Origin of the sequence: Sphingobium sp. TB-6 (assembly GCF_012927365.1) — a bacterium.
In the GTDB taxonomy this organism is placed as follows: Bacteria; Pseudomonadota; Alphaproteobacteria; order Sphingomonadales; family Sphingomonadaceae; genus Sphingobium.
This window is the reverse complement of sequence record NZ_JABBGL010000003.1, coordinates 1-111,939: the sequence shown is the minus strand read 5'-3', so window position 1 is coordinate 111,939 and position 111,939 is coordinate 1. Positions and strand designations below refer to the sequence as shown.

The 111,939-nt window shown below is 64.2% G+C and carries 111 protein-coding genes and 1 tRNA gene; 46 read left to right on the top strand and 66 right to left on the bottom strand.

Features of this window, described 5'->3' with window-relative positions:
* Positions 1 to 120 precede the first annotated feature (120 nt).
* Positions 121 to 591, top strand: coding sequence for an RcnB family protein (locus HHL26_RS05840; protein WP_066560061.1), 471 nt, complete (start codon positions 121 to 123; stop codon positions 589 to 591).
* Positions 592 to 814: 223 nt separating this feature from the next.
* Here HHL26_RS05840 and HHL26_RS05835 read toward each other — a convergent pair whose 3' ends face one another.
* Positions 815 to 2,395 (bottom strand): lysine--tRNA ligase, encoded by a 1,581-nt coding sequence (locus HHL26_RS05835; protein WP_066560063.1) that lies wholly within the window; start codon positions 2,393 to 2,395, stop codon positions 815 to 817.
* 370 nt (positions 2,396 to 2,765) lie between these two features.
* On the opposite strand from HHL26_RS05835, the gene HHL26_RS05830 reads away from it, so the two are divergent.
* The 4 genes from HHL26_RS05830 to HHL26_RS05815 are packed head-to-tail and all read left to right on the top strand — an operon-like array spanning position 2,766 to position 6,993.
* Complete coding sequence (locus HHL26_RS05830; RefSeq protein WP_066560071.1) at positions 2,766 to 3,122, top strand: PilZ domain-containing protein; 357 nt, start codon at positions 2,766 to 2,768, stop codon at positions 3,120 to 3,122.
* 52 nt (positions 3,123 to 3,174) lie between these two features.
* Complete coding sequence (locus HHL26_RS05825) at positions 3,175 to 5,925, top strand: ATP-dependent DNA helicase (protein ID WP_066560075.1); 2,751 nt, start codon at positions 3,175 to 3,177, stop codon at positions 5,923 to 5,925.
* Positions 5,922 to 6,464: a histidine phosphatase family protein gene (locus HHL26_RS05820; protein WP_066560079.1), complete on the top strand. Its 543-nt coding sequence runs from the start codon at positions 5,922 to 5,924 to the stop codon at positions 6,462 to 6,464. Before HHL26_RS05825 ends, HHL26_RS05820 begins: the two co-directional genes overlap by 4 nt.
* Positions 6,465 to 6,471: 7 nt before the next feature.
* Positions 6,472 to 6,993 carry a GNAT family N-acetyltransferase gene (locus tag HHL26_RS05815; RefSeq protein WP_066561978.1) on the top strand — a complete coding sequence of 174 codons (522 nt, stop codon included), beginning with the start codon at positions 6,472 to 6,474 and terminating at the stop codon, positions 6,991 to 6,993.
* Positions 6,994 to 6,999: 6 nt separating this feature from the next.
* Here the strand turns inward: HHL26_RS05815 and HHL26_RS05810 are convergent, their stop codons facing one another.
* The 5 genes from HHL26_RS05810 to rpmF all read right to left on the bottom strand — a co-directional run bounded on the left by HHL26_RS05810 (position 7,000) and on the right by rpmF (position 10,491).
* Entirely contained in the window at positions 7,000 to 7,359 is a 360-nt protein-coding gene (locus HHL26_RS05810) for a MerR family transcriptional regulator (RefSeq protein ID WP_066561980.1), read from the bottom strand.
* Between the two features lie 151 nt (positions 7,360 to 7,510).
* Positions 7,511 to 7,807, bottom strand: a complete 297-nt coding sequence (ihfA, locus tag HHL26_RS05805; protein WP_066560080.1) for an integration host factor subunit alpha — start codon at positions 7,805 to 7,807, stop codon at positions 7,511 to 7,513.
* Positions 7,808 to 8,252: 445 nt separating this feature from the next.
* Positions 8,253 to 9,221 carry a beta-ketoacyl-ACP synthase III gene (locus HHL26_RS05800; protein ID WP_066560083.1) on the bottom strand — a complete coding sequence of 323 codons (969 nt, stop codon included), beginning with the start codon at positions 9,219 to 9,221 and terminating at the stop codon, positions 8,253 to 8,255.
* The gene (plsX, locus tag HHL26_RS05795; protein ID WP_066560084.1) at positions 9,218 to 10,243 is read right to left on the bottom strand and encodes a phosphate acyltransferase PlsX; all 1,026 of its coding nucleotides are present in this window, start codon (positions 10,241 to 10,243) and stop codon (positions 9,218 to 9,220) included. Before plsX ends, HHL26_RS05800 begins: the two co-directional genes overlap by 4 nt.
* Positions 10,244 to 10,311: 68 nt before the next feature.
* Positions 10,312 to 10,491, bottom strand: a complete 180-nt coding sequence (rpmF, locus tag HHL26_RS05790; protein WP_066560085.1) for a 50S ribosomal protein L32 — start codon at positions 10,489 to 10,491, stop codon at positions 10,312 to 10,314.
* 207 nt (positions 10,492 to 10,698) lie between these two features.
* On the opposite strand from rpmF, the gene HHL26_RS05785 reads away from it, so the two are divergent.
* The gene (locus HHL26_RS05785; protein ID WP_066560088.1) at positions 10,699 to 11,130 is read left to right on the top strand and encodes an MAPEG family protein; all 432 of its coding nucleotides are present in this window, start codon (positions 10,699 to 10,701) and stop codon (positions 11,128 to 11,130) included.
* Between the two features lie 2 nt (positions 11,131 to 11,132).
* Here the strand turns inward: HHL26_RS05785 and HHL26_RS05780 are convergent, their stop codons facing one another.
* From HHL26_RS05780 to HHL26_RS05760, 5 genes are all read right to left on the bottom strand, one after another.
* A complete protein-coding gene (locus HHL26_RS05780) occupies positions 11,133 to 11,789 on the bottom strand; it encodes an MBL fold metallo-hydrolase (protein WP_066561981.1) in 657 nt (218 codons plus the stop codon).
* Positions 11,790 to 11,995: 206 nt separating this feature from the next.
* Positions 11,996 to 12,421: an Rrf2 family transcriptional regulator gene (locus tag HHL26_RS05775; protein ID WP_066560091.1), complete on the bottom strand. Its 426-nt coding sequence runs from the start codon at positions 12,419 to 12,421 to the stop codon at positions 11,996 to 11,998.
* Positions 12,422 to 12,460: 39 nt separating this feature from the next.
* Complete coding sequence (locus tag HHL26_RS05770; protein WP_066560092.1) at positions 12,461 to 13,501, bottom strand: glycerophosphodiester phosphodiesterase; 1,041 nt, start codon at positions 13,499 to 13,501, stop codon at positions 12,461 to 12,463.
* Entirely contained in the window at positions 13,498 to 13,854 is a 357-nt protein-coding gene (locus HHL26_RS05765) for an ArsC family reductase (protein WP_066560099.1), read from the bottom strand. The genes HHL26_RS05770 and HHL26_RS05765 overlap by 4 nt, the downstream gene beginning before the upstream one ends.
* Positions 13,855 to 13,859: 5 nt before the next feature.
* Positions 13,860 to 14,240, bottom strand: a complete 381-nt coding sequence (locus HHL26_RS05760) for a RidA family protein (protein ID WP_066560102.1) — start codon at positions 14,238 to 14,240, stop codon at positions 13,860 to 13,862.
* A gap of 147 nt (positions 14,241 to 14,387) precedes the next feature.
* Here HHL26_RS05760 and HHL26_RS05755 point away from each other — a divergent pair, with 147 nt between their 5' ends.
* A complete protein-coding gene (locus tag HHL26_RS05755; protein ID WP_066560104.1) occupies positions 14,388 to 14,693 on the top strand; it encodes a hypothetical protein in 306 nt (101 codons plus the stop codon).
* Between the two features lie 5 nt (positions 14,694 to 14,698).
* On the opposite strand, the gene HHL26_RS05750 is transcribed toward HHL26_RS05755, so the two are convergent.
* Positions 14,699 to 15,091, bottom strand: a complete 393-nt coding sequence (locus tag HHL26_RS05750; protein ID WP_066560105.1) for a globin — start codon at positions 15,089 to 15,091, stop codon at positions 14,699 to 14,701.
* 116 nt (positions 15,092 to 15,207) lie between these two features.
* Here HHL26_RS05750 and HHL26_RS05745 point away from each other — a divergent pair, with 116 nt between their 5' ends.
* The gene (locus tag HHL26_RS05745; RefSeq protein WP_066561982.1) at positions 15,208 to 15,786 is read left to right on the top strand and encodes a thermonuclease family protein; all 579 of its coding nucleotides are present in this window, start codon (positions 15,208 to 15,210) and stop codon (positions 15,784 to 15,786) included.
* Between the two features lie 36 nt (positions 15,787 to 15,822).
* Here the strand turns inward: HHL26_RS05745 and HHL26_RS05740 are convergent, their stop codons facing one another.
* From HHL26_RS05740 to HHL26_RS05720, 5 genes are all read right to left on the bottom strand, one after another.
* Entirely contained in the window at positions 15,823 to 16,323 is a 501-nt protein-coding gene (locus HHL26_RS05740; protein WP_066560109.1) for a glycine zipper 2TM domain-containing protein, read from the bottom strand.
* A 115-nt stretch (positions 16,324 to 16,438) separates the two neighbouring features.
* Positions 16,439 to 16,615 carry a hypothetical protein gene (locus HHL26_RS05735; protein ID WP_169575959.1) on the bottom strand — a complete coding sequence of 59 codons (177 nt, stop codon included), beginning with the start codon at positions 16,613 to 16,615 and terminating at the stop codon, positions 16,439 to 16,441.
* Between the two features lie 297 nt (positions 16,616 to 16,912).
* Entirely contained in the window at positions 16,913 to 17,968 is a 1,056-nt protein-coding gene (locus HHL26_RS05730; protein ID WP_066560112.1) for a ribonucleotide-diphosphate reductase subunit beta, read from the bottom strand.
* 12 nt (positions 17,969 to 17,980) lie between these two features.
* Positions 17,981 to 18,244 carry a hypothetical protein gene (locus HHL26_RS05725; protein WP_066560113.1) on the bottom strand — a complete coding sequence of 88 codons (264 nt, stop codon included), beginning with the start codon at positions 18,242 to 18,244 and terminating at the stop codon, positions 17,981 to 17,983.
* A 63-nt stretch (positions 18,245 to 18,307) separates the two neighbouring features.
* Positions 18,308 to 20,260, bottom strand: coding sequence for a ribonucleoside-diphosphate reductase subunit alpha (locus HHL26_RS05720; protein ID WP_066560114.1), 1,953 nt, complete (start codon positions 20,258 to 20,260; stop codon positions 18,308 to 18,310).
* Between the two features lie 525 nt (positions 20,261 to 20,785).
* Between HHL26_RS05720 and HHL26_RS05715 the strand changes: the two genes are divergently transcribed.
* The 5 genes from HHL26_RS05715 (at position 20,786) to HHL26_RS05695 (ending at position 27,047) form a co-directional block, all read left to right on the top strand.
* Positions 20,786 to 21,439: a glutathione S-transferase family protein gene (locus HHL26_RS05715; RefSeq protein WP_066560115.1), complete on the top strand. Its 654-nt coding sequence runs from the start codon at positions 20,786 to 20,788 to the stop codon at positions 21,437 to 21,439.
* A gap of 149 nt (positions 21,440 to 21,588) precedes the next feature.
* Positions 21,589 to 23,109 carry a fumarate hydratase gene (locus HHL26_RS05710; protein WP_066560121.1) on the top strand — a complete coding sequence of 507 codons (1,521 nt, stop codon included), beginning with the start codon at positions 21,589 to 21,591 and terminating at the stop codon, positions 23,107 to 23,109.
* An 81-nt stretch (positions 23,110 to 23,190) separates the two neighbouring features.
* Positions 23,191 to 24,099: a DMT family transporter gene (locus tag HHL26_RS05705; protein ID WP_169576050.1), complete on the top strand. Its 909-nt coding sequence runs from the start codon at positions 23,191 to 23,193 to the stop codon at positions 24,097 to 24,099.
* Positions 24,100 to 24,196: 97 nt separating this feature from the next.
* Positions 24,197 to 25,558, top strand: a complete 1,362-nt coding sequence (locus HHL26_RS05700) for a methyl-accepting chemotaxis protein (protein WP_066560135.1) — start codon at positions 24,197 to 24,199, stop codon at positions 25,556 to 25,558.
* A gap of 268 nt (positions 25,559 to 25,826) precedes the next feature.
* Entirely contained in the window at positions 25,827 to 27,047 is a 1,221-nt protein-coding gene (locus tag HHL26_RS05695) for an MBL fold metallo-hydrolase (RefSeq protein WP_066560146.1), read from the top strand.
* 62 nt (positions 27,048 to 27,109) lie between these two features.
* Here the strand turns inward: HHL26_RS05695 and HHL26_RS05690 are convergent, their stop codons facing one another.
* From HHL26_RS05690 to HHL26_RS05675, 4 genes are all read right to left on the bottom strand, one after another.
* On the bottom strand, positions 27,110 to 27,583 hold the full coding sequence (locus HHL26_RS05690; protein ID WP_066560147.1) for a hypothetical protein: 474 nt from the start codon (positions 27,581 to 27,583) through the stop codon (positions 27,110 to 27,112).
* A 116-nt stretch (positions 27,584 to 27,699) separates the two neighbouring features.
* Entirely contained in the window at positions 27,700 to 28,197 is a 498-nt protein-coding gene (locus HHL26_RS05685) for a DUF3617 domain-containing protein (RefSeq protein WP_066560150.1), read from the bottom strand.
* Between the two features lie 187 nt (positions 28,198 to 28,384).
* Entirely contained in the window at positions 28,385 to 28,660 is a 276-nt protein-coding gene (locus HHL26_RS05680) for an HNH endonuclease (protein WP_066561983.1), read from the bottom strand.
* On the bottom strand, positions 28,657 to 29,193 hold the full coding sequence (locus HHL26_RS05675; protein ID WP_066560156.1) for a DUF3617 domain-containing protein: 537 nt from the start codon (positions 29,191 to 29,193) through the stop codon (positions 28,657 to 28,659). Before HHL26_RS05675 ends, HHL26_RS05680 begins: the two co-directional genes overlap by 4 nt.
* Before the next feature lie 52 nt (positions 29,194 to 29,245).
* On the opposite strand from HHL26_RS05675, the gene uvrB reads away from it, so the two are divergent.
* Entirely contained in the window at positions 29,246 to 31,429 is a 2,184-nt protein-coding gene (gene uvrB / locus HHL26_RS05670; protein ID WP_066560159.1) for an excinuclease ABC subunit UvrB, read from the top strand.
* Between the two features lie 759 nt (positions 31,430 to 32,188).
* Here uvrB and HHL26_RS05665 read toward each other — a convergent pair.
* Positions 32,189 to 32,515: a hypothetical protein gene (locus tag HHL26_RS05665; RefSeq protein ID WP_066561985.1), complete on the bottom strand. Its 327-nt coding sequence runs from the start codon at positions 32,513 to 32,515 to the stop codon at positions 32,189 to 32,191.
* A 2-nt stretch (positions 32,516 to 32,517) separates the two neighbouring features.
* The gene (gene pip, locus HHL26_RS05660) at positions 32,518 to 33,471 is read right to left on the bottom strand and encodes a prolyl aminopeptidase (protein WP_066560162.1); all 954 of its coding nucleotides are present in this window, start codon (positions 33,469 to 33,471) and stop codon (positions 32,518 to 32,520) included.
* A gap of 128 nt (positions 33,472 to 33,599) precedes the next feature.
* Here pip and HHL26_RS05655 point away from each other — a divergent pair, with 128 nt between their 5' ends.
* From HHL26_RS05655 to HHL26_RS05645, 3 genes are all read left to right on the top strand, one after another.
* Positions 33,600 to 34,370: a methyltransferase domain-containing protein gene (locus HHL26_RS05655; RefSeq protein WP_066560167.1), complete on the top strand. Its 771-nt coding sequence runs from the start codon at positions 33,600 to 33,602 to the stop codon at positions 34,368 to 34,370.
* A gap of 24 nt (positions 34,371 to 34,394) precedes the next feature.
* Positions 34,395 to 35,099 (top strand): 2OG-Fe(II) oxygenase, encoded by a 705-nt coding sequence (locus HHL26_RS05650; RefSeq protein ID WP_066560175.1) that lies wholly within the window; start codon positions 34,395 to 34,397, stop codon positions 35,097 to 35,099.
* A gap of 105 nt (positions 35,100 to 35,204) precedes the next feature.
* Complete coding sequence (locus HHL26_RS05645) at positions 35,205 to 37,889, top strand: TonB-dependent receptor (protein WP_066560181.1); 2,685 nt, start codon at positions 35,205 to 35,207, stop codon at positions 37,887 to 37,889.
* Between the two features lie 182 nt (positions 37,890 to 38,071).
* Here the strand turns inward: HHL26_RS05645 and HHL26_RS05640 are convergent, their stop codons facing one another.
* From HHL26_RS05640 to hemC, 4 genes are all read right to left on the bottom strand, one after another.
* Positions 38,072 to 38,821: an alpha/beta fold hydrolase gene (locus HHL26_RS05640; RefSeq protein WP_066561987.1), complete on the bottom strand. Its 750-nt coding sequence runs from the start codon at positions 38,819 to 38,821 to the stop codon at positions 38,072 to 38,074.
* A 123-nt stretch (positions 38,822 to 38,944) separates the two neighbouring features.
* Positions 38,945 to 39,859, bottom strand: a complete 915-nt coding sequence (locus tag HHL26_RS05635; RefSeq protein WP_066560182.1) for a hypothetical protein — start codon at positions 39,857 to 39,859, stop codon at positions 38,945 to 38,947.
* A gap of 10 nt (positions 39,860 to 39,869) precedes the next feature.
* Positions 39,870 to 40,538, bottom strand: coding sequence for a uroporphyrinogen-III synthase (locus tag HHL26_RS05630; RefSeq protein ID WP_066560183.1), 669 nt, complete (start codon positions 40,536 to 40,538; stop codon positions 39,870 to 39,872).
* Positions 40,535 to 41,461 (bottom strand): hydroxymethylbilane synthase, encoded by a 927-nt coding sequence (hemC, locus tag HHL26_RS05625; RefSeq protein ID WP_066560186.1) that lies wholly within the window; start codon positions 41,459 to 41,461, stop codon positions 40,535 to 40,537. Before hemC ends, HHL26_RS05630 begins: the two co-directional genes overlap by 4 nt.
* 45 nt (positions 41,462 to 41,506) lie before the next feature.
* Here hemC and tsaD point away from each other — a divergent pair, with 45 nt between their 5' ends.
* From tsaD to HHL26_RS05610, 3 genes are all read left to right on the top strand, one after another.
* Positions 41,507 to 42,541 (top strand): tRNA (adenosine(37)-N6)-threonylcarbamoyltransferase complex transferase subunit TsaD, encoded by a 1,035-nt coding sequence (gene tsaD / locus HHL26_RS05620; protein ID WP_066561989.1) that lies wholly within the window; start codon positions 41,507 to 41,509, stop codon positions 42,539 to 42,541.
* A 13-nt stretch (positions 42,542 to 42,554) separates the two neighbouring features.
* On the top strand, positions 42,555 to 43,526 hold the full coding sequence (locus HHL26_RS05615) for an NAD(P)H-dependent glycerol-3-phosphate dehydrogenase (RefSeq protein WP_066560188.1): 972 nt from the start codon (positions 42,555 to 42,557) through the stop codon (positions 43,524 to 43,526).
* A gap of 86 nt (positions 43,527 to 43,612) precedes the next feature.
* Positions 43,613 to 45,112 carry a lipopolysaccharide biosynthesis protein gene (locus HHL26_RS05610; RefSeq protein ID WP_066560190.1) on the top strand — a complete coding sequence of 500 codons (1,500 nt, stop codon included), beginning with the start codon at positions 43,613 to 43,615 and terminating at the stop codon, positions 45,110 to 45,112.
* Between the two features lie 57 nt (positions 45,113 to 45,169).
* Here the strand turns inward: HHL26_RS05610 and HHL26_RS05605 are convergent, their stop codons facing one another.
* Positions 45,170 to 46,171: an adenosine kinase gene (locus HHL26_RS05605; protein WP_066560193.1), complete on the bottom strand. Its 1,002-nt coding sequence runs from the start codon at positions 46,169 to 46,171 to the stop codon at positions 45,170 to 45,172.
* A gap of 110 nt (positions 46,172 to 46,281) precedes the next feature.
* Here HHL26_RS05605 and HHL26_RS05600 point away from each other — a divergent pair, with 110 nt between their 5' ends.
* Together HHL26_RS05600 and HHL26_RS05595 are read left to right on the top strand one after the other, a co-directional pair.
* Positions 46,282 to 46,962, top strand: coding sequence for an EI24 domain-containing protein (locus tag HHL26_RS05600; protein ID WP_066560195.1), 681 nt, complete (start codon positions 46,282 to 46,284; stop codon positions 46,960 to 46,962).
* Positions 46,959 to 47,345 (top strand): hypothetical protein, encoded by a 387-nt coding sequence (locus tag HHL26_RS05595; RefSeq protein WP_066560197.1) that lies wholly within the window; start codon positions 46,959 to 46,961, stop codon positions 47,343 to 47,345. The genes HHL26_RS05600 and HHL26_RS05595 overlap by 4 nt, the downstream gene beginning before the upstream one ends.
* A gap of 68 nt (positions 47,346 to 47,413) precedes the next feature.
* Here the strand turns inward: HHL26_RS05595 and queG are convergent, their stop codons facing one another.
* A complete protein-coding gene (gene queG, locus HHL26_RS05590) occupies positions 47,414 to 48,457 on the bottom strand; it encodes a tRNA epoxyqueuosine(34) reductase QueG (RefSeq protein ID WP_066560200.1) in 1,044 nt (347 codons plus the stop codon).
* Positions 48,458 to 48,479: 22 nt separating this feature from the next.
* Here queG and HHL26_RS05585 point away from each other — a divergent pair, with 22 nt between their 5' ends.
* The 3 genes from HHL26_RS05585 to msrB all read left to right on the top strand — a co-directional run bounded on the left by HHL26_RS05585 (position 48,480) and on the right by msrB (position 51,383).
* Positions 48,480 to 49,436, top strand: a complete 957-nt coding sequence (locus HHL26_RS05585) for an ATP-binding cassette domain-containing protein (protein WP_066561990.1) — start codon at positions 48,480 to 48,482, stop codon at positions 49,434 to 49,436.
* Complete coding sequence (locus HHL26_RS05580; protein WP_066560203.1) at positions 49,433 to 50,623, top strand: ABC transporter permease; 1,191 nt, start codon at positions 49,433 to 49,435, stop codon at positions 50,621 to 50,623. Before HHL26_RS05585 ends, HHL26_RS05580 begins: the two co-directional genes overlap by 4 nt.
* Before the next feature lie 283 nt (positions 50,624 to 50,906).
* Positions 50,907 to 51,383, top strand: coding sequence for a peptide-methionine (R)-S-oxide reductase MsrB (gene msrB / locus HHL26_RS05575; RefSeq protein ID WP_087574481.1), 477 nt, complete (start codon positions 50,907 to 50,909; stop codon positions 51,381 to 51,383).
* Here the strand turns inward: msrB and HHL26_RS05570 are convergent.
* From HHL26_RS05570 to dnaN, 7 genes are all read right to left on the bottom strand, one after another.
* Positions 51,341 to 53,191, bottom strand: a complete 1,851-nt coding sequence (locus tag HHL26_RS05570) for a hypothetical protein (RefSeq protein ID WP_066560209.1) — start codon at positions 53,189 to 53,191, stop codon at positions 51,341 to 51,343. The genes msrB and HHL26_RS05570 overlap by 43 nt on opposite strands.
* The gene (locus HHL26_RS05565) at positions 53,169 to 53,588 is read right to left on the bottom strand and encodes a GtrA family protein (RefSeq protein WP_066560210.1); all 420 of its coding nucleotides are present in this window, start codon (positions 53,586 to 53,588) and stop codon (positions 53,169 to 53,171) included. The genes HHL26_RS05570 and HHL26_RS05565 overlap by 23 nt, the downstream gene beginning before the upstream one ends.
* A gap of 5 nt (positions 53,589 to 53,593) precedes the next feature.
* Positions 53,594 to 55,120 (bottom strand): NAD(P)/FAD-dependent oxidoreductase, encoded by a 1,527-nt coding sequence (locus tag HHL26_RS05560; protein WP_066560211.1) that lies wholly within the window; start codon positions 55,118 to 55,120, stop codon positions 53,594 to 53,596.
* A gap of 141 nt (positions 55,121 to 55,261) precedes the next feature.
* On the bottom strand, positions 55,262 to 55,603 hold the full coding sequence (locus HHL26_RS05555; RefSeq protein ID WP_066560213.1) for a UrcA family protein: 342 nt from the start codon (positions 55,601 to 55,603) through the stop codon (positions 55,262 to 55,264).
* A gap of 186 nt (positions 55,604 to 55,789) precedes the next feature.
* Positions 55,790 to 57,379: a bifunctional phosphoribosylaminoimidazolecarboxamide formyltransferase/IMP cyclohydrolase gene (purH, locus tag HHL26_RS05550; protein ID WP_066560216.1), complete on the bottom strand. Its 1,590-nt coding sequence runs from the start codon at positions 57,377 to 57,379 to the stop codon at positions 55,790 to 55,792.
* 193 nt (positions 57,380 to 57,572) lie between these two features.
* Entirely contained in the window at positions 57,573 to 60,182 is a 2,610-nt protein-coding gene (locus HHL26_RS05545; RefSeq protein WP_066560218.1) for an EAL domain-containing protein, read from the bottom strand.
* Between the two features lie 176 nt (positions 60,183 to 60,358).
* Positions 60,359 to 61,471, bottom strand: a complete 1,113-nt coding sequence (gene dnaN / locus HHL26_RS05540) for a DNA polymerase III subunit beta (RefSeq protein ID WP_066561992.1) — start codon at positions 61,469 to 61,471, stop codon at positions 60,359 to 60,361.
* A 169-nt stretch (positions 61,472 to 61,640) separates the two neighbouring features.
* Here dnaN and HHL26_RS05535 point away from each other — a divergent pair, with 169 nt between their 5' ends.
* The 3 genes from HHL26_RS05535 to HHL26_RS05525 all read left to right on the top strand — a co-directional run bounded on the left by HHL26_RS05535 (position 61,641) and on the right by HHL26_RS05525 (position 63,961).
* On the top strand, positions 61,641 to 62,120 hold the full coding sequence (locus tag HHL26_RS05535; RefSeq protein ID WP_066560219.1) for a hypothetical protein: 480 nt from the start codon (positions 61,641 to 61,643) through the stop codon (positions 62,118 to 62,120).
* Between the two features lie 47 nt (positions 62,121 to 62,167).
* Positions 62,168 to 63,427 (top strand): 23S rRNA (adenine(2503)-C(2))-methyltransferase RlmN, encoded by a 1,260-nt coding sequence (gene rlmN / locus HHL26_RS05530; RefSeq protein ID WP_169575958.1) that lies wholly within the window; start codon positions 62,168 to 62,170, stop codon positions 63,425 to 63,427.
* A 108-nt stretch (positions 63,428 to 63,535) separates the two neighbouring features.
* Entirely contained in the window at positions 63,536 to 63,961 is a 426-nt protein-coding gene (locus HHL26_RS05525) for a hypothetical protein (RefSeq protein WP_066560220.1), read from the top strand.
* 53 nt (positions 63,962 to 64,014) lie between these two features.
* On the opposite strand, the gene HHL26_RS05520 is transcribed toward HHL26_RS05525, so the two are convergent.
* Together HHL26_RS05520 and HHL26_RS05515 are read right to left on the bottom strand one after the other, a co-directional pair.
* A complete protein-coding gene (locus HHL26_RS05520; protein ID WP_066560223.1) occupies positions 64,015 to 64,527 on the bottom strand; it encodes a porin family protein in 513 nt (170 codons plus the stop codon).
* 308 nt (positions 64,528 to 64,835) lie between these two features.
* Positions 64,836 to 65,342 carry a porin family protein gene (locus HHL26_RS05515; RefSeq protein WP_066561998.1) on the bottom strand — a complete coding sequence of 169 codons (507 nt, stop codon included), beginning with the start codon at positions 65,340 to 65,342 and terminating at the stop codon, positions 64,836 to 64,838.
* A gap of 292 nt (positions 65,343 to 65,634) precedes the next feature.
* On the opposite strand from HHL26_RS05515, the gene HHL26_RS05510 reads away from it, so the two are divergent.
* The 7 genes from HHL26_RS05510 to HHL26_RS05480 all read left to right on the top strand — a co-directional run bounded on the left by HHL26_RS05510 (position 65,635) and on the right by HHL26_RS05480 (position 70,484).
* On the top strand, positions 65,635 to 66,351 hold the full coding sequence (locus tag HHL26_RS05510; RefSeq protein ID WP_066560225.1) for a cytochrome b/b6 domain-containing protein: 717 nt from the start codon (positions 65,635 to 65,637) through the stop codon (positions 66,349 to 66,351).
* On the top strand, positions 66,348 to 67,100 hold the full coding sequence (locus tag HHL26_RS05505; RefSeq protein WP_066560227.1) for a molybdopterin-binding protein: 753 nt from the start codon (positions 66,348 to 66,350) through the stop codon (positions 67,098 to 67,100). The genes HHL26_RS05510 and HHL26_RS05505 overlap by 4 nt, the downstream gene beginning before the upstream one ends.
* A 31-nt stretch (positions 67,101 to 67,131) precedes the next feature.
* Entirely contained in the window at positions 67,132 to 68,373 is a 1,242-nt protein-coding gene (locus tag HHL26_RS05500) for a cyclopropane-fatty-acyl-phospholipid synthase family protein (RefSeq protein WP_066560229.1), read from the top strand.
* Between the two features lie 109 nt (positions 68,374 to 68,482).
* On the top strand, positions 68,483 to 68,815 hold the full coding sequence (locus HHL26_RS05495) for a hypothetical protein (protein WP_066560231.1): 333 nt from the start codon (positions 68,483 to 68,485) through the stop codon (positions 68,813 to 68,815).
* Between the two features lie 76 nt (positions 68,816 to 68,891).
* Positions 68,892 to 69,314: a DUF350 domain-containing protein gene (locus tag HHL26_RS05490; protein WP_066560233.1), complete on the top strand. Its 423-nt coding sequence runs from the start codon at positions 68,892 to 68,894 to the stop codon at positions 69,312 to 69,314.
* 3 nt (positions 69,315 to 69,317) lie between these two features.
* Positions 69,318 to 70,175 (top strand): serine protease, encoded by an 858-nt coding sequence (locus HHL26_RS05485; protein WP_066560236.1) that lies wholly within the window; start codon positions 69,318 to 69,320, stop codon positions 70,173 to 70,175.
* Positions 70,176 to 70,208: 33 nt separating this feature from the next.
* Positions 70,209 to 70,484, top strand: coding sequence for a DUF3297 family protein (locus HHL26_RS05480; RefSeq protein WP_066560244.1), 276 nt, complete (start codon positions 70,209 to 70,211; stop codon positions 70,482 to 70,484).
* 178 nt (positions 70,485 to 70,662) lie between these two features.
* Here HHL26_RS05480 and HHL26_RS05475 read toward each other — a convergent pair whose 3' ends face one another.
* From HHL26_RS05475 to HHL26_RS05460, 4 genes are all read right to left on the bottom strand, one after another.
* Positions 70,663 to 71,334: a CHAP domain-containing protein gene (locus tag HHL26_RS05475; RefSeq protein ID WP_066560246.1), complete on the bottom strand. Its 672-nt coding sequence runs from the start codon at positions 71,332 to 71,334 to the stop codon at positions 70,663 to 70,665.
* A gap of 83 nt (positions 71,335 to 71,417) precedes the next feature.
* The gene (locus HHL26_RS05470; protein ID WP_066560247.1) at positions 71,418 to 71,948 is read right to left on the bottom strand and encodes a CHAP domain-containing protein; all 531 of its coding nucleotides are present in this window, start codon (positions 71,946 to 71,948) and stop codon (positions 71,418 to 71,420) included.
* Positions 71,949 to 72,057: 109 nt separating this feature from the next.
* Positions 72,058 to 73,128 carry a DNA replication/repair protein RecF gene (gene recF / locus HHL26_RS05465; RefSeq protein ID WP_066560250.1) on the bottom strand — a complete coding sequence of 357 codons (1,071 nt, stop codon included), beginning with the start codon at positions 73,126 to 73,128 and terminating at the stop codon, positions 72,058 to 72,060.
* Between the two features lie 40 nt (positions 73,129 to 73,168).
* Positions 73,169 to 73,711, bottom strand: a complete 543-nt coding sequence (locus HHL26_RS05460; RefSeq protein ID WP_066560255.1) for a hypothetical protein — start codon at positions 73,709 to 73,711, stop codon at positions 73,169 to 73,171.
* A 36-nt stretch (positions 73,712 to 73,747) separates the two neighbouring features.
* On the opposite strand from HHL26_RS05460, the gene HHL26_RS05455 reads away from it, so the two are divergent.
* Both HHL26_RS05455 and HHL26_RS05450 read left to right on the top strand, forming a co-directional pair.
* Positions 73,748 to 74,128 (top strand): VOC family protein, encoded by a 381-nt coding sequence (locus HHL26_RS05455; protein WP_066560257.1) that lies wholly within the window; start codon positions 73,748 to 73,750, stop codon positions 74,126 to 74,128.
* Between the two features lie 14 nt (positions 74,129 to 74,142).
* Entirely contained in the window at positions 74,143 to 74,676 is a 534-nt protein-coding gene (locus HHL26_RS05450; RefSeq protein ID WP_066562000.1) for a peroxiredoxin, read from the top strand.
* Positions 74,677 to 74,709: 33 nt separating this feature from the next.
* Here the strand turns inward: HHL26_RS05450 and HHL26_RS05445 are convergent, their stop codons facing one another.
* Both HHL26_RS05445 and HHL26_RS05440 read right to left on the bottom strand, forming a co-directional pair.
* On the bottom strand, positions 74,710 to 75,600 hold the full coding sequence (locus HHL26_RS05445) for a dienelactone hydrolase family protein (protein WP_176392353.1): 891 nt from the start codon (positions 75,598 to 75,600) through the stop codon (positions 74,710 to 74,712).
* Between the two features lie 73 nt (positions 75,601 to 75,673).
* Complete coding sequence (locus HHL26_RS05440; protein WP_066562002.1) at positions 75,674 to 76,060, bottom strand: gamma-glutamylcyclotransferase family protein; 387 nt, start codon at positions 76,058 to 76,060, stop codon at positions 75,674 to 75,676.
* Positions 76,061 to 76,385: 325 nt separating this feature from the next.
* Here HHL26_RS05440 and HHL26_RS05435 point away from each other — a divergent pair, with 325 nt between their 5' ends.
* Positions 76,386 to 76,571: a PspC domain-containing protein gene (locus HHL26_RS05435; RefSeq protein WP_066560285.1), complete on the top strand. Its 186-nt coding sequence runs from the start codon at positions 76,386 to 76,388 to the stop codon at positions 76,569 to 76,571.
* A 314-nt stretch (positions 76,572 to 76,885) separates the two neighbouring features.
* On the opposite strand, the gene HHL26_RS05430 is transcribed toward HHL26_RS05435, so the two are convergent.
* The 4 genes from HHL26_RS05430 to recJ form a co-directional block, all read right to left on the bottom strand.
* Positions 76,886 to 77,626 carry a DUF72 domain-containing protein gene (locus tag HHL26_RS05430; protein WP_066560287.1) on the bottom strand — a complete coding sequence of 247 codons (741 nt, stop codon included), beginning with the start codon at positions 77,624 to 77,626 and terminating at the stop codon, positions 76,886 to 76,888.
* 134 nt (positions 77,627 to 77,760) lie between these two features.
* Positions 77,761 to 78,426, bottom strand: a complete 666-nt coding sequence (locus HHL26_RS05425; protein ID WP_066560289.1) for a peptidylprolyl isomerase — start codon at positions 78,424 to 78,426, stop codon at positions 77,761 to 77,763.
* Between the two features lie 113 nt (positions 78,427 to 78,539).
* A tRNA-Glu gene (locus HHL26_RS05420) sits at positions 78,540 to 78,615 on the bottom strand.
* A 120-nt stretch (positions 78,616 to 78,735) separates the two neighbouring features.
* The gene (gene recJ, locus HHL26_RS05415) at positions 78,736 to 80,502 is read right to left on the bottom strand and encodes a single-stranded-DNA-specific exonuclease RecJ (protein ID WP_066560446.1); all 1,767 of its coding nucleotides are present in this window, start codon (positions 80,500 to 80,502) and stop codon (positions 78,736 to 78,738) included.
* 137 nt (positions 80,503 to 80,639) lie between these two features.
* Between recJ and HHL26_RS05410 the strand changes: the two genes are divergently transcribed.
* Together HHL26_RS05410 and HHL26_RS05405 are read left to right on the top strand one after the other, a co-directional pair.
* Positions 80,640 to 82,730: a BamA/TamA family outer membrane protein gene (locus HHL26_RS05410; RefSeq protein WP_066560449.1), complete on the top strand. Its 2,091-nt coding sequence runs from the start codon at positions 80,640 to 80,642 to the stop codon at positions 82,728 to 82,730.
* Positions 82,730 to 86,932, top strand: a complete 4,203-nt coding sequence (locus tag HHL26_RS05405; protein ID WP_066560452.1) for a translocation/assembly module TamB domain-containing protein — start codon at positions 82,730 to 82,732, stop codon at positions 86,930 to 86,932. Before HHL26_RS05410 ends, HHL26_RS05405 begins: the two co-directional genes overlap by 1 nt.
* 408 nt (positions 86,933 to 87,340) lie before the next feature.
* Here the strand turns inward: HHL26_RS05405 and recA are convergent, their stop codons facing one another.
* The 6 genes from recA to dapA form a co-directional block, all read right to left on the bottom strand.
* A complete protein-coding gene (gene recA / locus HHL26_RS05400) occupies positions 87,341 to 88,414 on the bottom strand; it encodes a recombinase RecA (RefSeq protein ID WP_066560453.1) in 1,074 nt (357 codons plus the stop codon).
* 102 nt (positions 88,415 to 88,516) lie between these two features.
* The gene (locus tag HHL26_RS05395) at positions 88,517 to 88,873 is read right to left on the bottom strand and encodes a response regulator (protein ID WP_066560455.1); all 357 of its coding nucleotides are present in this window, start codon (positions 88,871 to 88,873) and stop codon (positions 88,517 to 88,519) included.
* A 91-nt stretch (positions 88,874 to 88,964) separates the two neighbouring features.
* On the bottom strand, positions 88,965 to 91,391 hold the full coding sequence (locus HHL26_RS05390) for a response regulator (RefSeq protein WP_066562023.1): 2,427 nt from the start codon (positions 91,389 to 91,391) through the stop codon (positions 88,965 to 88,967).
* Between the two features lie 48 nt (positions 91,392 to 91,439).
* Positions 91,440 to 92,033 (bottom strand): DUF2062 domain-containing protein, encoded by a 594-nt coding sequence (locus HHL26_RS05385; protein WP_066560457.1) that lies wholly within the window; start codon positions 92,031 to 92,033, stop codon positions 91,440 to 91,442.
* Positions 92,033 to 92,515: an SsrA-binding protein SmpB gene (smpB, locus tag HHL26_RS05380; RefSeq protein ID WP_066560460.1), complete on the bottom strand. Its 483-nt coding sequence runs from the start codon at positions 92,513 to 92,515 to the stop codon at positions 92,033 to 92,035. The genes HHL26_RS05385 and smpB overlap by 1 nt, the downstream gene beginning before the upstream one ends.
* A gap of 128 nt (positions 92,516 to 92,643) precedes the next feature.
* Positions 92,644 to 93,522, bottom strand: coding sequence for a 4-hydroxy-tetrahydrodipicolinate synthase (dapA, locus tag HHL26_RS05375; protein ID WP_066560463.1), 879 nt, complete (start codon positions 93,520 to 93,522; stop codon positions 92,644 to 92,646).
* Positions 93,523 to 93,693: 171 nt separating this feature from the next.
* Here dapA and HHL26_RS05370 point away from each other — a divergent pair, with 171 nt between their 5' ends.
* Both HHL26_RS05370 and greB read left to right on the top strand, forming a co-directional pair.
* Positions 93,694 to 95,730 (top strand): lytic transglycosylase domain-containing protein, encoded by a 2,037-nt coding sequence (locus tag HHL26_RS05370; RefSeq protein ID WP_066562025.1) that lies wholly within the window; start codon positions 93,694 to 93,696, stop codon positions 95,728 to 95,730.
* Positions 95,731 to 95,751: 21 nt separating this feature from the next.
* Positions 95,752 to 96,237, top strand: a complete 486-nt coding sequence (greB, locus tag HHL26_RS05365; RefSeq protein WP_066562027.1) for a transcription elongation factor GreB — start codon at positions 95,752 to 95,754, stop codon at positions 96,235 to 96,237.
* 187 nt (positions 96,238 to 96,424) lie between these two features.
* Here the strand turns inward: greB and HHL26_RS05360 are convergent, their stop codons facing one another.
* The 5 genes from HHL26_RS05360 to aspS form a co-directional block, all read right to left on the bottom strand.
* Entirely contained in the window at positions 96,425 to 96,610 is a 186-nt protein-coding gene (locus HHL26_RS05360) for a hypothetical protein (RefSeq protein ID WP_066560473.1), read from the bottom strand.
* A 69-nt stretch (positions 96,611 to 96,679) separates the two neighbouring features.
* Positions 96,680 to 98,008: a methyl-accepting chemotaxis protein gene (locus HHL26_RS05355; protein ID WP_066560475.1), complete on the bottom strand. Its 1,329-nt coding sequence runs from the start codon at positions 98,006 to 98,008 to the stop codon at positions 96,680 to 96,682.
* Between the two features lie 85 nt (positions 98,009 to 98,093).
* Positions 98,094 to 98,876, bottom strand: coding sequence for a polyphosphate kinase (locus HHL26_RS05350; RefSeq protein ID WP_087576227.1), 783 nt, complete (start codon positions 98,874 to 98,876; stop codon positions 98,094 to 98,096).
* Positions 98,873 to 100,252, bottom strand: a complete 1,380-nt coding sequence (locus HHL26_RS05345; protein ID WP_240962355.1) for an APC family permease — start codon at positions 100,250 to 100,252, stop codon at positions 98,873 to 98,875. Before HHL26_RS05345 ends, HHL26_RS05350 begins: the two co-directional genes overlap by 4 nt.
* A gap of 149 nt (positions 100,253 to 100,401) precedes the next feature.
* Positions 100,402 to 102,186, bottom strand: a complete 1,785-nt coding sequence (gene aspS, locus HHL26_RS05340) for an aspartate--tRNA ligase (RefSeq protein ID WP_066560477.1) — start codon at positions 102,184 to 102,186, stop codon at positions 100,402 to 100,404.
* 127 nt (positions 102,187 to 102,313) lie between these two features.
* Here aspS and rnd point away from each other — a divergent pair, with 127 nt between their 5' ends.
* The 3 genes from rnd to HHL26_RS05325 all read left to right on the top strand — a co-directional run bounded on the left by rnd (position 102,314) and on the right by HHL26_RS05325 (position 104,404).
* Positions 102,314 to 103,480, top strand: a complete 1,167-nt coding sequence (rnd, locus tag HHL26_RS05335) for a ribonuclease D (RefSeq protein WP_066562035.1) — start codon at positions 102,314 to 102,316, stop codon at positions 103,478 to 103,480.
* Positions 103,481 to 103,492: 12 nt separating this feature from the next.
* Positions 103,493 to 103,783, top strand: a complete 291-nt coding sequence (locus HHL26_RS05330; RefSeq protein ID WP_066560479.1) for an I78 family peptidase inhibitor — start codon at positions 103,493 to 103,495, stop codon at positions 103,781 to 103,783.
* Between the two features lie 231 nt (positions 103,784 to 104,014).
* Complete coding sequence (locus HHL26_RS05325; RefSeq protein ID WP_066560481.1) at positions 104,015 to 104,404, top strand: DUF1801 domain-containing protein; 390 nt, start codon at positions 104,015 to 104,017, stop codon at positions 104,402 to 104,404.
* Between the two features lie 129 nt (positions 104,405 to 104,533).
* On the opposite strand, the gene HHL26_RS05320 is transcribed toward HHL26_RS05325, so the two are convergent.
* The 3 genes from HHL26_RS05320 to lepA form a co-directional block, all read right to left on the bottom strand.
* The gene (locus HHL26_RS05320; RefSeq protein ID WP_066562040.1) at positions 104,534 to 105,217 is read right to left on the bottom strand and encodes a hypothetical protein; all 684 of its coding nucleotides are present in this window, start codon (positions 105,215 to 105,217) and stop codon (positions 104,534 to 104,536) included.
* A gap of 173 nt (positions 105,218 to 105,390) precedes the next feature.
* Positions 105,391 to 105,777: a PH domain-containing protein gene (locus tag HHL26_RS05315; protein WP_066560486.1), complete on the bottom strand. Its 387-nt coding sequence runs from the start codon at positions 105,775 to 105,777 to the stop codon at positions 105,391 to 105,393.
* 83 nt (positions 105,778 to 105,860) lie between these two features.
* Positions 105,861 to 107,666 carry a translation elongation factor 4 gene (gene lepA, locus HHL26_RS05310; protein WP_066560489.1) on the bottom strand — a complete coding sequence of 602 codons (1,806 nt, stop codon included), beginning with the start codon at positions 107,664 to 107,666 and terminating at the stop codon, positions 105,861 to 105,863.
* Between the two features lie 188 nt (positions 107,667 to 107,854).
* Here lepA and HHL26_RS05305 point away from each other — a divergent pair, with 188 nt between their 5' ends.
* Positions 107,855 to 108,625: a CsgG/HfaB family protein gene (locus HHL26_RS05305; RefSeq protein ID WP_066560491.1), complete on the top strand. Its 771-nt coding sequence runs from the start codon at positions 107,855 to 107,857 to the stop codon at positions 108,623 to 108,625.
* Between the two features lie 198 nt (positions 108,626 to 108,823).
* Here the strand turns inward: HHL26_RS05305 and HHL26_RS05300 are convergent, their stop codons facing one another.
* From HHL26_RS05300 to coaBC, 4 genes are read right to left on the bottom strand one after another with little or no spacing between them, the layout of a single operon-like run.
* Complete coding sequence (locus HHL26_RS05300) at positions 108,824 to 109,189, bottom strand: DsrE family protein (protein ID WP_066560494.1); 366 nt, start codon at positions 109,187 to 109,189, stop codon at positions 108,824 to 108,826.
* Positions 109,177 to 109,953 (bottom strand): HesA/MoeB/ThiF family protein, encoded by a 777-nt coding sequence (locus tag HHL26_RS05295; RefSeq protein WP_066560497.1) that lies wholly within the window; start codon positions 109,951 to 109,953, stop codon positions 109,177 to 109,179. Before HHL26_RS05295 ends, HHL26_RS05300 begins: the two co-directional genes overlap by 13 nt.
* 2 nt (positions 109,954 to 109,955) lie before the next feature.
* Entirely contained in the window at positions 109,956 to 110,414 is a 459-nt protein-coding gene (dut, locus tag HHL26_RS05290) for a dUTP diphosphatase (protein WP_066560499.1), read from the bottom strand.
* Complete coding sequence (coaBC, locus tag HHL26_RS05285; protein WP_066560501.1) at positions 110,389 to 111,633, bottom strand: bifunctional phosphopantothenoylcysteine decarboxylase/phosphopantothenate--cysteine ligase CoaBC; 1,245 nt, start codon at positions 111,631 to 111,633, stop codon at positions 110,389 to 110,391. The genes dut and coaBC overlap by 26 nt, the downstream gene beginning before the upstream one ends.
* Positions 111,634 to 111,939: the final 306 nt, after the last annotated feature.

The window sequence follows — 111,939 nt, the reverse complement described above, 5'->3', positions numbered from 1 at the left end:
CCCAACCCGTTCAGCCGGCGGGGTGCATATCTCTCTTCGTGGTCGGCGGAACCGGTCGGGCCGGGGAACAGTTACCCCCTTCCCACCGGATTTCAGCCGCCAGGCTATGGGAGAAAACCTATGCGTAAATTGATTATCTTGGGTCTGATGGCCGCTACGGTCATGCCGGGCGCCGCCATGGCCCAGTCCCGCGGCGAAGTGCGCGACAGCGCCCGCGACCTGCGTCAGGAACAGCGAGAGCTGCGCGACGCCCAGCGCTACGGCAGCCGGCACGACGTCCGCGAGGAACGGCGGGACGTGCGCGACGCAAGGCAGGAACTGCGCGAGGATTGGCGCGATTACCGCAGGTCGCACCGCGACGTTTATCGCGGCGGCAACTGGCGGGCGCCCTTCCGTTATAATCGCTGGGAGGCCGGTGCGCGGATCCGGCCGGGCTATTACAACTCGCGCTATTATATCTCCGACCCCTATCGCTATCGCCTGCCCCGTGCCGGCGCGAACCTGCAGTGGGTGAGGCATTATAACGACGTGCTGCTGGTCAACGTGCGGACCGGCCGGGTGATGGAAGTGCATCGCGGCTTCTTCTGGTAAGCCGACCCGCCTTGAATGACGAAACGGCCCCTGGGTTAAGCTTAGGGGCCGTTTCTTTTTGCGCTATGGCGCGTGCGGTCCATTGTGAAGCCCCCTTGGCCGCGCCGCTCGTTTCCGGGCGGGCGCGGCCGATGGCGCGCGCTAGGCGCACCATCAGTCCGAAAGGGGGTGGACCATATGCCGAAACGCCCGAGGCAGCGGAATGTTCCGCCATGTCACCGGCTCAGGCGGCAAGCGCCTGCGCGATCAGGCGGCGGCTGTTGCCGATGCCGTAGAGCGCGATGAAACTGCCCATGCGCGGCCCCTGATCGGCGCCCAGCAATGTCTGGTAGAGCGCCTTGAACCAGTCGCGCAGCTCGGCAAAGCCATAGGCTTCGTCCTTGCCGATGGCATAGACGATATTCTGGATATCCTCCGCCGTGGCATTGCCGGGCAGCGCGGCCAGTTCCTCGTCGAGCTTGCGCAGGGCGGTGGCTTCGCTTTCGGTGGGCGCGCGGCGCTTGAGCGTCGGAGCGACGAAATCGCGGTGATAGGCGAGCGCATGGCCGATCAGCGCGTCCAGTTCCGGATAGGTCTCCGCATTCGCATCCGCGACATAGTTCTGGAGATAGCCCCAGACCTGTTCGCGGCTGGCATCGCCCATCACGCCGACCAGATTGAGCAGTAAGCCGAAAGTGACCGGCAGTTCACCTTCGGGCAGTTCGCCGTCATGAATGTGATGGACGGGGTTGCCGAGCTGCTGCTCGACCGCCTGCTTGGGGTAGTTGCCACGGAACTGCCAATATTCGTCCACCGCGCGGGGGATGACGCCCATGTGGAGTTGCTTGGCCTTTTTCGGCTCGCGATAGGCGTAGAAGGCAAGGCTCTCCTGCGGGCCGTAGGTCAGCCATTGCTCCAGGCTGAGGCCGTTGCCCTTGGACTTGGAGATCTTCTCGCCCTTTTCGTCGAGGAACATCTCGTAATTGAAGCCTTCGGGCGGGCGGGCGCCCAGAGCGCGGCAGATCTTCGACGACTGGGTGACCGAATCGATCAGATCCTTGCCCGCCATCTCATAATCGACACCCAGCGCGACCCAGCGCATCGCCCAGTCGACCTTCCATTGCAGCTTCGCGCCGCCCGAGAGGATCGATTGTTCGATGACCTCGCCCTCATCCTCGAAGCGGATGAGGCCCGTGGCGGCGTCGATCACCTGCACCGGCACCTGAAGCACGATGCCGCTCTTGGGGCTGATCGGCAGGACCGGGGAATAGGTCGCCTGCCGTTCCTTGCGCAGCGTCGGCAGCATGATGTCCATGATGTCCTGATAATGGCGCAGGACGTTCTTGAGCGCCTCATCGAAAGCGCCGGACTTGTAACGCTCTGTGGCCGAAACGAACTCATAGTCGAAGCCGAAGCGGTCGAGAAAATCCCGCAGCATCGCGTTGTTGTGATGCGCGAAGCTCTCGAACTTCTCGAACGGGTCTGGCACCTGCGTCAACGGCTTGCCCAGATGCTGCGTCAGCATCGCCTGATTGGGCACATTGTCGGGCACCTTGCGCAAGCCATCCATATCGTCGCTGAACGCGATCAGGCGGGTCGGGATGTCCGACAGCGCATGATAGGCGTTGCGGACCATGGTGGTGCGCAATACCTCGTTGAACGTGCCGATATGCGGCAAGCCCGAGGGGCCGTAGCCGGTTTCGAACAGGACATAGCCCTTTTCGGGCGCGCCGTTCTGATAGCGTTTCAGGAGCTTGCGGGCTTCCTCATAGGGCCAGGCCTTGGACGCCTGCGCGGCGGTGCGGAGAAGTTCGGACACGGTCATGATGCGCTCCCCTAAGCATTTTCCAGTCAGATGGAAACATCTGCCGATTCGTAAAATGCGAAGGCCAAAGCATCCGCTATGGACGAAAGGGAACGATTTTCAGTGCCAAAGTGGAGACGAATGGCGGGTTTCGGGCGGCCGTCTTTAACTTTGATTAACCCTGATGATGCATATTTATCACGAGCTTAGAGCTGGTCTGACTATGGAGCGGTTGAGGAACGGCGAGGGATTTTGGGTGCTGGACAGGAGTGATTGCCGCCACGATGCGGAGACATCGGGGCAAGATCACGACGCAGCCAGCGCGCAAAAGACCCGCCGGACCGACCCGCTCCATAGTCAGACCAGTTCTTGAGGGGGCTCAGGAGGGACTATGCAGCCGCGCAGCCGTCACAGAATAACCGTCGATATTCCCGTCATCGTGACCACGGTACTCGACAGCCTGGAAGGAACGATCGTCGATTTGAGCGAAGGCGGCGCCCAGATAGCGGGCTGCGGGCTGCCTGTGCGCAGCCAGTGCCAGATCGATTATGACGGCCATGTCGTCTTCGCGACGGTGCAATGGTCGGAAGAAGACCGCATGGGCATCCGCTTCCCCTATGAACTGGCCGACGGGCCGCTGTTCGACCGGCTGGAGATTGCGCGGTCGGCACGGCTTGCGCCGACGGCCTTTCAACCCCGGACCTTGGGCGCGCGCCCTGCGGGTGGATTCGGACGGCGGTTCGGCTGAATCGCCCGTTTTTCAGGTTTCCCTTTTGTTCCCGTTCGCCTAAGCGATATGGGTGATCGATCCCGCCGCCCTGCCCGCCCTTCACGCCAGTCATGGCGGCATCTGGCTCAGGGAAGGCACCGAGACGCAGGCCGTCGCCAAGGGAGCCGCGATCGCGCGAACGGCCGAGACGCCGACGCTGCTGCTGAATGCGCCGCTGACCGGGCAGCGGCTGGGCTATCCCGATCTGAACGGCCTCGATCTGCTGGAACTGTGGGCCTTCATCCATCCGGCGCGCTTTCTGGTGCCAACGCCCAAGGGGCTGGCCGAAGCGCTGAACCTGCCCCGTCCGGCGCGTGAATCGGATATACCCGCATTGTTGCAGGCTGCGACCAGCGCCTTGCTGGCAACGCTGGAATCCCCCTCATGGGCGGAGCGCGAGGGCGGCTGGACGGCGGCGCAATCGCTGCATCGGCTGCGCTGGCCCTGGGCGCCGCTGGTGGCGCCCCGCATCGCTCAGCCGAAGGAGGCGGAGCGCTGGCTCTTTTCCAAGCTTCCGGAATGGGAGGAGGTTCCGCCCCGCCCTGCCCCCCGCTCGGTTTCGCTGCAATCCGACGCAGTGGTGGCGCGGCTGGAGCAGTTGACCGGCGCGGGCGCCGAAGCGCGGCCCGGCCAGCGCGCCTATGCAGCGGCGGCGGCGGACGTCTTCCGGCCCAAGGCGCATCGCGACCAGCCCAATATGCTGCTGGCGGAGGCCGGGACGGGGATCGGCAAGACATTGGGCTATCTCGCCCCCGCCTCGCTCTGGGCCCGGGAAGCGCAGGGGACGGTGTGGATTTCCACCTATACCAAGGCGTTGCAGCGGCAATTGGACCGGGAATCCTTGCGCCTTTTTCCCGATCCCGCCGTGGCGGCGAAGCGGGTGGTGGTGCGCAAGGGGCGGGAAAATTATCTCTGCCTGCTCAATCTTGAGGATGCGCTGCAAGGCGGCTTTTCCGGGCGCGCAGCGATATTGGCGCAACTGGTGGCGCGCTGGGCGGCCTTCACCAAGGATGGCGACATGATCGGCGGCGACCTGCCGGGCTGGCTGCCGACTTTGTTCCGGCGCAACGGTTCCACCGCGCTGACCGATCGGCGCGGCGAGTGCATCTATGCGGGCTGTCCGCATTACCGCAAATGCTTCATCGAGCGATCGGCGCGGGCCTCGGCGGACGCGGATATCGTGATCGCCAATCATGCGCTGGTGATGATCAACGCGGCGCGTGGGCGGGAAACGGGGCAGGCGCCGCAGCGCATCGTGTTCGACGAAGGCCATCATCTGTTCGACGCGGCGGATTCGACCTTTTCCGTTGCCCTGTCGGGGCAGGAGGCGATCGAGCTGCGCCGTTGGGTGATGGGGCCGGAGGGCAATTCGCGCGGACGGCGGCGCGGCCTCGCGGCGCGGCTGTCAGACCTCGCCAGCTATGACGAGCAGGGCGGCGAGGCGATCCGGGCAGCGGCGGAGGCGGCGCGGGCACTCCCCGCCGATGAGTGGCTGAAGCGGATCGTCGCGGGCGAGCCGTTCGGGCCAGTGGAGGAACTGCTCGCGGCGGTGCGCGGCACGGTCTATGCGCGGGCCGCCGATACGGGCGAGGCCGATGCGGGCTATGGGCTGGAAACCGAGCTGGCCGAACCGGATGGCGCGCTGGTCGAGGCGGCGCAGGAGGCGGCTCGGGCGCTGGATGCGCTGCTGCGCCCCCTCACCCATCTGGGCAAGCGGATGGAGGCCGTGATCGAGGATGCGCCCGACTGGCTGGACGGCGCGGCGCGGGCGCGGGTCGAAGGGGCGATCGCCTCGCTGGGCTGGCGGCGCGATCTGGTGACCGCCTGGCTGGCGCTGCTGGCGCGGGCCGGCGGACCGGCGGATGCGGACTTTGTGGACTGGCTGGCAGTCGAGCGGATCGAGGGGCGGGAGTTCGACATCGGCATCCACCGCCACTGGCTGGACCCGACGCGGCCCCTCGCGCAAACGGTGCTGAAACCGGCGCAGGGGGTGCTGATCACCTCCGCCACGCTGAAGGGCGGCGGCGATTGGGACAATGCGATCAGCCGCAGCGGCGCGAACCATTTGCCGCGTGGCGCCGAGCAGTTCGAGGCAAGCAGCCCCTTCGACTATCCGGAACGGTCGGAAGTGCTGATCGTCACCGACATCAAGCGCGGCGACATTGCGGCGCTGTCGGGCGCCTATGCGCGGCTGATCGAGGCGGCGGGCGGCGGAACTTTGGGCCTGTTCACCGCGATCCGGCGGCTGCGCGCCGTCCATGCGCGGATCGCCGACCGGCTGGCGCGGGCGGGACTGCCGCTTTACGCCCAGCATGTCGACCCGATCGATACGGGCACGCTGATCGATATTTTCCGCGACGATCCCCGCGCTTCGCTGCTGGGCACCGATGCGTTGCGCGACGGCGTGGACGTGCCGGGCCATTCGTTGCGGCTGGTGGTGATGGAGGGCGTGCCCTGGTCGAAGCCGACCGTGCTGCATGCCGCACGCAAGCTGGCCGGGGGCGGCAGCGCCTATGACGACCGGCTGATCCGGGCGCGGATGGCGCAGGCCTTCGGGCGATTGATCCGGCGGGCGGAGGACCGGGGAAGCTTCGTCATCCTCTCCGCCGCCATGCCCAGCCGGCTGCTCAGCGCCTTTCCGCCCGGCACGCCGATCCGCCGTATGACGCTGGACGAAGCCATCATATCGGTCAGCGGCCATTCCCGCGCTGGCCTTGGCGGCGATGCAGCGCTAGGGCTTCAGGGACTCGAATCCGGCACCCACGACCTGGAGCAAAAATGAAGCGGTTGATCCTGTTCCGTCACGCCAAGTCCGATTGGGACGATCCGGTTGCGCGGGACTTCGACCGGCCTCTGAACCGTCGTGGCGAGAAGGCCGCGCTGGTGATGGGCGAATTCGCCAAGGCGCGGGGCATCCGGTTCGACATGGTGGTCGCATCCCCTGCGGTGCGGGTGGTGGAAACGCTGAACAGCTTCTTCACCAGCTATGGCGAGGTGGTCGATCCGCATTGGGACCGGCGCATCTATCTGGCCTCCACCCCCACCCTGTTCGAGGTGATCCGCGACCTGCCCGACAGCGCCGACAGCGTGCTGATGTCGGGTCATAATCCGGGGCTGGAGGAATTGATCCTCGATCTCGTCCCCGACGACGGCGCCAGCCCGCTGCGCGAGGATGTGGAGGTGAAATTCCCCACCGCCTCGATCGCGGTCATGGATCTGCCCATCGACCATTGGAGCGAGGCGAAACCCAATATCGCGAGCCTTGCCAGCTTCACCCGTCCACGCGACCTTGATCCGGCTTTGGGGCCGGGATCGCGCTGAGGGGCATGTGACGCCGATCCTCTGGCGACGGGCGGAGGCGCAAGATGCGGCGGCGCTATCGCTACTGGGCGGGGCGACCTTCCTCGCCAGCTTCGCGCATGATCATCCGGGCGACGCGCTGATCGCCCATATCCGCAGCGCGCACGGAGAAGCCTATTATGCGGCGGCGCTGGCCGATCGCGACCAGGTGCTACTGATCGGAGAAACGCCGCTGGGCGCCCCTGTCGGCTATGCCCTGCTGACGCCGCCTGCGCTGCCCATCGAGACGCGGGAGGGCGATCTTGAACTCAAGCGCATCTATCTGCTCTCCGGCTGGCAGGGTGGAGGCAATGGCGCCAGGCTGATGGCGCTGGTGATGGAGGAAGCGCGGTGGCGTGGCGCGAAGCGATTATTGCTGGCGGTCTATGAGCGCAATAAGCAGGCCCAGCGTTTCTATGCGCGGCATGGCTTCACCGAAGTGAGCGAGACGGTCTTCATGGTAGGCGACGTGCCGTTTCGGGATCTGATCTTTGCAGCGCCGCTGGAATGATGACAGTTATTCGCCAATAGCCTTGGCCAATGCCGCCCGAATGGCTTCGAGCCGGGGAAGCAGATCGGCTCCAGGCATCGATTCGCCATTTTTCGCAGGCGCCACCGATGCCGGAAGCGGATCGCCGCTGCCATCGGCCAGCGCCTTTTGCGCGCCGCGCACGGTGAAGCCCTCGACATTCAGCAGATGATTGATCCGCCGCACCAGCGCCACATCGGCGGGCCGGTAATAGCGGCGGTTGCCCGAACGCTGGAGCGGTCGAAGCTGGGTGAAACGCGTTTCCCAATAGCGCAAGATATGCTGCGGGAGATCGAGTTCGCTCGCCAGCTCACTGATCGTCAGAAATGCGCCCTCTGCCTTTTCCATGGTCATGATGTTGCACCCTTAGCGGCGCCAAGGTCAACCTTCGGGAAAATGGCTATTTTGGCGATCGTTCGGAGCGCGCTGCACCAAATCCGCTGCAGCGCCCTCTTGTTTTTGATTTTCGCATCGTTTCAGGCGCGCGATGCCGAGCGCCTCAGACCGAAGCGACCCGATCCCGCATCGTCTGGCTGGCGCGGAAGGTCAGCACCCGGCGCGGTTCGATCGGCACTTCGACGCCCGTCTTGGGGTTGCGGCCCATGCGCTGCGTCTTGTCGCGCAGGACGAAGGTGCCGAAGCTGGAGATCTTCACATTTTCCCCGCGTTCGAGCGCGACGGACATATGCTCCAATATGGATTCGATTAAGGTTGCCGCTTCCGCCCTTGAGAGGCCAATATGACGGTTCACGCTCTCCGCAAGATCCGCGCGCGTTAGAGTCCCTGTACCGCTCATCGCACTTCCCCACCTTGACACCCGTCGAGCCTAAATGCGGGTGATCATTTGACAATGTGCGCGCTTCTGCATGATTCGGCAAGATGATGCACAGCCGAAATCCTTAAAAAACCGTGAAAAATTGGCGATATAGCGGTCCCGGAACGGGACTTGGAGCGTTCCGGGGGAAAGCGTGAGCGATTCTCGGCGGAACCGACCCGTCAAGATATGACGTGGATTGGTTCGGGGATGTGAAAATGGGTGGATGGCGGACTTTCAGTTTCCGTTCGCCCTGAGCTTGTCGAAGGGCCCTGCTGAGCGAAGGCGAAGCATGGGAGCCTCGCGACGCTCGGCTGAGGGCTTCGACTTGCCGAAGGCAAGTTTATCCTGAGCGCCTGCCTTGGCAGGCAGACGAAGGGCTCAGCCCGAACGGATATCACGCGTCAGCAAATGGCCAAATTCGGCCCTACACCCGCAGGACGCAGGCGCCCCAGGTGAAACCGCCGCCCATCGCCTCCAGCACCAGCAGATCGCCGGGCTGGATGCGTCCGTCGCGCATGGCGAGATCGAGCGCGAGGGGCACCGAAGCGGCGGAGGTGTTGGCGTGTTGATCGACCGTCATCACCACCTTCTCCGGCGCCAGTTTCAGCTTGCGCGCCGTCGCGTCGAGAATGCGGGCATTGGCCTGATGCGGGACCAGCCAATCGATCTCGGCCGGGGTCATGCCGGCGACCTCCATCACTTCGGTCAGCACCGAAGCGAGGTTGGTGACGGCATGGCGGAAGACTTCCTGCCCCTTCATGCGCAACTTGCCGACCGTTTGCGTGGTCGAAGGGCCGCCGTCGACATAGAGAAGCTGGTTATGGCGGCCATCGGCATGAAGCTTCGAAGCAAGGATGCCGCGCTTGCCGTCGGCACTTTCCTCCGCGCCCAGCACGACCGCACCCGCGCCGTCACCGAAGAGGACGCAGGTGGTGCGATCTTCCCAATCGAGGATGCGGCTGAAGGTTTCCGAGCCGATCACGATCGCGTTCCGCGCCGCGCCCGAGCAGATCATGCTGTCCGCCACAGTGATGGCGTAGAGGAAGCCCGAACAGACCGCAGCCACGTCGAAAGCGACGCAATCATTGATGCCGAGCGCCGCCTGAACGATCGTGGCGGAGGCAGGAAAGGTCTGGTCGGGCGTTGCCGTGGCGAGGATGATCAGGTCGATATCCTGCGCGCTGAGGCCTGCCGCTTCCAGGGCGGCCTTGGCGGCGTCGGTGGCAAGCGACGCGGTGGTTTCGCCCTCGCCGGCAATATAGCGGTTACGGATGCCGGTGCGCTCGACGATCCATTCGTCGCTCGTGTCCACGGTCTGCGCCAATTCGGCATTGCTGACGGAGCGGACGGGCAGGGCGGAACCCGTGCCCAGGAGAACGGATCGGCGGATCACTTTGCGGGCAGCTCCATCCTGGATGCGGGAGCGGTCAGCCCCTCGATCCCGTGCATGTCGGCGGCGATACGCCGGGTGATGTCTTCCTCCAGCAGCCGCGCGGCGACATGGACGGCGTTGGCGACGCCCTTGTCATTGGCGCTGCCATGGCTCTTCACCACCACGCCATTGAGGCCAAGGAAGACGGCGCCATTATGGTTGTTGGGGTCGAGATGATGCCGCAGCAGATGCATCGCCGGCTTCGAGATCAGGAAACCGAGCTTGGAGCGGATAGAACTGGTGAAGGCGGTGCGCAACAGGTCGGTCACGAAACGGGCCGTGCCCTCCGCCGTCTTCAATGCGACATTGCCGGAAAAGCCGTCCGACACGATCACGTCGACATCGCCCCGGCCGATCTTGTCGCCTTCAGTGAAGCCTTCGAAGGATAGCGGCAGGCTGGTCGCGGCGCGCAGGATCGCGGCGGCGTCGCGGATTTCCTCCGTGCCCTTCATCTCCTCGGTGCCGATATTCATCAGACGCACGCGGGGCCGCTCCAGGTCGAGCGCGATGCGGGCATAGGCCGCGCCCATCACCGCGAACTGGACGAGATTGCGCGCGTCGCATTCGGTGTTGGCACCCAGGTCCAGCATGACCACGTCATTGTCGCCCAGGGTCGGCAGCATGGCGGCGAGCGCGGGGCGGTCAACGCCCTTCATGGTGCGCAGGGCGAGCTTCGCCATCGCCATCAGCGCGCCGGTATTGCCGGCCGAAACGGCCGCGCCGCATGTCCCCGCCTTCACCGCCGCGATGGCCATGCTCATCGAGCTGGTCTTCTTGCGGATGGCGACGCTGGGCTTGTCGCCCGAATCCACGACGTCGGCTGCGTGGACGATTTCCGACGCGGCGCGCAGATTGGGATGATGGTCGAGCGCGGACTTGATCCGCGCTTCGTCTCCGAAAAGGGTGAAGCGCAGCCCTTCGTGACGGTGACGGGCGAGCGCTGCGCCCGCCATCATCACGCGTACGCCTTCATCCCCGCCCATCGCGTCGATTGCGATTCGCGGTTGGCTGGACAAGTTAACGCACCCTTTTCAGGAGAAATTCTTAAGCGTCAGGCCCCGACGGCGAGGACTTCGCGGCCGTTATAGTGGCCGCAGGCGTCGCACAGATTGTGCGGGCGCTTCAGTTCGCCGCAGTTCGAGCATTCCTGGAATGCTTCGACGCGCAGCGAATCGTGGCTGCGGCGCATGCCGCGACGGGAGGGGGACGTTTTCCTCTTGGGGACAGCCATGTCGGCACCTTATTCCGTAATTGATCGTTTAGTGCGACTGGCCAGTTCCGTCTGGATGCGGACGCCAACGGCGCCGCAGACCCATGCGGCCCGGATGATCGCGAAGCCCTGCGCCTATAGCGCTTTTTGGCCCATGCGCAAGTCCTTCTTGCCCCGGCATCCTGTCGCCCTATTCTGGCCGCGTCACGATAATGCGGGGGAAATCCGATGTTGCTGCCGATCACACTGACGCTGGCCGCCGCCTGCGCGCTGCTCAACATGTGGCTGGGGGTTCGCTGCGCGCGAATCCGGATTTCCGGCCAGGTGCTGCATGGCGACGGCGGCAGCGCGCTGTTGGCCAAGCGGATGCGGGCCCATGCCAATTTCATCGAATATGTGCCGGTGACGCTGATTCTCTTCGGACTGGTGGAACTGGCGATCGGGGCGTCGATGTGGCTCTGGGGCGCGGCGCTGGCGCTGGTGTTGGCGCGAATCGCCCATGCCTTTGGGATGGACGCGGAGAAATCGACTGTTTGGCGCGCTGGCGGGGCGCTGCTGACCTGGGTGGTGATGGTCGGGATGGCGGTGGCCGCGCTGTATGTCGCCTATGGAGCGACGCGGGAGGTACCTGCGCCGCCCGCCATGGCCATGATCCGATAGAATCAGGCCAGGACGGAATCCGCGACGAAGGGATTGGTGCGGCGTTCATGGGCGAAGTTGCTCATCGGGCCATGACCGGGAACGAACGCCGTGTCGCCGCCCAAGGGCCAGAGCTTGCCGGTGATCGCGTCGATCAGATCCTGATGGTTGCCCAACGGAAAGTCGGTTCGGCCGATCGACCCCTGAAACAGCACGTCACCGACGATGGCAAGCTTGCTGGGGGCGTGGTGGAAGACGACATGGCCCGGCGTGTGGCCGGGGCAGTGATAGACGTCGAGCGTCAGATTGCCGACCGTCACCTGATCGCCGTCGTGGAGCCAGCGGTCGGGTTCGAAACTCTCGCCATTAATGCCATATTTCTGACCGTCTTCGCCCAGGCGGTCGATCCAGAAACGGTCGGCTTCATGCGGCCCTTCGATCGGCACGCCCAAGTCTCGGGCAAGGATACCCGCCTGGCCGCAATGGTCGATATGGCCATGGGTGACGAGGATCTTCTCAATGGTGACGCCATGCTGCTCCGCCGCCTTTTTCAGCACCGGCAGGTCGCCGCCCGGATCGACGAAGGCACCGCGATTGGTCGCCGTGCACCAGAAAAGCGTGCAATTCTGCTGGAGCGGCGTCACGGGAATCAGGGCGGCTTTCAGGGGCGGAGTCGTCATGCCGCTGATGTGGCGAAGCTGCGCGCCGGGCGCAAGGTTTAGGGCCAATCGACATTCAGATGATGATATGCCGAAAATGGTGGTTTTTCGTGACCCTTGAAGCGAGTCACGTGCCTCGCTTCAACGCAGCGTACTAAAAGTACGTGAGCACCGGAAGCACGGAAAAGCGCCATTTGCAGGCCGTCAGGGCTGAATGTCGATTGGCCCTAGCCCACATTCTCCGTGGCGAACGGTTCCGCCAGGCTGATGCTGTCGAGCACCTTGGCCGTTTCATCGCGCACGCGGAGCATCACCCTATGCAGCCTGCATTCCGATTCGGGCAGGCAATTGGTGCACGTCTCATGCGCGAAACGGCTGGCGCAGGGCGTAAGCGCCAGCGAACCCCGCGTCAGCCGGACGATGTCGCCATAGCTGATGTCGACCGGCGCCAGCGCCAGCCAATAGCCCCCGTCGCGCCCCCGCTGGGTCGCGACCAGCCCTTCCCGCGCCAGTTCCGACAGGATCACCGTCAGGAATTTGGACGGAATATTCTGGCGCGTGGCGATCTCGTTCAGGGGCACCGGGCCTTGCCGGTAGCGGTCTGCGAGATGCTGGAGGGCACGGATGGCGTAACGGGTCTTCTGCGAAAGCATGGGGCTGTTATTCGCTTCCGCCGAAGATTTGACAAGCCATCAGGGCGCGGGATTCAGCGCTTCACGCGCCTGTTTGGGAAAATCGCTGAACATGGCGTCCACGCCCGTGCGGGCAACCGCCTGGACATAGCCTGCAAAGTCCCCCCTGCCCTGCGGATCGTCAGGGCGCTGGAAGGCGGCGGGCAGGAAGCTGTTTTCCATGCGCAGCGTCCAGACATGGACTTGCAGTCCCGCATCATGGGCGCGCCCGACCAGCCCCGTCGGGCCTTCGGGCGCCAACACCATGGCGGTCGCCGGACCGATGCCGTCGGCATAATCCGCGATCTGCTTCAGCCCCTGCGTCGTCATCATGTCGGCATAGGTCGTGCCCGGCGCATCGGCGGGGCCGCCCTCGCCCTCGACAAGCTGAATCAGGCGCAGGCGGGACACGGCGCGCAGAGCCTTCAGATTGCCGACCTCGAAGGATTGGATGAAGACCGGATCAGCCTCCGTCTGATAGCCATATTGGCTGAGCAGCGCGAGCAGCGGCGCCTGATGGGCCAGGCCGATTCCAGCGAAATAGCTGGGATGCTTGGTTTCGGGATAGAGGCCGATGCGGCGGCCGGTTTCCGCTTCCTTGGCGCGGACCAGCTTCAATATCTCCTCGAAGGTCGGGATCGGATAGAGATCGTTGAAGCGGCTGTTGGCGGCACGAAACTGCGGCAACCTCTCGCGAGCGCGTAGCGTGCGCAGTTCCGCGAGGGTGAAATCCTCGGTGAACCAGCCGGTGACGGGCTGACCATCGATCGTCTTGCTGGTCTTGCGAGCGGCGAATTCGGGATGATCCGCGACGTCGGTGGTGCCGCTTATCTCATTTTCATGCCGGGCGACGAGAACGCCGTCGCGGGTCAGCACCAGATCCGGTTCGATATAATCGGCGCCCTGGTCGATTGCGCGTTCATAAGCGGCGAGCGTATGTTCGGGCCGCTCGCCGCTGGCGCCGCGATGGGCGATGATGAAGGGTTCGGCCATCACGGGCGCCGCCGTCAAAAGAGCGAGGAGGAGGATGGCGGCTGTGCGGAGCATCCTCCCGAAAATCATGCCTTCACCCGCTCCAGAGCGTCCTCATAGGTGGTCGCCTTGAAGCCGACGACGGTGCGGTCACCCAGATCCAGGATCGGGCGCTTGATCATCGAGGGGTTGCTCATCATCAGCAGCACCGCCTTGTCCGCGTCGATATGCGCCTTGTCGCCGGCATCCAATGCCTTGAAGGTCGTGCCGGAACGGTTGAGGATGGTTTCCCACCCATGTTCCTCAACCCAGCCGCGCAGCGCCGTCTCGTCGACGCCCGACACCTTGTAATCGTGGAAGCTGTAGGGCTTGCCGCTATTGTCGAGGAAATTGCGCGCCTTCTTGATCGTGTCGCAATTCTTGATGCCGTACATGGTCAGCATGGGACTTATCCTTTGAAGGCGGTGACTTCGATCTCGATCTTCATCTCCGGCTTGATGAGGCCGGTGACGATGCAGCTCGCGGCGGGGCGAATCTCACCGAAAATCGGTGCGGTCGCCTGGCCCAGCTCGTCCCAATAAGCGGGGTCGGTGATATAATAGGTCACGCGCACCACGTCCGCAAAGGAGAAGCCGGCTTCTTCCAGCGCCTTGCCGATGACCTTCAGCGCGTTCCGGCCCTGATCCACAACGGATTCGGGCATGGCCTTGGTTTCGGGATCAGTGCCGGTTGTTCCGGCGACGAAGCACCAGTCGCCCTGGACGACGGCGCGCGAATAGCCGACCTGCGCCTCGAAAGGCGAGCCGGAGGAAATGAGCTGGCGGGGCATGGGGATTCCCTTTGTGCAGACCTGGGAGAAATGGGGCGGAAAGGATCGTGGCGGCTCTTGCCCCGTTCGCAGGATACTGTCCAGCGCCTTTTGCCGGAAGGGAACGGCGCGGACCGCTGGCCGTTGAAGCGGGGAAGGAGACAGGCCATGAACCGACCCGACAACACCCCTTTCCCCGACAGCGGCGAAGAGAATAGCGAGCAAGCCGAAGCGGGTTCGCAGGCCCAGGATGTAGCCGGGGAGGCGCGGACGCGCTCGACCGATCGGGCGGAGGATAGCGAACGCGGCGGGCGGCCCAATCCGGCGCAGATCCTGCCGGACGATACGCCCGATCTGGTCGAGAAGATGGAGGAGATGAACCGGTCGGGCCGGATCGACAATGATGCCTTTGCCGGGGAACCGCAGATGGATGATGAGGAAGACAGCCTCGGTCCGACCGAGGATGAGGATTAGCTGTTTTAGGCCGCGTCCTGGTTCAAGGACAGGTTGATCATGCCCCGCGCCATATGGCTGAGCGCCTCTGCCATGGCCCCGGCGAGGTCCGGATCGAGGCCGGGTTGCGCCTCGATCGCGCGGGTCATGGCGGTGGCCCATTGATCCGCCAGCACCGACGTGATCGGAAAGGCGCGGTGCAGCGACATGATGCATTGGCCGCGCTCGAACCAGTCGCGGGGACCGCCCGCCCAGCCCGCCAGGAACCGGGTGAGGCCGTGGCGCACGGCGTTCAGGTCCGCCGCATGGATGGCGCGCAGGTCGGCATAGGCCGAATCCTGCTCGATCAGGTCGTAGAAGCGGTTGGCGATGGCGGCCACGGCTGGCTCGCCGCCGATGCGGGCATAAGGGGTGGTCATGGAGCCTCCTGCTGGTGGGATCAGCGTGGCGGCTGGGGCCGAGCGGTCATTGATCCTGGTCAAATCGGAAGGTTTTGACGCGAGACGGGCCGAACAAGTTTCGTTATGGCCGCGTCATGAGCCGAAGATCGAGGAAGAGCCGCAGCGATGTGGTGTGGCTGGCGGAGGCGCGCCGGGCGGGCCGAGGGCGGTTGCAAAGCAGGAAAGGGAAGGCGCCGTCGCTGGCGCCGCTCGTCATCGGCGGGGTGCTGATCGGCGCCGGTCTGGGCTGGTTCGGACCCGAGATGATGCAGCGCTTTCAGAACAGCCGGTGGGAGCAGATCGCGTCACCGGCGGCGGACGACAGCCTGTCGGCGCAGTTCGGATTTTGCCACACGGGCGGCGGAACCAATTGCGTCGTCGACGGCGACACCTTCTGGTTCCACGGGGAGAAGGTGCGAGTGATGGATATCGACGCGCCCGAAACCCATGATCCGCGCTGTGCCGGGGAAGCGGCCTTGGGCGCGCGGGCGACGCAGCGGTTGCAGCAATTGATGAATGCCGGCCCCTTCTCGCTGGAGAGCGGGGATCGGGAGACGGATCGCTATGGGCGGTCGTTGCGGGTGGTGACGCGGGGCGGGGAGTCGCTTGGCGAGACGTTGGTGGCCGAAGGACTGGCGCGGGAATGGGATGGCGCGCGGCATCCCTGGTGCTGAAGTCCGGGGGGAGGACAAGCCTCCCCCATCGGATTCTTAGCGGCAGTTCAGGCTGCCCCGGTCGATTTCGCGACCAAGCAGCGCGCCTGCGCCTGCGCCGATGATGACGCCAGCGGTGTTCGAGCGTCCACGGTCGAGCTGGCCGCCGAGCAGGCCACCCAGCGCCGCGCCGACGATCAGGCCGGTGGTGCCGTCCGAGCGGCGGCAATAATAGCGATCGTCATAGCCGCGATAGATGCGGGTGCTGCGGGTCACGCGGATCGGCTCATACCCATCGCGATAATAGCGGTCCGGGCGATAATAGCGGCCATAGCGCGGGTCCGGGCGGTTCCAGTCATAGCTGTAGACGACCCCGCTCGGGCGGCGCCAGCCTTCGTGACGGCCATTGTCATGCCGTCCGCCATGCTTCCAGTCGTCGCGGCCATGGCCCTTGCCATGCCCGGCCCAGGGTGGCGGGTCGGCGGCGGCAGGGGCTGCGCTCAGCGTCACGGCGCCGAGCGACAAGGCGGCAAAAGCGGCTTTCAGGGTGAACTTCATCTCTGGCTCCCTTGGCTGATTAGTCAATGGGAGCACAACATCCGAAAGCGGATAAACGTTGCATGAACGGAACAAAACATTGTGTTCATGTGGCCGTCAGTTTTCGGGCCGGCAATCAGAAAAGGCTGTTGATCGCGCCCTTTTGCTGATCGGTGACGGCGTCGGCGGTCGCGCTGCTATCGTCCTTGTCGGAAGTGCCCACGAACTGGATCGCCGTCAGGATTACAAGCACCGCCCAAAGCACCGCCATCCAGCGGCTGGTGAAGAGGGAGGAGAGACGGACGCCGAACATGAGCGGGAGGTTAGGCAATTGCGAATAATAAAGAGTTACCTGGCTCGATCACATTTGAGCCGAATGCATCCCATCCTCCGGGACGCATCATCGCCTGACAGCGCACCTTTGTTACCGCAATCCGGGTAATCGCAAGCGATGTAACGGTCCCGATCCATTACATCGCTACGATGGCGCTCCTAGAGCAGAATCCGACCCGATTGCATCGGATCGGCTGCTCTAGACCTTTGTTTTGCCGCGTTTTCCGAGTCAGCAGATGATTCTATCTGCTTAGAAAACGCTCTAGCCTTGAATGCCTTACTCCGCCGCGATCCCCGCTGCCTTGAACATATCCGGGTCGCCAGCTTCATCGGCGTTGGCGGCGGTGCCGCTCTTGAGTTTGCTGCGGCGGTCGAACGCATCCCACACATCGTTCCACTGGCCGCGCGTGGCGCCCTTCGAATATTCCGTCGCGCGGGTTTCGAAGAAATTGGCATGCTCGACGCCGTTCAGCAGCGGGGTCAGCCAGGGGAGCGGATGCTCGTCGATCATGTAGATTGGCTTCAGACCCAATTGCCCCAGGCGCCAGTCAGCGATGTAACGGACATATTTCTTGATGTCCTTGGGCGTCATGCCGGGGACCGGGCCCATTTCGAAGACGAGATCGACGAAGGCATCCTCGATCCGCACCGTCTTCTGGCACATATCCATGATGTCGTCCTTGACCGACGCGGTCAGGCAATCGCGTTCCTTCACAAAGGCGTGGAACAGGCGGATGATGCCTTCGCAGTGCAGCGTCTCGTCGCGGACCGACCAGGTGACGATCTGGCCCATGCCCTTCATCTTGTTGAAGCGCGGGAAGTTCATCAGCATCGCGAAGCTGGCGAAGAGCTGCAAGCCCTCCGTAAAGCCGCCGAACATGGCGAGCGTCTTGGCGATGTCCTCGTCCGTGTCGACGCCGAACTGCTGGAGATAGTCGTGTTTGTCCTTCATCTCCTTATACTGCATGAAGGCGCTATATTCGCTCTCGGGCATGCCGATAGTGTCGAGCAGGTGCGAATAGGCGGCGATGTGGACCGTTTCCATGTTGCTAAACGCGGTCAGCATCATCTTGATTTCGGTTGGCTTGAACACGCGGCCATATTTTTCGTGGTAGCAGTCCTGCACTTCCACATCGGCCTGGGTGAAGAAGCGGAAGATCTGGGTGAGCAGGTTGCGCTCATGGTCGCTCAATTTCTGCGCCCAATCGCGGCAATCCTCGCCCAGCGGCACTTCCTCCGGCAGCCAGTGGAGCTGCTGCTGGCGCTTCCAGAACTCATAGGCCCAGGGATATTCGAAGGGCTTGTAGACCTTGCTGGCTTGAAGAAGAGGCATGGGTCGAACTCCTCAGTTCGTAAAATAGGTGAAGGAAGCGGCGACAACCAGTCCGATCACGCCGATCATGATTTCTTTGCGGCCTTTTTTACGGACGGTCGCGCTATCCGAAGGCGGGATAGTGCCATAGGCTTTCCATCCCCGCCGCTGTTCGAAGTAACTTTCCTCACCACTGGCTATGAAGGCCGCATTCCCCTGCGCCACCCGATCAGCCCGCACCACGGCATAGATGCCATAGCCGATCGAACAGAATGACATGGCGACGACAAACCACATGGCTAACGGCCCTGCACAGAAGCGCAGCGGAACTCCTCTCCCACAAGGGGAGAGGAGATTAACTCACTGGCAGGCGAGGCACTCGTCATAGTCGGTGGTCTCGCCAATTTCGAATTTCGGGGCGTCGATGGTGTTGTCCGCTTCGACCCCGCCTGCGAAACCGGCGCGCTGCACCGACTTGGAGCGCAGATAATAGAGCGACTTGATGCCCAGTTCCCACGCCCGGTAGTGGAGCATGAGCAGATCCCATTTCTCCACATCCGCCGGGATGAACAGGTTCAGCGACTGCGCCTGATCGATGAAGGGCGTGCGGTCGGCGGCCAGTTCGAGCAGCCAGCGCTGATCGATCTCGAAACTGGTCTTGAACGTGTCCTTCTCTTCCTGGCTGAGGAAGTCGAGATGCTGGACGCTGCCGCCCTTTTCCAGGATCGAGTTCCAGACGGCCGTGCTGTCCTTCGCCTTTTCGACCAGCAGCTTTTCGAGATAGGGGTTCTTGATCGCGAAGCTGCCCGACAGCGTCTTGTGGGTGTAGATGTTCGCCGGAATCGGCTCGATACAGGCGCTGGTGCCGCCGCAGATGATGGAGATCGACGCGGTGGGCGCGATCGCCATCTTGCAGGAGAAGCGCTCCATCACCCCCATGTCGGCGGCGTCCGGGCACGGGCCGCGCTCGACAGCGAGCTGCATCGAGGCTTCGGCGGCCTTTTCGCTGATATGCTTGAAGATGCGCAAGTTCCACGACTTGGCCATCGCGCCTTCAAACGGAAGTCCCCGGGCCTGGAGGAAGGAGTGGAACCCCATCACCCCCAGGCCCACTGACCGTTCACGGCTCGCACTATATTTCGCCCGCGCCATTTCCGGCGGCGCGCGGTCGACATAGTCCTGCAGCACATTGTCGAGGAAGCGCATGACATCCTCGACAAACTGCTTGTCGTCCTTCCACTCATCCCAGGTTTCGAGATTGAGCGAAGAAAGGCAGCAGACTGCCGTGCGGTCATTGCCGATATGGTCGCGACCCGTCGGCAAAGTGATTTCGGAGCAAAGGTTCGACGTCGACACCTTGAGGCCCAGATCGCGGTGATGCTTGGGCATCATGCGGTTCACGGTGTCGTTGAAGACGATATAGGGCTCGCCGGTGGCGAGGCGGACCTCGACCAGCTTCTGGAACAGGGCGCGGGCGTTGACGCTGCCGCGCACCGACTGGTCCTTGGGACTGCGCAGATTAAATTCGGTGCCGTCGCGGACCGCTTCCATGAACTCGTCGGTCAGCAGCACGCCATGGTGGAGGTTCAACGCCTTGCGGTTGAAGTCACCGGACGTCTTGCGGATTTCGAGGAACTCCTCGATCTCCGGGTGGGAGACGTCGAGATAGCAGGCGGCCGAACCGCGGCGCAGGCTGCCCTGGCTGATCGCGAGGGTGAGGCTGTCCATCACGCGGACGAAGGGGATGATGCCGCTAGTCTTGCCGTTGAGGCCGACCGGCTCCCCGATACCGCGCACATTGCCCCAATAGGTGCCGATGCCGCCGCCGCGCGAGGCGAGCCAGACATTCTCGTTCCAGGTGTTGACGATGCCTTCCAGGCTGTCGTCCACCGAGTTCAGATAGCAACTGATCGGCAGACCCCGACCCGTGCCGCCGTTCGACAGGACGGGCGTGGCGGGCATGAACCAGAGGCGCGAAATATAGTCATAGACGCGCTGGGCATGGTCGGCATCGTCGGCATAAGCGGCGGCGACGCGGGCGAACAGGTCCTGATAGCTTTCGCCGGGCAGCAGATAGCGGTCCTGGAGCGTGTCCTTGCCGAAGTCGGTCAGCAGCGCGTCGCGGCTGGCGTCGGTCGTGACGTGAAAACGGCGCTCCAGCACGCTGGACGAAGACATGGGGGACGAGCTGGAAACGGCGTCGGCCTTGGGGGCTGGCGCTACCTTCTTCTTTTCCGCCACGGTTTCGACCACTTCGTCAATCACGGTTGCCACGTCGCTTGCACTCACCTGTTCGCTGTCTCGAAAATCCATACCAGCCCCCGAATGTTCCTGTTTCGTTCGATTCGGTCAAGCCGCTGCCGGCCGGGCCGAAACAACTTAGCATTTTCGACCCGGTCAGGCACGGAAATGGGGCCAGCAGGCGCAATCGCAAGGGCAAAAATACCCTCCCTCCGGGAACCAGCCCGGTAGGCACGATCACAATCTGTTGGGTAACCCCCGTTAACCTGATACAAGGGATAGTGCCACAGCTTCATTTCCTTTCAAGGGGGTAAATGACAATTCGGGGACTCGGTTCGTCGCCGCCCCGACTCATTTCATCGACGGTTCGGCACGTCGCAACGCAGCGACGCATGGACTTTCCTTGGCTTGCCAAAAGGCAAGAGGGACAATTTCGATTGTAAAATAAATTTGGCTTGCCACGGAAATGCGCGAAAGCGGTGCTACGACCCATGGCGTTTCGTGACCGTGGCATGACAAGATATAGTGTGAAGGCGCTGCGAAAAGCCGATCCAGATCAATGAAGGGGGTGTTTTCCGCCCCAGGAGAGGAGCCGACATGATTCTCTATTACCACCCCCTCTCCTCCTATTGCTGGAAGGTGCTGATCGCCCTTTACGAGAATGGCACGGCGTTCGAACCGCGCATGCTGGAAGACCCGGCTGTCGCGGAAGCCTGGCTGGCGTTATGGCCGCTAGGGAAATTCCCCGTGCTGCGCGATGAGTCGCGGGACCGGACGATCGCGGAGACCAGCATCATCGTCGAATATCTGGGGCAGCATCGTCCGGGGCCGTTCCGCCCGATTCCCGACGATGCCGACGCCGCGCTGGAGGTGCGGCTGATGGACCGGCTGTTCGACAATTATGTGATGGCGCCGGTGCAGGCGATCGTCGGGGACAAGATTCGGCCCGAAGGGGTGGCGCGCGATGGCTATGCCGTGGGAGAGGCGCGGCGGATGCTGGGCAAGGCCTATGCGCTATTGGAAGCGCGGATGGCGGGGCGGCGATGGGCGGCGGGGGACGACTTCACGCTGGCTGATTGCGCGGCGGCGCCAGCGTTGTTCTATGCGGACAAGATCGAGCCGATGCGGGGCGGCTTTCCGGGGCTGGGCGCCTATCTGGAGCGGCTGGAGGCGCGGAAGAGCTTTGCGCGGGTGCTGCGGGAGAAGGAGCCGTGGTGGCATATGTTCCCGTTCGCGGATGAGGGGGCTTAGACCCGCCAGGCGCGCGGGGCATGGCGGGAAACGCCCTCCCCGGCGCTCGGCTTCGTGCCGCCACTGGACTCGCGCGCGATTCCCTACTAGCCGCTGCCCTGCATGGACCCGCCGTGCAGAGGCGGGCCTTAGACTAGGGACCAGGGTAGATGACCGTCATCAAGACCGCCGATCTGATCGAGAGCGTTGCCGATGCGCTCCAGTTCATCAGTTACTATCATCCGATGGATTATATTCGCGCGCTGGGCAAAGCCTATGACGCCGAAGCCAATCCGGCGGCCAAGGACGCCATCGCCCAGATCCTGACCAACAGCCGCATGTGCGCCGAAGGGCACCGCCCGATCTGCCAGGACACCGGCATCGTCAACGTCTTCATCAAATGGGGCATGGACTGCCGCCTGGACGACAACAGCCGCTCGATGCAGGACGTGGTCGATGAAGGCGTGCGCAAGGCCTATCTCAACCCGGAAAACCGCCTGCGCGCCTCGATCCTGAAGGATCCCGCGTTCAGCCGCGTCAATACGAAGGACAACACGCCCTGCGTGCTGAATGTCGAACTGGTGCCGGGCAACAAGGTGATCGTGGACGTCGCGGCCAAGGGCGGCGGCTCCGAGAACAAGACCAAGTTCAAGATGATGAACCCGAGCGACTCCATCGTCGACTGGGTGCTGGAAATGATCCCGCAAATGGGCGCGGGCTGGTGCCCTCCCGGCATGCTGGGCATCGGCATTGGCGGCACCGCGGAAAAGGCCGTGGCGCTGGCCAAGGAATCGCTGATGGAGCCCATCGACATGGGTGAACTGAAAGCACGCGGGCCGCAGAACGAGATTGAGAAGCTGCGGATCGAGATTTTCGACAAGGTCAATGCGCTGGGCATCGGCGCGCAGGGTCTGGGCGGGCTTTCGACCATCCTGGACGTCAAGATCTACGACTATCCCTGCCATGCGGCGGGCAAGCCGGTGGCGATGATCCCCAACTGCGCGGCGACGCGTCACGCGCATTTCACGCTGGACGGTTCGGGTCCAGCCTATCTGGAGGCGCCGAAGATCAGCGAATGGCCGCAGGTCGATTGGAAGCCCAGCAAGGAAGCGATCCGCGTCGATCTCGACACGCTGACGCCCGAAGTGGTGCAGAGCTGGAAACATGGCGACCGACTGTTGCTGAACGGCAAGATGCTGACCGGGCGCGACGCGGCGCACAAGCGTATCCAGGACATGCTGGCCCGCGGCGAGGAGCTTCCGGTCGATTTCAAGGGCCGCGTGATCTACTATGTCGGCCCGGTCGATCCGGTGCGCGACGAAGTGGTCGGTCCGGCCGGTCCGACGACCGCGACCCGAATGGACAAGTTCATGGACATGATGCTGGAACAGGGCTTGGCCGCCTGCGTCGGCAAGGCCGAGCGCGGTCCGGCGGCGACGGATTCGATCGCCAAGCATAAGAGCGCCTACCTCATGGCGGTCGGCGGCGCGGCCTATCTGGTGGCCCGCGCCATCAAGGCGGCCAAGGTGGTCGGCTTCGAGGATCTGGGCATGGAAGCGATCTACGAGTTCGATGTGCAGGACATGCCCGTCACCGTCGCGGTCGATAGCGAAGGCCAGAATGTCCACCGCCTCGCCCCGCTGGTGTGGCAGGAAAAAATCCGGAAGGAACATCTGCTCGAAGGCGCGTAAGCGTCTCTTTCCTTCATTTGGACAAGGACGCGCCGCCCGGTCTTCCAGCGGCGCGTTTTTTTTGCAGCCCATTGAGTATCGATCATGTCCTTTCCGATCTGGTTGCCCGCGACATTGCTGGCAGGCGGAGTGCAGGCCTGGCGGACCGCGGTGCAACGGCGAGTCAGCAAGGAACTGTCCGTCAATGCCGCCGGACTGGTGCGCTATCTCTATGGCCTACCCTTCGCGCTGATGCTGCTGGGCGGATACCGGCTGCTCTTTCCCGGCCCCCTGCCCTCGCCTGATCCGCTGTTCCTGCTGTTCTGCCTGGGTGGCGGGCTGGCGCAGATCATCGCCACCAACCTGCTGATCATGGCCTTTGCCCATCGCAATTTCGTTGTCGGCACCGCCTATTCCAAGACAGAGGCGGTGCAGGGCGCCATCCTCTCCTTCCTGCTGATGGGGGAGCGGCTGCATCCGCTCGCCTGGGCGGGGATCGGCTGCGGGGTGATGGGGGTCATGCTGTTGTCGACCGGCGGCAAGCGGGCAGGCTTCATCCGCGCCCTGGGGCAGCCGGCCGCGCTTTGCGGGATAGCGTCAGGCTTTTTCTTCGCGCTGGCCGCGATCGGCGTGCGGCGGGCGACGCAGCAAGTGGGCAGCAGCGATCCGATCCTCGCCGCCTTGATCGTGCTGGTGGTGACGGTCGTGCTGCAAACGGGGATGCAGGGGGGCTATCTGCTGCTGCGCGAGCCGGAACAGATGCGCAAGGCGCTGCATAGCTGGCGGGTTTCGGGACAGGTCGGGCTGCTGTCCGCGCTCGGTTCGGCCTGCTGGTTCACCGGCTTTGCGACGGCGCCAGTCGCGCTGGTGCGGATCGTGGGACAGGTCGAGGTCGCCTTCACTTTGGGCTTTGGCCATTTCTATCTGGGCGAGCGGATGGCGCGCAGCGAAGTCATGGGGCTGATGCTGGTGGCGGGCGGAGTCGTGCTGGCGCTGATGGGCGCGCTATAGCGGTTCACCGCATCGATAACGCTTCTTTTACTATCGTCCGATAGCTCCCTTTACCGTGAGAAATCAGGCAAGAACCGAGACTGTCGCGCAAGCGGTGATGAAGGTGGCCAAGCTATCGGGCGACCTTGGCATCCGCACGCTCGATTTGCAGGCGGACATCAGTGAGCTGGCGGATCGCGTCACCCATCAGGCCCGCACGATCGAGGCGATCAGCGGCGCGGCGGCACAGCTTTCGGGCGACGGGGAAAGCGTGGCGCTGGCCGGACAGGATGCGCGGGAAAAGGCGGTCGCGGCGCGGAGCATCATCGATGATTCCGGGCGGCAATTGTCCGACGCCAACGGCAATTTCGTCGACCTGATCGAGCGGGTCAGCAGCGTGCATGAGCGGCTGGACGGCTTTCGCGAGGCGCTCAAGACCGTGGCCCATGTCACCAGCGTGATCAGCGGAATCGCCAGCCAGACCAATTTGCTGGCGCTCAACGCCACCATCGAGGCGGCCCGCGCGGGCGACGCCGGGCGCGGCTTTGCCGTGGTCGCCGCCGAGGTCAAGAAGCTGGCGCAGGAAACCGCCGCCGCCACCCAGACCATCGACCAGTCGATCGGCGCGCTGACCGGCGAGGCGGGCAAAATGCTGGAGGGCATCGTCCATGGCGCGGAAACCGCCCGCACCGCGCTCAACGACACCAAGAATATCGAACTGCTGGTCGAACGGCTGAGCGCGTTGATGCAGGATCTGTCCAGCAACAGCGAGACCGTGGCGGAACGCATCGCCTCCATCGTCGGATCGGCGGGCGAGATACGCGGCGGGCTGGCGGCGCTGGCGAGCACCTCCACCGACAATGCGGGGGGCTTGCAAAGGCTGTCGGGCCGCATTTCCACCGCCAGCGACGACACGAACCAACTGCTGCAACTGGTGGCGGAAAGCGGCGTCGAGATACCCGATTCGCCCTATATCGATTTCTGCCTGGACGCCGCGCAAACGGTGAGCGATGCGCTGGAACATGCCATTGTCGAAGGCCGCCTGACGGAACGCGACCTGTTCAGCGAAATCTATACGCCGATCCCCGGCACGCAACCGGCGCAATATAGCCATCCGGTGCAGCCCGTGCTGATTCCCCCGGCGCGGGTGCAGCAGGAACGGGCGCGTGGCTTTCCGGGGCTGTTCGGCATGACCTTCACCGACCGCAACAGCTTCGGCGCGGTCGCCATGCCGGAACGGTCGCATCCGCAGCGGCCGGGCGATGATAATTGGAACTTCGAATATTCGCGCCAGGGGCTGATCTTCGATTATCCCGACACGCGTGAGCAATGCAAGATTACCCAGCCCTTCTGCATCAAGGCCTATCGGCGGCTGAATGCCGCAGGCGAGGTCATCCTGCTAAAGCAGGTGATCGCCTCCATCCACGTGCGCGGACGGCATTGGGGGATTTTACAGATGGCCTATCAGGATCAGGGATAAGCGAGATTGCTGCTTGGCCTGATCGGGCTGGAAGTGGTCAATTGCAGATATTACAGGTTGTCATCCCAGCGAAAGCTGGGACCGCGTGAGGCTAGGCCGTACCCTATCGCCTGAGATCCCAGCTTTCGCTGGGATGACGGAAATGATGTCGGCTTCCCACCCAAATCCGACATCCATCGCATTTACGATAGAGAGCAATCCGCTCTCAACTCTTGCCGACGCTCCGAACCGCGCTATGTCCCTCCCCGTCATCATAGCGGGAGACGGCATGGGCCGCATCGTCGGGAAAATCGTGAAGGGCTTGGGCGCTGCGTTGCTGTTTCTGGCGGTCGCCCTGTGCCTGGCAGTGACCATCGTTCCGCCCTTTCTCGACCGCATCTATTATGAAGGGCCGGTCAGTCGCCATTATGACGGCGCGCATTTCTTCAATCCCGATGGGGAAATCCGGTTTCCCGCGCCGCCGGGCAGCAACCGACAAGGCTTCATCGCACGCTGGCTGATGGGGCGGGACGACCGCCCCTCATGGCCCGACATGGTGGCGGTCAAGCCCTCGCGCCCACCCGCCTTCGCCGCGCCCAAGGGGATGATGGCGACCTGGGTGGGGCATGCCACCGTGCTGGTGCAGGCGGCGGGCCTCAATATCCTGACCGATCCGATCTGGTCGGACCATGCCAGCCCCTTTCCCCCGCTGGGGCCGAAGCGGGTGGCGCGGCCGGGGGTGCGCTTCGACAATCTGCCGAAGATCGACCTCATCCTCATCAGCCACAATCATTATGACCATATGGACATCCCCACGCTGAAAAGACTGTGGGAGCGGGACCGGCCCAAGATCATCACGAGCCTGGGCAACGACGCGATCCTGAAGGCCAACGGCATCCCGTCGATGGCGCTCGACTGGGGGCAGTCGGTGAGCGGCGCGGCGCTGAACGGCCTGGGCAGCGACACGGTGATCCAGTGCGAGAATTACGAGCATTGCCCGGATTATCGCGTCCATGTGCTGCGCAACCATCATTGGAGCAGCCGCTGGAACACGGACCGCAGCCGGGCGCTCTGGTCGAGTTTCTTCATCAGCACGCGGGCGGGGAACATCTTCTTCGCAGGCGACACCGGCGCGGGAGACATGGCCTGGCCGGAAGAAGCGGCGCGGCTGGGGCCGATAAGGCTGGCGATGATCCCGATCGGGGCGTTCCGTTTCTATCCGGGGCAGATGCAGTCGGATTCGCATATCGGACCGGAACAGGCGGTGCGGGTGTTCGAAAAGCTCAAGGCCTCGACCGCGATTCCCATCCATTGGGGGACGTTCCGCCTGTCCTATGAGAAACGGGATACCCCGCCGAAGATGCTGGAACTCTATCTGCGTTGCGCCGGGATCGAACGGAAACGCTTCGCGCCGCTCAGGATCGGACAGTCGATCCTGGTGCCGGGCTATGCGCCGGTGCCGCGTGGGGCGAAAAGCTGTGACCGGCGGGCTATCGCAGCGCTGGAATGATGAAGACGCCGGGCGGTTTCGGCCAATTGCGGACGTTGCGCAGGCCCACTTCCCAATAGCTGTCAGGCTGGCCCCTTGGCCTTCATCATGGCACGGAAATTATCCATCCTCGTCGCGGCAAGATATTCGGCCTGCATCTCCTGCGTCAGCAGTTCGACCATCTGGCGGCCCTCGATCCACAATTCGATGACGCCGAAGCCGCCGCCCCGCTTGCGATATTTGGCGGGCCAGCCTTCGCGGGATGCGATCGCCATCACCTCCGCCTCGCTGAGCGGCGTGGCGATGGCGGCATGGGTGGCGGTGTAGCCGGTCTGCTCCGTCCGCTCGCCAAAGCTGTCGGCATCACCCTCCGCCTCGCGCAGCACCGTGCCCAGCGGATAGATTTCTATCGCCGTGCCGCGATCGTCTCCGGCCACGGCGATCCAGCTTCCCGGTGTGACCGGCGGAAAGGGAAAGGCCTCCCCGCGCCAGAATTCAGCGATGATCTGCGCCACATGGCGCGGGTCATGAGCGGCGATCGACAGATGGAACAGCATGATGCGACTCCTCTCCCCCACAGGATGGATACAGGGACGACCATGGCATAAAGAGGCCGCGCCGGATTGGAGATTTCGGACCGGGCCTGCCGCGAGGGCGGACCCGGCCGGAACCATCAGGCCTTGGTGCATTCCCCGGCGCGCTTGCCGGTGACGTCATGGGTGGTGCGCAGGACGGGGCTCCCGCCCTCCGTCTTGGTCATGGTGCTGCCCAGGGTCAGCGTGTCGGCGGTGAAATTGCCCTCCAGCACGATTTCGGAAGTGCCCTTGCCCGAGGTGCAGGCGAGCGTCGCGATCAACCGGCCCTTGCGGACCAGCTTGTCCTTGTAGGTGCAGTTCTTGCCTTCCGCCCCCGCGAGCGCATTGGCGTCGGGCACGCCCGCCGCATCGACGGCGATGCAGGCCTTGTCCTCGCTGACTTGCTTCAGTGCGGCCTGATATTCGGCCGGGGTGACGGTGGGGGTGTTGTAGCCGGTGGTCTTGCGGGTCAGCGTCCATTCGCCCGCCTTCATGACGATCGGCGCTTCGGCGGCTTCGGGCGCGGGTTCCGGCTTGCTGCCACAAGCGGCCAAGCCAAGAGCGAGCGGCAACGCCGCCAACGCAACTTTCTGCATATCCTCTCCCCTGTTCTCGCTGGTTCACGCATTTTGCGAGCCGTCGGCCATTCCTGCCGACTTCAAAATGCTTTGGCGGAACGGCGTGAGGCTCGCGCCAAGTCGCGCAAAGCGCAAGAGGAATTTGCTGGAGCCTGTTTCCCGCATTTTGCGAGCCGTCGGCCATGCTGGCCGACTTCAAAATGCTCTATCGCTTCTTATAAGTGGGGGCGTGGAAGTCGGGCGGCTTGGTGGCGACCCAGGCAAGAAAGCGGGCCAGTTCGGGATGGGCGCGCAAGGCGGCGGCATCGCCATAGGCGCGCGCGAGCTCCGCATTGCCGAGGTGCGCGTGGATGGCGCGATGGCAGATCGGGTGGACGGGCGCCATGTCCCGCCCGCCTTTGCTTTTGGGCACCGGATGATGCCATTCGACGCGGTGGCCCAGCGCGCGGCCGCAAAGCCAGCAAGCCGGGCTTTCGCTCATTTCGCCGCGCAGGTCGTGCTGATCCACTTGCCGGACGTCTTGGCCTTCATGCTCATGTTCATGCCGTTGGGCGCGCCGGTCATCTTCATGTCCATATGCATTTCATAGCTTTCGGGCGCATAATCGCCGGACATGACGGCGTTCATCGTGCCGCCCTGCGACTTGCAGCTTATCTCACCCTTCACCGATCCGCCGCTGGCGTCGAAGCCCTTATAGGTGCAGTCCTTATTCTCCTGGCCGGAGAACATCTTGCCGCTGGGATTGGCCGCCTCTTCGGGCGAGACGCAATATTTGATCGAGGTGCGGCTCATCATCTTCTTCATCTGCTCTTTCATCTGAGCGCCGCCACCGGGCATGTTCGGCATGTCGATATCTTCCAGCTCATAGGTGCCCTCCCACTGACCAGGCTTGAGCTGGACCTTCTGAACCTCCTGGCGGACCTCTTCCTTGGTCTGCGGCTGGCCGGACGGTTTTTCGCCGCAGCCCGCCAGCAAAGCCGTTGCTCCCATCAGGCCCAGAACCGTTTTGCGCATGGATAATCCTCCCTGTTGCACCCCGCTTGGGGCGGGACCATATCAAGGCGCGATGACAATTCAAATCCGCACCACGCTGGACGAGCCGGAGACCGGCGAAGGCTTCGTCCCCCACCGCCCCGCGCGTCCGGAAAAGAGCGAGGGTGGGCGGCCGTTCAAGCTGGTTTCCGATTATGAACCGTCGGGCGACCAGCCGACCGCCATTGCCGAACTGGTGGAAACCGCGCTGGCGGGCGAGAAGGATCAGGTGCTGCTGGGCGTCACCGGCTCCGGCAAGACCTTCACCATGGCGAAGGTGATCGAGGCGTTGCAGCGGCCCGCTCTGGTGCTGGCGCCGAACAAGATTCTCGCCGCGCAGCTTTATGGGGAGTTCAAAAGTTTCTTCCCCGAAAATGCGGTCGAATATTTCGTCAGCTATTATGATTATTACCAGCCCGAGGCCTATGTGGCGCGGTCGGACACCTATATCGAGAAGGAAAGCTCGGTCAACGAGGCGATCGACCGGATGCGCCATTCGGCCACCCGCGCCCTGATGGAGCGGGACGATGTGCTGATCGTGGCGTCGGTGTCCTGTCTTTACGGCATCGGATCGGTCGAAACCTATTCGGCCATGACCTTCGGACTAAAGAAGGGCGGGATCGAGGACCAGCGCGAGATCATCCGCAAGCTGGTGGCGCTCCAGTACAAGCGCAACGACGCGGCCTTTGCCCGCGGCAATTTCCGGGTGAAGGGGGACAATCTGGAGATTTTCCCCTCGCACTATGAGGATACGGCGTGGCGAGTCAGCTTCTTCGGCAATGAGATTGAGGAGATTGTCGAGTTCGATCCGCTGACGGGCAAGAAGATCGCGTCGCTGGACTATGTGAAGGTCTTTCCCAATTCGCACCACGTCACGCCGGGGCCGACGCTTAAGCAGGCGATGGAGGCGATCCGCTTCGAACTGGCGGAGCGGCTGAAGGAGCTGACCAGCGAGGGCAAGCTGCTGGAGGCGCAGCGGCTGGAGCAGCGGACCAATTTCGATCTGGAGATGATCGCGGCGACCGGCTCCTGCGCGGGGATCGAAAATTATTCGCGCTTCCTCACCGGCCGCCTGCCGGGCGAGCCGCCGCCGACCTTGTTCGAATATCTGCCGGAAAACGCGCTGCTGTTCGTGGATGAGAGCCACCAGACCGTGCCGCAGATCGGCGCGATGGCGCGGGGCGACCATCGGCGCAAGATCACGCTCGCCGAATATGGCTTCCGCCTGCCGAGCTGCATCGACAACCGGCCTTTGCGCTTCAACGAATGGGACGCGATGCGGCCGCAGACGGTCAGCGTGTCCGCGACGCCGGGGCCGTGGGAGATGAACCAGACCGGGGGCACCTTTTCCGAACAAGTCATTCGCCCGACCGGGCTCATCGATCCGCCGGTCGAGATCAAGCCGGTGGAGGATCAGGTGGACGACCTGATCAACGAATGCCGCAAGGTCGCGGCGCAGGGATACCGCACGCTGGTCACGACGCTGACCAAGCGGATGGCGGAGGACCTGACCGAGTTCATGCATGAAGCGGGAATCAAGGTCCGCTACATGCATTCGGATGTCGAGACGCTGGAGCGCATCGAGCTGATCCGGGATTTGCGGCTGGGCGTCTATGACGTGCTGATCGGCATCAACCTGCTGCGCGAGGGGCTGGATATTCCCGAATGCGGGCTGGTGGCGATATTGGACGCGGACAAGGAGGGCTTTTTGCGCTCCGAAACCTCGCTGATCCAGACCATCGGGCGTGCGGCGCGTAACGTCGAGGGACGGGTGATCCTCTATGCCGATCGGATCACCGGCAGCATGGAACGAGCGCTGGGCGAAACCTCGCGGCGGCGCGAGAAGCAGATGGAATATAATGCCGAACATGGCATCACGCCGACCACGATCAAGCGCAATATCAGCGATATCATCGCCCATGTCGCGTCGAAGGATCAGGTCACGGTGGAGACGGGGCTGGACGACCGGCCGCACTTGGTCGGCCACAACCTCCGCGCCTATATCGAGGATCTCGAAAAGAAGATGCGCGCCGCCGCGGCGGATCTGGAATTCGAGGAAGCCGGCCGTATCCGCGACGAAATCCGCAAGCTGGAGGCGGAGGAACTGGGCCTGCCCGCCGAGCAGCAGGTGGCCGCGCCGAGGGGCCGCGCGACCGAAGGAAAACCGGGGACGCGGAAATTACGCTACGGGAAGGTGCAGAAGAAGTTTGGGCGGTAAAGGCCATAGGAGCCCCCGCACGCGAGTAACATGACTGGGATGGGTGGAAGGCGGACTGGCGGCTTACATGCTGGAAAGTAGAGAAAGCTGACGCTAGAATACGGCCATGGATTTCTCCGGCTTCCTGCTGACTCCGCTCGCTGCGGTCGTTACGGCCGTGTGGATTGTTGGCGCAAGCATCCTGTCAAAACCCAGCCCCGGCTTCCGCTCACCGTTTTTGCTCTCCTACGTATTGGGCGTGATCTTCATGCAGCCATGGAGAATGTCGGCGTGGGAGCATCTAGGCATGTTCGCTGTTATGCTTGTCATGCTCGCACTCTGGGTTGCAATAGGCTGTCTTGTCGGCGGATTACCTGCCGTCCTGGCCGTTTTAGTCGCTGAAAAACTCCGGCGTCGATTTACTAGCCGATAGGCCGCTTTCGGGCGGCGCAGCGTAAGAAGCGAATGGCCATGAATGGTCGTTTTCAGACCCTCCTTCCCATCATCCGATCCTGAACGTGGAGAACTGGCTAAGGATCATGCGTTGCCCAATGGCTACAGAACCCTCAAAAAACATCCTATTTCTCCAACGGGGCAGGATTGCACCTGTCCTATTCCGCGCCACCGGGTCTATCCCGCATCCCTCTTTGAAACGTCCGACAAATCGCGTCACCACGCATACGCGCGCGCAGGCACGCGCGCGCGTACACTGTGAACTTCGGCGTGAAATGGTCGCTTGCCGACAGGCCGTTTCCCGCCTCCTTCGAAGCGCCCCCCCCTTCAATGCGTGCGGCTGGTGACGTTCGCGGTGCCGTCGCTCTGAATTTCGATCAGATGGGCGGTGCCGTTATCACACTCCGCTTTCCAGCCCATGACTCCATGCCGCACTTCGGTTCGTTCCGACCGGGCGACTGTCGAGCAAGCCGCGCCGGACGCCCGCACGGCCCTCTCCAGTACGCCATTGCGTTGCGTTTCATCCAGCTTGGCGACCTCAGCCGCTGCGCCGGTTTCGGGGGCTGCGCGCTGGTCGACGGCAGTGATCTGGTCGCCGCTCTCGCCGCAAGCCGTCAGGGCAAATATCCCGGCCAGCACTATCCAATTGCGCATGTTCATCCTTTCGCTGGGGGAGCAAATGCATCCGTCGCCCGGATGAGCGCGTCCAATATGCCGGGTTCGTTGAACGCATGACCCGCGCCTTCGATCATCTCGAATGTCGCCTGCGGCCATGCCCGGTGCAGCGCCCAGGCGGTTTCGGCGGGGCAAGCCATGTCGTAGCGGCCCTGTACGATCACGCCAGGAATGCCCGCCAGTTTCGCCGCGTCGCGAATAAGCTGGCCTTCCTCCAGCCAGCCGCCATGGACGAAATAATGATTTTCGATTCTTGCGAAGGCGAGTGCGAAGTCATCGGCTTCATGGGTGGCGGAGAGCGCGTCATCCGGCAGCAGACGGATGGTTTCGCCTTCCCAGACGCTCCACGCCTTGGCTGCGGCGATCTGCTTGGCGCGGTCGTCGCCGGTCAGGATGCGACGATAGGCATGGAGCAGGTCGCCGCGCTCCGCCGCCGGGATGGGTGCGACGAAGCGTTCCCATTTGTCGGGATAGATGCGGCTGGCGCCCTGCTGATAATACCAGTCGATCTCCTGGCGACGGATGGTGAAGATGCCGCGCAACACCAGTTCGGTCACGCGTTCGGGGTGCGTCTGGGCATAGGCCAGCGCCAGCGTGGAACCCCAGCTTCCGCCGAAGACCAGCCATTGGTCGATGCCCATCATCTCCCGCAGGCGTTCGATGTCCGCGACGAGGTGCCAGCTGGTGTTCGCCTCCAGCGCCGCATGGGGCGTCGAACGACCACAACCGCGCTGGTCGAAGAGGAGGACGTCGTAGCTTCGCGGATCGAACAGGCGGCGATGGTCGGGCGAAATGCCGCCGCCAGGGCCGCCATGCAGGAAGACGGCAGGCTTGGCGCCGGGCGTTCCGGCGCGTTCCCAATAGATGCGATGGCCGTCCCCCACGTCGAGATGGCCGGAGGCGAAGGGTTCGATCGGCGGGTAGAGCGTGCGCATGGGTCAAGGTGTAGAAACTCTGGCGGGCAATGCAATCGACAGACGCGCGGTTCGCTTCGACAAGTGACGCTTGAGCGCGCGCGAACCCAGGTGCATCTTCCGCCACGATCCAGACAGGAGGAATTCCGATGCGTTCCACCCTTGCCCTTTTCTGCGCCAGCCTGGCCCTTGCCACGCCGCTCGCCGCCCCACTTGCCGCCATGGCCAAGGCGCCCGATTATGCCGCAGCGATTGCCGACCCCAAACGTCCGGCGGATGCCAAGGCGCTGGATGAAGGGCGCAAGCCGGCCGAAACGCTCGCCTTTCTGGGACTGAAGCCTGGCATGAAGGCGGCCGATATCGTCACCGGATCTGGCTATTGGGCGGAGATCATGGCCGATGTGGTGGGGCGCAAGGGCAAGGTGACGGGCTTTGAACCCAGCCAGTTCACAACCAAGCCCGAGAGCCAGCAGAAATGGCAGGCCCTGCAGGCGCGACGACCCGAAGTGAAATGGGTCAGCTATCCGTTCGAGGGTTTTGGCGCCCCCGCGAACAGCTTCGACTTCACCATCCTCAACCTCAATTATCACGACCTCTATTGGCAATCGGAGAAGATGGGCATTCCCTTCACCGATCCGGCGGCCTTCGTGAAGGCGCTCTACGCCGCGACAAAGCCGAGCGGGATCGTCGGCGTGATCGACCATGCGGGGCCGGCGGGCGGCACGCGGGCGATCGTCGACAAGCTGCACCGGATTGATCCGGCCGTGGTCAAGGCGGACTTCGCCAAGGCTGGGTTCGTGCTGGAGGCGGAAAGCCCGCTGCTCGCCAATCCGCAGGACGACCATAGCAAAAATGTGTTCGACCCCGCCATTCGCGGCAAGACGGACCGCTTCCTGTTCCGCTTCCGCAAACCGAAATAAGGGCTTTTGACCGCAAGAGGCGGGATGACAGGGCGGTGCGGCGGCGTCAGTCTGGCGGGCATGGACCTGTCCGATCTCGACCGTCACGGCGCCGCGCGCCTGCCCGCCCTGCTCTCCCCCGATCAATGCGCGGAGATGATCGCGCTGTGGGAGCAACCGCACCTCTTCCGCAAGGAAGTGGTGATGGCGCGACATGGCTATGGCAGCGGGCGCTATCGCTATTTCGACTATCCGCTGCCCGCGCCCGTCGCGGCGTTGCGGGACGCGCTCTATCCGGCGCTGGCGGATGTCGCCAATCGCTGGGCGGCGATGCTGGGGAGCGGCGACATCTATCCCACGCGCCATGCCGATTTTCTGAAGGCGGGCGCGCTCACCGGACAGGACAAAGCGACGCCGCTGCTGCTGCGCTATGAGGCGGGGGACTGGAACGCGCTGCATCAGGATGTCTATGGCCCGCATGTCTTTCCGCTGCAGACGGCGATCCTGTTGTCGGAGCCGGAACGCGACTTTACCGGCGGCGCTTTCGTTCTGACCGAGCAGCGACCCCGCATGCAGTCGCGGCCCGAGGTGGTTCCGCTGGCCCAGGGTGACGCGGTGGTCTTCCCGGTTCGGGAGCGGCCGGTGATCGGTGCGAGAGGCGTGCATCGAGTGCAGATGCGCCATGGCGTCAGCCGGTTGCTGTCCGGAGCGCGTTACACATTAGGGATCATTTTTCATGACGCGGCATGATGCCGGATTACATTTTGCGACAAATCTTTATGGGCATTGCCAGAATTTTGCGACAACTCCCCCCTAAAGGGGAGGCTTCAGGATCTTGAATTTCAGGGGTGACAAGTGCGCCGTTCCTTCGCCTATCTTATATTTCCGTTGATGATGAGTGCAGCGCCCGGTGCGCTGATGGCGCAGACTGAGGAGCCCAGAGGGCCAGCCGGGCAGATCGACGAGAGCGAGGAAATCATCGTCACCGGCCAGCCCGAGCGAGGCGCGGTAGTCGGCACCATCAAGCCGGAGCAGCAGCTTTCGCCCGCCGATGTGCGGGCACTGGGCGTCACCTCCATATCCGAGATGATCACCGAACTGGCGCCGCAGACCAATGGCAGCCCGGTGATCCTGCTCAACGGCAAGCGGATTTCGAGCTTCTCGGAGATTCAGGACATCCCCTCCGAAGCGGTGGCGCGGGTCGACATCCTGCCGGAGCAGGTCGCGCTGAACTATGGTTATGCGCCGACGCAGAAGGTCGTGAACATCGTGCTGCGCCAGCGTTTCCGCGCCGAGACGATGGACCTGCGCGCAGGTACGACCACGCAGGGCGGGCGCGACAATGGCTCGGCGGAAGGCGGGCTGCTGCGTATCCGGGGCGACAATCGCTTCACCCTCGACATGCAGTACAAGACCGCCGCATCGCTGCTGGAAAGCGAGCGCGGCGTGGTGCCGACCGTGCAGGGCGAACGGGCCAACCAACAGTCGGGCCTCGACGCCTTCCTGGTGGGGGAAAACGGCATGACCGGCGGCGAGCTGGCGCATCATCGCACGCTCAGCCCGGCGACCGAGAGCTTTGCTACCAATGCCACCCTGGCCCGCGCACTGGGCAAGATATCGATGACGATCAACGGGCGGCTGGAGCTGTCGGACAATGACAGCCTGCAAGGATTCCAGGCGGCGGCGTTCGACCTGCCGGCCGGCAACCCCTTCTCGCCCTTCGCCACGCCGACGAGCTTCTATCGCTATCTGCGTCAGGCGGGCGAGCTGGGGCAACAGATCAAGGGCACGACCGGCCATGTCGGCGTGACGCTGAGCGGGCTGCTGGGCGGGGGCTGGCAATGGTCTTTCACCGGCAATGGCGATTATTCCAACACCCGCACCACGACCGATCGCGGCGTCGATACTGGCGCGATCCAGAGCGCGATCAATGCAGGCGCCGATCCCTTCGGTGGCTTTTCGGCGGATCTTCTCTCGACGCGGGCGATCGACCGGGCGAAAGCTGAGTCCAAAGCGGTGACCGGCGACCTGCTGCTGTCCGGTCCGCTGTTCGACCTGCCCGCCGGGGCGGTCACGACATCGGTGCGCGTGGGTGGATCGGCCAATGGCTTCGATAGCCGGTCGATCCGCTCGGGCGTCGAGCGCAATAGCAGCTACAACCGGGAAATCGGCAGCGGGCAGATCAGCCTGGACCTGCCGATCACCAGCCGGTCGAAGGGCGTGCTGGGCGCAGTGGGCGACATCGGCGTCAATGTGAACGCGGCGGCGCAGCATTATTCCGACTTCGGCACGCTTTCGACCTTGGGTTACGGCATGCGTTGGCGGCCGGTGCCCGCCGTGCAGTTGCTGATGTCCGCCAATCAGGACCGCGCTGCGCCTACGGGCACGCAGATCACCGATCCGGAAATCCGCACGCCCAATGTGTCAGTGTTCGATTATGCAACTGGACAGACGGTATTCATCACGCAGGTCAGCCGCGGTAACCCCAATCTCAAGGAAAGCGTACGCGACCAGTTCCGGCTGAGTGCGAATATCAAACCATTCGAAAAGCCCAATCTGACGCTGACGGCAACCTATACCAACAGCCGGACGACCAATCCGATTTCGGCCTTTCCGACGCCGTCACCAGCAATCGAGGAGGCCTTTCCTGACCAGTTCGTTCGCAACGGCGGTGTGTTGACGGAGATCAGAGCTTTTCCCATCAACTATCTGCGGTCGCAGAGCGAGCAGTTGCGCTGGGGCTTCGACCTCAGCATTCCGCTGAAATCGCACATCCAGAAGGTGATCGAGGCCTGGCGCGCAGCAGGCGCGAAGCCCGAGGAACGGCCCAAGGAATTGCAGGATCTGCGTAGCCTGTTCGGCAATCGCGGCCCCGGTGGTGGTCAAGCTGGTCAGCCGCCGCAGGGGCAGGAAGGCGGCGACCGGCCACGCGGCGAAGGAGATCAGAGCGGCCGCGGTGGCCAAGGGGGTGGCGGCCAGCGCGGTCCGGGCGGTGGCTTCGGTGGGCCGGGCGGCTTCGGCGGCGGCGGGCGCGGCGGCGGCGGCGGTCGGCTGAGCTTCAGCCTCTATCACACCTGGCATTTCACCGAGAGCATCCTGATCGCGCCCGGCGTGCCGGAGCTGGACCTGCTGAACGGCGACGCCACCGGATCGTCGGGCGGGCAGCCGCGGCATGAACTCAATGCGCGGGTCGGCTATACCAATAATGGCCTGGGCGCGCGATTGAGCGTCGATTGGGAAAGCGGCACCCATGTCGACGGCGCCCTGAGCGGAACGACGAGCGGGGCGTCACGGCTGGACTTCGGCAGTCTGGCGACGGTGGATTTGCGGCTGTTCGCCAATCTGGGGCAGATGCCTTCATTGGTGAAGGCGCACCCCTTTCTGCGGGGCGCGCGGGTGTCCATCGGCATCGACAATCTGTTCAACCAGCGGCGCAGCGTGACCGATGCGACCGGGATGACGCCGGTGCGCTATCAGCCCGGCTATCTCGATCCGATCGGGCGAGCAGTGACGATCAGCTTCCGCAAGCTGTTCTTCTGACGGATTTAAGACGCCCATGCCCGGTCCGTTATGATCGTCAGGACAGATCGGGAAGGGTTCGCCGCATGAAGCCGCCCCGTCATCAAGCTGATCAAGGATGTGGCAGGCGGAACGGTGCAAAGGGAACCGGCCGCACCGGCGGCCTGAATCGCGCCGAGGGGTTTGGAGAGGGAAAGGCCGCCTCAGCCCCGCATGACTTCCAAGGCCTGGCCCACAGCCAAAATCCCTTCCGGCGCGGCGGCAAAGCCCATATGCGTGCAATCCACCTCAATCGCCCGGTCGCGCTCCCCGGCGCGCCCTTTGGCGCATTCAGGCAAAATCACGCCATCGCGCTGCGACCACAAAGCCACGGTCGGCACCGGCGGCTTGACCTCGCGATTGCAGGCAAAGGGCGGCTGATCCACCGGAAAGCCTGACACCAACTGATAGAGACGCCAGGCATGATTGGCGCGCGGGTCGCCGGAAAAGGGCGTGCCCATCGTCACCACCCCGCCGACCTTGGCGGTGGCGAATTTCGCATATTCCCGCGCAAACAGCCCGCCCAGGCTCCAGCCCACCAGCGTCACCCGGGCGCCTGTCTTCCGCCTGATGGCGTCCACCCGCCGGTCGATCTGCTCCAGACTGTCAGGTTTCGGTCCGAAATTGCGGCCCATGCCCCAGCCATGCGCCTCATAACCCGCCGCATTCAGCACGGCGCGCAACGGCTCCATCCGCTGTTCGCCCGCCATCAGTCCGGGGATCAGCAGAACCTGCCGCCCGTCGCCGCGGATCGCCCGCGCCAGGCTGGAGGCCTGCGCCCGCGTCCGCGCCAGATCGAGAGGCACTGACGCATTGCCCAACAGATGCTGGAGCGATGGCCGTTCAGCCGCGCGCGGACCGCTAGCCAGGCGGCCTCTCCAGAAGGTGGCAATGACGTCGGCATAAGGCGGCACGAAAATGTCTTTCCTTTTTCCAAAAGGAAAAATGACATTCTCATGACAATAGCTCCCGAGTCCATGGGAATTCATCCACCAGGACAAACGGTCCGTCGTTTGTGACAGCGGCTTTGAGCGGGGTCAGGGCGCCAATGGAGACGTTTGCGCCACAGGCACGCCATCGGCCGCCCGCAACTGGCGCGGCTCCAGGATCGCGGCCGTCTCGATCAGGTCGAGCGCCCGCCGCGCCTCCAGATAGCGGCGCGCAAATTGCATCCAGCGGTCCGCCGCAGCCCGTCCCGGCATTTGTTCCACCTCCGCCAGCGCCGCGCCGACCCGCGACCCGTCCAGATAGCGGATCGCCCGGTCCAGCGCCGCCTGCGGCCGGGGAGAGGGGGTGGACGCCTTGTGAATGGTGATGATCTCGCGAGCCTCATGCTCCAGCGCTTCCCACCAGCTTGCATTGGCGGACGGCACCGTCACCTGATCAGCCACCGCCGTCAGCCCGGCGCGCAGATCGGCCAGGGTCACCGGCTCCCGCGCCGCGTTGATGATGGTCGCGACGGCGCGTGGCTGCGCCTGCCCGAAGCGCAGCCGCAACTGCCCTTCAATATAGCCGAGCGGCGTCCCGCTATCGAGCGCCCGCCGCGCCGCGAAGGCGACCAACAGGCCTTCCGCGCGCGCCGCATTGCCCGAAGCCGCCTGCGCCTCCACGGCGATGCGGTTGAGCCGCTCTTCCAGTTGGACCACCCGCGCATCCAGCATTTGCCCGGCATCGGCGGACAGCGGACGCATCGGCACGCCCGATCCCGCAGCGTTGAGCAGCGGATCGCTCAGCGCCGCCTGCCGCTGCGGCGCGTACCATCGCTGGATTTTCGGCAGGGCCAGAACGGTCAGCACCACCCCGACGGCAAAGGCGAGCAAGACCAGCAGCACCAGCATCCAGAGCCCACGCCGCCGTGCGGGGAGCGGCGTTGCCACGCCGTCCGCCGCGCCGCCCACCGTGCCGCCGCCCACCGTGCCGTCCGTGTCGCTCATCAAGGGTCTGTCTTCCATATGAGGCGAATCATTCGCATAATCGGACGGCAAGGGCCAGCATCCTCTCATCATCGGGCTTATCGGGCGCCTGGGCGCTGGCCCAGCCGTCGCCGCAGGCCGTCAGCGCGGCCGGGCCGATCGCGATCAGGTGCAGGGCGGCGCGCTGCTCCGGATCCACAAGCTGCGCCAGCACTTCCCCGGCGCGTGGCGAATGGACCAACAGGATGCTGTCGGCCTCCAGCCGCTCCGCCAGCCGGTCATCCTCGATCCGCAGCATTTCATAAACCGCGATACGCTCGATCCGTAGCGCCCCTTCATCGATCGGCGCGATCGTCCGCCCGGCCAGATGCAGCACATGGCCATGCCCGTCCGCCGCGATCCGCCGCGCAATGGCGGTGCCATCGCCATCCCCGGCGGCGACCTGCGCAAAGCCCGCTTCCCCCAGCGCCTTCGCCGTCGCTTTTCCCACCGCATAAGCGGGCAGGTTGCGATAATCGGCCAGCCGTTCCCCCGCCAGCCGGGCTGCATTGGCGCTGGTCAACAACAGGGCGTCGAAGCGGCTTGCGGCAGGAGCCTCCCAATCCAGCGCCCGCGGCACGAACAGGGGAACAATCCGTGCCTCCAGCCCCAATTCCGCCGCCCGCTCGGCCGTCTTGCCGGCGCCCGGCTCGGGCCGCAGGATGATGAGCGGCCTCACGGCTCGAACAGCGCGCGCAACGCCGGACTCGCCTGCTCCAGCAAGCGGCACCCCATAGCTTCGGCAGCAGCGGCATCGCGCCGATCAATCCGCAGCGAATCCCCGACTGTTTCCTGCCCATCAGGGCTGATGATCTCGGCGCGCAGGTGAATCCGCCCATCCTCCAGCCGCCCCAGCGCCGCAATCGGGGAATGGCATGTGCCCCCCAAACCGACCAGCACAGCCCGCTCCGCCATCACGCAGTCGAACGTATCCGCATCGCTGATCGTCGCCAGCAATTCCAGCATGGCCGCATTGTCGCTCAACGTCTCGATCCCCACCGCCCCTTGCGACGGCGCAGGCAGCATGACGTCAATCGGGATCGTCACGCCCACATCGCTTTGGCCCAGCCGGTCCAGCCCCGCCGCCGCCAGCAAGGTCGCATGCGCTTCGCCCTTGGCCAGCTTGGCGAGCCGCGTCGCCACATTGCCGCGAAACAGCACGACCTCCGCATCGGGGCGAAGCCGCTTCACCTGTGCCGCCCGGCGCGGCGAACTGGTGCCGACCACCGGCTTTTCGGGAAGCGCCTCGAAACTCTCCGCGCCCACCAGCCGATCCCGTACATCGGCACGCGGCAGCATCGCCGCTATCCGAATCTCGGCCGGTCGCAGCGTCTCGACATCCTTCATCGAGTGCACGGCAAAATCGATCTCGCCCGCGATCAGCGCCCGATCCAGTTCCTTGGTCCACAATGCCTTGCCGCCGATCTCCGCCAAGGCCCGGTCCTGAATACGGTCCCCGCTGGTCTGCACCACGACGATTTCGACCGCACCTTCATCCCAACCGTGGCGTGCGCACAGCGCCGCCCTCGTCATATGCGCCTGCGCGAGCGCAAGCGGGGAACCACGGGTGCCAAGGCGGAGGGGGCGGGAAGGCTTTTGCATGATCCCGCTTGCTCTAATGGCCGCGGACATTAGATGGAAGCGGCAATGACGATCATCCTTGGCCTGGAATCAAGCTGCGACGAAACCGCAGCGGCGCTGGTGACGGCGGAGGGCAGGATTCTCGCCCACCGCCTCGCTACGCAGGAGGAGGCGCATCGCCCCTATGGCGGCGTTGTCCCCGAAATCGCCGCCCGCGCCCATGTCGAGGCGCTCGCGCCCCTGATCGAAGCGGCGCTCAAGGACGCGAACCTCACCCTGAACGATGTCGACGTGATCGCCGCGACAGCCGGTCCCGGCCTGATCGGCGGCGTGATGGTCGGCCTCGTCACCGGCAAGGCGCTCGCCCATGCGGCGAACAAGCCCCTGATCGCGGTCAATCACCTCGAAGGCCACGCCCTTTCGCCGCGCCTCGCGGACCCCAGCCTCCAATTCCCCTATCTGCTGCTGCTGGTGTCCGGCGGCCATTGCCAGCTCCTCCAGGTGCGCGGCCCCGGCGATTATGCTCGCCTCGCCACCACCATCGACGACGCCAGCGGCGAAGCCTTCGACAAGACGGCGAAACTGCTCGGTCTCGGTTATCCCGGCGGCCCGGCGGTCGAAAAGGCCGCTGCGCTGGGCAACCCCAAAGCCGTCCCGCTTCCACGCCCCCTCGTCGGCACGGCGGAACCGCATTTCTCCTTCGCGGGCCTGAAAAGCGCGGTCATGCGCGCCGCCCAATCCGGCCAATATTCGACGGAAGATATCGCCGCGAGCTTCCAGCAGGCGGTGATCGATTGCCTGATCGACCGCACCGAAAAGCAGCTTGCCGAGCGTCAGGGCATCACCGCTCTCGTCGTTGCGGGGGGCGTCGCCGCCAACCAGTCGATCCGCGCCGCTCTCGAAGCGCTCGCCGCCAAATATGACTTGCCGTTCGTCGCCCCGCCGCTCTGGCTCTGCACGGACAATGCCGCGATGATCGCCTGGGCGGGGGCGGAGCGCTATGCGGCAGGCCTGATCGACGATTTGACCGTCCCGGCCCGCCCGCGCTGGCCGCTCGACCCCAGCGCCGAAAAAGCGCGCGGCGCCGGGGTCAAAGCATGAAGGGTGTGAAAGCATGAAGGCCGGTGTTATCGGAGCAGGCGCATGGGGCACCGCGCTCGCCCAAACCCTGGCTACGGATGGCCGGCATGTCCGCCTCTGGGCGCTGGAACCCGAAGTGGTGGAGGCGGTCAACAAGGACCGGCAGAACCCGCTCTATCTGCCCAATATCCCGCTCAGCGCCTCGATCGAAGCCACTGGCGACTTGGGCGCCATGGCCGACCGGGACATGTTGCTGATCGTCAGCCCGGCCCAGCATCTGCGCGCTGTCGTGGCGCAGGCTCCCGCGGGCACCCCGCTCATCCTCTGCTCCAAGGGCATCGAGGCGGGCACCAGTCTGCTCATGTCCGAAGTCGCGCAACAAGCGCAGCCCACGTCCCCCGTCGCCGTCCTGTCCGGCCCGACTTTTGCCCATGAGGTGGCGAAGGGTCTTCCCACCGCGATCACGTTGGCCTGCGCCGACGCCGATCTCGCCGCGAAGATCGCTGCCCGCATCGCCCGCCCGGCCTTTCGCCCCTATCTCTCCGATGATGTGGTCGGCGCGGAGATCGGCGGCGCGGTAAAGAATGTTCTCGCCATCGCCTGCGGCGTCGCGGAGGGTGCAGGTCTGGGCCTCAACGCCCGCGCCTCCCTCATCAGCCGGGGTTTTGCCGAAATGACCCGCTTCGGCCTCGCGAGGGGCGCCCGCGCGGAGACCCTTGCGGGCCTCTCGGGCCTGGGCGATCTCGTCCTCACCTGCTCCTCGACCAACAGCCGCAACTTCTCGCTCGGCAAGGGCTTGGGCGAGGGCCAGTCAGCCAAGGATCTGCTCTCCAACCGCCGGACCGTAGCGGAAGGCGCGTTCACCGCCCCGGTCCTGCGCGAAGCAGCCCGCGCGGCAAAGGTCGAAATGCCGGTGGTCGAAGCCGTCTGCGCCCTGCTCGAAGACGCCGCGCCGCTGGCTCAAGTGATGGACGCGCTGCTCGCCCGTCCGTTGCGCGCCGAATAAAAACTCGCGCTCTTTCCAGATATTGCTACAGTCCGGCTCCACAAAATGACGCCACAGCATTGACGCCACAGGGGGACCATAGTTCGTTGCCGGTTGAAGGGGCCTCTCCCGCGCAGCAGGATGATATTGCCGCGCTCGCCAAGGGCGGACGGACCAATGTGTTCGGTTTCCTGCTCCGCCTCGCCGCGCGCTTGCCCTTCCTGTTCATCGCGGGCCGCTGGTATGGCGCCGATGCGCTGGGCCGCTTCGCCTATGCCGTGCTCGTGGTGGAGTTCGTCGCCCAGCTCGCGACCCTTGGCCTGAAACGCGGCCTGGCGGGAGCGCTGGCGCAAACCGAACGCCCGCACGGCCATGTCGTCACCGACGCGATGCTGGTGACGCTGATCGCGTCCCTTATCGGCAGCGCGCTCCTCGTCGCCTTTCCGCAAGCGATGTTCCCGAACAGCGGCATCAACGGTCTTGATCGCCTGCTCGCCCTGATCGTGATCGCGGTGGCCGGGTCCGACGTGGCGCTTGCCGCCTGCGCCTATCGCTTCGACATCGGCGCCACCGTCCGCGCGCGTTCTATCATCGAGCCCTGGGCGATCAGCATCGGCGCCTTCGCCTTCGCCTTTTATTCGACCCGCGACGGCCTGATCCTGTCCTATGTCGTCTCGATGATCGCCGCGATGGTCGCCTCGATCATTCCGATGACCCGCCATTACGGCATTCCCTATGGGTGGCGCCCGGATTTCGGCCGGCTCTGGCGGTTGGCGCGCCGCAACCTGCCCCTCGCGGCCGCCGACGGCGTCGAATGGGGTTCCCGCCGCCTCGACATGGCGATCCTCGGCCTGTTCGTAAGTCCTGCCGTGGTCGGCATCTATTATGTCGCTCAGCAGGTTGCCTCTCTGCCGCAAAAGCTGAAAACCAGCTTCGACCCGATCCTGGGGCCTGTCATCACCCGCAATCTGGCGGAGGGCAATCTCACCGCCATCGCCAAGCAGGTCAGCCAGGTCGGCTTCTGGATCATCGCCGCGCAGGCGGGCATTGCGCTGGCGCTGGGCATCCCCGGCGAAGCGGTCATGGGCCTTGTCGGCCCCCATTTCGTCGGCGGCACCGGCGCGCTCGCCTTCCTGCTGCTGGCCGAAGTCGTCGCCGCCACCGCCGTCGTCAGCGAATCCGCGTTGGTCTATATCGCCCGCCATCGCAATCTGATGATCTCGCTGCTGATGATCGGTTTGCAGGCTGCGCTCAGCTTCGCGCTGATCTTCCTGGCCCGCCGCCTCGGCTTCCAGGATATGGCCGTCGCCGCCGCGCCCGCCCTTGCGCTCAGCATAGCGCTCGGCGTCAGCGCTCTTGTCAAGGCTTGGCTGCTCTCCCGCTTGCTCGGCGCCAAGATCAATGCCTGGCGCTGGCCGCTGCTCAGCGCTTCCGGCGTCGCCTGCATCGTCGGCGCCGCCTTCGTCGCGCTGCCACCCCAGTTCGAATGGGTGGAACTGGTCTTCGGCGTCTTCACGATCCTTGGGGTGTACGGCTTCGTCATCTGGCGCTGGGGCTTCGGCCCTGACGATCGGGCGCTGTTCAGGAAGCAGAAGGCGGCTGCCTAAGCCCGCCCCGTTAAACTACAACTTAAAAAGGCCGGACTTCCGCCCGGCCCTCCCAACTCACCCCAGCGCCTTCGCCCGGATCGCCTGCAGATCCTCTTCGGGCCGCGCGCCCCAGTGCGAGATCACCTCGGCCGCCGCCGCCGCGCCCAGTTTCAGGCACTTGTCGACCTCCAGCCCCTCCAGATGACCGGCAAGGAAGCCCGCCGCGAACAGATCGCCCGCCCCGGTCGTGTCGATCACCTCGGCCACCGGCGCCGCAAAGGCTTCGTAGCGCATGCCGTCGACCACCGCGATCGCGCCCTTTTCGCTGCGCGTCGACACCAGCACCGGCACCTTGGCCGCGATGGCAGCCACCGCCTTCTCGAAATCGTCGACCTGCGCCAGCGACTGAATTTCCCCCTCATTGGAAAAGAGGATGTCGATCAGCCCCTGGTCGATCAGGTCGAGGAAGTCGGCCCGATGCCGGTCGATCACGAAATTGTCGGACAGGGTGAAGGCGACCTTCCGCCCCGCGCCCCGCGCCGCGTCGATCGCTGCGCGCATCGCCGCCCGCGGCTGCTCCGGATCCCAGAGATAGCCTTCCAGGTAGAGGATCGAAGCCGAACGGATCAGGTCGAGATCCAGCGCCGCCTCAGGCAGAAACTGCGACGCCCCCAAAAAGGTGTTCATCGTCCGCTGCGCGTCCGGCGTCACCAGGATCAGGCAGCGCGCCGTCGGCACATCGCCCTGCATCACCGGCGTGTCGTAGCGGATGCCGAGCGCCCGCACGTCATGCGCGAAGACCGCGCCCAACTGGTCCTCATTGACCTGCCCGATGAAGCCGCATTTCTTGCCCAGCGCCGCCAGCCCCGCCAGCGTGTTCGCCGCCGACCCGCCGCTGATCTCCTTGCCCGCGCCCATATCGGCATAAAGGCTCTCCGCGGTTTCCGCGTCGATAAGCTGCATGCCGCCCTTGGTCAGCGCATGTTCGGCCAGGAAAGCGTCATCGCTCCGGGCGAGCACGTCGACAATGGCGTTGCCGATTGCGACAACATCAAGCGTGGGGGCAGCAGCGGTCACGCAAAATCCTTCGTGAATGAGGGGGGAAAATCCCGCCGTCTCTACCTATCCTTGCGGCCCCGCGCAACGGACTGATTGACGGGCGGCAGAGGGCGCGGAATAGCTGCGTCATGGTCCTCGCCGCCGCCCTTCGCGCCTTCCCTTCGATCTTTCACGGCGCCGCGCTTCGGCTGCTGCTTAAGACGTTGCTGCTGACCCTGCTTGCCTTCGCGATCCTCGCCATCGCGCTGTGGAGCGGCATCCACGCCGCCCGCCTGCATTTCGGCTGGGACGGGGGCATGGGATGGGGCGGGCTGGCCGAAGCGACGGCCACCGCCCTTGCGATGATCGCAGCCGCCTGGCTGTTGTTCCGCGCCACCGCCATGGCGATCATGAACCTCTTTGCCGACGACATCATCGTCGCGGTGGAGCGCGACAGCTACCCGCAAGCCGCCGCCCGCGCCCGCCCGGTCGGCTGGGGGCGCAGCCTCCATTCCGCCCTGCGCTCCCTCCTGCGCACCATTGGCTGGAACCTTCTCGCGCTGCCCGCCTATGCGCTGCTGCTGGTGACGGGCGTCGGCACCATCGGCCTGTTCCTGATCCTCAACGCCACCCTGCTCGGCCGCGACCTGGCCGACATGGTCGAGCCGCGCCACCCCGACCTGCCGCCTATCCCGCGCGGCAGCCGGTGGCTGATGGGCCTCGTCTCGGCGCTTCTGTTCCTTGTGCCGATCCTCAACCTGCTTGCACCGATCTGGAGCGCGGCTATGGCAGTCCACATGCTGCACGGTGCCCGAAGGAAAATGCCATGAAACGCCCCCATCTGGCCCCTCGTTTGACGCTTGTGGCAGCCCTTTCATCGACCCTCACCGCTTGCGGAGGCGTCGTGCCGCCCCCCGCGACCCAGATCGCCCGGCCACCCGCCGGTCCCCCGGCCAGCGCCTTCACCCGCCCCGGCCCGCTGATTGGAACCGACGCCCGGCATCTGATCCAGATGTTTGGCCAGCCCCGGCTCGACATCCGCGAAAGCACCATGCGCAAGCTGCAATTCGCCAATGGCCGCTGCGTGCTCGACGCCTATCTCTACGTCCCGCCGCAGGGGAAGGAACCGCTCGTCACCCATGTCGATGCCCGCACGCCGACGGGCACGGACATCGATCCGGTGAGTTGTTCGGCGGCGCTCCAGGCGAAATAATGAGCGCGGCATGAAGCATGAGGTGTTCCTGCGAAGGCAGGGGCACATTTCCATCTGAACAGGAAGCCCTAGCCCAACCGCTCCAGCGCCCAACGCGCAGCCTCCGCCACCACCGGGTCTTCATCCCCGGTCAGCGGCCGCAACCGCTCAATCAGCCGCTTGTCGCCGCTGTTCCCCGCCGCGATGGCGGCGTTGCGCACCATCCGGTTCCGTCCGATCCGCTTGATTGGTGAACCGGAAAAAATCTCGCGAAAGCCCGCATCGTCCAGCGCCAGCAGATCGCCCAGTTCCGGCGCCGCCAGCTCCGCCCGCCCGATAAAAGCCCGGTTTGCCGCGGCGGCATCCGCGAACTTGTTCCACGGACACACCGCCAGACAATCGTCGCAGCCGTAAATGCGGTTGCCGATCGCCGCCCGGAACTCCTCCGGAATCGGCCCCTTATGCTCGATGGTGAGATAGGAAATGCACCGCCGCGCATCGACCACATAGGGCGCGGGAAAGGCAGCGGTCGGACAGGCGGCCTGACAGGCTGTACAACTGCCGCAATGGTCCGTCTCCGGCGCATCCGGGACCAGCGCAATCTCGCTGTAGATCGCCCCCAGGAACAGCCAACTGCCGTGCGCCTGGCTGACGAGGTTGCTGTGTTTCCCCTGCCAGCCCAGCCCCGCCGCCTGCGCCAGCGGCTTTTCCATCACCGGCGCGGTATCGACAAAGACCTTGAGCGCGCTCGGCTGCTGCTCGACCAGCCAGCGGGCGAGCGCCTTCAGCCCCTTCTTGACCACGTCATGATAGTCGCGCCCCTGCGCATAGACCGAAATCCGTCCCCGGTCCCCGACATCAGCCAGGGCCAGCGGATCGCGTCCCGGCGCATAACTCATCCCCAGCATGATGACGCTGCGCACTTCGGGCCACAGCCCTTGCGGCGATCCGCGCTGCCCCGCGCGCTCCTCCATCCACAGCATCCCGCCATGATGCCCGGCGTCCAGCCATTGGCGCAATCTCTTGGCCGAACGCGGCGCGGCATCGGCGGGCGCGATGGCGCAGGCGGCAAAGCCCAACCGCAACGCTTCGGCCTTAAGCCGTTCTTCCAATGTTTCGTTTTGCGTTGGCATGCGATGCGACTATCAGAGGCCGATGATCGGGGCTCCTCAACCGACCTATGCCGTTGAAGGCCATGGTCTTGTCAAGACATTCGGCAATTTCCGGGCGGTGGACGGCATCGACATCGCGGTGCCCGCCGGTTCGATCTACGGCATTCTTGGCCCCAATGGCGCGGGCAAGACGACGCTGCTCAGAACCCTGCTCGGCATCATCGACCCGGATGAAGGGGTGCGCAGCCTGTTGGGCGATCCCGTTCCGCTGCGTCAGGCCCGCAATGTCGGCTATCTGCCTGAAGAACGCGGCCTTTACCCCTCCATGAAGGCGTTCGAGGCAGTCGCCTTCATGGGTGCTCTGCGCGGCCTGCCGCTCAAGACCGGGCGGGAGCGCGCCCGCGCCATGCTGGCCGATTACGGCATGGGCGCCTCGACCGAAAAGCCGATCCGTCAGTTGTCGAAGGGCATGGCCCAGACCGTCCAACTTTTCGGCACGATCATCCACGAACCGCGCCTTATCGTGCTGGACGAGCCCTTTTCCGGCCTCGACGCCTTCAACCAGGGCAAGTTGGAGGTGCTGATCCGCGATCAGGCCCGGCGCGGCGTGACGGTGCTCTTTTCCACCCATGTCATCGCCCATGCCGAACGGCTGTGCGAGCGTGTCGCCATCGTCGCGGGCGGCCGCGTCCGCTTCGAAGGCACGGTGGACGATGCCCGCAACCGTCTCCGCCCGCAAGTCCGCCTCCGCACCCGCGCCAGCGACGGCGGCTGGCGCCGCGCCTTGCCCGCCGAAACCCTGGCGGAAGACGGGACATGGCATTTCGCCCTGCCGAAGGACGGCATCGAACCATTGCTCCGCGCCCTGCTCGACAGCAATGCCGGGATAGAAAGCCTGTCGATCGAGCGTCCCGGCCTGCACGACGCTTTCGTCGCCATCGCCGGTGAAGCGGCGGCGCGGCAAATGCAGGACGATCAGGCGCGGGAGGAAGCGGCATGACCGAAATGATGCGCGCCGCCTTCGTTATTGCCCGGCGGGATTTCACCGCCGTCGTGCTGTCCCGCACCTTCATCTTCTTCCTGCTCGGCCCGCTTTTCCCGATCGTCATCGGTATGGCGTTCGGCGGCTTGGGCGACCGGATTTCCACCACCGATCTCCGCCCGGTCGTGGGCATCGCCATGTCGCCCGCCGATACGGCGCGGATGCAGCGCGCCCATGCCCGGCTGGCCGAACGCATGGGGCCGCAAGCGCTGCCGGTGCTGCGCCGCGTGCCGCTGACGCCCGTTCCACGCGTTCAACTGGCGAAGGCGAATGCCGATGTCATGGTGATCGTGTCCGGTTCCCCCGCCCAGCCGGTGATGACCGGCCAACCACAGGATATTCAGCGTCTGGAGGGCGATATCAGCCTGCTCGCCAGCGCCGCGCTGGCCGAACAGTCGCTGCATATGGTGCATGTCGAGTCGCGGCAGGTCGCGACCAGCGTCGGCGCGCAGACCCAGGGCAGGTTGGTGATCGGACGGATCGCCCAGATCGTGATCTTCTTCCTGACGATCCTGCTCGCAGGCATGATCCTGTCCAATCTGGTCGAGGAAAAGACGAACAAGATCATCGAGATTCTGGCCGCCGCCGTGCCGGTCGACGCGATCTTCCTGGGCAAGTTGATGGCGATGCTGGCGATGAGCTTCGTCGGTATCCTGTTCTGGGGCGGCACCGCCTTCTGCGTGTTCCTGGCACTAAAGACGCCCGGCGTCAGCCTGCCCGTTCCCGCGATCGGCTGGCCGGTCTTCCTGATGCTCGCCGTCATCTATTTCGCCATGGCCTATACGCTGCTGGGCTCGCTGTTCCTGGGGATCGGCGCGCAGGCGGCTACGGTACGCGAAGTGCAGACGCTCAACATGCCCGTGACCATGGGGCAGATGCTGATCTTCTTCTTCGCCACCTATGCGGTCGACAAGATGGGATCGCCGCCGGAGATCGCCGCCGTGATCCTGCCCTTCTCCTCCCCCTTCGCGATGATCGCGCGGGCGGCGCAGGTGGACGCGATCTGGCCCCATCTGCTCGCCATTGCCTGGCAGATGCTCTGGGTCGGCCTGATCATCCGCATCGGCGTCCTGCTGTTCCGCCGCCATGTGCTGAAATCGGGCGGGGGCTGGTGGAAACAGCTATTCAGAAGCGCGACAGGCTGAACCTGCTAGGCCGTAAACTCATGAATGGCGCGTTCGAGGTTTGAAGCAAAAAGGCCCAGCACAAGGAGAGAGGGCGCAGGAATATGTCGATATTTCAAGCCCTCTCGACGCCGGGATGGGCCTTTTTGGTCAAATCCGCAGGACGCCAAAATGGCTTCCATCTCGAACCGAAATGCGCTTGCAAAGGTGTCCAACCTTCGCCGCGCGCATTTCGGCCCGATATGTTCGCCATTTTGGCGCCTCGAGCGCGACATTCATGAGTTTACGGCCTAAGACACGGTTCATGGATCGGCGGCGATTTCTGGGAATGGGCGGTTGTGCCGCCACGATGCTCGTCCTCTGGCAGACGGGGCTGGGAAGGGCCGACGCCGCCTATCCCTTCGCGCTCAGCGATGCGGAATGGCGCAAACGGCTGAGCCCGCTCGCCTATCAGGTGCTGCGCGAGCGTTCGACCGAATATCCCTTCACCAGCCCGCTCAACAAGGAGCATCGCTCGGGCACCTTCACCTGCGCCGGTTGTGGGCAGCGGCTGTTCAGTTCTAAGACCAAGTTCGATAGCGGCACCGGCTGGCCCAGCTTCTGGGCACCTCTGCCGCGCGCGGTCGGCACGTCACGCGATTTCGAACTTGGTTACCCCCGAACAGAGGTGCATTGCGCCCAATGCGGCGGGCATCTGGGCCATGTCTTCGACGACGGGCCCAAGCCCACCGGCAAGCGTTATTGCATGAACGGCGTCGCGCTGGCCTTCGTGCCGGGCTGAGCGATGACCTTGTAGATGCGGAGCGGCCCCTTGGTGGGGATCGGCCGCAACCAGCGCGGGGGCTTGTTGCGCGCCAAGGCCGCGGCCAGGCTGTGCGGGAAGTCCGCGCGATAATGCTTGATTTCGTTCATCTCGTTGCAGATCAGCAGATAATCGGCGCCCTTTCCGCCGTTCAGGCGCATGATGATCGCCAGAGCCTTTTCGGGCGGAGCGGTGAAACCGTCGATGACCGCGGTGATGCCGGCCGCATTGCGGTGATGGGCCGTGCCGATCACGCTATGCCCGGTCCGCACGAGGATGTCGGGGCCCAGATCGAGCGGTGCGAAGAGGACCGATCGCGGCAAGGCGCGCAGGGGCGCCAACATGGCCGAATTCCGGCAATTGACGGTTTCGGGCTGCTGCTTTGACGCTGCGCCGCTGGCAATCAATATCCAGGCGCCGCACAGGCCCGCCGGGGTGAACAATATGGCGACGCCCGCCGTCACCAATATTCTCGCCACCGCGTTCGTCCAGGTCTGGATATGGCGAAATAGCGCCAGCAGCAGCCAGGCGATGCCGGGCAGCGCCAGGACATGCGCCACCGACATGGCGCGCAGCACGAGGATCGCGACCGCCAATGCCCCGCTGAGCAGCAGCGCGATGACGATCCAGCGTTCCCGCGCCTCCCGCTCCTTGGCGGCCCTGGCTGCGACGATCGTGCTGATGAGGCCCATCACCGCCGGCAGAAGGATGATCCCGGCCATCATTGGGCCTTGCTCCCAGACCGGGCGGCCTTCCTTCACTTGCAGATACCATAAGCGATAGGCGACCGGGCCGAGCGCCTTGAAAGGGTCGCCGGCAATGCATGATCCTCCGCTCAGCAGGAACATGCCAGTCGCGGCGATCCCCCCGGCCCCGGTCGCCATGAAGCGGCGCTGGACCGTATTCGTGCCGAAAAGGCGCAAGGCCAGAGGCGTCGCCAGCGCGAAAGCCAGTAGCGACCAGACATAGGCCGCCGATAGGCTGTCGCATTGCCGGATCAGCGGTGCTTGAGGACCGCGCAGCACCAGCAGCAGGGCCAGCGCGCTGCCGCCCAGCGTGACGGCAAAGGCGGCGATCCGCGCAACCTCCCGCCGGTCGAACCAGCTCCGCAGGGCGAAGATGCCGGCGAACAGCGCGGCATAGGGCAAGGCCTCGCTGGAAATCTGGAGCCAGATCGCCAGCGCCAGTCCCGCCGTGACGCCGCCTCTGAGGCGATGCCTGTCCAGCGTTCCGCACAAGGCGATGGCCGACATCCAGATCTGCCACCCATGATGGTCGATCCGGAACGGGGTGAACTGGACCAATATGGTCGGCGTCGTCAGGAGCAGGGCCACCGCAAGCAAGGCGATGATGCCGCTATCGGTGGCGCGTTTGGCCGCCAGGAACAGCGTGCCCGTCAGACCGCCCAGCAACAGCAAGGGCACCAGCACGCAGGCGGCGATTTCGGCCTGCACGGCGCCCAGCAGCGGGCGCAGCAAAAGGATCAGCGCCGCAATCGGCATGTCGACGATGCGCGACCAATGCATCGGCCCACCCATTGGCGGATTGACGCGGTGCTGACTGACATCCCAGAAACCCTGCCCGTGCAGCCAGTCGCGGACCTGCTGCAACCGCATGGCGTCGTCGGGATCGCGGAATTCAGGCGTGGTCAGGCCGCTGCGAAACAGCCAGAGCATGACGGCACAGCATAGGAGCCATGCCAGCAAAACCCCTGCCCCGATCTGCCAGCGGGCGATCGAGGGTCTTGCAGGAAGGGAGATGGAATCAGGCGCGGGCAAAGATGCCATATTTCCGGATCGCATAGACGGACAGGAAGCTGACCGGAACCGCCATCAGCTTGGCTATCGCGGGGGCGACGCCCAGGCTGCTCAAACCGCCTACCGACGCCATGGTGATCGCCATGCCGATCAGGGCGCTGGCGATGAAGGCGATGCGTTGGGCATGGGTGGCCGGTTGCTGCATTTCGAAGACGAAATGGACGCTGATCAGCCAATGCAGGACCAACCCGCCCGAATAGCCGCCAAGGGCGGCGATGGCGGGCGGCAGGCCCAAATGGTTCAGCATCATGAACAGCGCGAAGTCCCCCGACAGAGCGCAGATGCTGGCCATAAGATAGCGCGTGAAAGTGAAGCGGCCGATGATGGCGTTCAACGGTCCGGCCAGGCTGCGCACCAATTGGGGCATGGGGATCAGGCCGCCTTCAATCGATTGGGCACCAGCCGTTCGCTTGTCAGGGCTGCGCGCTCCCCGGCGGCGTCCTGCCCTTCCTCGCCTGCCTCATGATATTCGGCGTCTTCATTGACTGCCCAGATGTCGTAAAGCTGTTCGCCCGCCTCGATATTGCGGACGGTCAGCATCGCCGTCATCATCGCATGATCCTGGTTGTTGTAGCGATGCATGCCGTTGCGGCCGACCAGATGCAACGTGGGGTAAAGCCGCTGCAATTCGGTCCGCATGGCCAGCACATTGTCGGCATAGCTGTCGTCATAGACCGGATAGGCCTTTTCCTGCCGCACCACCGTGCCGCCGACGACGTCGCCGGGATTACACAGGCCCAGGATCGCCATTTCCCTCTTCGCCAGCTCGATCAGATCGGCGTCGCTCGACGACCAGAGGCCGTCGCCCTCGAAGCAGAAATATTCCAGGCCCACGCAGGCGAGGTCAGGATCGGGCACCATTTCGGGCGACCAGCTCCGGAAATTCTGGATGCGGCCGACCTTGACCTTGCTGTCGTGGATGTAGATCCAGTTGTCGGGGAAGATATCCTCGCCCTTCACCATCAGCGCGACGGTCAGGAAGTCGCGATATTTCAGTTCCATCGCATGGCCCAGCGTGGCGGGCAGCGGATGGATGCGACCGGCCAGCTCGCGCATCGGCGCTGAACTGATGACATGGGCGGCATTGATGACGACTTCGCCATCCGGTCCCTGCGCCACCATGCGCCAGCGGCCGCTGGCCTGATCCTGCGACAATTGGTCCAGGCTATGGGCCATCAGCACCTGATTGCCGCCTGCCACCACGAAGTCGCGCGCCGCTTCCCACATCATGCCGGGGCCAAGGCGCGGATAGCGGAAGCTTTCCAGCAGGGTCTTGGTCGCCATGCCGTCATTGGGCTTCTTGTTGAGGCCAAGCGAACGCTTGAGGCCGTCCACGACCGCACCCCAGAGCGACAGCCCCTTGATGCGCTGCGCCGCCCAGTCCGCCGACATCTCGTCGCAAGGCATGCCCCAGACCTTCTCCGTATAGGTCTTGAAGAAGATCGAGAACAGCTTGTGGCCGAAGGCGTTGACGGTCCAGTCCTGAAAGGAGCGGATATTGCGATTGGGGAACAGCTTCGCCTTGGCGAAGCTCGCCATGCAGAGGGTCGAGCGCCAGATGCCCAGATTGCCGAGCGCTTCGAAGGCGCGCAGCGGGTAGCTGTAGAATTTGCCCTCATAATAGATCCGGCTCATCCGGGGGCGCTGGATAAAATCGTCGGGCAGAATCTCGTTCCAGAGGTCGACGACCTCCTTCGACTTGGAAAAGAAGCGATGGCCGCCAATGTCGAACCGGAAGCCGTTCATTTCGACGGTCCGGCTGATGCCGCCGACATAGATGGGGTCTTTTTCGATGACCCGGACCGAATAGCCCTTTTTGGTTAAGAGATAAGCGGCAGTAAGGCCGGCCGGACCTGCGCCAATAATGGCGACATCCACATTGTGGTCGTTCTGCGGCATCTAAGGCCCCCCGATGAAATCCTTGACCAAATTAGGTGAAGGAAATCTTCTAAGGAGTAGTTAATAGCCGGTAACAATGCAAGATAAGGCAACGCCGACGGATATATGTCCGTCGGCGTCGTCCCTTTTCCTAAAGGCGGATCAGCCCTGACGCTGGGCCTGGATCAACGTGTTGAGGTCCGTGCGGGCGCCGTCCAGGGCTTCACCGAAGCAAGCCCGATAGTCCGGGGTGGCTGGCAGGATCGATCCGTTCATCCAGCCGCACACCTTCTTGGCGGCCTTGGTGATCCGGGAATCGGCCATGCGCGCGCCATGGGTGCTGGCGAGGTTGAGATCGGCCATCGACACGGTGATGCTGCGCGTTTCCATCCCTGTGCGGCCGTCGACCACCACATCCATGTCATTGATGCCAGCGAAGGCGTTTGCAGCGGGCAGGGCAAGGGTTATCGCGGCGGTCAACGCCACCAACGTCTTTCTGGTCATCCTGTATCTCCTGTCGAACTTTTTTATAGAGTTCGCCCTACGCCTGACGTGGGAGAAGGGTCCCGAATCAGATAGGCTTCGTGCAGGCACATGAAAAGGGGCCACTTGGCAAAAAGTGGCTGAAAACCGTTATTTTTGCGGATGCGAAAGGATTAGGCGCCCTTTCGCATCCGCATCATTTCATGATCAATGGCGGAAGTGGCGCATGCCGGTGAAGACCATGGCAAGACCCGCTTCGTCGGCTGCCGCGATCACTTCCTCGTCGCGGATGGACCCGCCCGGCTGGATCACTGCCGTCGCGCCCGCCTCGACCGCCGTCAGCAGGCCGTCGGCAAAGGGGAAGAAAGCATCGGAGGCGACCGCAGAGCCGATGGTGTGGGCTTCGCTCCAGCCTGCCTTTTCGGCGGCGTCCCTGGCCTTCCAGGCGGCGATGCGCGCGGATTCGAGGCGGTTCATCTGACCCGCGCCAATGCCGGCGGTGCTGTTGCCCTTGGCATAGACGATGGCGTTGGACTTCACATGCTTGGCAACGGTCCAGGCGAACAGGCAGTCGGTGAGTTCCTGTTCGGTCGGGGCGCGCCTAGTGACGACTTTCAGCATGTCGCGGGTGATGCGGCCATTGTCGCGGCCCTGCACCAAAAGGCCGCCAGCGATGCTCTTGATCTGAAGGCCAGTACGCGCCGGATCGGGCAGTTCACCGGTCAGCAGCAGGCGGAGATTCTTCTTCTTGGCAAAGATCGCCTTGGCGTCCTCGTCCGCGTCAGGCGCGGCGACGACTTCGGTGAAGATGCCGCTGATCGCCTCGGCGGTCGGGCCGTCGAGCGGGCGGTTGACGGCGATGATGCCGCCAAAGGCAGACACGCTGTCGCAGGCGAGCGCGGCTTCATAGGCTTCGATCAGCGTGTCGCCGGTGGCGACGCCACAGGGATTGGCGTGCTTGACGATGACCACGGTTGGCGGGCCGTCGCGAAATTCGCTCACCAGCTCCAGCGCGGCGTCGGCGTCGTTATAATTATTGTAGCTCAGTTCCTTGCCCTGGATCTGCTTCGCCTGGGCGATGCCGTTCGCGGAAGGACCGACGGGCAGATAAAGCGCGGCCGACTGATGCGGGTTTTCGCCATAGCGCAGGGTCGAGCCGAGCTTGCTCGACATGGAGAGGCTTTCGGGGAACTGCACGCCCTGATCGGCAAAGGCGAACCAGCTCGCGATCATCGAGTCATAGGCGGCGGTGGCGGCATAAGCCTTGGCCGCAAGCATGCGGCGGAAATCATAGCTGGTCGCGCCGCCCTTCTCCTCCATTTCCGCGATCAGGCGGGCATAGTCGGCGGGATCGGTGACGATCGCCACGCTTTCATGATTCTTCGCGGCGGAACGGACCATGGACGGGCCGCCAATGTCGATATTCTCGATGATCTCCTCACGCTCTGCCCCTTTTGCAACGGTGGCGGCGAAAGGATAGAGGTTGACGACGACGAGGTCGATCGCCCCGATTGCATGCTCGTCCATCGAAGCGACATGCTCGGGATTGCCCCGCACGGCGAGCAGGCCGCCATGGACCTTGGGGTGCAGCGTCTTGACGCGGCCGTCCATCATTTCCGGGAAGCCGGTGAGGTCGGAAATATCCTTCACGGCAAGGCCCGCGTCGCGCAGCGCCTTGGCGGTTCCGCCGGTCGACACCAGTTCGACGCCATGCTTGCCCAGCGCCTGCCCCAGTTCGATGAGGCCGGACTTGTCCGACACAGAAAGGAGGGCGCGTTTGATGGTGACGTCTGACATGAAGGTGCTTCCTGCTGTTCGGGTGCCGCTCAGGCTTGCCGCAGCCCTCTAATCCCGCTTGGACCTTGCGGCAAGCTTGTAGGATTTGGGTGAGACAGGCGGCTCGATAGAGCTACGGAAATGGGCCGTTTTTTGTTCGACGGTCGAGGCAATGGCCAGAATTCGTCTCCACTGTAATCCGCCTCCACTGTCCTTAAGACGCCAGCGACCGGGGCGCCGCGCGCAGGCCAGCCAGGTTGATCGACTGGGTGAACTCCACCCCCAGCCGATCCTCCTTCGACCAACGGGCAATGGCGTTGACGGTCTGGTTGTCGCCAAGATCGATCGCGAACAGCGTGCCTTCCGGCACGTCCCACAAACCCTCCAACTGCGCGCCGGTGGAGGAGATGTTGCGGATACGCCCGGTATAGACATGGCCGTCATGATGCACGGCGACCGTGCGCAACATGGTCTTGCGTTCCGGCCGGCTCGATTGGAATCCCTGAAGCATCGCAGCACCGCCATGGCGGTGCTGCTGGACCAGTACATCCGCCGCGGGCACCGGGCGGCCATAGACATAGCCCTGAATATGGCTGCACCCCAGATTGCGGATCAAAGCGAGCTCGTCCTGCGTCTCCGCGCCTTCCGCCGTGGTGTCCATGCCCAGCGCCTCGGCCAGGCTGACGATCGCCTTGATGATCGCGCTGTTGGGGCTGCCCTTGATCGCGGCGCCACGCACGAAACTCTGGTCGATCTTGATCTTGTCGAACGGCGCTTTCTTCAAATAGCCGAGCGAGGAATAGCCGGTGCCGAAATCGTCCAGCGCCAGGCGCACGCCAATGCCCTTCAGCCGCGAAAACATCGAATCCGTGCCGTCATCATCGTTCAGGAACACGCTTTCGGTGATCTCCAGTTCCAGCCGCTGGGGCGCCAGGCCCGAGGCCGCGAGTGCATTCATCACGATCGAAGGCAGGCCCGGATTGGCGAACTGGATCGGGGAGACGTTGACCGCCACCCGCACGCCATCGGTCCATTGCGCCGCATCCCGGCAGGCGGTGCGAAGCACCCATTCACCGATCGGGCCGATCAGGCCGCTTTCCTCCGCGATCGGCACGAACAGGGTGGGCGAAATCGCGCCGCGCACCGGATGCTGCCAGCGCAACAACGCTTCATAGCCGGTGATCTGCTCGGTCCTGGAGCAGACGACAGGCTGGTAGACGAGATGCAGGCTGTTTTCGACCAGCGCCTTGCGCAGATCCTCCTCCAACTGGCGGCGATCCTCCGCATCGGCGTGCATTTCCGGCGAATAGAAGCGGTAAACGCCGCGCCCGTCGCCCTTGGCCGCATAGAGCGCCAGATCGGCGTTGCGGATCAATTCCTCTGCGGTGACGCCGTCCTGCGGGCAGAAGGAAATGCCGATCGACACGCCGATGACGACCGCCGTATTCCCTATCGTATAGGGTTGGGACACGTCGGTGATGATCGCCCGCGCCAGATGATCCAGCGTGATCTTGTCGGGCCGGCTAGGCAGCAGAATCTTGAATTCGTCGCCGCCCTGACGGCCGACCAGCCCCTTGTCCCCGACCACGCGCCGGATGCGCTCGCTCACCTGGCGCAACAGCGCGTCGCCCGCCGGATGACCGAGCGTGTCGTTGACGATCTTGAACCGGTCGAGGTCCAGCATCATCAGCGTGCAGTCCCGGGGTTGCCCCTTCTTGCCCGCGACCGCCTGCTCCAGCGAGCGCATCATCTGCACCCGGTTGGCAAGCCCGGTCAGCGAGTCATATTGGGCGAGCCGCGTCACCTCCGCCTGGCTGCGGCGCATTTCGGTGAGGTCGGTGCCGCTGCCCCGGAAGCCGTGGAACTGGCCGAATTCGTTGAACACCGGCTGGCCGGAGATCGACCACCAGCGTTCATCCTTCGTCATGGCGGCACGGACCGGAATTTCGGCAAAGCCGGTGCGCGCCGACAGATGGAAACCCAATGTGCGCTCGCCATCGCCGTCCTGCCGGTCGCCGGGGCGGATGATCTCCGTGATCGGACGGCCGATCAGCGCCTCATTGCTTAGGTCGAGCGTGCGGACCAGCGTATCGGAAATATAGGCGATGCAGCCATGGCGATCGGTTTCCCAGAACCAGCCGCGGCCCGATTGTTCATATTCGTGCAGCAACCGATCGGATCGCTGGGCGCGCAAGTCGCGCTGATGGAAGGCGATGGCGCGATTCATGTCGGCATTCGCCTGACGCAGCGCGGCGATGAGCATCACCGCGATGCAACTGATCAACAGGCCGATCTGCGCGAAATCCCCCCGATGCAGGACGGAGGCGATCAGCAGGCCGCAAAAATAGCTGACCCCCAGCAAGCGCCGGTCACCGAAGATCGACACCGCCATCAGCGCGACCGCCATTTCCGCCGCCAGGTTGCGGGATAGCGCGCCCACGATCAGCGATGGCCCCAGCATCAGGCTGAAGCTCAGGCCCGAGAGCAGCACCATGGGCAGCATCAGCCATTTCTGGTGATGCGGCCGCAGGCGCTGAAAGCGCGCGCCGCGGGGGGCCACGATCGCGACGCCATCCACCAGCAGCATGGCGGACAGGGCGACGGCATGGCCGATATTGTCCGCTTCGTAAAAGGGGACATGCAGCAGGGCGGTGATGCACAGTTTGCCCAGCAGGACCAGCGGCCAGAGCCGGGCGATATGGACGAAGGTGCCGGAAATCCACGAAGCGTCGACCGACGCCCCGCTCTCGGCCAAGCCGAGGGCCGCGACGAGGTCGGTTCGCCGCGATTGCAGTTCCGCCAGATTCGTCCGCAAGGAAGTCATATTTCCTGCGTAACGGGAAGAGATTGAAAGAAACTTACCCGCTTGGCGGCAGACCGATCCTTCAGAGCAAGGTCAACCGAAGGCGGGTGGGAAGGTGGAGAGGGGCTCTCGCAAATCCGTCATCCCAGCGAACGCTGGGATGACCATGTTATCAATGCCCGATCGCAGCCAAACCCTCAGACGCGCATCGGCATCAGCACGTAAAGCGCCGGGCTGCGGTCGTCCTCGCGGATCAGCGTCGGCGCGGCGGCGTCGGCCAAATGCAGCTCGACCAGATCGCTGTCGATCTGGCCCAATATGTCGAGCAGATAGCGAGCGTTGAAGCCGATGTCGAAACCCTCGCCCTGGAAGGCGCCAGGAACTTCTTCCGCCGCCGTGCCGTTTTCAGGGCTGGTGACGGAGAGCGTGATCTTGTCGCGGTCCAGCGTCATCTTGACCGCACGGGTCTTTTCGGTGGCGATGGTGGCGACGCGGTCCACGCCTTCCTCGAAGCTGCGCGGGTCGATCTTGAGCAGCTTGTCGTTGGCGGTCGGAATGACGCGACTGTAATCGGGGAAGGTGCCGTCGATCAGCTTGCTGGTCAGGATCGCGCTACCAAGGCCAAAGCGGATCTTGCTGGCGGACAGCGAAATCTGGACCGAGCCTTCGACCTCGTCGAGCAGCTTGCGGAGTTCACCGATGCACTTGCGGGGTATGATGATGCCCGGCATGCCGTCGGCGCCATCGGGACGCGGCACGGTGACGCGGGCGAGGCGATGGCCGTCGGTGGCGGCGGCCTTCAGCACCGGCTGGCCGTCATCCGAAACATGGAAATAAATGCCGTTGAGGTAATAGCGCGTCTCTTCGGTCGAGATGGCGAAGCGCGTCTTGTCGATGATCTGCTTCAGCGTCTCGGCCGGCAGTTCGAAGCTGGTCGGCAGGTCGCCTTCCGCGATCACCGGGAAATCGTCGCGCGGCAGGGTCGACAGGTTGAAGCGGGCGCGGCCCGCCTGGATCAGCATCTTGCCCTCGGCCGCCTGGAGCGACACCTGCGACCCTTCGGGCAGCTTGCGGGCGATGTCGAACAAGGTGTGGGCGGAAATGGTGGTCGCGCCAGGCTGTTCCACCTGCGCCGAAACGCTTTCGACGATCTGGAGGTCGAGGTCGGTCGCCATCAGCTTGATCGCGCCATCCGCCGATGCTTCGATCAGCACGTTGGACAGGATCGGAATCGTGTTGCGCCGCTCGACCACCGACTGGACGTGGCTGAGGCTCTTGAGCAGCGTTGCGCGTTCGATGGTGGCCTTCATGTCCCTGTTCTGTCCGTTTCTTTTCTGCGCAAAGCCCGAACTCAGTCGAATCCGGGCGACAATGATGGATGATCCTTCATAGCCGCTGTTGCGGCTTGGGCAAGCGTTCGGTGCGCCTTTCGTTTCGACCGGGGTTGCAAAAGGGAACAGCATAGGCTTTGCGGGGGATGTGAAACGCTTGGCCGCCCTCGCCCTTCCCCTGTTGATGCTTGGCGTGACGGCTGAGGCGCGCGATTCATTGGGCGTTTTCGATGCCTGGGGCGCGTTCCGCGATACGGCCAGCCCGCGCTGCTATGCCATAGCCATGCCGGTGACGGCGAAGTCGGAGGGCTTTGCCGCGGTCGGGAGCTGGCCGCGCCAGCGCGTGCGCGGTCAGGTGCATTTTCGCTTGAGCCGGATGCGGGCAGATGAGGCTGCGGTGATTTTGAATGTAGGCGACCGGCGTTTTACGCTGGTGGCGGGGCAAGTCGACGCCTGGGCGCCCGATGCGCGGGCAGACGCGGCGATCATCGCGGCGATGCGCTCCGCGACGAGCATGAGCGTGCAGACGCGGGATGCGCGTGGGCGGGGTTTTGCCGACACCTATGCGCTGCGCGGGGCGGCTACGGCGATCGATGCGGCAGCGCTGGGGTGCGCGCGGTTGCGCTAGAAACGCGCCGCTTTAAAAATGCGCGAAAATCGGCTATGGGCGCGGCCATGCAGACAGCCGCCAACCCCTTGATGCCGATTCCCGGCCTTATCGATCCTGTGCCCGTACCTCGTGCGGTGACACCTCGCGAGGATGGGCGCGTCGACCTGACGGGGCTGTCGCGCCCCCAGATGAAGGGCGCGCTGGAAGAAGCCGGGCTCGATCAGAAGCAGGCGAAGCTGCGCTCCAAGCAGCTTTTCCACTGGCTCTATCATCGCGGTGAAACGGATTTCGACGCGATGACCGACCTCGCCAAGCCGATGCGCGGCTGGATGGCGGAGCGCTTCGTCGTCGGCCGTCCGCAGGTGGTCGAGGCGCAGGTATCGAGCGACGGCACGCGCAAATGGCTGCTGCGGTCGGACGATGGGCAGGATTATGAGATGGTGTTCATCCCGGACGCGGACCGGGGGACGCTCTGCGTTTCCAGCCAGGTGGGGTGTACGCTCAACTGCCGTTTCTGCCATACCGGCACGATGCGGCTGGTCCGGAACCTGACGCCGGGCGAGATCGTGGGTCAGGTCATGCTGGCCCGCGATGCGCTGGGCGAATGGCCCAAGGGGAGCATGGCCTCGGCCAATGACGATGAGGCGGACGACGCGTCGCAATATTCGCCGGACGGACGGATGCTGACCAACATCGTGATGATGGGCATGGGCGAGCCGCTCTATAATTTCGACCATGTGCGCGACGCGCTGAAGGTCGTGATGGATGGCGATGGGCTAGCGCTTTCGAAGCGGCGGATTACCCTCTCCACCTCCGGCGTGGTGCCGATGATGGCGCGGGCAGGCGAGGAGATCGGCGTGAACCTGGCCGTATCGCTCCATGCCGTGACCAAGGATGTGCGCGACGAGCTGGTGCCGCTCAACAAGAAATATGGCATCGAGCAGTTGTTGCAGGCCTGCGCCGACTATCCGAACGCGAACAATGCGCGGCGCATCACCTTCGAATATGTGATGATCAAGGACAAGAATGACAGCGATGACGATGCGCGTGAGCTGGTCCGGCTGCTCCGCCAGTATAAGCTGCCCGCCAAGGTCAATCTGATCCCGTTCAATCCCTGGCCGGGCACGGACTATGAATGCTCGACGCCCGAGCGGATTCGCGCTTTCAGCAGCATCGTGTTCGAAGGCGGAATCAGCGCGCCGGTGCGCACGCCGCGCGGGCGGGACATCATGGCCGCCTGCGGGCAGCTCAAATCCGCTTCGGAGAAGAAGAGCCGGGCCGAGCTGGATCGGCTCGCCGCGGAGAAGCAAGCCGCGCTCGGATAGAGCGGGGCTGATGATCCGCGCCTCTCATGGCGCGAGACGGAAACCCCGCCCGGAACGGCGGGGTTTTTCTTGTGAGTTTCGTCCGGGCGGCATGAGAAGGATGGAATTATGACGGACGAAGAGATTGAACGGATCGCGACGGGCTTTTGTGCGCGGACGCTGCCCAAGGAGGAGTGGACCCATATGGCCCATTTCTCGACGGCCTTATGGCTGATACTGCGGCGGCCGGATGTCATGCCTGAGCGCGACATGCCGGGGATGATCGCGGCCTATAATGAGAGCGTGGGCGGCGTGAACAACGACATGTCGGGCTATCATGAGACGATCACGCAGGCGTCGCTGAGCGCGGCGCGAGCGATCCTGGCGGGCTTGCTGGAAGGCGTGACGCCGGGCGAGGCCTTTGCGGCGCTGATGAACTCGCCCATGGCCGACAAGGACTGGCTGTTTGCCTATTGGTCGCGCGAGCGGCTGATGTCGGTGGAGGCGCGGCGGACGTGGGTGGAGCCGGACCTCAAGCCCCTGCCCTGGGCATAGAAAAAGGGCGGCCCCGGCTGGGACCGCCCTTCCCCTGTTCTATCCGAGAGGGATTAGAAACGGAAGCCGATGCCGACGACGCCAGCGTCACGGCCGCCGATGCCATCTTCATACTCGCTGCGCTGATATTCAGCCGAGATGTAGGTGTTGCCGGTCACCGCGAATTCCGCGCCGCCACCGTAACGCACGCCTTCGAACGAACCGCCAGCGTTGCTGTTCGATACTTCGATGCGGGTGTTGGCATAGCCGACCTTGCCGAACGCCAGGATGCGCGGGGTCACGACATAGCCGAGACGGACCGAAGCGGCGAGGTCACGGCTGATTTCCGTGCCGCCGGCGCCGACGGTGGTGTCATTGAGCGACACTTCCGGGCCGAAGGTGATGCGCGGAGCGACGGCCAGATCATAGCCGGTCGACACGCCGTAAGCGAAGCCGTCTTCGCCGCCCAGCTTGTCATAGCCCAGCGTCACGCCAGCGCGCGGACCGGTGAAGGGCGCAGCATCCTGAGCGAAAGCGGGAGCAGAAACAGCGGCAGCAGCAAGGGCTGCGAAAATCACAGTCTTCATAAAATCCTCATATTACGAGAAACGCACAGTCCATGAACTGGACAGGCGTTTTGTTCTTTTTACGGGATGGCGTTGCACTTGATTATTTCATCGCCATTTGGAACACCGATTTTTATTCGGCTTATCCTCCCGTCCTGCACGCAGCGATGTGTGTCGCTGACGGCGCGCATATGTAACGTGATCGTCATTGTTGCAAGTTGGATATGAACTTTACAAATGTGTGATGCTTTTTCGCAACAGTCTGACTTTGCATGAAAATAGGGCGGCCCCGACGGAACCGCCCCTTTTCGTCCATAATGGACATTAGGTCAGAAACGGAAACCGACGCCGACCACGCCAGCGTCACGGCCACCGAAATTATCTTCATATTCGGTGCGCTGATATTCAGCCGAAATATAGGTGCGCGGCGTCACCGAATATTCCAGGCCGCCGCCATAGCGCACGCCTTCCAGCGTCTGGTGATCGCCGGGGATTTCGAAGCGGCTGTTGGCATAGCCGACCTTGCCGAACGCCAGCACCTGCGGGGTCACGACATAGCCGAGGCGCACCGAAGCGGCGAGATCGCGGCTGGCATCGACGCCGCCGAACTCAGCGGTGGACTCGCTCAGGGACACTTCCGGACCAAAAGTGATGCGCGGGGTGACGGCCAGGTCATAGCCGGTCGACACGCCATAGCTGAAACCGTCGCTGCCCTGGACCTTGTCATAGCCCAAGGTAATGCCAGCCCGAGGACCAGTAAAAGGTGCAGTATCCTGAGCAAAAGCGGGAACAGAAACAGTGACAGCAGCAATAGCTGCGAGAATCGCAGTCTTCATGATATTCCTCATTGGCTTATCTGATACCCTGAACCGGGCAGGGATTATCTATGGCTTCAATCAGTTTTTAAAAAGGACTGATCTGTAAAATATTTTCGATCTTATCCCTCTTGAAATATGATGGAATCCATCCATGCGAACTTCAAAATCCGGAAGCGTTACTTGGTCCCGGCAGCGGCGCTTATGGACCCGGAATCTGGCTCCCACATGAACGGAATCATGAAAAAGAATTCATGCGCGCAGCATCGCCATCCTTTTTGACGCCGCTGGTGCAAAAGGGTAACAGTCGCCTATGGATAGCGCCTTGTCCGATCCGAAACTGGTGCTGCGCCACAGCTTGCCGACGCGTCTGTGGCATTGGCTGAACGCGGCGCTGCTCTATGTGCTGTTCACCAGCGGGTTGGGCATCTTCAACGCGCATCCCCGGCTCTATTGGGGGCAATATGGCGCGAATTTCGACCACCCCTGGCTGACGCTGGAGCGCTTCGGCGGCTGGATCACCCTGCCCGCTCATTATAATCTGGCGATGTCGCGGCACTGGCACCTGACCGCCGCGCCGATCTTCGCCTTTGCGCTGCTCTTCTACATGCTCTGGAGCCTGTTCGGGCGGCATCTGGCGCGCGACCTCGCCTTCCGGCGCGGGGAACTGGCGCCCCGCCATGTCTGGCAGGACATCAGGGATCATGCCCGGCTGCGCTTTCCTACGGGGGAAGCGGCGCTGCGCTACAATGTGTTGCAGAAGGCAAGCTATATCGGCGTGATCTTCGTCGCGCTGCCGCTCATCATCCTGACGGGGCTCACCATGTCGCCCGGCATGAACGCGGCCTGGCCCTGGCTGGTCGAACTGTTCGGCGGAAGGCAGTCGGCGCGATCGATCCACTTCATCGCCGCCTTCGCCCTGGCGGCCTTCTTCCTGGTGCATATGTTGATGGTGCTGCTGGCGGGGCCGCTAAACGAGATTCGGTCGATGATCAGCGGGCGCTACCGGCTGCCGGAGGCGCGGCGATGAGCCTGATCCTGAGCCGCCGGGCGTTGGTCCTGGGCGCCGCCGCGACGCTGGCGGGCTGCGACCGGCTGGCAAGCAACGAGACGGTACGGGAAGCGTTGTTTTCTGCCGAGAATTTCCATAAATGGGCGCAGCGCAGTCTGATGGCCCGCGACGCGCTGGCCCATGAATTTCGCCCGGACCAGATCTCCCCCTTCTTCCGGCCCAACGGCACCGCCAACCCCAATACGCCCGAATATAGGGCGCTATGGCGCAGCGGCTTTGCCGACTGGCGATTGCGGGTCGGCGGGCTGGTCGCGCGGCCCCTATCCCTGTCGCTAGCTGACCTCCATGCCCTTCCCCATCGCGAGCAGATCACGCGGCATGACTGTGTCGAGGGATGGAGCGCCATCGGCAAATGGCGCGGCGTGCCGTTGAAGCCGATCCTTGAAGCGGCACGACTACGGGAAGGCGCGCGCTACATCGTCTTTCACTGCGCCGACGATATGGGCGGCGGGCGCGGCTATTATGAAAGCATCGATCTGATGGACGCCTTCCACCCGCAGACCATCCTCGCTTTCGCGCTCAACGACCAGCCTTTGCGCGTCGCCAATGGCGCGCCGCTCAGGCTGCGGGTGGAACGGCAATTGGGCTACAAGCAGGCGAAATATTTGATGCAGATTGAGGCGGTTGCGTCGTTGGACGGCATCGGCAGGGGCAAGGGCGGCTTCTGGGAAGACCATGCCGGCTATGATTGGTATGCCGGCATTTGACGCGGGCGGAACGACCTGACAGGGTAGCCCCATGAAATTGTTCGATCGCGTCATCAAGCGGCTGGTCACGCGGGGCCAGCTCAGCATCTACTATCATGACGGCAGAAAGATCACGGTCGGGTCGCCCGAACCGGGCTTTCCGTCGCTGGCGCTGAAATTCCACGATGCGCGGGTGCCCTTCGACATCATCAAGGATCCGCGGCTGGGCATGGCCGAAGCCTTCATCGACGGGCGCGTGTCGATCGAGGGCGGCGGGATCATGGAACTGATCTCGCTCATCCGCATGAACAATGCCTGGGAAACCGGCAAGTCGATCAGCGATCTCGGTTCGGTCAAGCGTGGTTTCAAGACGATCCGGCGCAAGCTGTGGGCCGCCAACCACCGGGCGCGGTCCAAGGCCAATGTCGCCCATCATTATGATCTGTCGGGCGCGCTCTATGCCCTCTTCCTCGACCGCGACCGGCAATATAGCTGCGCCTATTTCCCCGATGCCGGCAATGAGACGGGCATCAGCCTGGAACAGGCGCAGGAGGACAAGAAGGCGCATATCGCCGCCAAGCTGCATTTGAAGCCGGGCATGAAGGTGCTGGATATAGGCTGCGGCTGGGGCGGCATGGCGCTTTATCTGCATCGCACCTGCGGGGTGGACGTGACCGGCATCACCTTGTCGGAAGAGCAGCTCAAGATCGCGCGGCAACGGGCGCAGGATGCGGGCGTGGCCGACCATGTGCGCTTCGAACTGATCGACTATCGCGACATGGATGGGCCGTTCGACCGGATCGTGTCGGTCGGCATGTTCGAACATGTCGGGACCAAGGATTACCGCACTTTCTATAATAAATGCCGCGAACTGCTGACGCCGGACGGGGTGATGCTGATCCACACCATCGGGCGGGTCGACGGGCCGGGCATCACCGACGCCTTCACCCAGAAATATATCTTCCCCGGCGGCTATATCCCCGCCCTGTCGGAGATGATTCAGGGCAGCGAGGGCACGCGGCTGATGGTCACGGATGTGGAGGTGCTGCGCATCCACTACGGCCTTACCATCCGCGAATGGTACAAGCGGACGCTGGCGCACAAGGCGGACATCGTCGCGCTCTATGACGAGCGTTTCTTTCGCCTCTGGACCTTCTATCTGGCAGGCGCGGCCACCGTTTTCGAGCATGGCGGCATGGTGAATTATCAGGTCCAATATGTCCGCGACCGCCGCAGCCTGCCCATTACACGCGATTATATGCTGGAGGCGGAAAGCGCTCTTAGAGGCCGCTGATTGACCATGAATATTGGCTGACGGCGCCGTTCCCGGACGGTTCAGTCAGGCCGGTGCATCTTTCCTTCATGACCCCGGCGACGGGTGTGCATGTTGAGGAGAGACGGACATGAATATCTTGTGGAAGGGCGCGGCGGCCCTGGGCTTGGCGATCACCGCCATGGGTGTGAGCGCAGCCCCTGCACAGGCGCAATATTATGGCGGCTATGATTATGGCTATCGGGACGGTTATCGCGGCGATCGCTATGACGACCGGCGTTGGGATGATCGGCGTTGGGATGACCGGCGCTGGGATGGTCGGCGCGATTGGCGGGATGATGACCGCCGTCATTGGCGGGGCGACCGGCGTTACTGGCGCGGCCATTATCGCCAGCGCTGCTGGACCGAGTGGCGCTATAATCACTATCGCGACCGGCGCGTGAAGGTGCGGGTCTGCAACTGAGATCGATAAAATCCTCCCCGTCTTGCGATGGGGAGGATTTATTGCGTCGGGGAGCGGCTTGCGTCATCTTGACGCCATGACCGATCCGATGCCCGTCATTCAGAGCCTGCTATCGGGCCTGCCCATTTTCCTGCTGCACCTGGCCTCCGCCACGCTGGCCTGGCTGGCGGCGCTGGCGCTCTATATGTGGATCACCCCGCATGACGAATTCGCGCTGATCCGTGCCGGCAATCAGGCGGCGGGGATTTCGCTCGGCGGAGCGGCACTCGGACTCGCCGTGCCGCTGGGCTTCTGCCTCGCCGGATCGGTCAATGTCTGGGATATCATGATCTGGGGCAGCGTGACGCTGATCTTGCAACTCATCGCCTTTCGGGTCGTCGATTTCCTGCTGGGCTCGCTATCGACCCGGATCGAGGCGGACGAGCGATCCGCCGCCATCTTCCTGGCCATGATGAAGGTCGCGATCGCCTGCCTCACCGCCGGCGCGGTCGCGAGCTGAGCCGTGGCAGGGCGGCGCCTAGGCTGTCTGCCCGGCATGCTCGGCATCATCCTCGCGCTGCTGTGGATCAGCGAGGTCACCAAGCCGACGCCTCTCCATGTCGAGGCGTTCGACCCCCGCTCGCCCCGCCGCCCCATGCCGCAGTGGAGCGACGAAAGCTTCGTGATCGAGGAACGGGCCGAAGCGCCCGCCGACAGCATGGGGACGACCTTTGCCGTCGATCGCGGCGGCGCCTGGCTGACGGCCGAGCATGTCACCCATGGCTGCACCCGCGTCGGCATAGAGCAGGGCGGCTTTGCCCGGCCCGTATCGCGGCTGGTCGAAAGCCGGGAAGCGGACGCAGCGCTGGTGCGCGGCGGCGTGGCGAGCGACCATGCCCTGCCGCTGTCGGACCGGATGCCGCCGCCGGGATCGGTCGGCTATCATATGGGCTTTCCGGGCGGACAGCCGACGCTGGTCATATCCGAGCTGATCGGCGCCGCCCGCGCCCGGCGCGGCACCGGGGAGGAGACGCAGCCCGTGCTTGCCTGGGCCGAACATGGACGCATTCCGATGGGCGACGGCACGCTGTCGGGCATCAGCGGCGGGCCGGTCTTTGCCGAGGACGGCCATGTCGTCGGCGTCAACAGCGCCGCCACCGACCGGCGTGGACGCATATTGACCACCGCGCCCGATGCGATGATGCGGCTGGTCGTCGCCAGCCGGGCGGTGGGCGACCGGCCCGTCGCCTATCCCTTTCTGGACCTGGCCGATGCGCAGGCGCGCTTCGAATCCTGGCTGGCGCAGGGGGTGATCCGGCGCATCTTCTGCGATGTCGACGATGGACCGGGACAGTTGACGGCGGGGCGGCCAAAGGGCTAGGTCGCGCGCCAGATTGACAGGATTTGGACCATCATGAGCGATACGCCCCCCGACCGCCTTTCCACCAACCCGAAAAGCCCCTTTTTCGACATCGACGTGCTCCAGCGCGGCATCGGCATCAAGTTCAAGGACCGTGTGCGCAACGATGTCGAGGAATATAGCATTTCCGAAGGCTGGATTCGCGTCGCGGCGGGCAAGACCCGCGACCGTCACGGCCAGCCGCTGACGATCAAACTGTCCGGGCCGGTGGAGGCGTGGTTCGAGAACCCTGCCGAGGGCGCTGAGGAAGCGGCAGACAAGGCGGAATAAGTTTTCGTCTGAGGTGAACAAAGAAGAGCGCTGCCTCCTGGGTGAGGCAGCGCCTTTTTTTTAAGCCGTGTTCCTGCGAAGGCAGGAACCCAGTCCTACCCTTTCCTGGAATCGCAACATTTTGAACTGGATTCCTGCCTTCGCAGGAACAGGTTGATTTCAAGAGATTCGTCACACCTCACCGCAACGCCGCGTCGCGCTTCACGTCCGCGATGATATCGCGCAGCGAACGGGCCGAGGGCGTCGCATCGGCATAGCGGATAGCGTGCAGGTCCAGCGCCAGGCGCGGCTGGCTGGCAAGAGATTTACGCGACGGAGCGGCATCCTGCGCCGGATCGTCCTTGGCGATCGTCATGCTGGCGAAGCGCAGGCTGTCGCCCAGCGCCGGATCAGGCCGGAACTCGCGCAATTGCGGCTTGTCGGGATAGATGAAACCGAAGGTCGGATTGCTGCGCGCACCCATCTGGTTGGTCGGGCTGTGCCAGACGCGCACCTCACTCCAGTCGCCCTCCTCAGACACGTCGATCGCCAGCACATCTTCCTCGATCGCGCCGGGCACGGACCAGTTGGCATGCCGGATCAGCACGCGCCGGTCGTCCAGCACCCTGCTGACCACGGCGACATGGCCCAGCACCATCGGCCCCATGGGACGAAAGGCCAGCACCGCGCCCTTGCGGGGCATATGGCCGCGCCTATAGTGATTTTCCGCCTGATCCCACCAGGTCAACGCGTCGCCATAAATCTGCACGCCGGACACGATGCGCGCATAGGGCACGCATTGCAGCACCGTCGCGCCCAGCACAGGCGTCGTCGTCAGACTGGCCAGCAGCAAGGCCGCCCAGCGCATCATTCCCAATTTCATGCGACCCCAGTCCCAGCATCGCCCCACCGCCGATCAGACTAGGCGACAGCCCTTAGGAACTGGTTAAAATGTCAGAAAGCACCACGGGCAGAGTCGCTGCCGGTAGTTGCGCGATCGGCCATGGCGATCTGCACGGGGACGTCGCTCGCCTTATGCGCGTAGATGAAGCCCTTGGCGGGGTTGGGACGCAGGCCCAGATCGCCGGTCGGGCCGTACCAGACACGCACATCGGTCCAGTCATTATTGGGCGACACGTCGACAGCGCGGACATTGCGCTCGATACCGCCGCGATAGGACCAGTTGGCGTGGGTCAGCAGCACTTCGCGATCGCTGATCACCTTGCTGACCATGGCGACATGGCCGACCGGCATGGAACGGCTGGCGGCGAAGGCGAGGACGGCGCCGACGCGCGGCTCATGGCCACGATCATAGCGGCCCTCGGCCTGGCCCCACCAGGTGTTGGCGTTGCCGTACAGTTCGATACCGGAAACCTGACGGGCGAAAGGCGCGCACTGGAGCGTGCCCGCAGCGGCCGGGGTCGTGATCAGGGCGCAGAGCGCGAGCGTTGCCGCTGCGACAAAAGCGCGAAAACCACCGATCATAGAAATGCGACCCCCGACTTGTTTTTAACGACTTAGCCCCGTGGAGGTTCTTAGGGCAGACGCCGGACGAGTTGAAAAGCAGCCAGCGACGAGTCGTTGTTGCGGTGCGTCAACCTGCGGAACGAAAGACCCGCCCCGCCGTTACGCAAAACCGGCTCGCGACAGGCAAATCGTTGAAAAGACTGTCTTCCGTTCCGGTCATCCAGACCTGACCGCCGGTTTCGCGCAGCCGGTCGAACAGCGCAGCTCGTCGCGACGGGTCGAGATGCGCCGCCACTTCGTCGAGCAGCAGCACCGGCGGCTGGCCGCGATGGGCCGTGACCAGCGCGGCATGGCCGAGCAGGATCGAGAGCAGCAGCGCCTTTTGCTCGCCGGTCGAACAAAGCGCGGCGGCCTGCCCCTTCGCAGCGTGGGTCACGGCCAGATCCTGCCGGTGCGGACCGGACAAGGTGCGCCCGGCGGCGGCATCGCGGCGGCGTTCGCGAGCAAGGCGAATTGCCAAGGGTTCATCGCCATCCTCCTCCCCTTCGATCGCCAGCAGCGGGCGGGCGAAGGGATGGTCGGGCCGATCCTCCAATACCGCGCCGAGGCGCGAAACCAGATCGGCGCGGGCGGCGGCAAGGGCCATGCCATGCTCGTCCATCTGCGCTTCGAGCGCGCTCAACCAGGAAGGGTCGGCAGCGGACAGATCGTTCAGCAGCCGGTTGCGGGCCCGCATCGCCGCTTCATAACGGGCGCTGTGCGCGGCATGGCCGGGATGGAGCGCCAGCGTCAGCCGGTCGAGAAAGCGCCGCCGCCCGCCGGGACTATCCATGAACAGCCGGTCCATGGCGGGCGTGAGCCAGACGATGGAGAGATGATCCGCCAGCGCATTGGCGGAGGAGGAGATGCCGCCGATCCGCACCTGCCGCCGGTCGGGAGCGGAGGCGAGCACGCCGGTTCCCAGCATCACGCCGTCCACTTCCGCCGCTATGCCGAAGCCGCCTCCCCCGTCCTGCCGCACCATGTCGCGCAGGGCCGCGCCGCGCAAACCGCGGCCGGGGGCCAGCATCGACACGGCTTCCAATATATTGGTCTTGCCCGCGCCATTGTCGCCGGTCAGCACGATGAAGCTGTGATCGGGCATGATCAGCGCATCCGCATGGTTGCGGAAATCGCTCAAGGTAAGACGGCCGATCATCGGCTCGCTCTAGCGACACCGGCGGCAATGGGGAAGCGGTTCAGCTACACCGCTTGCGCGTCACCGCCCTGCCGTCATCGATCACCGTCAATTCGCGACCACCCGCCGAAGGACGCAGCTCCAGCTTCCTGTTCCAGCTCTGCCCTTCTCCGGTAAAGGCCGCATCGATGCGGATTCGGCCATCCGGGCCGTGTGACACGCCGGTCGCCTTGCCTTCGCTTTCCAGAAAGACAAGGCTGGTGGGCGTGATCGTCAGTTCCATCTCGGTCGCGCGGTCGGCGCAACTTTCGTCAAGACCGGCCCAGCGCCCCTGAATGCTGGCGGGGATGGTCGCGCCAACCGGCCCCGACGGGGGCGAAATGTCCGGCGCCGGTTCGACGGTCTGGATGCCGTTCTCGCCCTGCGGCACTTCGCGGACGTTGTTCATCGCCTCGTCCACGATGTTGGTGGCGATGCCGGACTGGTCGCTTTGCTTGTCGCCACAGGCCGCAAGGACGATCAACGGCAGGAGAATCATCACGCGCATGGGAGAGAAACCGCCCTTTCGCCAATGGGTTCCGGCCATCGCGCACTCTCGATTCATTCCTGCTATACTCCTGCTCGACAAGGGAGATATGCCATGGCCGTGCTGGGAATGGGTGGATTTTTCTTTCGCGCCCGCGATCCGGAGGCGCTTGCCGGCTGGTATCGCGCGCATCTGGGCGTAGGCGCGGGCTGTTCGGCCGATCCGCAGGTCGCGCCCAACATCCACACGTGGACGGCGCAGGGCGGACCGATGGTCTTCGCCCCCTTCCCCGCCGACAGCGACTATTTCGCCGCCGACAAGGCGTTCATGATCAATTTCCGCGTGTCCGATCTGGACGGGATGCTGGCGGACTTGCGCGCCGCGAACGTTGCAGTCATCACCAGGGCCGAATGGGATCATCCGGAGGTGGGCCGCTTCGCCCGCATCCATGATCCCGAAGGCAATGCCATCGAATTGTGGGAGCCGCCGCTATGAAGAAGAAGCCGATGATGAAAAGCGTGAAGATCGCCCTTGCTCTTGCCGCTGTGGCGGTGGGTGCTCAGGGAGCCGTGGCGGCGCTGGCCGTAGGGGCCAAGGCGCCCGACTTCACCACCCGCGGCGCGCTGGCGGGCAAGACCTTCACCCTGACGCTGTCGCACCAGTTGAAGCGCGGGCCTGTGGTGCTTTATTTCTTCCCCAAGGCGTTCACGCCGGGCTGCTCCGCCGAGGCGCGGGAGTTCGCGGAGCATATCGAGGATTTCAAGAAGGCGGGCGCGACGGTGATCGGCATGTCGGCCGATCCGGTGGACGATCTGGTCGCCTTCTCCACCAAGGAATGCGCGGGCAAGTTCGCGGTGGCGTCGGCCGGGCCGAACATCGTGTCGGGCTATGACGTGGCGTTGAAGATGCGACCGGGCATGACCGACCGCACCTCCTATGTCATCGCGCCCACCGGCCGCATCGCCTTCGTCCATAGCGAGATGAACTATGCCGGCCATGTGAAGAGCACGCTGGCCGCCGTAGAGGCGATGAAGCAGAAATAAGAATCATTCGGCTCAGCCTAAGCCGAATGATTCTTATTTTTTCACATATTTGCCGAACCAGCCAAGCGTCGCCTCCCAGGCGGCCTTGGCGGCGGCTTCATTGTAGCTGGGGCGATAGTCCGCCATGAAGCCATGGTCGGCGCCGGGATAGACGGTGATCGCGTCGGGCGGCGACTTGCCCGCGATTTTCAGCGCGGCCTGCATCTTTTCGACATCCGCGACCGGGATGCCCTTGTCCAACGCGCCATATTGACCAAGTACCGGAGCCTTGAGCGCGCTCACCTGCTCGATGACGTTCAGGGGCTGCAATTCGGTCTTCTCGCTGATCAGGCGGCCATAGAAAGCGACACCTGCATCCAGTTGCGCGCTGTGGGCGGCATAGAGCCACACGACCCGCCCGCCCCAGCAGAAGCCGGTGATGCCGCGCCGCCTGCCGTCGCCGCCATGGCTGCCCGCCCAGCCATAGGTCGCGTCGATATCCTTCAGCACCTGCGCGTCAGACGCCTTGGACACGATGGTGGCGATCAGTTGCTTGAAATCCGCCACCTTGGTCGCATCGCCATGGCGCGCGAACAGGTCGGGCGCGATGGCGTAGTAACCCGCCTTGGCACAGCGGCGGCAGATGTCGCGAATCCATTCATGCACGCCGAAAATCTCATGCACGACGACGATGATCGGCGCGGCCTTGGCGGCGGCAGGACGGGCGACAAAGGCGGGCATGGCGAAACCGTCGCTCGACTTGATCGACACCCGTTCCTCCTTCAGCCCGTCGCCGGGGGTCTGGACGGCGCTGCTCGAAATGGGGCGGCAGGCAGCGGCGAAACCAGCGGCGAACGCCCCGCCCGCCAACAGCTTGCGCCGATCGAACCCCGTCGAGCCGATCCAGTTGCGGTCTTCCGGCAAACGTTCGGGCTGATCCTGCATATCGGTCACGCGCATCTCTCCTCAAGCCATGGCCGGGGAGCCTAATCGCGCCCGCGCCTGGCGCAAGTCCTTCTCAGGCAAGGAAATCGCCGCTCTCGATCCGCTCCAGCGCGCTGACCTCCCAATTGTAGATATAGGTCCAAGCCTCCACCGGGCCATTTTCGCCCCGGACGGTCAGCCGTTCGCGGCGATATTCATGCGGCTCGGGAAAATGACTGGCGCATTCCTCATAGTCGTCGAGGACGGCAAGGCTCGCCGCAGGATCGGCCAGCGCGAACAGGTCGCCTGACACCTCATCCGATCCTCCCGGCACGAAGGCAGGATAGCTGGCCACGCGATAGAGTCTGCCTCGCGCCACAGCCCGGCCAGCATGGCGCGCCACTTTTCCAAGCCATTCCGCCATCGGATCGTCAAAGCCGGGGCGCAGCGTGCCGTAGACGAAGAGCAGCGGCTCGCTCAGAAACATCTCCTGAAAATATTCCCCATTTGCAGGAAATTAGCCCAATTTACAGAAATTTTTTCGCCATGAAATGGCGCAAGGCTCGCAAAAAGCCCCGAAATTGCGGGCTGAATGGAAATTGGCACGGCTCCTGCAATCTTCCCGGCATCATGGCCGGATGGTCCGGCCCGCCTATTTTCAGGGAGTATATCATGTTCGCCAAGCTTCAGAACGCCGCTTTCGCCCTTACCAGCGCGCTGCTGGTCGCCGGACTTTTCATCAGCGCCGCCATCCCGGTCACGCCGATCGCCTGATCCCATAGTATAGATACAAGAAGGCCAGATTCATGAACAACAGCTTCACCCTCGACCGCCGCAACGGAAAGATCATGGGCGTGTGCGCCGGTCTTTCCCACCGCACCGGCCTGGATGTCACACTGATCCGCATTGCGGTTGTGCTGCTGACGCTATGCGCCCTCGGTCCGGTCGGCGTTGTCGCCTATCTGCTGGCAGGCTGGCTGGCGGAGGGCTGACCAGGATCGGCCAGAATAACCATAATGAAAGAGCCGCCCATGGATTTATCCGGGGCGGCTCATTTGATGTCCGTCAATGACGGTATAGATCGGGCCATGTCGCGCTCAGGCAAACAGCACCGAATAGAAGGTCAGCATCTGTGCGCCAACCGCAACCATGAGGGCAACGCCCTGAACCGTATGTCGCATATCGTTCGTCCTGCAAGTTTTTGTTTTATCATTGCCGCTAGGGCAAGCAGGCCTATGCCCCCGGCACGAAATTGTAACAATCGCAAAGGACGATTTCGCAGTTGCAGCAAATGCAACAGTCGCTGTTACTCCAAAGTCACAATCATCGTTTGCGCCGCCGCTGGCGCCCGCACCTTCGCACCGCTGATGAAAAAGGCATAGACGTCGCCCTTCGCGGCCTGCGCCCGCGCCCCATCGGCCCAGCGCTCGATTTCCTCGGGCGAATAGCCGGCCGGCTCTTCCTCCCGCGTGCGCATCAGCCGGGCATAGGAAAAGCCGGCATCCTGGCCGCGCAACGCCGGATATTCCGGATGATCGGCGTAGACGACCGCTGCACCCGCCGCATGCGCCAGATCGAAAAAGGCCGGATCGTCAAAGCTTTCGTGCCGCACCTCCAGCGCATGACGCAGCGGCACGCCATCGACCTTCGCGGGCAACAGCTTGAGGAAAGCGCCGAAATCCTCCGCATCGAATGTCTTGGTCGGCATGAACTGCCACAGGATCGGCCCTAGCCGGTCGCCCAGTTCGACCAGCCCCTGATTGACGAATTTCGCAATGGAATCGCCCGCCTCGGCCAGCACCCGGCGATTGGTGCAGAAGCGCGACGCCTTGACCGCGAACTGGAAACCGTCGGGCACTGCCCTGGCCCAATTGGCGAAGGTCGCGGGCTTTTGCGTGCTGTAATAGGTGGCGTTGATCTCGGTAGCGGTCAGATGCTCGCCCACATAGGCAAGCTCGTCCTTCTGCCGCAGCCCTTCGGGATAGAAGGTGCCACGCCATGGTTCGAAGACCCAACCGCCGATCCCGACCCTGATCTTTCCGCTCATCCTGCGCTCTCCTTTGCCGCGCATCCTGATCGGCAAAGATGATTCATGCCATCGCCTTCTTCTACAAGCAGGCATGTAAGAAGATCACCGCGCGGCGCCGAACGCGATAGAGTGCGCAATCAGCCGCGCTTTGCCTAAGATTTTCGTTTGAGGCCGAGCAGCCACGGCTTCACCCCGCGCGTCGGATGCGCTGTGCCGTCGAGCCGCTTCGCACGGATGATCCTGATCGGCTTGACGATCATCTGCCCACGCATCGGCCCGGATCCGCAACAGGTCGGCACGGCGAGAATCCGCTTCACCACATCCATGCCCGCGACGACATGGCCGAAGGCGGCATAGCCGATATAATCGCCGCGCGCGTCCATATTGGGCGTCGGTCCCACGGTGATGAAGAAATTGCCCATTGCCGAATTGGCGCGGTTGGGCCGCGCCATGGAAAGCGTCGCATCGAGATGCCTGATGCCCGTCCGCGTCGTCGGCTCGTGCCGAATCGGCGGCAGGGACCGGCGCGCATCCGTGTCGATCCCACCCTGGATCAGCCCCAGCCTCGCATCGCTCTTGCGCCGCGCCGCGCGATAGAAGGTGACGCCGTCGAAGCGGCCGTCATCGACATAGGTAAGGAAATTGACGGCGGTGATCGGCGCCCGGCGATCGTCGGTCGCAACCACGATGGTTCCGACCGAAGTTTCGATCGCCACTCGGGTATGACCGGGCGTCGGGCGGTTGGCGGATTGCGCATGGGAAGCGCCAGACAGAAGGGCAAGGAACGGGATCAGGCAACGCGGGACAGCAGAATGCATCGGCAAGAAGGCACGCTCATCAAAGAAGGATATGGCCCAAGGCTAGAGCGCTTGCACGCACGGCGCAACCGGGTGGAAAGCAACTGATTTTCACCGCTTTCCTATGAAGCAAGTGGTGACCCCTACGGGAATCGAACCCGTGTTTCAGCCGTGAAAGGGCCGCGTCCTAGACCGCTAGACGAAGGGGCCACTGCAGTTCCACTTGGGCGTCACTGCGAAGCGAGGCGGGCATTAGGCGGTGGCTTCGGAGCGGTCAACCCCCTTTTCGTCATGTAAATGACGCAGAGCAAAAAATTGCCGATCCGCTCTTCAATCGGCCCAGGCGGCATCCTCCAGATGCAGTTCGGCAGCCGGGCGCGACCCCCAATCGTCGATCTTCGCCCGGCCCGCAATCCACAGCCGCCGGTCGCGGGGCGCGCCCAGAATGGCCTGGCCGAGATCGGATTCGGCCTGGCGGAAAGCGATGGTCTTGATCGAGCGGCCGTCGTCGCCCGCCATGATCGCACGCAAATGACCATTGCCGACGACATCCGCCTTGATGACCCGCATTGGCCCGGAAGCGATCAACGGCGCAGGCCAGCCCGCGCCATAGGGGCCGCCCGCGTCGATGGCGGCGACGAAGTCCGGATTGACCCCCGCAGGCGCCAGGACCGCGTCGATCAGCAGCGCCCGGTCGTCGCGAGCCTTGGCCACTGCGTTGGCAAGCCGCTCATCCAGAAATTCGGCCAGCGCATCGATCCTGTCCGCCGCAACCGTCAGCCCCGCCGCCATGGCATGGCCACCGCCCGCGACCAGCAGGCCGCTGTCTTTCGCTGCCAGCACCGCCGCGCCCAGATCAACGCCGGAGATCGAGCGGCCCGATCCCTTGCCGGTGCCATTCTCATCGATCGCGACGACGATGGCTGGGCGGCCCGCTTTCTCCTTGATGCGCCCGGCGACGATGCCGATCACGCCCGGATGCCAGCCCGCGCCCGATACCAGCGCCACCGCCCGATTGCCTTGCGCGGCGAGCAGTTCCTCCGCCTCAGCCTGAACGGCGGCCTCTATGGCGCGGCGTTCTTCATTGAGCTGGTCGAGTTCGGCGGCGATCTTCGCGGCCTCCGCCGGGTCTTCGGTGGTCAGCAGCCGCACGCCCAGATCCGCCTTGCCCACGCGCCCGCCCGCATTGATGCGCGGGCCGAGTGCAAAGCCCAGATCATGGCAGAGCGGCGCCCGCGTCAGGCGGCTGGCGTCGATCAGCGCGGAGAGGCCGATATTACGCCGCTTCGCCATGATCTTGAGACCCTGCGCGACGAAGGCGCGGTTGAGACCCTTGAGTTGCGCCACATCCGCGACCGTCCCAAGCGCAACGATGTCGAGCAGTTCCATCAGCGGCGGTTCGGATCGCTGGGCGAACCAGCCGCGCCCGCGCAACACCCGGATCAGCGCCGCGCCGAGCAGGAACGCCACGCCCACCGCCGCCAGATGGCCATGAGCGGCGGCTTCTGTCGCTTCGTCAAGACGATTGGGGTTCACCAGCGCCAGCGCTTCGGGCAGCGACGCGCCACATTTATGATGGTCGACCACTACCACATCGACGCCTGCCGCCTTCGCCATGGCAAGCGCCTCGAAAGCCTGCGCGCCGCAATCGACGGTGACGATCAGTGTGGCGCCCTCTCCCGCCAGCCGGACCAGCGCTTCGCCTGATGGGCCATAGCCCTCCATCAGCCGGTCGGGAATATAGGGGCGGGCAGCCAGCCCAAGATCGCGCAGCAAGCGGATCAGCAGCGCGGCGCTGGTCGCGCCGTCCACGTCATAATCACCGAAGATGCGGACATCCTCCCCGCGCACCACCGCGTCGGCCAAGCGTTCGGCGGCGGCGTCCATGTCGCGGAACAGGCTGGGGTCGGGCATGAAATGACGGATGGTGGGATTGCGATGCGCCTCTACCGCGTCGCGCGGACAACCCCGCGCCAACAGCAATTGCGTCACCAGATCGTCGGGCCGATAGCCCGGATCGCGCCCGTCCCCATTGCCTCCACGCCACCGCCAGGGCTGACCGACGATCGAACGGGTGATGTTGAGCGCAATGGTCATGGGTCCGCTCTAGACCGGTTGGGATTCGGAGGGAAGCGGTCGCCCCCATGACGCAAGCGGAACCGAAGCAACTTATTGCGCGTATTGCTATTCCCGCCCGCAACGGGCGCCGGGCAAAAAGGGGCAACGCGGTTTCCATGGGTTCAAGGCAGAAGCGGGTCCGGCGAGCCTTGGGTCTGATGATGATGGCGGCCTCCCCCCTCCCCCTGATGGCCCAAACGCCGCCCCCGCCCCAGCAGGAGGAACCGATCCTGCCCGACAGCGAGTTCGAGGCGCGGCTGCCCAAGACGGGCGAGGCTCCTGCGAACAGCAGCGCGTCCTTGCCGCCGATCGATCAATGGATCGATCAGCAAATGCCGGGGGCGAGCGCGACGCAGGAACTGCCGCCGGCAGTCGAGCCGCAGGAGGAACGCGAACTGGCGCAGCCGCTGCCGCCGCTCGACAGCGTGCAGGCGCCGTTGCAAGTCGCGACCGACGCCAACCCCCATGAAAAGACACTGGCGGTGCGTTATGCGGTGACGGTCGAGGGCTTCGGCAAGACGGGGCTGGAAGACGAGTTCCGCGACTCTTCCGCGCTGATCGACGGCGGCGGCAAGGCCGACACCGCCGCGATGGTCCAGGCCCGCGCCCATGAAGACGAGGCGCTGGCCATCCGGCTGCTCTATTCGGAGGGCTATTATGACGCGACCGCCCTCGCCTCGCTGGATCAGGCGGGCGATGGTGCGCTGAAGGCCATCGTCTCGGTCACGCCGGGCAAGCGCTACAGGATCGGGGACATCGTCATCCATGCCGGGCCGACGGTGCCGCCGGACCTGGTCCGCGACAGCCTGCCGCTCCAGACCGGCGACTTCATCGTCGCGGCGGCGGTCGAGGGCGCGGAGGCCAATGTCGGCGTCAAGCTGCCGGAAAACGGCTATCCCTTCGCCAAGGTCGGGCAGCGCGACATATTGCTCGATCCCGCGACAGCGACAGGCGACTATAAGCTGCCGGTGGAGACGGGGCCGCGCGGATCGTTCCGGAGCATCACCACCGCGGGCGAGAAGCAGGCCTTTGGCGCCGATCATATGAAGGTCATCAGCCGCTTCAAGCCGGGCGAGCTCTATGACAGCCGCAAGGTCGACGATCTGCGCCGGGCGCTTGTGGCCACGGGGCTGTTTTCGAGCATTTCGATCGATCCCGTGCGCACCAACGAGCCGGGTCCGGACGGCACCGAATATGTCGACCTGAGCGTCACGCAGGAGGCAGGCAAGCCCCGCACGCTGGCCGGAGAACTAGGCTATGGCACGGGCCAGGGCTTTCGCGCCGAGGGCACCTGGACCCACCGCAACCTCTTCCCGCCCGAAGGCGCGGTGATCGCCAGCGTCATTGCGGGCACGCAGGAACAAGGCGCATCGGGCACCTTCCGCCGCTCCAATGCGGGCAAGCGCGACAAGAGCTTCCAGACCGGCATCTCGCTCAACCATCAGAATTACGACGCCTATGAAGCCTATACGGCGGGTCTCAATATCGGCTGGTCGCGCCAGTCGACGCCGATCTTCCAGAAGCGCTGGACCTACAGCTATGGCGCGGAAGTGTTGCTGAGCAACGAACAGGTGGTGGTCGACCCGGCGACGGCGGACAAGGCGCGGCGGACCTATTTCATCGGCGGTCTGCCGGTGCAGATCGGCTATGACCGCTCCAACGATCTGCTGAACCCGACCAAGGGCTTCCGCGCCAATTTGCGCGGGGAGCCGGAAGGGTCGCTGCATGGCCGCTTCTCGCCCTATCTGCGCGCGACCTTCGACCTTACCGGCTATTATCCGCTATCCGACAGTCTGGTGATCGCCGGGCGGGCGCGGGTCGGCACGATCAGCGGGGTGAAGCGCGACGATGTGGCGCCCTCCCGGCGCATCTATGCCGGCGGCGGCGGATCGGTGCGCGGCTATGGCTATCAGGAACTGGGGCCGAAGGACGCGAACAACGATCCGATCGGCGGCCGATCCGTCAACGAATTCGCGGTCGAGGGCCGCTACCGCTTCGGGGACTATGGCGTGGTCGCCTTCGTCGATGCGGGTCAGGTCTATGAAAGCTCCATGCCGCAATTTTCCGACGTTCGTTACGGCGTCGGCATCGGCGGGCGCTTCTATACCAATTTCGGCCCCTTCCGCGCGGACATCGCCATGCCGGTCAACCGGCAGCCGGGCGAGTCCAAATTCGCGCTCTATATCGGCATCGGGCAGGCATTTTGATGGTGGATCAGACCCCTCCCACCGAAACGATCATCATTCGCGAGAAGCGGCCGCTCTGGCAGAAGATCGCGCTGGGCGCGGTCGGCCTTGTCATCGCGCTGGTGGTTTTGGCCGCCGGGCTGCTGCTGTTCCTCAACACCCAGCCGGGCAAGACATTCCTGATCCGCCAGATCGCCGCGCTCAAGCTGGAATCGGGCATGGCGATCGAGGTCGGCCGGATCGACGGGTCGATCTATGACGACATGACGATCCGCAATCTGGTGCTGCGCGATCCCAAGGGCATCTTCGCGGTCAGCCCGGAAGTGCATGTGGTGTGGAACCCCTTCCGCTACATCAACAACCATATTTCGGTGCGGCTGCTGGAAAGCCCGATGGTGGTGCTGGCGCGTAGCCCGCAGTTCAACGTCACCAGGACCGATCCCAATGCCCCGATCCTGCCCGACCTCGACATCGACGTCGACCGGCTGAAGATCGCCCGTTTCCTCGTCGCCAAGCCCGTCATCGGCCAGAAGCGCGAGATCGCCATCGACGGCGTCACGCATATCGCGGACGGCCGGGCGATCCTGTCGGCCAATGCGGTGGTGGACAGCGGCGACCGTTTGGCTGCAAGCTTGGACGCCGTGCCCGCACAGAACCGCCTTGCCATGAAGGGTAGGCTGACCGCGCCCAAGGGCGGCGTGATCGCGGCAATGAGCGGCCTGACTGACGGCTTCACCGCGACATTGGACGGCAAGGGGACATGGCAGGCGTGGAACGGACTGCTGGTCGCGACCTCGGGCAAGGGAGAGTTGGCGAAGATCGCGCTCGCGGCCCGGGACGGCAATTTCACAGCAAAGGGACCAGTGCGCCCCGGGCTGGTCTTTGCCGGGACGGTCGACCGGCTGACCACCCCAGCATTGGACGTCGATCTGTTCGCCGGCCTCAACGAGCGGCGGGTGAACCTCAAGGGATCGCTGAAATCTCCCGCTCTTTCCGCCACGGCGCAAGGTCTGGTCGACCTCGGCAAGAGCCGGTTCAGCGCGCTCAAGATCGATGCCGCGCTACTCACCCCCGGCGCGATCATGGAAAAGGTGAAGGGCCGCGACGTGCGCGCCTCCGTGATCCTTGACGGGCCGATGGCGACGCCCTTCATCGACTATGACATCACGGCGAAGCAACTCGCCTTCGACGCCACCGGCATCGAAAATCTGAAAGCCAGCGGGCGCGCGGTGATCGATGCCGACCGCATCCGCATTCCCGTGAGCGCCACCGCCAACCGCGTCACCGGCCTCAATGCGGCGGCGGGCGGCCTGTTGCACGATCTGCGGGTGAAGGGCGATTTCGCTTATGCCGCGGGCAAGCTGATCAGCGACAATCTGAAGATCGACAGCGACCGGGTGGACGCCACCGCCATCGTGCTGGCCGATCTCGACAACGCCATTTATCGCGGCGCGCTCAAGGGCCGGGTGAACGACTACAAGATCGATGGCGTCGGCATCGTCAATCTCAACACCGATGTGCATCTGGTGCCGGGGCCGAGGGGTGGCTTCGGTCTGGATGGCAGGTTCGGCGTCCGCACCGCGCGGTGGGAGAATGCCTCGGTCCGCGATTTCCTGGGCGGCAATGCCGTGATGTCGGGGCGCATCGGCATGACGCCGGAGGGCAAGTTCACGCTCGCCGGGCTGAAAGGCGCGGCACCCAATTTCCAGGTCCATTCCGGGTCCGGCAGCTATGATACGGACGGCGCGATCAGCTTCGACGCCAAGGCTTCGTCCCGCCAATATGGTCCGTTGGCGTTAACCGTGCGCGGCACGATGGAACGACCGCAGGCGGTGCTGCGCGCTGCCCGGCCCAATATCGGCGTGCAGTTGCATGACGTGGTCGCGAAGCTGCATGGAGAGGCGGCAGGCTATCGGCTCGAAACCATCGGCGGGTCGCCCTATGGACCCTTTTTCGCCAATGTACTGATCCGCACCGCGAAAGGCCCGCTGATCGTCGACATCACCAGGGCGCGTTTCGCCGGGGTCGACATGAACGGTCGCGTGCAGCAAAGCCCGGCTGGTTCCTTTACCGGCCAGCTTGCCATGAATGGCTCCGGGATCAGCGGCGCGGTGAAGTTGATGGCAGTGGGTAAGGCGCAGGGCGCGCAGCTCAATGCCATCGCGAGCAATGCGAAGCTGCCGGGCGAAGCCGATGTGGCGATCGGCCGCGCGCTGATCGCGGCGAATATGGTGCTGGCCGACCAGCCTCAGATCACCGCCGACGTACAGATGGCGAACGCCGCCTATGGCGGTTATGTCGTGCGCAAGGCGCGTGGGCGGATCGACTATCGGGGCGGGCGCGGCCGGGCGCAGCTCGTCGCGGATGGATCGACGGGCGCGCCCTTCTCCATTGCGATGAACGCCGCGCTGCGGCCAACCCTCTATGCCATCGCACTGGAGGGCCGGGCGAGCAACATCCCCTTCCGCTTCGCCACGCCCGCCATCATCCGTATCGAACGCGGGGGCTATCGCCTCGAACCCGCGACCTTGGTGCTGCCGCAGGGCCGCGTGGACCTCGCAGGCCGCTTCGGCCAGCAGACGGCAATGCAGGCGCGCTTCAAGGATTTCGACCTGGCCATCGTCAATATGGCGACGCCGGGCCTGGGCGTCAGCGGCAAGGCCACCGGCACGTTGGACTTCGCGCAAAATGGATATGCTTTCCCGACCGCAACCACCCGCCTTGCGATCAGCGATTTCCGCCGCTCCAGCCTGACCGCCGTGTCCGATCCGGTATCAATGGCGATCGAGGGCAAGCTGTCCAGCGCGGGCGGCGACATGCGCGGTCTCATCCGGCGCGGCAATGCGACGCTGGGCCGCTTCGTCGCGACGCTCGCCCCACCGGGACCGGGGGCGAACTGGAGCGAACAACTGCAGTCCGCGCCGCTGGGCGGCGGCATCCGCTATGCCGGACCGGCCGATGTACTTTTTTCCTTCGCCGGGCTGGCGGATCAGCAATTGACGGGGCCGATTGCGGTCGCGGCGGATTTCGGCGGGCGGCTGACCGCGCCGCGCCTCAATGGCCTGGTCCGCGCCAATGCGCTGACTTATGAGAATGAGAGCTTCGGCACCCGGGTCACGCAGCTGCGGCTCGATGGGCGGTTCACCAACGACCGGCTCGACCTGCGCGACTTTTCCGGGCGTGCGGGGGACGGGACCGTACAGGCAAGCGGCACTGTAGGGCTGGCGGCGGAAAGCCGCTATCCGATGGACATAGCGGTGAAGCTGAACCGTGCGCGACTGGCGCGCAGCGAGGCGATCACCAGCGTCGTCAGCGGCACGCTCAACATCAGCAACAGCGCGGCCAATGGCGGCCTGATCAAGGGCGACCTGTCGCTCCCGGAAACTCGCTATCGCGTCGCCAGGCAGGGCGGCACCGATATACGCCAATTGACCGGCGTCCGGCGCAAGGGCGAAGGCTCCGAGCTGCTCGACCAGCGCCTCGCCGCGCGGCAGGCAGCGGCCAAGCCGACGCCATGGAAACTCGATGTCCGCCTGCGCGCCGATAACGAAATCTATGTGACCGGCATGGGACTCGATTCCGAATGGAAGACGGACATGCGCATCACCGGCACCGCCACCGATCCTCGCCTGATCGGAAAGATCGAGGTGATCCGGGGCCGCTACAGCTTCTCCGGCCACCAGTTCGATCTGGAACAGGGCGTCATCAGCTTCAACGGCCCGATGATGAACCCCACGCTGGCGATCCGCGCCGAAACCCGGATCGACGATGTGACGGCGGGGATCGCGGTCGGCGGCACGGCGCAGCGGCCGGACATCGCCTTCGTATCCACCCCGACGCTGCCGCAGGACGAAATATTGGCGCGCATCTTGTTCGGGGACAATGTGGCGAACCTCTCCGCCACGCAGGCGATCCAGTTGGCGGCGGCGCTCAACGGCCTGCGCGGGGGCGGCGGCGGCCTTAATCCGATGGGCAAGCTGCAAAACGCCTCAGGCGTCGACCGCATCGGCATCGTCGGCGGCGACGAAGCGACCGGGCGCGGAACGTCGCTCTCGGTCGGCCAGCATATTTCCAACAATATCTATGTGGAGGTGATCACCGACCCCAAGGGTTTCACCGCCACGCAGCTTGAAATCTCCCTGTCCAAGACGCTCAGCCTGTTGTCGAAGACCGGCACCAATGCAGGGTCGTCGGCCAACCTGCGCTATTCGAAGGATTATTAAGCCCGTTCGGCGGTAGCGGGCGATGGGATCAAAATTGACCGTCGGCCTTAAAAAAATCGAGCAGCTTTGGGTGGAAGGCGGACATTAGCCCCTCCCCTTCAGGGGAGGGGTTGGGGTGGGGGAGTGCCCCATAGGCTGAGTCTGCGCGTGGGGCACGCCCCCACCCCTCGATCTCCTCCCCTGAAGGGGAGGGGAAGACTCCGCGTCCGCAATTGGCCAATCCCAGTCATTATATTCTCTGCCACCGTATCGCCTCGATGCCACCAGCGAATGTCTGGCGCATATATCCCTACGGTAAAAGGCCCGCTGCGCCAGTCGCGCAGCGGGCCTTTTCAGTGCGTGAAGCGACAGGCGGGCAGTATCGCGCCAAGGCTCTCCGGTTGATCTGGCCGGAAAGCCTGTCAGCGCTTATTCGCCATCATCCTCCGCTTCGGGTCCGGCCATCATCCCTTCAGCCACTTCCTCGGTCTTGCCGCGGATCGCCTTTTCAAGGCGTTCCGCCATCTCAGGATGTTCTTTCAGAAAGGTTTTCGCATTCTCGCGACCCTGGCCGATACGAACCGAGTCATAGGAGAACCAGGCGCCCGATTTCTCGACCAGACCCGCTTTCACGCCAATGTCGAGCAGTTCCCCGATCTTGGACACGCCCTCGCCATACATGATGTCGAATTCGACCTGCTTGAACGGCGGGGCCACCTTGTTCTTGACCACCTTCACCCGGGTCGCGTTGCCGACAATGTCTTCGCGGTCCTTGATCTGGCCCGTGCGGCGGATGTCGAGACGCACCGAGGCATAGAATTTGAGCGCATTGCCACCGGTCGTTGTTTCGGGGTTCCCGTACATGACGCCGATCTTCATGCGGACCTGGTTGATGAAGATCACCAAGCAGCGCGAGCGCGAGATGGAGCCGGTCAGCTTGCGCAGCGCCTGGCTCATCAGGCGGGCCTGAAGGCCGACATGGCTGTCGCCCATTTCGCCCTCGATTTCCGCACGCGGCACCAGCGCGGCGACCGAATCGATCACCAGCACGTCGATCGCATTCGATCGCACCAGCGTGTCGACGATCTCCAGCGCCTGTTCGCCGGTGTCGGGCTGCGACACGATCAGTTCGTCGATGTCGACGCCCAGCTTCTTGGCATAGCCGGGGTCGAGCGCATGTTCCGCGTCCACGAAAGCCGCGGTGCCGCCGGCCTTCTGCGCTTCGGCAATGGCATGCAATGCCAGCGTGGTCTTGCCCGAGCTTTCCGGGCCATAGATTTCCACGATGCGCCCGCGCGGCAGGCCGCCAATGCCAAGCGCGATGTCCAGTCCCAACGATCCGGTCGAGATCGCCTCGATCTCGATCTTCTCGCGGCTGCCCAGCTTCATCGCAGAGCCCTTGCCAAAGGCACGGTCGATCTGGGAAAGGGCCGCTTCCAATGCTTTCTGTCTGTCCATTGTCCCTGTCTTCTTGGAATCGATGAGTGAGAGCATTGCTGTCATCGGCCTATCCCCTGTCAAGCGGAACACGCCGATTTAAGTGGCGCGTGGCCACCATGTATCCTGTTTGTTCTTATGGAACAAGAGGGGAACGAAAATTTCCCTTTATATTCCCAGCGCCTTGTTCAGCGCGCGTTCGACCGCGCCGATGGTGAAGGGCTTGGCCAATGTCGGCCGGTCCGCATGGCCGGTCGGCAGATCGTCCGCCATGCCCCCCGTCGCAAAGACGAAGGGTATGCCGCTCTGCGCCAATATGTCCGCCACCGGCCAGCTTTTCTCACCATGCAGGTTGCAGTCGAGCAGCGCCGCGTCGAAGCCGCCCTCACGCGCCTTGACGCAAGCCTCATCGACCGATTCGGCAATGGCATGCAGCCGGTAGCCGAGCGTGTCGAGATAATCCTCCAGCATCATGCCGATCATTGCTTCATCCTCGACGATCAGGATGGTCTTGCCGTCAGACATGCTTGCGGTCCCCAATATTGCCCATCGCTGCCCCAAACGCGATTTCCGACCAGCATAATTCCCCGGCTGCGCAGAAGTTCATTCTCCAAACTCACTCCGGCGCCGGCCGCATCGCCAGTGCATCCCGCGCCGCTTCCGCCAACTGGCTGACGGAAAAGGGTTTTGGCAGGAAGGCCACATTGGCGATATCGATCGATTTACGCAACTGTTCCTCGGCATAGCCGGACATGAACAGCACCGGCAGGTCGGGATGGCTGGCCCTGGCCCGCGCCACCATGGACGGGCCGTCCATATTGGGCATCACCACGTCGGAAATGAGCAGGTCGATCTTTTCATCGCCGCCCAAGACTTCCAGCCCCTGTTCGCCGTCATTGGCGGTCAGCACCTTATAGCCCTGCCGCGTCAGCGCGCGTTCGGCAACGGCGCGCACCATATCCTCGTCCTCCACCAGCAGCACCGTGCCGGTGCCCCAGGTTTCGCTGCGGCGGACCGGCGCCTTGGGCTGGGCGGCCTGATCGGCATCGGCGCCCTGATAGACCGGCAGGTAGATGACGAAGCTCGCCCCGCGCCCCAGCTCGGACTCCGCGAAGATGAACCCGCCCGACTGCTTGACGATGCCGTAGACGGTGGAAAGGCCCAGACCGGTCCCCTTCCCCAATTCCTTGGTGGTGAAGAAGGGCTCGAAAATCTTCGAGAGAATATCGGGCGGAATGCCGAGGCCAGTGTCGGACACCCGCACCGCCGTATAATCGGCAGGCGGCAATATGTCCGATCGCATCTCCCGCACTTTGGCGGCGGGCACGGCATAGGTCTGGATATTGAGCGTGCCGCCTTCCGGCATGGCGTCGCGCGCATTGACCGCCAGGTTGACGATCACCTGCTCCAATTGGCCAGGGTCGGCACGCACCGCGCCCAGATTGCGGCCATGGGTGACTTCCAGCTTCACGCTCTCGCCCAGCAGGCGCTTCAGCAGATTGGAGACGTCCGCGACGATATCGGGCAATTGCAATATCTGCGGCCGCAACGTCTGCTGGCGCGAGAAGGCCAGCAACTGCCGCGTCAGCCCCGCCGCGCGGTTGCTGTTCGACTTGATCTGCTGGATGTCGTCATAGTCGCTGTCGCCCGGCGTATGACGCATCAGCATCAGGTCGCAATGGCCGATGATCGCGGTCAGGATATTGTTGAAGTCATGCGCCACGCCGCCCGCGAGCTGGCCGATCGCCTGCATCTTGGTCGCCTGCGCCACCTGCCGCTTGAGCTTGCTTTCCTCGCTATTGTCCTTGAGGGACAGCAGCACCGCCGCCTCGCCCAAGCCCCGCACACCGGCAAGGCTGAGCGCGATCGGCTCGTCGGGCTGGCTGCGCATGCGCACGGCGACGTCGCCCGACATTTGCGGTCCGACCGCAAAGCGCCGCACCGCATCGGCCACCGCCGCCTGATCCTCCCGCACCACCAGATCGCCAGGATAGCTCGGCTTTTCCTCGACCTTGAGGCCCGCCGCCCGCGAAAAGGCCTTGTTCATGAACAAAACCCGTCCGTCGCGATCCGCCATGGCCAGACCGAAAGGCAGCAAGGACAGCAGGGTTTCGATATAGGAAAGCGCTGATGTCCCACCCGCATTGCCCGCCGGCTCGTCGATCAGCAGCAGCAGCATCGGCCCGTCCTGCGCGCCCGATTGCGCGCCGGCGGGCTGGGTGGCGCGCTTTAGCGGCACCTGCAACAGCCGCAGCGGAATGCCGCCCGATTCCTCCCGCGCCAGGAACAACCGCGCCTTGTCGTCCACCCGCATATGCGCGGCGAAATCGCGGCCGGTGATATTCGCATCGATCCGCCCGGCGGCGCGCAGCAGGAAAGCGCCATTGGCCGCCCGGATGCGCCCTTCGCCGCCGATCATCACCGCCATGATGCCCGCCTCGCCCAATTGCCGCCCGGCTTCCCCGGTCAGCAGGCGATGCACGTCATCCAGCGCGCTCGGCTGGCGCACCGGGGAAAAGCGCCACAGCAGATAATCTTCCGACCGGCCGGTGCGGCCAATGAAGGCGTCCAGACGCAGCGCGCCCTGAACGATCCCCTCGACCCGCGCTTCGCCATCGCGCCAGGCGGCGCGGGCGGCATTGCCCAGATTGTCGGACAGGGCAGCATCGCTGGTGATATGCGGCGGCGCGGGAAATCCGGGGAACCACTCCCCGAACAGATCGCTGGCGCAGACCAGCCGCCCGGCGCGGTCAGTGACGGCGATCGCCATGTTGGACGCATCCGCCGCAGCCCGCGCCACCGTCCAGTCGGGCACGGCCTCGCCCACCGCCACTTCCTGCGGATGGAGCTTGCGATACCAGCTCAGTAGCGCCGCCCCGGCCAGCACCGCCGCGCCGAAACCGGCGCCCAGCGCCCAGTTCCCGGCGGCATAGACGACCAGCCCCGCCGAAATCAGCGCCAGCAGGATCAGCAGAGGCAGGATCAGAGGCGACGGCCGGTCAGCCGCCCAAGCGTCTCCATCCCTGATCACACGCGCGGACACGGCCCGGCTATCCCCCTGCATTCACAATGGACTTGCCGCCCCTGCCCGTCAGGCCGAAGCGACTTCCTCCAATGCGCTGCTTTCGAGTGCCTTGCCAATCCTCAATTTGCGCGCATGCCATTTCCGGCCCATGCGATGGCGCCAGATCCAGTCGGCCAGGAAATAGCCCACCACCGCGAAAGCGAGGGAAATCAGCGCCAGCCCCAGCAACATCGCCGGCGCCGCTTCGGAAAAGAGCCAGGCGCACCAGTCGCGGATCGAGGCGTGCTTGTCGACCAGCGCCATGAAGCCCGATGCGTCGGCGCTGCGTCCCAGCATCCAGTTGCCCATATAGACCGACGCCATCAGGAACAGCGGCGTCGTCGCGGGATTGGAAAGGAAGGTCATCGCCGCCGCCAGCGGAATATTCGCACGGAAGGGCAGCGCCAGCAGCGCCGCGCCCGCAATCTGCACGCCGGGGATCAGCAGGAAGATGCCGACCAGCAGTCCCAAGGCCACGCCACGCGGCACCGACCGCCGGGTAAAGCGCCACAAGGACGGCTCCAGCACCCGATGCGCCACCGGGGCCAGGAAGCGATTATGTTCCAGCGACTCGCGGGTCGGGGCATTGGCGTGCCACCAGCGGCTGAGTCTGTTGTCCATCAGCGATGCGCCTTCATGATGCGCTGCTGATCGCGCTTCCAGTCGCGTTCCTTGATCGTCTCGCGCTTGTCATGGGTCTTCTTGCCCTTGGCCAGCGCCAGCTCGACCTTCGCCTTGCCCCGGCTGTTGAAATAGATGCTCAAGGGCACCAGCGTCATGCCCTTGCGCTCCACCGCGCCGTGCATCCGGGCGATCTCCCGCTCATGCAACAGCAGCTTGCGGGGGCGCTTGGGCTCATGGTTGAAGCGGTTGCCATGGCTGAATTCCGGGATGTTGCTGTTGACCAGCCACACCTGCTCGCCCTTCAGCTCGGCATAGCTTTCCGCGATATTGCCCTCGCCAAAGCGCAGCGATTTGACCTCGGTCCCTTGCAGGGCGATGCCCGCCTCGAACACATCCTCCAGAAAATATTCGAATTTCGCGCGCCGGTTCTCGGCAACGATCTTCTTCTTATCGAAGGCTTCGGGACGGGGTCGGGCCATCAGTCTTTTCTAAACTTCCGTTCGATTATGGCGTTCGTGTCGAACCCAGTCGCATCCTATACGCACTGCGCCCGGTCCTTATTCCGGGCACGCGGCCCGAAAGAAGGGGATATGGGGACGGCGCAGCCTTATACCAGTCCGGCAATCTCCAACGCCCGGTCAACGGCGGCGCGGCTCGATTCCGACGGCCAAGTGATCGGCAAGCGGACATCGCCGGGCATGTCGGGCCGCACGCGCGTAAGGGCGTATTTGACCGGGCCGGGTGAAGAATCGCTGAACAGAGCATCATGCAGCGGGTAGAGACGATCCTGAAGCGCCAAGGCACCATCCCAATCTCCGCACGCAATCGCTTTCTGGAAATCGGCGCACAGGCGCGGTGCGACATTGGCCGTGACCGAGATGCAGCCCTTCCCCCCCATGGCGTTGAATCCCAGCGCGGTTTCGTCATTCCCGGAAAGCTGGCAGAAATCGGGCCGGCAGGCGAGGCGCTGTGCGCTGACCCGCCCCAGATTCCCGGTAGCGTCCTTGATGCCGACGATGGACTGGAATTCTTCGGACAGGCGGTGGATGACGGGGACGCCGATATCGGTGATGGTGCGGCTCGGCACATTATACAGCACGATCGGCAGGTCGCATCGCTCGGCCAGATAGGCGAAATGCTGATAGACGCCGTCCTGATTGGGCTTGTTGTAATAGGGCGCGACCACCAGCGCCGCATCGGCGCCCGCCGCCTGCGCCGCGAACATATGCTCCAGCGCGATTCGCGTGTCGTTGGAGCCGCAGCCCGCGATCACCGGCACCCGGCCCGCCGCCTGGTCGACGCAGATGGCGATGACGCGATTATGCTCCTCGACCGTCATGGTCGCGCTTTCGCCGGTCGTGCCGCAGGGCACCAGAGCGCTGCTGCCCTCGGCAATCTGCCAGTCGACAAAGGCGCGGAAAGCCGCCTCGTCCACGGCGCCATCGCGGAAGGGCGTGATCAGCGCCGGAATCGACCCGGAAAACATCGCAAACAAACTCCTTCAATTCACCGGGATTCCGGGGCATCATAGCGTCAAACACGCGAACGGCGCGCTATAGCGCGTCATTCAGGGCCTGATAAGGATGCAATTGCGATAATGTCCAGTAGGGTGACATCTCGTAATCCTGAATTAACCCCAGAAACCGTCATGGTCCGTATGCCTTTGATTGCTCTTTTGCTTTTTACCGCAGGCGCCAGCGCCCAGACGGAAACGCCCGTGCCAGCACCCGCTGCGGCCTATCCGCCGGGCGCCGTGGTGCAGTCGATTCCCAATTCCCATGAGCCGAGTCCCTGGCAACAGGCGCAGGGCCGAATCGGCATGGCGAGCGATCCCAGCATCTCCGGCACGATCAGCCAGTGGCGCGCGCTCCAGCAAAGCGATGCCCTGGGCTTTTCGACCTATGCCAGCTTCATCATGGCCAATCCCGGCTGGCCGGGCGAGGACCGGATGCGGCGGCTGGCGGAAACCGGCATCAACCCCAACAGCTATGATCCGGGTCAGGTCGTCGCCTTCTTCACCCGCTTCCCTCCGCGCACCGCCACCGGCAATGCGCGCTATGCGCTGGCGCTGATGCAGCAGAATCGCATGGGCGAAGCGCGGGTCGCCGCGCGCAATGCCTGGATCGGCGGCACGCTGTCGCCCGATGACGAAGCGCGGCTGCTCCCGCTCTTCGGTTCAAGCTGGACCTCGGTCGAACATGACCTGCGCGCCGACATGCTGCTGTGGAAGGGCGACATCATGGGCGCACAGCGGATGCTTGGCCTTGTCTCGCCCGCCCGCCGCCCGGTCTATGAGGCGCGCATCGCTTTCCGCCAGAAGGCGCCGGATGCCCCGATGAAAATGCAGTTTGCGGAAAGCATCGGCGCGAGCGACGCGGGTTTCGTCGCGGACAAGGCAAGCTGGCTGCTGGGCACCGGCAACTGGATCGCCAGCCGCCAATATCTCGCCAACCGCCCGGCGCTGACCTTCCGTCCCGGCGACGCGGAAAAATGGTATGAGACGCTGCTCACACAAGCCCGCGCCGCCGCAAATGACAGCCAGTGGAGCTTCGCCTACGGCATCGCCAGCAAGCTGGACGACGCCTATCTGCCCGGCACCGACGTCAACACGCGCCCGATTGGCGAGCGCGACGATTATACCAGCCTCGCCTGGCTGGCGGGGTCGACGGCCTTCTACAATCTGAACCGGCCCGCCGACGCGGTGGAGATGTTCCGCCGCTACGCCACCGCCGCCAAATCGCCGCAGACCCAGTCCAAGGGCTTTTATTGGGCCGGGCGCGCCGCACTCCAGGCGGGCGATGCCGCCAGCGCGAACAGCTATTTCGCCCGCGCCGCCGTCTTCCCGGACCAGTTTTACGGCCAGCTCGCGCTCGAACGGCTGGGCAGCCCGATCCCGGCCCCTGCCGCTGTCGAGCGCCCGGTGGAAATTTCCGCTGCCGAACGCACCGCCTTCGCCAACCGCTCGGTCGTCCGGGCGGTGAAGGCGCTGGGCGAAATGGGCTATTGGGAGGATCAGAGCAAATTCGCCCGCGCCATCGCGAACAATGCCGACAGCGACGCGGACCATTATCTGGCCGTCGAACTGGCGCAGAGCATCGGCCGTCCCGACATGGGCGTGATGGTCGGCCGCCGCGCCGTGTCGAGCGGCCTCACCGGCTATGGGACAAGCGCCTTCCCGCGCGTGCCGGTTCCGACCGAAGCGCAAGTTAACTGGACCATGGTCCACGCCATCGCCCGGCAGGAAAGCCAGTTCGACCGGCAGATCGTCAGCCATGCGGGCGCGCGCGGCCTGATGCAGCTCATGCCCGGCACGGCGCGGGAGCAGGCGGGGAAACTGGGCATGAGTTATGACCCCGGCGCGCTCAACGATCCCAGCTACAACATCATGCTGGGCTCCTCCTATTTCCAGCGGATGCTCGACTATTATGGCGGCAGCTATCCGCTGGCGGTGGCGGCCTATAATGCCGGGCCGGGCAATGTGAACCGCTGGATCAGCGCCAATGGCGACCCGCGCCTGCCCGGCGCTGACATGCTGCGCTGGATCGAGCAGATTCCGCTGTTCGAGACGCGCAACTATGTCCAGCGGGTGCTGGAAAATGCCGTGGTCTACGAAGCGATGAACCCGCAGCGCGCGCGTTTCCGGGGCACCATGACGCCGCTGTCCAAATATCTCGGCAAGCAGACACCGGGCTGAACTTAGTTTATGGGCAGGGGCATGAGCACCGCCTATCCCAATTACATCAGCCCCGAAGGCTTTGCGAAGCTGCGCGCCGATTATGACCAGTTGCTCGGCGTCGAGCGTCCGAAGATCGTGGAAGTGGTGAGCTGGGCCGCGGGCAATGGCGACCGCAGCGAAAATGGCGACTATCTCTACGGCCGCAAGCGGATGCGCGAGATTGACGGCCAGTTGAAGCGCCTGTCGCGCAAAATGAAGGACGCCAAGGTCGTCGATCCGCGCCAGCAGCCCGACAAGAGCAAGGTCTATTTCGGCGCCACCGTCACCATCGCGGACGAGGACGACCAGCATCGCACCGTGACCCTGGTCGGCAATGACGAGACGGACGCCAGCGCGGGCCGCATCGGCTGGGCCACCCCCATCGCCCGCGCCCTGCGCGGCGCGGCGGTGGGCGACCTGCGCCGCGTCATGCTCCCGGCGGGGGAGAAGGAGTATGAGGTGATGGCGATCCGCTATCCGGAGTGATTATTGGTCAATTTCCGCCATTAAGCGCATCCGTGTTCCTGCGAAGGCAGGAACCCAGTCCCGCCGTTTGCGGATCATCGCACCGCAGGAACTGGGCTCCTGCCTTCGCAGGAGCACGATGCGCTTCAAGAAAAACAGCGCGAAGCAGACCGTCCGCCTTCCCCCTCACCCACCAACGCGCCGGCCGCTAATCATGCGGTCGCAACGACACGTTGAGCCGCTCCATCACTTCCCCGATCGGCTCAACCACGGTCACGCTGCGCCCCTCTCCGAAGCGGATGCGGGTGCCGTCGGTGACCGATGAAACGAAGGTGACCTGCGCGGCATTGACGGCGGTTTCGGTCCGGTCGGCGCCCACGAACATGACGAGCATGCATCCTCTCCTTCTTTTTTGGAAGCTGAGCCTAACCCGATTTGCCGCCGACGCCAGCCCGTTTTCTCTTCAGGCCGCCTGAATCGCCCGGATGAAGGCACTGGCGCGATCATCCAGCCGGTGCGCTTCTTCCGACAAGCGGCTCGCCGCGTTGCGCATGGCCTGCGCACCTTCCACCGCCACGCCCGCATTGACGCTGATCTGGCTGGCGCTGGCGCGGATATGTTCGCTGGCCTCGCCCGCCTCCTCCACGCTGCCCGCAATCGCCCGGCTGAAGGCTCCGTGCCGCGCCACCGCCTGGAATACGGAGGCCGACAGCCGGTCCGCCGTCGCGATCGCCGCGTCCATATGCGCATGGCCCTGCGCGACATGGCCGACGGTGACGCGAATATGGTCGATCCGCTGCGCGATCTCCGCCGCCGCCTCCCGCGTCTGCCCGGCAAGCGATTTCACTTCCCGCGCAACCACCGCAAAGCCGCGCCCGGCATCCCCGGCACGCGCCGCCTCGATCCCGGCATTGAGCGCCAAGGTCGTCGTCGCCCGCGCAATCGCGTCGATCAGCGCGGTCACTTCACCGATCCCGTCGGCCTGCACGCTCAGCGTCCGCGTCTGCGCCGCGCCCGATTGCGTCTGGTCGACCGCTGCACGAATGGCGGCGCCCGCCTCCCGCACTTCTTCCTCCATCGACTGGAACAACAGCCCCAATTCCCGCCCCGACGCCGCGATGCCCGACAGATTGTCCGCCGTCTGCGCCGCCGCCACCGCCATCCCCGCCGAAGCATGGCCATTATGCGCCGACCGCTCCGCCGCATCCTCCGCCAGCCGCGAGAGCATGTCCGCCATAGCCACCAGATCCGCGATCAGCGTCTGGATATCGCCCCGGAAGGTCGCGCTTTCACGCGTCACCATCTCCAGCCGCTCGACCCGCGCCAGCGCCACCCGCGCATCCCGCTCCGCCGCCAGCTTGAGCAGGAGCTGCCCTCCGGCGATCCCGGCATAGCGATCGCCATCGACCACGATCAGCCCCTCGCAGCCCTGCCCCTGCGCGGCATAAAGGTCGATCAGCGCTTCGATGCTGGCGCGCCGCTCGACCGTCGCGCAAGTCCGCACATGATCGTCCAGCCGGCCGCCAAAACTGGGATTGCGCAACAGAGCATGGCCGAAGGGATTGAAGAGGATGCGCCGCATGTCGCGCTCGTAGATCGCGCCCACCGGCCGGTCCGCGGCGTCCAGCACCGGCAACAGCCGCAGCGCCGGATCATGCTGAAAATGGTCGACCGCTTCGCTGAGCGGGCGCCCCAGTCGAATCGCCGGACTGGGCGTCACAGGAACCAGGCCTGTCCCCTGGGAAGGGATCGGTTTCGGCGGAGATCGGTCGAGCATCTGGGGCGCGTACATAAGCGCCGATTAGGCCCAAAATGGTAAATGAGCCGTTAGAATTTGATGACAGTTTTGTTACAAGGCACTGATTTCACGATATTTTCTATGGCACCTTATAACCATAGGCCTTGGCCGCCAGCTTCACGACTTCGGGATCGGCCTCCGGAAAGTCCATCGGCACCAGCTTTTCCAGGCGCTTGACCACATAAGCCAGCGCGGCGATCCGCCCGGCCCGGCGATGATTATTGTCGATCGCCTGCCAGGGCGCCGCTTTCATATCGGTCTTGCGGAACATGTCGTGCATGGCGTCCAGATAATCCGCCCGCCGCGCCCGGTTGCGATAATCGTCGGCCCCGGTCTTCCACCGCTTCCACGGCGTGTCCAGCCGCTGGGCGAGTTGCTCGTCCTGCACTTCCTGCGTGATATGGACGAACAGCTTGATGATGTTGGTCCCGGCGTCGACCTGCTGCTTTTCGAAGGCGTTGATCTCGTCATAGGCGCGTTTCCATTCGCCCTTGGAACAGAAACCCTCGACCCGCTCGACCAGCACACGGCCATACCAACTGCGGTCGAAGATGGAGATGTTGCGCCCGGCTGGCAGCCGCGTCCAGAAACGCCAGAGGAAATGATGGTCGCGCTCCGCCTCATTGGGCGCTGAAATGGGATGGACCTGATAATAGCGCGGGTCCCATTCGGCGGTCATGCGCTTGATGATGCCGCCCTTGCCCGCCGCGTCCCAGCCTTCCAGCAGGATGACGCTGCGCCGGTCATGAATGATGTGCGCGACCTGGATTTTCGCGAGCCGCTGCTGGAGCTGCGCCAGCTTCTCCTCATAATCGCCCTTGAGCTTCGCGCCCTTTTCATAATCGGCAAGGTCGATGGTCATGTCTGCACCTTCCACTGGCCACGGCGGCAGAGCACCAGCTTATACCAAAGAATCGAACCCGCAATCTGCGCGGCGGTGGCGATCAGGCCGGGGCGCCCCTCCTCGACATCGAGCCAGCTCGTCCAGACGACATAGGCCAGAGCCAGCAAGGTCACGATCGGCGCAAGCGGATAAAGCGGCATCTTGTAGGGCGCATGGGCGCTCGCTCCGCTGCGACGCCCGGCCAAAGCCGCGAACGCGATGCCGCCATAGATCGCCACCAGCCCGGTGCCGTTCAGCACCAGCAGCAACTGCATCGGCAGGAAGCAGGCGAGCGTCCCCAGCCCGCCGACGATCAGCGTGCCGATCCAGGGCGAATCGAAGCGCGGATGGATCGCCACCAGCCAGTCGTCGATGCGCGGAATCCACGCTCGGTCCCGCCCGGTCGAATAGAAGAAACGTGCGCAGGCCAGCACGCAGGCGATGATCGCGTTGACGATGGCGAGCACGATGCCGACCGACACCAGAGCCGACAGCCCCGCGCTGCCCCTTTGCCGGACCAGCAGGCCGAAGGGGTCATCGACGGTCAGCAGGGTCGCAAGGTCGATCTTCACCAACAAGAGCGCAAGCAGCGGCACCCCTTCGAACAGCAGCGCCAGCCCCAGAGCGGCAAGGATGGTCCTGGCGATCCGCTTGGGCGCCTCATGCATTTCCTCACCGAAATAGACGGCCATGCCATAGCCGTTGAGCGCAAAGATCGCGATGGTCGTGGCGACGCCGATGGAAGCGGCGCTGGCGGGCGCCCAGCCGTCTCCCGCAATCGCGACAGGGTGGGTAAGGAACTCCAGCGCCGGTCGCGCATGATCGGCAAAGCCCAGCACCACCACCACGGCCACCGCCAGCAATTCGACCAGCAGGAACAGCCCGGTGATGACGGCATTCACCCGGATATTGAGGATCGCGACCAGCGTCGACCCGATCATCACCGCGACGGCGACCGGGACGGCGGGCAGCCCCGGCACGACCGTCGCCATGACCGATGCGATGCCGAGCGCCGCGACGGGCGGAAACAGCACATTGTTGAAGACATTGACGCCCAGCATGACAAAGCCCGCCATCGGCCCCAAGGTCTGCGCCACCGCGACATATTCGCCGCCCGCGACCGGCCAGGCGGAGGAGAGTTCGGCATAGATGAAGGCGGTGGTGACGCAGATCAGGCTGGCCAGGATCATCGCCCAGATCGCGCCGGTTCCGGCCTCCTGCAACATGCCGGGGATGATGACGAAGACGGAAGAAGCGGGGGTGGTCGCGGACAGGGTCAGGAACAGCACGCCCGCCACGCCCAGGCTGCGCGCAAGGCCGGTCTGTTTGTCCGGCAACATCTGTTCGTCAAGCATGGCGGTCCCCCTTGCCCTTCCTTACATCGAAAGGGCAGAAAGGAAGCAAGCCCCGCTTGCACCGTGCTCCTGCGAAGGCAGGAGCCCAGTTCAGACGGCGGGACTGGGCTCCTGCCTTCGCAGGAGCACGATACCCTAAAAAGGAAAGGTCAAGCCTTGGCCTGCGGCTCCACCACCCGGACATGCAGTTCCCGCAACTGCTTGAACTCCGCAGCGCTCGGCGCCCCCATGAGCAGGTCCTCCGCCCGCTGGTTCATCGGGAACAGCGTGATCTCGCGCAGATTCTGCGCACCGCAAAGCAGCATCACGATCCGGTCCACGCCAGCGGCCATGCCACCATGCGGCGGCGCGCCATATTGGAACGCGCGATAGAGGCCACCGAAGCGCTCCTCCACATCCTGCTGGCTCAGACCCACCTTCTCGAAGGCCTTCACCATCAGCTCCGGCGACTGGTTGCGGATCGAGCCCGAAGCAATCTCATAGCCGTTGCAGACCATGTCATATTGATAGGCATTGATCGTCAGCGGGTCCTGATGCTCCAGCGCATCCAGCCCACCCTGCGGCATGGAGAAGGGATTGTGCGCAAAGTCGATCGACTTGGTCTCTTCATCATATTCGTAGAAGGGGAAGTCGACGATCCAGCACAGTTCGAAGCGATCCTTGTCGATCAGGTCGAGCTGCTCACCCACGCGGATGCGCGCCAGACCCGCCAGCTTGGCGGCCTGGCTTTCCTTGCCCGCCGCGAAGAACACGCCGTCATTCGGCCCCAGGCCCAGCGCGTCGATCAGCTTGGCCGTCCGCTCCTCGCCATGATTCTTGGCGATGGGGCCGCCCGGCACGCCATCCTTGATGTTGATATAGCCAAGGCCCGAATAGCCCTCGCTGCGCGCCCAGTTGTTCATCTCGTCGAAGAACTTCCGGCTGCCCGCACCGGCACCCGGCGCCGGGATCGCGCGGATCACGCTGCCGCTCTCGACCAGCGAGGCGAAGATGCCGAAGCCCGAACCCACGAAATGCTCGGTCACGTCGGTGATGACGATCGGGTTGCGCAGGTCGGGCTTGTCCGAGCCATATTTCAGCATCGCCTCGGCATGCGGGATGCGCGGAAAGCTGCCTGCGGGCGTCACCGGCTTACCGTCGGCGAACGCCTCGAACACCTGCGCGATCACCGGCTCCATCGTGTTCCAGACGTCTTCCTGCGTGACGAAGCTCATTTCGAGGTCGAGCTGGTAGAATTCGCCCGGCAGGCGATCGGCGCGCGGGTCTTCGTCGCGGAAGCAGGGCGCGATCTGGAAATAACGGTCGAAACCCGCCACCATCAGCAGCTGCTTATATTGCTGCGGCGCCTGCGGCAGCGCGTAGAATTTGCCCGCGTGGATACGGCTCGGCACCAGAAAGTCGCGTGCGCCTTCCGGGCTGCTCGCGGTCAGGATCGGCGTCGAATATTCGGTGAAGCCAATGCCTTCCATGCGGCGGCGCATGTCGGAAATGATCTTCGTGCGCTTGACGATGTTCGCGTGCAGCGTCTCGCGCCGCAAATCGAGGAAGCGGTAACGCAGGCGGATATCCTCGGGATAGTCCTGCTCGCCCGCGACCGGCAGCGGCAGATCGGCGGCGGCGGAGAGCACCACCGCGTCCAGCGCGCGAATCTCGATCTCCCCGGTCGGCAGGTTCGGGTTCACCGCTTCCTTCGCCCGCGCCACGACCTTGCCCGTCACCGTCACGACGCTTTCCGCGCGCAGCGATTCGATCACCTGGAACACCGGCCCGTCGACCTCGGTGACGATCTGCACCATGCCATAATGGTCGCGCAGGTCGATGAAGACCAGGTCGCCATGATCGCGCTTGCGATGCACCCAGCCGGACACGCGCACCTCATTGCCGACTTCGGCAGAGGTCAGGGCGCCGCAGGTATGAGTGCGATAAGCATGCATGGCGATCTATTCTTTCAGCTACGTTTTACGGAAATGACAAATTGTTGCAGCGCCGCTATGGGCAGTCTTGTCAAGCATTGACGAGCCCGTGCGCGACGGGCCAGCCCATAATAAGATCGAAGACCATATGCAAATCCATCCGCTGATTACCGACAGCAAGACTCTCGCCCAATTCTGCGCCCGGATCGCCAAATCGCCCTATATTGCGGTCGATACCGAATTCATGCGCGAAAACAGCTATTGGCCCGATCTCTGCCTGGTGCAGGTCGCGGACGAGAATGAAGCAGCGGCCATCGATCCCAAGGCGCCCGGCATCGACCTTTCCCCCCTGCTCGACCTGATGGTCGACAATGAGGATGTGCTGAAGGTCTTCCACGCCGGCGGCCAGGATCTGGAAATCATCTACAACCTGACCGGCAAGACGCCCCATCCACTGTTCGACACGCAGATCGCGGCGATGGCGCTGGGGCTGGGCGAGCAGATCGGTTACGGCAATCTGGTCGACGCCTGGCTGGGGGTTCAACTCGACAAGGGCGCCCGCTTCACCGACTGGGCACGCCGTCCGCTCGACAAGCGGCAGATCGACTATGCGATCGGGGACGTCACCTACCTCATCCAGATATTCCCCAAGATGCTGGAGGAACTGCGCCGCACCGGCCGGGGCGACTGGCTGGATCAGGAGATGGAGCGGATCAGCGACGCTTCCAATTATGAGAACAAGCCCGAGGAGGCGTGGCAGCGCGTCCGCATCGCCAGCCGCAAGGCCGATGTGCTGGGCCGCCTGAAGGCGCTCGCCGCTTGGCGCGAAATGGAGGCGCAGGACAAGAACCTGCCCCGCGGCCGCATCGTCAAGGACGAGACGCTGGCCGATATCGCCAGCCATCCGCCGCGCATCCAGGAAGATCTTGGCAAGGTACGCGGCCTGTCCGCCACCTGGAAGACCAATGACATCGGCAACCGCCTGATGCTCGCGCTCAACAACCACACGCCGCTCGCCAAGGAAGAAATGCCCGAGCGCGACCCCAAGCGCCCGGGCCTGGGCAAGGACGGCGCGTTGGTGGCGGACCTGCTTAAGCTGCTCCTCAAGATCCGCTCGCGCGACATCAACGTCGCGGCGCGCCTGATCGCCCGCAGCGACGATATCGACGCGCTGGCGGCGGGCGTGCGCGAGGATCTGTCGATCCTCGAAGGCTGGCGCTATGAACAATTCGGCCGCGACGCGGTCGATCTGGTCGAGGGCCGTCTTGCCTTCGCGGTCAGAAACGGCCGCCTCAAGATGACCCGCACGCAATAGGAGCCAAGACGGATGCGGACGGCAGCACTGATCCTTCTTCCCCTGCTGGCCGCCTGTTCCGGCACCCAAGGCCCCGCCACGCCGCCGCCTGCCGCCGAAGGACCGTGCCGCAACGAAGGGCTGGACCGCTTCGTCGGCCAGACCGCCAGTGCCGATCTCGGCGCGCAATTGCTCAAGGCGTCGGGCGCCCGCACCCTGCGCTGGGGCGCGCCCGGCATGGCGATGACCATGGATTTCCGCGCCGACCGGCTGACCGTCAGCTATGACGATAAGATGGCGATCATCTCCGCCCGCTGCGGCTGAATCCCTCCCCTCAGAAAGCGGATGCGGATCGCGATGGAATAAACCGCTCGCGCCGGTCGTATTCCCCCCGGCACCGGTCGCGATCCCCCTGATCATGGCCGGTCGCTCCCATGGGTGGTCCCCTAAGGGCGGCGTAGCGGTGGCGCCAAGAGGCAGGCCCCTCCCGGCACCATCGCTACGCCATTCCGGTTTCGCCGCAATCTGTTAGGGTGCGCCATACAGGAGGCGCCGATGGACAAGGATGCACCCTCCGCGCTGATCGATGCGCGGATCGCGGCACTGGACGATTGGCGCGGAGAGATGCTGGGGCATGTCCGCGCACTGATCAAGGAAGCCGATCCCGAAGTGGTCGAGCAATGGAAATGGCGCGGCGTCCCGGTCTGGTCGCATGACGGCATCCTCTGCACAGGCGAAAGCTACAAGACGGTGGTCAAGCTGACTTTCGCGAAGGGCGCATCACTGGAAGACCCGGCGGGCCTGTTCAACGCCAGCCTGGAAGGCAATGTGCGGCGCGCCATCGACATCGTTGAAGGCGAGAGGATCGACGCGGATGCGTTCAAGGCGCTGATCCGCGCCGCCGTGGCGCTCAATGTGGCCAAGCCGCGGAAGAAGAAGGATTGAGATTGAGAACCAGCGTGCTCCTGCGAAGGCAGGAGCCCAGTTCCAACGTCTGATCTAGACTGTCGCGAGCCGCTCGTCTCGCTCCACTCAGGAACGAGGACATCCGATGGAAGCGCGGCCCACGCCCGATCAACATTCCAGCCCGATCAACGTCCCGCTGCCGATCCGCCCGACATAGCGCTTGCCGTCGATTTCCAACCAGTCCGGCGTCACCTCCAGCCGGCGTCCTCTGATCGTGGTGCGCAGATGCTCCACCGCGATCCGGTTGCGCGCCACGATCCGCAGCACCGCCAGCCCCTCGCCCCGCGCCGCCATCATGGTGTAGCGATCGCCGCGCAGCAGAAAGTGCCAGCTCCCGTCGGTCGGCATCCATTCATTGCCGTTCACGACCTGCACCGGCTCGCCATCGGGACCACCCATGCGCACGCTGATTCGCGTGGCGCCATTGCTCCGGCGCGGCGGGGCGAAGATCAGGATCGGTTCGCCCTCCAGCGTCAGCGGGATCGGCGTATCCCTCAACAACTGGGAGCCGCCCATGATCAGCGTCGGCAGCTCCGGCGAAAAGGGCAGCCGGTCACGCGCAAAATGGCGCTGCCGCACGACCGGATTGGCGTGGAAGCCCTGCACCTGCATCGGCGTCAACCGCCCTTCCTCGACCAGCCCATGGCAGGTCGGGCAGAGCAGCGTCACCCCATGACTCTCGGGCAAACGCAGATAACGGTAAATCGTCACGCCGCAGCGGACACAAGCAAAACCGCAAGTCTGACGGATTTCGTCCTGCTGCTGCGCAGTCAGACCTGGCAGCGACGGCATCACGCGAAAGCCCATGCAGACGACCCCTTGCAATCACCTGCCCGCGCCACTGCGGACCGGCGTTCCTTCGGCGTCCTTCCTGCTGGTCTTGGGGGCGTTTCGAACCGCCCCTCTCGCTATTACACTATCGTTGAAATAAATGCGGACAAGTCAAGAGGCGGTTCGGCATTCTCCTACCGCTGGGGCAGCAGGTCCAGGTTGCGCGATGCGGCAATCGCCCGGATGCGGTCCGGCCGCGGCATGGATTTGATAGCGATTTCCGCCATGTCGCCCGCGCTGAACAATTCCACATTGCCGACGTTGAAAATCCGCTGGCCCAGCGTCTGGGTGATGCGCACGCTGCGGATGCTGGACAGCGCGATCTCCGTCCGCTGCTTGGCGAGCAGGCCGCGTTCGAACAACACTTCGCGGTCGGACAGTGCCAGACGCTCGCCCTTGTTCAGCACCCACCATATGCCGATGGCGACTATGCCGACGACGGAAATCAGCAGCAGGGCGAACAGAAAGGGGTGTGCGCGGAACATCGCGGGATGCTCATCATACAGCCAAGTCTCGCTCATGCCGGTCCCCTGCCGCTAACCGTTTGCATTGACCATGGACGCTCCACCGCCGTCAAGGCCGCCCAAGCATGATACGCTTCGGACTAGCTCTCGTCCCCCATGCGCAGCGCCGCGATGAAGGCCTCCTGCGGGATCTGCACGCTGCCATATTCGCGCATCCGCTTCTTGCCCTCTTTCTGCTTCTCCAGCAGCTTCTTCTTGCGAGTGATATCGCCGCCATAGCATTTGGCGGTCACGTCCTTGCGCATCGCCGCGATAGTTTCGCGGGCGATCACCTTGCCGCCGATCGCCGCCTGAATCGGAATCTTGAACAGATGGCGGGGGATCAGGTCTTTCAGCCGCTCGCACATGCCGCGTCCGCGCGATTCGGCGGTGCCCCGGTGGACGATCATGGAGAGCGCGTCGACCGGCTCGTTATTGACGAGGATGCCCATCTTGACCAGATCGCCCTCTCGCGTGCCGATCTGGTGATAGTCGAAGCTGGCATAGCCACGCGAGATCGACTTCAGCCGGTCGTAAAAGTCGAACACCACCTCGTTGAGCGGCAGTTCATACGTCACCTGCGCCCGCCCGCCGACATAGGTCAGATTCTTCTGAATGCCGCGCCGGTCCTGGCAGAGCTTCAGGATGGAGCCGAGATATTCGTCGGGGCAGTAGATCACCGCCTCGATCCACGGCTCCTCGATAAAATCGATATGGTTGGCGTCGGGCATGTCGGCGGGGTTGTGCAGGTGCCGCGTCGTCCCGTCGTTCATATGAATCTCATAGACCACCGACGGCGCGGTGGTGATGAGGTCGAGATCATATTCGCGCGTCAGCCGCTCCTGGATGATCTCCAGATGCAGCAGGCCCAGAAAACCGCAGCGGAAGCCGAAGCCCAACGCCGCCGACGTCTCCATCTCGAAGGAGAAGCTGGCGTCGTTCAGCCGCAGCTTCGAAATCGAATCGCGCAGCTTCTCGAAATCATTGGCGTCCACCGGAAACAGGCCGCAGAACACCACCGGCTGCACTTCCTTGAAGCCCGGCAGCGGCACCTTCGCCGGATTCTTGACCGTGGTGATGGTGTCGCCCACGCGGGTCTGGCTGATATCCTTGATCTGCGCGGTGATGAAACCGATCTCGCCCGGCCCCAATTCGGCCAGTTGCTCGATCTTCGGCCGGAAACAGCCGACGCGGTCGATCAGATGCTCGGTCCCGCCGATCATGAACTTGATGTTCTGGCCCTTCTTGATGACGCCGTTCATGACGCGCACCAGAATCACGACGCCCAGATAGGGGTCGTACCAGCTATCGACCAGCATCGCCTCCAGCGGCGCCTCGCGGTCGCCCTTGGGCGCGGGAATCTTGGCGACCACCGCTTCCAATATGTCGTCGATGCCGATGCCCGACTTGGCGCTCGCCAACACCGCTTCCGACGCGTCGAGGCCGATCACTTCCTCGATCTCCGCCTTCACCTTTTCCGGTTCGGCGGCGGGCAGGTCGATCTTGTTGATGACGGGCACGATCTCATGGTCATGCTCGATCGACTGATAGACATTGGCCAGCGTCTGCGCTTCCACGCCCTGCGCCGCGTCGACCACCAGCAGCGCGCCCTCGCAGGCGGCCAGCGAGCGGCTCACCTCATAGGCGAAGTCGACATGGCCCGGCGTGTCCATCAGGTTCAGCTCATAGGTCTCGCCATTTTTCGCGACATAGTCGAGACGCACGGTCTGCGCCTTGATGGTGATGCCGCGCTCCTTCTCGATATCCATATTGTCGAGAACCTGGGCGCTCATCTCCCGGTCGGTGAGGCCTCCGGTGCGCTGGATCAGGCGGTCGGCCAGCGTCGACTTGCCATGGTCGATATGGGCGATGATCGAGAAATTACGGATGTGCGAGAGATCGGTCATGGCCCGCGCCGATAGCAGCCATTTGCGGGCGTGTCAGCAGGCACTCGCATCGGTCGCCCTTTGAAGGCGATAGCGGTGATAACCATTCGCATTACTTGCGCGCCCACGCGGTTGTGCTAGAGCTTGGGTCAAATATCGGGGCGCCACAAAAGCAAAACGACTTCAGCAACTTTCAGGGGTGCATGACAATGCGTGTATTCGCGAAATTCGTCGCTGCCGCAGCCGGCCTGGCTGTCGCGGCTTCTCCGGCGATGGCCGCCGACAAGGGCTCGTCCGCCCGGCAGCAGCAGGCCAAGAAAACCGCCGAAATTCCTCATTGCACCCGGCGCCTCGGCACGGTGGCGATCGTCGAGCCGGACAACCAGTGGTGGCGTGAGCTGAACCTGGGCAGCCCGGAGGCGATCCTCAAGGTGTTCATCCAGCAGTCGGGCTGCTTCGGCATCGTCAACCGTGGCCGCGCCATGGCCAGCCGCAACCTGGAGCGCGCCATGGCGGACTCCGGCGAATTGCAGGCGGGATCGAACCTGGGCAAGGGCCAGGTGAAGGCGGCGGATTATTATCTGCAGCCCGACATCGTTTCCTCGAACAAGAATTCGGGCGGCAATGCGCTGGGCGGCATGCTCGGCGGCTTCCTGGGCGGCCGGACCTTCGGCGCGCTCGCCGGCGGCATCTCGGTCAAGAAGAGCGAGGCCAATGTCACGCTCTCGATCGTCAACGCCCGCACGACCGAGGAAGAGGCGCTGACCGAGGGCTATGCCCGCAAATCGGACCTCAGCTTCGGCGGCGGTGGCGGCGCAGGCTGGTGGGGCGGTTTCGCGGCGGCTGGCGGCGGCGGCTATCAGAACACCGAAATCGGCCAGGTGATCGTGCTGGCCTATCTCGACGCCTATACCAAGTTGGTGACGCAACTCGGCGGCCTGCCCACCAACGCGGCAGCGGCGGCGCCCCGCGCGCAGTAACGAGCGGGATTGCACGGAAAGGGCGCTGCCGGAGCTGCCGGCGGCGCTTTTTTTGCGCTCGGCTTTCGCTTACGACTCCACAGCGGGCCCGCGTTGGGCCATTTCCGGACATTTTCGAAGTTCGTCATCCCCGCCTTCGCGGGAATGACGAAACAGGAAGCGTCCCCTATCCACCCAAATTCGGACGAGCCGACGGCTTCAAGCAAAAAGCAGGCGAGTCTCATCCCCCGTCTGCTGCAAAAACCCAACCGGCCCGCCAATCTCCACGCCCGCGGGCAAGCTCTCCACCGTCATCCCGCACAAGGCCAGCCCGCTCTGACAGGCGAGGATGACAACCCCCAAAGCCAAGGCTTCCTCAATCACCATCGCCAGCGAAGGCAGCCCCGCCGCCCGATGCGCCTCATCCTGCGGCGCCCCAATCGGCGTCCGCAGCAATCCCACCGCATCCAGTTGCAGGAAAAGCGCCGCCTTGCCGCCCAACGCAGCCTGCGCCGCCGCCATCACCAGCGACCCGCGCAGCCGCTCCGCATCCGCCGTCGCGACGACGATCCTCAGCTCGCGCATAGTTCCACGGCGCAACCCGGACAGGCCGGATCCTTCGGCACCGCCACAGTTCGAAAGCGCATCGACAGCAGATCGGCCAACAGCAGCCGCCCCGCCATATCCTCGCCAAAGGGCACCAGCGCCCGGATCACTTCCAGCGCCGCCAGGCTGCCCATTACGCCGGTCAGCGCCCCGATCACGCCCGTCTCCGAGCAGTTCCGCTCCGGCGCATCCTCCGGGGATCCGACCAGGCAGCGATAGCAAGGCTTGCCCGCTTCCCACCCGCGATAGGTGGCGAGCTGCCCCTCGAACGGCCCGACCGCCGCCGACACCAGCGGAACCCTCAACCTCTGCGTGCAATCCGCCACCGCCAGCCGCGTCGCGAAACTGTCGCAGCCGTCCAGCACCACATCCGCCTCGCGCAGCATCAGCGCGGCATTGTCCGCATCGATCCGCGCATTGATGGGGATCAGCTTCACATCGGGATTGAGCCGCGCCACCGCCGCCATCGCGCCCTCGGCCTTGGGCGCGCCGATATCCTCGGTCCCGAACAGCACCTGCCGCTGCAAATTGGAGAGGGCGACCGCATCGTCATCGATCACCCGGATCGTGCCGACACCCGCCGCCGCAAGATAGAGGATCGCCGGACTGCCTATGCCCCCGGCCCCGATCACCGCCACATCCGCCGACAGCAACCGAGCCTGTCCCGCCCCGCCGATCTCCTTCAGCACGATATGGCGGGCATAGCGTTCAAGCTGCTCGTCGGTGAGCGGGGATGGGGTCATGATTATTTCACTCCCGTCGACCCGAAACCACCGGAACCCCTGACGGTCTCGTCCAGTTCCTCGACTTCGGCAAAGGTGGCGATCTGCACCGGCGCCGCCACCAGTTGCGCGATCCGGTCGCCCCGCGAGATCACAAAGGGTTCGCCGCCCAGGTTGATCAATATGACCTTCAATTCGCCGCGATAATCGGCGTCGATCGTACCCGGCGTATTGGGCAGGCTGATCCCATGCTTGAGCGCCAGGCCCGAGCGAGGCCGCACCTGCACTTCATAGCCTTCCGGAATCGCCATAGCGAAACCCGTCGCCACCGCATGACGCCCGCCGGGCACCAGGATGACGTCCTCCGCCGCCACCACATCCATCCCCGCCGCATGCGCCGTCGCATAGGCAGGCGCAGGCAGCCCCTCGCCATGGGGCAGGCGCTTCAGACGGATTTCAATCGGAGCGAGAGGAGAGGGCATCAGCGACCTTTTCTATCAAACGAGTGGCAACAGCGTCCTTGGGCAGATTTTCCCAACTTTCGACGCCGTCCTTGGAAATAATATGCACGCTGTTGGAATCGCCGCCCATCACGTCACCAGACACATCATTGGCAACGATCCAGTCAGCCCCCTTACGCGCCAGCTTGGCCTGCGCATGCTCAGCAACCTTCTGCGTCTCGGCGGCAAAGCCCACCAGCAAGGCCGGGCGCTTGGCATGCTTTCCCAGCGTGGCGAGAATGTCCGGATTCTCGACCAGGGAAAGCGGAGCAGGCTTGCCCGAGCCATCCTTTTTGAGCTTCTGATCCGCCGCATCCGCCGTGCGCCAGTCCGCCACCGCCGCCACCATGATCGCCGCATCGACGGGCAGGGCGGCTTCCACCGCCGCCAGCATCTCCCGCGCCGTCTCGACATCGACGCGATCCACGCCGGAGGGTGTGGGCAAATGCACCGGCCCCGCGACCAACGTCACCCGCGCCCCGGCCCGCGCCGCCGCCGCCGCAATGGCAAAGCCCTGCTTGCCCGAGGACCGATTGGCGATATAGCGCACCGGATCGATCGGCTCATGCGTCGGCCCGGCCGTCACCAGCACATGCCGCCCGGTCAGCGGCGCATCCGCCGTTTCAAAATCCGGTTGGCCCGCCAGAGGATCCGCGGCCAGCGGCAAGGCCAGCAACCGCGCCACCTCCGCCGCGATCGCCTCCGGCTCGGGGAGGCGCCCCTTGCCGAACTCGCCGCATGCCATTTCGCCGCTGTCCGGTTCCATGATGTGCACGCCATCGGTCTTGAGCTGAGCAACGTTCCGCCGGGTGGCTGCATGATGCCACATCCGCACATTCATCGCGGGCACGGCCAGCACCGGCTTGTCGGTCGCGAGCAGCAACGTCGTCGCCAGATTATCGGCAATACCTGCCGCCATCTTGGCAAGGATATTCGCCGTCGCGGGGGCCACCACCACCAGATCGGCCTGGCGGCTGAGCTGGATATGCCCGATCTCGCGCTCTTCCTTGAGGTCGAACATGTCGCCATAGACATGATCCTCGGTCAGCACGCCCAGCGAGAGCGGCGTCACGAACTGGGCCGCGCTCTCGGTCAGCACCGCGCGCACGGCCAAGCCCCGCTTGCGCAGCAGTCGCACCAGCTCCAGCGACTTGTAAGCCGCGATGCCGCCGGAAATGATAAGAAGGATGCGCTTGGTCATGACAGGCCCATCATTTGGGCAAGCGGGACGCCCTTGTCCAGCCCGCACCTTGAGCTTGCCTGGTCATTCCCGCGAAAGCGAGAGTCCATCTCCGGACGTTTCCACATATTTCAACCTTCAGGAGGTCGATTTCCCAATGGGGAGGACGATAAAGGGTGGAAGACGCAACCAGCTACCCGCTAGAGTATCCGTGATGGTCAAGCGAGTGATTTGCGCCAGATGCGATCTGCCTTGAGCAGGGCATTTGCGGTGACGATGAGCTTTCTCATGACGGCAGTGATGGCGAGTTTTGGTGGTTTTCCGCCG

Coding starts and splice junctions, on each gene's coding strand:
- HHL26_RS05835 (WP_066560063.1), bottom strand. CDS start 2,395: ATGACCGTGTCCGAACTTCTCCGCACCGCCGCGCAGGCGTCCAAGGCC.
- HHL26_RS05490 (WP_066560233.1), top strand. CDS start 68,892: ATGACCGATCCGATGCCCGTCATTCAGAGCCTGCTATCGGGCCTGCCC.
- coaBC (WP_066560501.1), bottom strand. CDS start 111,633: ATGACCAAGCGCATCCTTCTTATCATTTCCGGCGGCATCGCGGCTTAC.
- HHL26_RS05475 (WP_066560246.1), bottom strand. CDS start 71,334: ATGATGCGCTGGGCGGCCTTGCTGCTGGCCAGTCTGACGACGACGCCT.
- HHL26_RS05755 (WP_066560104.1), top strand. CDS start 14,388: ATGAACCGACCCGACAACACCCCTTTCCCCGACAGCGGCGAAGAGAAT.
- recA (WP_066560453.1), bottom strand. CDS start 88,414: ATGACAGCAATGCTCTCACTCATCGATTCCAAGAAGACAGGGACAATG.
- HHL26_RS05725 (WP_066560113.1), bottom strand. CDS start 18,244: ATGTGGTTTGTCGTCGCCATGTCATTCTGTTCGATCGGCTATGGCATC.
- HHL26_RS05710 (WP_066560121.1), top strand. CDS start 21,589: ATGACCGTCATCAAGACCGCCGATCTGATCGAGAGCGTTGCCGATGCG.
- HHL26_RS05330 (WP_066560479.1), top strand. CDS start 103,493: ATGCGGACGGCAGCACTGATCCTTCTTCCCCTGCTGGCCGCCTGTTCC.
- HHL26_RS05700 (WP_066560135.1), top strand. CDS start 24,197: ATGAAGGTGGCCAAGCTATCGGGCGACCTTGGCATCCGCACGCTCGAT.
- queG (WP_066560200.1), bottom strand. CDS start 48,457: ATGCCAACGCAAAACGAAACATTGGAAGAACGGCTTAAGGCCGAAGCG.
- HHL26_RS05515 (WP_066561998.1), bottom strand. CDS start 65,342: ATGAAGACTGCGATTCTCGCAGCTATTGCTGCTGTCACTGTTTCTGTT.
- HHL26_RS05740 (WP_066560109.1), bottom strand. CDS start 16,323: ATGAAGTTCACCCTGAAAGCCGCTTTTGCCGCCTTGTCGCTCGGCGCC.
- HHL26_RS05635 (WP_066560182.1), bottom strand. CDS start 39,859: ATGGAAGACAGACCCTTGATGAGCGACACGGACGGCACGGTGGGCGGC.
- HHL26_RS05650 (WP_066560175.1), top strand. CDS start 34,395: ATGACAGGGCGGTGCGGCGGCGTCAGTCTGGCGGGCATGGACCTGTCC.
- HHL26_RS05320 (WP_066562040.1), bottom strand. CDS start 105,217: ATGCCGTCGCTGCCAGGTCTGACTGCGCAGCAGCAGGACGAAATCCGT.
- HHL26_RS05325 (WP_066560481.1), top strand. CDS start 104,015: ATGGACAAGGATGCACCCTCCGCGCTGATCGATGCGCGGATCGCGGCA.
- HHL26_RS05495 (WP_066560231.1), top strand. CDS start 68,483: ATGAATATCTTGTGGAAGGGCGCGGCGGCCCTGGGCTTGGCGATCACC.
- lepA (WP_066560489.1), bottom strand. CDS start 107,666: ATGACCGATCTCTCGCACATCCGTAATTTCTCGATCATCGCCCATATC.
- msrB (WP_087574481.1), top strand. CDS start 50,907: ATGGATCGGCGGCGATTTCTGGGAATGGGCGGTTGTGCCGCCACGATG.
- HHL26_RS05735 (WP_169575959.1), bottom strand. CDS start 16,615: ATGTTCGGCGTCCGTCTCTCCTCCCTCTTCACCAGCCGCTGGATGGCG.
- HHL26_RS05315 (WP_066560486.1), bottom strand. CDS start 105,777: ATGAGCGAGACTTGGCTGTATGATGAGCATCCCGCGATGTTCCGCGCA.
- dapA (WP_066560463.1), bottom strand. CDS start 93,522: ATGTTTTCCGGGTCGATTCCGGCGCTGATCACGCCCTTCCGCGATGGC.
- dut (WP_066560499.1), bottom strand. CDS start 110,414: ATGCCCTCTCCTCTCGCTCCGATTGAAATCCGTCTGAAGCGCCTGCCC.
- HHL26_RS05560 (WP_066560211.1), bottom strand. CDS start 55,120: ATGCCGCAGAACGACCACAATGTGGATGTCGCCATTATTGGCGCAGGT.
- HHL26_RS05760 (WP_066560102.1), bottom strand. CDS start 14,240: ATGCCCCGCCAGCTCATTTCCTCCGGCTCGCCTTTCGAGGCGCAGGTC.
- tsaD (WP_066561989.1), top strand. CDS start 41,507: ATGACGATCATCCTTGGCCTGGAATCAAGCTGCGACGAAACCGCAGCG.
- HHL26_RS05690 (WP_066560147.1), bottom strand. CDS start 27,583: ATGCTGTTCCATCTGTCGATCGCCGCTCATGACCCGCGCCATGTGGCG.
- HHL26_RS05615 (WP_066560188.1), top strand. CDS start 42,555: ATGAAGGCCGGTGTTATCGGAGCAGGCGCATGGGGCACCGCGCTCGCC.
- HHL26_RS05470 (WP_066560247.1), bottom strand. CDS start 71,948: ATGATCGGTGGTTTTCGCGCTTTTGTCGCAGCGGCAACGCTCGCGCTC.
- HHL26_RS05445 (WP_176392353.1), bottom strand. CDS start 75,600: ATGCAGGATCAGCCCGAACGTTTGCCGGAAGACCGCAACTGGATCGGC.
- HHL26_RS05525 (WP_066560220.1), top strand. CDS start 63,536: ATGACGGACGAAGAGATTGAACGGATCGCGACGGGCTTTTGTGCGCGG.
- plsX (WP_066560084.1), bottom strand. CDS start 10,243: ATGGGCGGGGATGAAGGCGTACGCGTGATGATGGCGGGCGCAGCGCTC.
- HHL26_RS05810 (WP_066561980.1), bottom strand. CDS start 7,359: ATGGAAAAGGCAGAGGGCGCATTTCTGACGATCAGTGAGCTGGCGAGC.
- HHL26_RS05765 (WP_066560099.1), bottom strand. CDS start 13,854: ATGCTGACCATGTACGGCATCAAGAATTGCGACACGATCAAGAAGGCG.
- recJ (WP_066560446.1), bottom strand. CDS start 80,502: ATGACCATTGCGCTCAACATCACCCGTTCGATCGTCGGTCAGCCCTGG.
- HHL26_RS05695 (WP_066560146.1), top strand. CDS start 25,827: ATGGGCCGCATCGTCGGGAAAATCGTGAAGGGCTTGGGCGCTGCGTTG.
- HHL26_RS05500 (WP_066560229.1), top strand. CDS start 67,132: ATGAAATTGTTCGATCGCGTCATCAAGCGGCTGGTCACGCGGGGCCAG.
- HHL26_RS05355 (WP_066560475.1), bottom strand. CDS start 98,008: ATGTACGCGCCCCAGATGCTCGACCGATCTCCGCCGAAACCGATCCCT.
- HHL26_RS05570 (WP_066560209.1), bottom strand. CDS start 53,191: ATGGCATCTTTGCCCGCGCCTGATTCCATCTCCCTTCCTGCAAGACCC.
- HHL26_RS05720 (WP_066560114.1), bottom strand. CDS start 20,260: ATGGATTTTCGAGACAGCGAACAGGTGAGTGCAAGCGACGTGGCAACC.
- HHL26_RS05655 (WP_066560167.1), top strand. CDS start 33,600: ATGCGTTCCACCCTTGCCCTTTTCTGCGCCAGCCTGGCCCTTGCCACG.
- HHL26_RS05510 (WP_066560225.1), top strand. CDS start 65,635: ATGGATAGCGCCTTGTCCGATCCGAAACTGGTGCTGCGCCACAGCTTG.
- HHL26_RS05520 (WP_066560223.1), bottom strand. CDS start 64,527: ATGAAGACTGTGATTTTCGCAGCCCTTGCTGCTGCCGCTGTTTCTGCT.
- smpB (WP_066560460.1), bottom strand. CDS start 92,515: ATGGCCCGACCCCGTCCCGAAGCCTTCGATAAGAAGAAGATCGTTGCC.
- HHL26_RS05820 (WP_066560079.1), top strand. CDS start 5,922: ATGAAGCGGTTGATCCTGTTCCGTCACGCCAAGTCCGATTGGGACGAT.
- HHL26_RS05425 (WP_066560289.1), bottom strand. CDS start 78,426: ATGCATTCTGCTGTCCCGCGTTGCCTGATCCCGTTCCTTGCCCTTCTG.
- HHL26_RS05410 (WP_066560449.1), top strand. CDS start 80,640: ATGGGTTCAAGGCAGAAGCGGGTCCGGCGAGCCTTGGGTCTGATGATG.
- dnaN (WP_066561992.1), bottom strand. CDS start 61,471: ATGAAGGCCACCATCGAACGCGCAACGCTGCTCAAGAGCCTCAGCCAC.
- HHL26_RS05745 (WP_066561982.1), top strand. CDS start 15,208: ATGAGCCGAAGATCGAGGAAGAGCCGCAGCGATGTGGTGTGGCTGGCG.
- HHL26_RS05685 (WP_066560150.1), bottom strand. CDS start 28,197: ATGCAGAAAGTTGCGTTGGCGGCGTTGCCGCTCGCTCTTGGCTTGGCC.
- uvrB (WP_066560159.1), top strand. CDS start 29,246: ATGACAATTCAAATCCGCACCACGCTGGACGAGCCGGAGACCGGCGAA.
- recF (WP_066560250.1), bottom strand. CDS start 73,128: ATGATCGGCCGTCTTACCTTGAGCGATTTCCGCAACCATGCGGATGCG.
- HHL26_RS05385 (WP_066560457.1), bottom strand. CDS start 92,033: ATGGACAACAGACTCAGCCGCTGGTGGCACGCCAATGCCCCGACCCGC.
- HHL26_RS05840 (WP_066560061.1), top strand. CDS start 121: ATGCGTAAATTGATTATCTTGGGTCTGATGGCCGCTACGGTCATGCCG.
- HHL26_RS05480 (WP_066560244.1), top strand. CDS start 70,209: ATGAGCGATACGCCCCCCGACCGCCTTTCCACCAACCCGAAAAGCCCC.
- HHL26_RS05395 (WP_066560455.1), bottom strand. CDS start 88,873: ATGTCTGACGGCAAGACCATCCTGATCGTCGAGGATGAAGCAATGATC.
- HHL26_RS05295 (WP_066560497.1), bottom strand. CDS start 109,953: ATGACCCCATCCCCGCTCACCGACGAGCAGCTTGAACGCTATGCCCGC.
- HHL26_RS05675 (WP_066560156.1), bottom strand. CDS start 29,193: ATGCGCAAAACGGTTCTGGGCCTGATGGGAGCAACGGCTTTGCTGGCG.
- aspS (WP_066560477.1), bottom strand. CDS start 102,186: ATGCATGCTTATCGCACTCATACCTGCGGCGCCCTGACCTCTGCCGAA.
- hemC (WP_066560186.1), bottom strand. CDS start 41,461: ATGCAAAAGCCTTCCCGCCCCCTCCGCCTTGGCACCCGTGGTTCCCCG.
- HHL26_RS05345 (WP_240962355.1), bottom strand. CDS start 100,252: ATGCTTGACGAACAGATGTTGCCGGACAAACAGACCGGCCTTGCGCGC.
- HHL26_RS05600 (WP_066560195.1), top strand. CDS start 46,282: ATGGTCCTCGCCGCCGCCCTTCGCGCCTTCCCTTCGATCTTTCACGGC.
- HHL26_RS05300 (WP_066560494.1), bottom strand. CDS start 109,189: ATGCGCGAGCTGAGGATCGTCGTCGCGACGGCGGATGCGGAGCGGCTG.
- HHL26_RS05555 (WP_066560213.1), bottom strand. CDS start 55,603: ATGACCAGAAAGACGTTGGTGGCGTTGACCGCCGCGATAACCCTTGCC.
- HHL26_RS05750 (WP_066560105.1), bottom strand. CDS start 15,091: ATGACCACCCCTTATGCCCGCATCGGCGGCGAGCCAGCCGTGGCCGCC.
- HHL26_RS05680 (WP_066561983.1), bottom strand. CDS start 28,660: ATGAGCGAAAGCCCGGCTTGCTGGCTTTGCGGCCGCGCGCTGGGCCAC.
- HHL26_RS05595 (WP_066560197.1), top strand. CDS start 46,959: ATGAAACGCCCCCATCTGGCCCCTCGTTTGACGCTTGTGGCAGCCCTT.
- HHL26_RS05770 (WP_066560092.1), bottom strand. CDS start 13,501: ATGATTTTCGGGAGGATGCTCCGCACAGCCGCCATCCTCCTCCTCGCT.
- HHL26_RS05460 (WP_066560255.1), bottom strand. CDS start 73,711: ATGAATCGAGAGTGCGCGATGGCCGGAACCCATTGGCGAAAGGGCGGT.
- HHL26_RS05585 (WP_066561990.1), top strand. CDS start 48,480: ATGATCGGGGCTCCTCAACCGACCTATGCCGTTGAAGGCCATGGTCTT.
- pip (WP_066560162.1), bottom strand. CDS start 33,471: ATGCGCACGCTCTACCCGCCGATCGAACCCTTCGCCTCCGGCCATCTC.
- rnd (WP_066562035.1), top strand. CDS start 102,314: ATGCAAATCCATCCGCTGATTACCGACAGCAAGACTCTCGCCCAATTC.
- HHL26_RS05455 (WP_066560257.1), top strand. CDS start 73,748: ATGGCCGTGCTGGGAATGGGTGGATTTTTCTTTCGCGCCCGCGATCCG.
- HHL26_RS05545 (WP_066560218.1), bottom strand. CDS start 60,182: ATGACTTCCTTGCGGACGAATCTGGCGGAACTGCAATCGCGGCGAACC.
- rlmN (WP_169575958.1), top strand. CDS start 62,168: ATGCAGACAGCCGCCAACCCCTTGATGCCGATTCCCGGCCTTATCGAT.
- HHL26_RS05580 (WP_066560203.1), top strand. CDS start 49,433: ATGACCGAAATGATGCGCGCCGCCTTCGTTATTGCCCGGCGGGATTTC.
- HHL26_RS05350 (WP_087576227.1), bottom strand. CDS start 98,876: ATGACCATCGACCTTGCCGATTATGAAAAGGGCGCGAAGCTCAAGGGC.
- HHL26_RS05730 (WP_066560112.1), bottom strand. CDS start 17,968: ATGCCTCTTCTTCAAGCCAGCAAGGTCTACAAGCCCTTCGAATATCCC.
- HHL26_RS05565 (WP_066560210.1), bottom strand. CDS start 53,588: ATGCCCCAATTGGTGCGCAGCCTGGCCGGACCGTTGAACGCCATCATC.
- HHL26_RS05405 (WP_066560452.1), top strand. CDS start 82,730: ATGGTGGATCAGACCCCTCCCACCGAAACGATCATCATTCGCGAGAAG.
- greB (WP_066562027.1), top strand. CDS start 95,752: ATGAGCACCGCCTATCCCAATTACATCAGCCCCGAAGGCTTTGCGAAG.
- HHL26_RS05775 (WP_066560091.1), bottom strand. CDS start 12,421: ATGCTTTCGCAGAAGACCCGTTACGCCATCCGTGCCCTCCAGCATCTC.
- rpmF (WP_066560085.1), bottom strand. CDS start 10,491: ATGGCTGTCCCCAAGAGGAAAACGTCCCCCTCCCGTCGCGGCATGCGC.
- purH (WP_066560216.1), bottom strand. CDS start 57,379: ATGTCAGACGTCACCATCAAACGCGCCCTCCTTTCTGTGTCGGACAAG.
- HHL26_RS05785 (WP_066560088.1), top strand. CDS start 10,699: ATGTTGCTGCCGATCACACTGACGCTGGCCGCCGCCTGCGCGCTGCTC.
- HHL26_RS05830 (WP_066560071.1), top strand. CDS start 2,766: ATGCAGCCGCGCAGCCGTCACAGAATAACCGTCGATATTCCCGTCATC.
- HHL26_RS05505 (WP_066560227.1), top strand. CDS start 66,348: ATGAGCCTGATCCTGAGCCGCCGGGCGTTGGTCCTGGGCGCCGCCGCG.
- HHL26_RS05370 (WP_066562025.1), top strand. CDS start 93,694: ATGCCTTTGATTGCTCTTTTGCTTTTTACCGCAGGCGCCAGCGCCCAG.
- HHL26_RS05780 (WP_066561981.1), bottom strand. CDS start 11,789: ATGACGACTCCGCCCCTGAAAGCCGCCCTGATTCCCGTGACGCCGCTC.
- HHL26_RS05665 (WP_066561985.1), bottom strand. CDS start 32,515: ATGCGCAATTGGATAGTGCTGGCCGGGATATTTGCCCTGACGGCTTGC.
- HHL26_RS05435 (WP_066560285.1), top strand. CDS start 76,386: ATGAACAACAGCTTCACCCTCGACCGCCGCAACGGAAAGATCATGGGC.
- HHL26_RS05305 (WP_066560491.1), top strand. CDS start 107,855: ATGCGTGTATTCGCGAAATTCGTCGCTGCCGCAGCCGGCCTGGCTGTC.
- ihfA (WP_066560080.1), bottom strand. CDS start 7,807: ATGAGCGGTACAGGGACTCTAACGCGCGCGGATCTTGCGGAGAGCGTG.
- HHL26_RS05715 (WP_066560115.1), top strand. CDS start 20,786: ATGATTCTCTATTACCACCCCCTCTCCTCCTATTGCTGGAAGGTGCTG.
- HHL26_RS05430 (WP_066560287.1), bottom strand. CDS start 77,626: ATGAGCGGAAAGATCAGGGTCGGGATCGGCGGTTGGGTCTTCGAACCA.
- HHL26_RS05450 (WP_066562000.1), top strand. CDS start 74,143: ATGAAAAGCGTGAAGATCGCCCTTGCTCTTGCCGCTGTGGCGGTGGGT.
- HHL26_RS05360 (WP_066560473.1), bottom strand. CDS start 96,610: ATGCTCGTCATGTTCGTGGGCGCCGACCGGACCGAAACCGCCGTCAAT.